This window comes from Paraburkholderia sp. EG304 (assembly GCF_046543485.1).
GTDB classification, from domain to species: domain Bacteria; phylum Pseudomonadota; class Gammaproteobacteria; order Burkholderiales; family Burkholderiaceae; genus Paraburkholderia; species Paraburkholderia youngii.
Window position 1 is genome coordinate 1 of record NZ_JBKGUA010000025.1, and the last position, 108260, is coordinate 108260.

General features: G+C 62.4%; 96 protein-coding genes, 1 tRNA gene and 10 pseudogenes. 45 read left to right on the forward strand and 62 right to left on the reverse strand.

Annotated features, from left to right (window positions below; all coding sequences use genetic code 11):
• Nucleotides 1-120: 120 nt before the first annotated feature.
• Nucleotides 121-504: pseudogene (locus tag ACLFKU_RS25990) on the forward strand (ATP-binding cassette domain-containing protein); the annotation flags it as partial.
• Nucleotides 505-770: 266 nt separating this feature from the next.
• Here the strand turns inward: ACLFKU_RS25990 and ACLFKU_RS25995 are convergent.
• The 10 genes from ACLFKU_RS25995 to ACLFKU_RS26040 form a co-directional block, all read right to left on the reverse strand.
• Entirely contained in the window at nt 771-1103 is a 333-nt protein-coding gene (locus ACLFKU_RS25995) for a Rieske (2Fe-2S) protein (RefSeq protein ID WP_368582521.1), read from the reverse strand.
• A gap of 3 nt (nt 1104-1106) precedes the next feature.
• Entirely contained in the window at nt 1107-1418 is a 312-nt protein-coding gene (locus tag ACLFKU_RS26000; RefSeq protein WP_368597967.1) for a YciI family protein, read from the reverse strand.
• Between the two features lie 5 nt (nt 1419-1423).
• A complete protein-coding gene (locus ACLFKU_RS26005) occupies nt 1424-2296 on the reverse strand; it encodes an intradiol ring-cleavage dioxygenase (protein WP_410850987.1) in 873 nt (290 codons plus the stop codon).
• Nucleotides 2297-2341: 45 nt separating this feature from the next.
• Nucleotides 2342-3409 carry a maleylacetate reductase gene (locus ACLFKU_RS26010; RefSeq protein ID WP_410850988.1) on the reverse strand — a complete coding sequence of 356 codons (1068 nt, stop codon included), beginning with the start codon at nt 3407-3409 and terminating at the stop codon, nt 2342-2344.
• A 7-nt stretch (nt 3410-3416) separates the two neighbouring features.
• Nucleotides 3417-4883 (reverse strand): aldehyde dehydrogenase family protein, encoded by a 1467-nt coding sequence (locus ACLFKU_RS26015; protein ID WP_368582525.1) that lies wholly within the window; start codon nt 4881-4883, stop codon nt 3417-3419.
• Nucleotides 4884-4929: 46 nt separating this feature from the next.
• On the reverse strand, nt 4930-5949 hold the full coding sequence (locus tag ACLFKU_RS26020; protein ID WP_410850989.1) for a hydroxyquinol 1,2-dioxygenase: 1020 nt from the start codon (nt 5947-5949) through the stop codon (nt 4930-4932).
• Nucleotides 5950-5973: 24 nt separating this feature from the next.
• On the reverse strand, nt 5974-6468 hold the full coding sequence (locus ACLFKU_RS26025; protein ID WP_410850990.1) for a hydroxyquinol 1,2-dioxygenase: 495 nt from the start codon (nt 6466-6468) through the stop codon (nt 5974-5976).
• A 234-nt stretch (nt 6469-6702) separates the two neighbouring features.
• Nucleotides 6703-7632 (reverse strand): LysR substrate-binding domain-containing protein, encoded by a 930-nt coding sequence (locus ACLFKU_RS26030; protein ID WP_410850991.1) that lies wholly within the window; start codon nt 7630-7632, stop codon nt 6703-6705.
• Between the two features lie 120 nt (nt 7633-7752).
• On the reverse strand, nt 7753-9024 hold the full coding sequence (locus ACLFKU_RS26035; RefSeq protein WP_410850992.1) for an MFS transporter: 1272 nt from the start codon (nt 9022-9024) through the stop codon (nt 7753-7755).
• A 398-nt stretch (nt 9025-9422) separates the two neighbouring features.
• Entirely contained in the window at nt 9423-9692 is a 270-nt protein-coding gene (locus tag ACLFKU_RS26040; protein WP_410850993.1) for a hypothetical protein, read from the reverse strand.
• 207 nt (nt 9693-9899) lie between these two features.
• Here ACLFKU_RS26040 and ACLFKU_RS26045 point away from each other — a divergent pair, with 207 nt between their 5' ends.
• The gene (locus ACLFKU_RS26045; protein WP_368582531.1) at nt 9900-10805 is read left to right on the forward strand and encodes a cation diffusion facilitator family transporter; all 906 of its coding nucleotides are present in this window, start codon (nt 9900-9902) and stop codon (nt 10803-10805) included.
• Nucleotides 10806-10891: 86 nt separating this feature from the next.
• Here the strand turns inward: ACLFKU_RS26045 and ACLFKU_RS26050 are convergent, their stop codons facing one another.
• Nucleotides 10892-11164, reverse strand: coding sequence for a hypothetical protein (locus tag ACLFKU_RS26050; RefSeq protein WP_013093856.1), 273 nt, complete (start codon nt 11162-11164; stop codon nt 10892-10894).
• A gap of 254 nt (nt 11165-11418) precedes the next feature.
• On the opposite strand from ACLFKU_RS26050, the gene ACLFKU_RS26055 reads away from it, so the two are divergent.
• Nucleotides 11419-12234, forward strand: coding sequence for a class I SAM-dependent methyltransferase (locus ACLFKU_RS26055; protein ID WP_410850994.1), 816 nt, complete (start codon nt 11419-11421; stop codon nt 12232-12234).
• 58 nt (nt 12235-12292) lie between these two features.
• Here ACLFKU_RS26055 and ACLFKU_RS26060 read toward each other — a convergent pair whose 3' ends face one another.
• The 3 genes from ACLFKU_RS26060 to ACLFKU_RS26070 are packed head-to-tail and all read right to left on the reverse strand — an operon-like array spanning nt 12293 to nt 14194.
• On the reverse strand, nt 12293-12598 hold the full coding sequence (locus tag ACLFKU_RS26060; RefSeq protein ID WP_368582533.1) for an acylphosphatase: 306 nt from the start codon (nt 12596-12598) through the stop codon (nt 12293-12295).
• A 45-nt stretch (nt 12599-12643) separates the two neighbouring features.
• Entirely contained in the window at nt 12644-13732 is a 1089-nt protein-coding gene (locus ACLFKU_RS26065) for a hypothetical protein (protein WP_410850995.1), read from the reverse strand.
• Nucleotides 13733-13753: 21 nt separating this feature from the next.
• Nucleotides 13754-14194, reverse strand: a complete 441-nt coding sequence (locus ACLFKU_RS26070) for a hypothetical protein (protein ID WP_410850996.1) — start codon at nt 14192-14194, stop codon at nt 13754-13756.
• Between the two features lie 405 nt (nt 14195-14599).
• Here ACLFKU_RS26070 and ACLFKU_RS26075 point away from each other — a divergent pair, with 405 nt between their 5' ends.
• Together ACLFKU_RS26075 and ACLFKU_RS26080 are read left to right on the forward strand one after the other, a co-directional pair.
• On the forward strand, nt 14600-14869 hold the full coding sequence (locus ACLFKU_RS26075; RefSeq protein WP_410850997.1) for a hypothetical protein: 270 nt from the start codon (nt 14600-14602) through the stop codon (nt 14867-14869).
• A gap of 96 nt (nt 14870-14965) precedes the next feature.
• Nucleotides 14966-16600: an NADP-dependent glyceraldehyde-3-phosphate dehydrogenase gene (locus ACLFKU_RS26080; protein WP_368582537.1), complete on the forward strand. Its 1635-nt coding sequence runs from the start codon at nt 14966-14968 to the stop codon at nt 16598-16600.
• Nucleotides 16601-16613: 13 nt separating this feature from the next.
• Here the strand turns inward: ACLFKU_RS26080 and ACLFKU_RS26085 are convergent, their stop codons facing one another.
• The 3 genes from ACLFKU_RS26085 to ACLFKU_RS26095 are packed head-to-tail and all read right to left on the reverse strand — an operon-like array spanning nt 16614 to nt 17470.
• Nucleotides 16614-16793 carry a hypothetical protein gene (locus ACLFKU_RS26085; protein ID WP_368582538.1) on the reverse strand — a complete coding sequence of 60 codons (180 nt, stop codon included), beginning with the start codon at nt 16791-16793 and terminating at the stop codon, nt 16614-16616.
• Nucleotides 16794-16803: 10 nt separating this feature from the next.
• Nucleotides 16804-17241: a hypothetical protein gene (locus ACLFKU_RS26090; protein WP_410850998.1), complete on the reverse strand. Its 438-nt coding sequence runs from the start codon at nt 17239-17241 to the stop codon at nt 16804-16806.
• Between the two features lie 52 nt (nt 17242-17293).
• The gene (locus tag ACLFKU_RS26095; protein WP_410850999.1) at nt 17294-17470 is read right to left on the reverse strand and encodes a hypothetical protein; all 177 of its coding nucleotides are present in this window, start codon (nt 17468-17470) and stop codon (nt 17294-17296) included.
• A 105-nt stretch (nt 17471-17575) separates the two neighbouring features.
• Between ACLFKU_RS26095 and ACLFKU_RS26100 the strand changes: the two genes are divergently transcribed.
• Entirely contained in the window at nt 17576-17791 is a 216-nt protein-coding gene (locus ACLFKU_RS26100; RefSeq protein ID WP_410851000.1) for a hypothetical protein, read from the forward strand.
• Between the two features lie 766 nt (nt 17792-18557).
• Here ACLFKU_RS26100 and ACLFKU_RS26105 read toward each other — a convergent pair.
• From ACLFKU_RS26105 to hcaE, 10 genes are all read right to left on the reverse strand, one after another.
• On the reverse strand, nt 18558-19424 hold the full coding sequence (locus ACLFKU_RS26105) for an alpha/beta fold hydrolase (protein ID WP_410851001.1): 867 nt from the start codon (nt 19422-19424) through the stop codon (nt 18558-18560).
• Nucleotides 19425-19500: 76 nt separating this feature from the next.
• Nucleotides 19501-20511 (reverse strand): 4-hydroxy-2-oxovalerate aldolase, encoded by a 1011-nt coding sequence (gene dmpG / locus ACLFKU_RS26110; protein ID WP_410851002.1) that lies wholly within the window; start codon nt 20509-20511, stop codon nt 19501-19503.
• A 12-nt stretch (nt 20512-20523) separates the two neighbouring features.
• Entirely contained in the window at nt 20524-21465 is a 942-nt protein-coding gene (locus ACLFKU_RS26115) for an acetaldehyde dehydrogenase (acetylating) (protein ID WP_410851003.1), read from the reverse strand.
• A 33-nt stretch (nt 21466-21498) separates the two neighbouring features.
• Nucleotides 21499-22296 (reverse strand): 2-keto-4-pentenoate hydratase, encoded by a 798-nt coding sequence (gene mhpD / locus ACLFKU_RS26120; protein ID WP_410851004.1) that lies wholly within the window; start codon nt 22294-22296, stop codon nt 21499-21501.
• A gap of 18 nt (nt 22297-22314) precedes the next feature.
• Nucleotides 22315-23256, reverse strand: a complete 942-nt coding sequence (locus tag ACLFKU_RS26125) for a 3-carboxyethylcatechol 2,3-dioxygenase (protein ID WP_410851005.1) — start codon at nt 23254-23256, stop codon at nt 22315-22317.
• 442 nt (nt 23257-23698) lie between these two features.
• Nucleotides 23699-24925, reverse strand: coding sequence for a 3-phenylpropionate/cinnamic acid dioxygenase ferredoxin--NAD(+) reductase subunit (gene hcaD, locus ACLFKU_RS26130; RefSeq protein ID WP_410851006.1), 1227 nt, complete (start codon nt 24923-24925; stop codon nt 23699-23701).
• A 57-nt stretch (nt 24926-24982) separates the two neighbouring features.
• Nucleotides 24983-25822 carry a 3-phenylpropionate-dihydrodiol/cinnamic acid-dihydrodiol dehydrogenase gene (gene hcaB, locus ACLFKU_RS26135; protein WP_410851007.1) on the reverse strand — a complete coding sequence of 280 codons (840 nt, stop codon included), beginning with the start codon at nt 25820-25822 and terminating at the stop codon, nt 24983-24985.
• Nucleotides 25822-26139, reverse strand: coding sequence for a 3-phenylpropionate/cinnamic acid dioxygenase ferredoxin subunit (hcaC, locus tag ACLFKU_RS26140; protein WP_152854326.1), 318 nt, complete (start codon nt 26137-26139; stop codon nt 25822-25824). The genes hcaB and hcaC overlap by 1 nt, the downstream gene beginning before the upstream one ends.
• Before the next feature lie 5 nt (nt 26140-26144).
• Entirely contained in the window at nt 26145-26684 is a 540-nt protein-coding gene (hcaF, locus tag ACLFKU_RS26145) for a 3-phenylpropionate/cinnamic acid dioxygenase subunit beta (protein ID WP_410851008.1), read from the reverse strand.
• Nucleotides 26677-28038, reverse strand: coding sequence for a 3-phenylpropionate/cinnamic acid dioxygenase subunit alpha (gene hcaE, locus ACLFKU_RS26150; RefSeq protein ID WP_410851009.1), 1362 nt, complete (start codon nt 28036-28038; stop codon nt 26677-26679). Before hcaE ends, hcaF begins: the two co-directional genes overlap by 8 nt.
• A gap of 130 nt (nt 28039-28168) precedes the next feature.
• Here hcaE and ACLFKU_RS26155 point away from each other — a divergent pair, with 130 nt between their 5' ends.
• The 11 genes and pseudogenes from ACLFKU_RS26155 (at nt 28169) to ACLFKU_RS26205 (ending at nt 37296) form a co-directional block, all read left to right on the forward strand.
• Nucleotides 28169-29086, forward strand: a complete 918-nt coding sequence (locus ACLFKU_RS26155) for a LysR substrate-binding domain-containing protein (protein WP_410851010.1) — start codon at nt 28169-28171, stop codon at nt 29084-29086.
• Nucleotides 29087-29212: 126 nt separating this feature from the next.
• Nucleotides 29213-29494: pseudogene (locus ACLFKU_RS26160) on the forward strand (hydroxylamine reductase); the annotation flags it as partial.
• Between the two features lie 369 nt (nt 29495-29863).
• Nucleotides 29864-30137: pseudogene (locus ACLFKU_RS26165) on the forward strand (MurR/RpiR family transcriptional regulator); the annotation flags it as partial.
• A 74-nt stretch (nt 30138-30211) separates the two neighbouring features.
• Nucleotides 30212-30746: pseudogene (locus tag ACLFKU_RS26170) on the forward strand (MurR/RpiR family transcriptional regulator); the annotation flags it as partial.
• Nucleotides 30747-30779: 33 nt separating this feature from the next.
• On the forward strand, nt 30780-31343 hold the full coding sequence (gene ddpX / locus ACLFKU_RS26175) for a D-alanyl-D-alanine dipeptidase (RefSeq protein WP_410851011.1): 564 nt from the start codon (nt 30780-30782) through the stop codon (nt 31341-31343).
• 63 nt (nt 31344-31406) lie between these two features.
• Complete coding sequence (locus ACLFKU_RS26180) at nt 31407-33014, forward strand: ABC transporter substrate-binding protein (protein ID WP_368582553.1); 1608 nt, start codon at nt 31407-31409, stop codon at nt 33012-33014.
• Between the two features lie 55 nt (nt 33015-33069).
• Nucleotides 33070-34140: an ABC transporter permease gene (locus tag ACLFKU_RS26185; protein WP_410851012.1), complete on the forward strand. Its 1071-nt coding sequence runs from the start codon at nt 33070-33072 to the stop codon at nt 34138-34140.
• A 64-nt stretch (nt 34141-34204) separates the two neighbouring features.
• Complete coding sequence (gene nikC / locus ACLFKU_RS26190) at nt 34205-35119, forward strand: nickel transporter permease (RefSeq protein WP_410851060.1); 915 nt, start codon at nt 34205-34207, stop codon at nt 35117-35119.
• A 1-nt stretch (nt 35120) separates the two neighbouring features.
• Nucleotides 35121-35999, forward strand: coding sequence for an ABC transporter ATP-binding protein (locus ACLFKU_RS26195; protein ID WP_410851013.1), 879 nt, complete (start codon nt 35121-35123; stop codon nt 35997-35999).
• Nucleotides 35996-36853: an ABC transporter ATP-binding protein gene (locus tag ACLFKU_RS26200; protein ID WP_410851014.1), complete on the forward strand. Its 858-nt coding sequence runs from the start codon at nt 35996-35998 to the stop codon at nt 36851-36853. Before ACLFKU_RS26195 ends, ACLFKU_RS26200 begins: the two co-directional genes overlap by 4 nt.
• 149 nt (nt 36854-37002) lie before the next feature.
• Nucleotides 37003-37296 (forward strand): hypothetical protein, encoded by a 294-nt coding sequence (locus ACLFKU_RS26205; RefSeq protein ID WP_410842361.1) that lies wholly within the window; start codon nt 37003-37005, stop codon nt 37294-37296.
• 548 nt (nt 37297-37844) lie between these two features.
• On the opposite strand, the gene ACLFKU_RS26210 is transcribed toward ACLFKU_RS26205, so the two are convergent.
• The 3 genes from ACLFKU_RS26210 to ACLFKU_RS26220 form a co-directional block, all read right to left on the reverse strand.
• The gene (locus ACLFKU_RS26210) at nt 37845-38216 is read right to left on the reverse strand and encodes a hypothetical protein (protein WP_410842360.1); all 372 of its coding nucleotides are present in this window, start codon (nt 38214-38216) and stop codon (nt 37845-37847) included.
• 155 nt (nt 38217-38371) lie between these two features.
• Complete coding sequence (locus ACLFKU_RS26215) at nt 38372-38665, reverse strand: hypothetical protein (protein ID WP_410851015.1); 294 nt, start codon at nt 38663-38665, stop codon at nt 38372-38374.
• A 661-nt stretch (nt 38666-39326) separates the two neighbouring features.
• Nucleotides 39327-39710, reverse strand: coding sequence for a hypothetical protein (locus ACLFKU_RS26220; RefSeq protein ID WP_013093386.1), 384 nt, complete (start codon nt 39708-39710; stop codon nt 39327-39329).
• 247 nt (nt 39711-39957) lie between these two features.
• On the opposite strand from ACLFKU_RS26220, the pseudogene ACLFKU_RS26225 reads away from it, so the two are divergent.
• The 4 genes and pseudogenes from ACLFKU_RS26225 (at nt 39958) to ACLFKU_RS26240 (ending at nt 41646) form a co-directional block, all read left to right on the forward strand.
• Nucleotides 39958-40396: pseudogene (locus tag ACLFKU_RS26225) on the forward strand (Hsp20/alpha crystallin family protein).
• 15 nt (nt 40397-40411) lie between these two features.
• Complete coding sequence (locus ACLFKU_RS26230; protein WP_410851016.1) at nt 40412-40819, forward strand: Hsp20/alpha crystallin family protein; 408 nt, start codon at nt 40412-40414, stop codon at nt 40817-40819.
• A 148-nt stretch (nt 40820-40967) separates the two neighbouring features.
• Entirely contained in the window at nt 40968-41531 is a 564-nt protein-coding gene (locus ACLFKU_RS26235; protein WP_410851017.1) for an Hsp20/alpha crystallin family protein, read from the forward strand.
• A 42-nt stretch (nt 41532-41573) separates the two neighbouring features.
• Nucleotides 41574-41646 (forward strand) — tRNA-Lys (locus ACLFKU_RS26240).
• A gap of 63 nt (nt 41647-41709) precedes the next feature.
• Here ACLFKU_RS26240 and groL read toward each other — a convergent pair.
• The 3 genes from groL to ACLFKU_RS26255 all read right to left on the reverse strand — a co-directional run bounded on the left by groL (nt 41710) and on the right by ACLFKU_RS26255 (nt 44534).
• Entirely contained in the window at nt 41710-43332 is a 1623-nt protein-coding gene (gene groL, locus ACLFKU_RS26245) for a chaperonin GroEL (protein ID WP_410851018.1), read from the reverse strand.
• Nucleotides 43333-43408: 76 nt separating this feature from the next.
• Nucleotides 43409-43726: a co-chaperone GroES gene (locus tag ACLFKU_RS26250; protein WP_026228167.1), complete on the reverse strand. Its 318-nt coding sequence runs from the start codon at nt 43724-43726 to the stop codon at nt 43409-43411.
• A 169-nt stretch (nt 43727-43895) separates the two neighbouring features.
• A complete protein-coding gene (locus ACLFKU_RS26255) occupies nt 43896-44534 on the reverse strand; it encodes a diguanylate cyclase (protein WP_410851019.1) in 639 nt (212 codons plus the stop codon).
• Nucleotides 44535-44767: 233 nt separating this feature from the next.
• Between ACLFKU_RS26255 and ACLFKU_RS26260 the strand changes: the two genes are divergently transcribed.
• A complete protein-coding gene (locus tag ACLFKU_RS26260) occupies nt 44768-45010 on the forward strand; it encodes a hypothetical protein (RefSeq protein WP_368582563.1) in 243 nt (80 codons plus the stop codon).
• A gap of 130 nt (nt 45011-45140) precedes the next feature.
• Nucleotides 45141-45641 (forward strand): hypothetical protein, encoded by a 501-nt coding sequence (locus ACLFKU_RS26265; protein ID WP_410851020.1) that lies wholly within the window; start codon nt 45141-45143, stop codon nt 45639-45641.
• 79 nt (nt 45642-45720) lie between these two features.
• Here ACLFKU_RS26265 and ACLFKU_RS26270 read toward each other — a convergent pair.
• From ACLFKU_RS26270 to ACLFKU_RS26285, 4 genes and pseudogenes are all read right to left on the reverse strand, one after another.
• Nucleotides 45721-45984 (reverse strand): annotated as a pseudogene (locus ACLFKU_RS26270) (IS3 family transposase); the annotation flags it as partial.
• Nucleotides 45985-46054: 70 nt separating this feature from the next.
• The gene (locus tag ACLFKU_RS26275; RefSeq protein ID WP_410851021.1) at nt 46055-47086 is read right to left on the reverse strand and encodes an AI-2E family transporter; all 1032 of its coding nucleotides are present in this window, start codon (nt 47084-47086) and stop codon (nt 46055-46057) included.
• A 47-nt stretch (nt 47087-47133) separates the two neighbouring features.
• Nucleotides 47134-47799: a DedA family protein gene (locus tag ACLFKU_RS26280; protein ID WP_410851022.1), complete on the reverse strand. Its 666-nt coding sequence runs from the start codon at nt 47797-47799 to the stop codon at nt 47134-47136.
• Nucleotides 47800-48479: 680 nt separating this feature from the next.
• A pseudogene (locus tag ACLFKU_RS26285) lies at nt 48480-49057 on the reverse strand (cytochrome b).
• A 593-nt stretch (nt 49058-49650) separates the two neighbouring features.
• On the opposite strand from ACLFKU_RS26285, the gene ACLFKU_RS26290 reads away from it, so the two are divergent.
• The 5 genes and pseudogenes from ACLFKU_RS26290 to ACLFKU_RS26310 all read left to right on the forward strand — a co-directional run bounded on the left by ACLFKU_RS26290 (nt 49651) and on the right by ACLFKU_RS26310 (nt 55328).
• The gene (locus tag ACLFKU_RS26290) at nt 49651-50568 is read left to right on the forward strand and encodes a mechanosensitive ion channel family protein (protein WP_410851023.1); all 918 of its coding nucleotides are present in this window, start codon (nt 49651-49653) and stop codon (nt 50566-50568) included.
• A gap of 1693 nt (nt 50569-52261) precedes the next feature.
• Nucleotides 52262-52603, forward strand: a complete 342-nt coding sequence (locus ACLFKU_RS26295; protein WP_410851024.1) for a DUF4148 domain-containing protein — start codon at nt 52262-52264, stop codon at nt 52601-52603.
• A gap of 155 nt (nt 52604-52758) precedes the next feature.
• The gene (locus ACLFKU_RS26300; protein ID WP_410851025.1) at nt 52759-53157 is read left to right on the forward strand and encodes an RcnB family protein; all 399 of its coding nucleotides are present in this window, start codon (nt 52759-52761) and stop codon (nt 53155-53157) included.
• An 860-nt stretch (nt 53158-54017) separates the two neighbouring features.
• Nucleotides 54018-54265: pseudogene (locus ACLFKU_RS26305) on the forward strand (transposase); the annotation flags it as partial.
• Between the two features lie 370 nt (nt 54266-54635).
• Complete coding sequence (locus ACLFKU_RS26310) at nt 54636-55328, forward strand: CBS domain-containing protein (RefSeq protein ID WP_410851026.1); 693 nt, start codon at nt 54636-54638, stop codon at nt 55326-55328.
• A gap of 116 nt (nt 55329-55444) precedes the next feature.
• On the opposite strand, the gene ACLFKU_RS26315 is transcribed toward ACLFKU_RS26310, so the two are convergent.
• Nucleotides 55445-55891: an SRPBCC family protein gene (locus tag ACLFKU_RS26315; RefSeq protein WP_410851027.1), complete on the reverse strand. Its 447-nt coding sequence runs from the start codon at nt 55889-55891 to the stop codon at nt 55445-55447.
• Nucleotides 55892-56114: 223 nt separating this feature from the next.
• Between ACLFKU_RS26315 and ACLFKU_RS26320 the strand changes: the two genes are divergently transcribed.
• Nucleotides 56115-56849, forward strand: coding sequence for a haloacid dehalogenase type II (locus ACLFKU_RS26320; RefSeq protein ID WP_410851028.1), 735 nt, complete (start codon nt 56115-56117; stop codon nt 56847-56849).
• Here ACLFKU_RS26320 and ACLFKU_RS26325 read toward each other — a convergent pair.
• On the reverse strand, nt 56832-57431 hold the full coding sequence (locus tag ACLFKU_RS26325) for an NUDIX domain-containing protein (RefSeq protein WP_410851029.1): 600 nt from the start codon (nt 57429-57431) through the stop codon (nt 56832-56834). The genes ACLFKU_RS26320 and ACLFKU_RS26325 overlap by 18 nt on opposite strands.
• A gap of 79 nt (nt 57432-57510) precedes the next feature.
• Between ACLFKU_RS26325 and ACLFKU_RS26330 the strand changes: the two genes are divergently transcribed.
• The 6 genes and pseudogenes from ACLFKU_RS26330 to ACLFKU_RS26355 all read left to right on the forward strand — a co-directional run bounded on the left by ACLFKU_RS26330 (nt 57511) and on the right by ACLFKU_RS26355 (nt 64567).
• Entirely contained in the window at nt 57511-58266 is a 756-nt protein-coding gene (locus tag ACLFKU_RS26330; RefSeq protein ID WP_410851030.1) for a DeoR/GlpR family DNA-binding transcription regulator, read from the forward strand.
• A 211-nt stretch (nt 58267-58477) separates the two neighbouring features.
• Nucleotides 58478-59278, forward strand: a complete 801-nt coding sequence (locus ACLFKU_RS26335; protein ID WP_368582575.1) for a transporter substrate-binding domain-containing protein — start codon at nt 58478-58480, stop codon at nt 59276-59278.
• A gap of 361 nt (nt 59279-59639) precedes the next feature.
• Nucleotides 59640-61313, forward strand: a complete 1674-nt coding sequence (treA, locus tag ACLFKU_RS26340) for an alpha,alpha-trehalase TreA (RefSeq protein ID WP_410851031.1) — start codon at nt 59640-59642, stop codon at nt 61311-61313.
• Between the two features lie 73 nt (nt 61314-61386).
• Nucleotides 61387-61755 carry a DUF2784 domain-containing protein gene (locus tag ACLFKU_RS26345; RefSeq protein ID WP_410851032.1) on the forward strand — a complete coding sequence of 123 codons (369 nt, stop codon included), beginning with the start codon at nt 61387-61389 and terminating at the stop codon, nt 61753-61755.
• Between the two features lie 524 nt (nt 61756-62279).
• Nucleotides 62280-64117 (forward strand): annotated as a pseudogene (locus ACLFKU_RS26350) (S10 family serine carboxypeptidase-like protein).
• Between the two features lie 57 nt (nt 64118-64174).
• Entirely contained in the window at nt 64175-64567 is a 393-nt protein-coding gene (locus ACLFKU_RS26355; protein WP_410851033.1) for a 2-oxoglutarate dehydrogenase, read from the forward strand.
• Nucleotides 64568-64675: 108 nt separating this feature from the next.
• Here the strand turns inward: ACLFKU_RS26355 and ACLFKU_RS26360 are convergent, their stop codons facing one another.
• From ACLFKU_RS26360 to ACLFKU_RS26380, 5 genes and pseudogenes are all read right to left on the reverse strand, one after another.
• A complete protein-coding gene (locus tag ACLFKU_RS26360; RefSeq protein ID WP_410851034.1) occupies nt 64676-65089 on the reverse strand; it encodes a VOC family protein in 414 nt (137 codons plus the stop codon).
• 88 nt (nt 65090-65177) lie between these two features.
• Nucleotides 65178-65933, reverse strand: a pseudogene (locus ACLFKU_RS26365) (metal-dependent hydrolase family protein); the annotation flags it as partial.
• Between the two features lie 12 nt (nt 65934-65945).
• Nucleotides 65946-67313 carry an MFS transporter gene (locus tag ACLFKU_RS26370; protein WP_410851035.1) on the reverse strand — a complete coding sequence of 456 codons (1368 nt, stop codon included), beginning with the start codon at nt 67311-67313 and terminating at the stop codon, nt 65946-65948.
• Between the two features lie 144 nt (nt 67314-67457).
• Nucleotides 67458-67991 (reverse strand): helix-turn-helix domain-containing protein, encoded by a 534-nt coding sequence (locus tag ACLFKU_RS26375; RefSeq protein WP_410851036.1) that lies wholly within the window; start codon nt 67989-67991, stop codon nt 67458-67460.
• A 123-nt stretch (nt 67992-68114) separates the two neighbouring features.
• Nucleotides 68115-69188 carry an AI-2E family transporter gene (locus tag ACLFKU_RS26380; protein WP_368582583.1) on the reverse strand — a complete coding sequence of 358 codons (1074 nt, stop codon included), beginning with the start codon at nt 69186-69188 and terminating at the stop codon, nt 68115-68117.
• A gap of 455 nt (nt 69189-69643) precedes the next feature.
• On the opposite strand from ACLFKU_RS26380, the gene ACLFKU_RS26385 reads away from it, so the two are divergent.
• Entirely contained in the window at nt 69644-70921 is a 1278-nt protein-coding gene (locus ACLFKU_RS26385; protein WP_410851037.1) for a hypothetical protein, read from the forward strand.
• Between the two features lie 39 nt (nt 70922-70960).
• Here the strand turns inward: ACLFKU_RS26385 and ACLFKU_RS26390 are convergent, their stop codons facing one another.
• Nucleotides 70961-71749 carry a hypothetical protein gene (locus ACLFKU_RS26390; protein ID WP_410851038.1) on the reverse strand — a complete coding sequence of 263 codons (789 nt, stop codon included), beginning with the start codon at nt 71747-71749 and terminating at the stop codon, nt 70961-70963.
• A gap of 250 nt (nt 71750-71999) precedes the next feature.
• On the opposite strand from ACLFKU_RS26390, the gene ACLFKU_RS26395 reads away from it, so the two are divergent.
• Nucleotides 72000-73586 (forward strand): phospholipase D family protein, encoded by a 1587-nt coding sequence (locus ACLFKU_RS26395; protein ID WP_368582586.1) that lies wholly within the window; start codon nt 72000-72002, stop codon nt 73584-73586.
• Between the two features lie 8 nt (nt 73587-73594).
• Here the strand turns inward: ACLFKU_RS26395 and ACLFKU_RS26400 are convergent, their stop codons facing one another.
• The 3 genes from ACLFKU_RS26400 to tssH form a co-directional block, all read right to left on the reverse strand.
• The gene (locus tag ACLFKU_RS26400; protein ID WP_410851039.1) at nt 73595-74149 is read right to left on the reverse strand and encodes a hypothetical protein; all 555 of its coding nucleotides are present in this window, start codon (nt 74147-74149) and stop codon (nt 73595-73597) included.
• Nucleotides 74150-74264: 115 nt separating this feature from the next.
• Nucleotides 74265-74648: a PLDc N-terminal domain-containing protein gene (locus ACLFKU_RS26405; protein ID WP_013093882.1), complete on the reverse strand. Its 384-nt coding sequence runs from the start codon at nt 74646-74648 to the stop codon at nt 74265-74267.
• 436 nt (nt 74649-75084) lie between these two features.
• Nucleotides 75085-77769: a type VI secretion system ATPase TssH gene (gene tssH, locus ACLFKU_RS26410; protein WP_410851040.1), complete on the reverse strand. Its 2685-nt coding sequence runs from the start codon at nt 77767-77769 to the stop codon at nt 75085-75087.
• A 200-nt stretch (nt 77770-77969) separates the two neighbouring features.
• Between tssH and ACLFKU_RS26415 the strand changes: the two genes are divergently transcribed.
• Genes ACLFKU_RS26415 through ACLFKU_RS26450 form a run of 8 tightly spaced genes read left to right on the forward strand, consistent with a single transcriptional unit; the run spans nt 77970 to nt 86838 of the window.
• Entirely contained in the window at nt 77970-78950 is a 981-nt protein-coding gene (locus ACLFKU_RS26415; protein WP_410851041.1) for a TagK domain-containing protein, read from the forward strand.
• Nucleotides 78934-79770 carry a type VI secretion system accessory protein TagJ gene (locus tag ACLFKU_RS26420; protein WP_410851042.1) on the forward strand — a complete coding sequence of 279 codons (837 nt, stop codon included), beginning with the start codon at nt 78934-78936 and terminating at the stop codon, nt 79768-79770. The genes ACLFKU_RS26415 and ACLFKU_RS26420 overlap by 17 nt, the downstream gene beginning before the upstream one ends.
• Entirely contained in the window at nt 79767-80285 is a 519-nt protein-coding gene (gene tssE / locus ACLFKU_RS26425) for a type VI secretion system baseplate subunit TssE (RefSeq protein ID WP_368582591.1), read from the forward strand. Before ACLFKU_RS26420 ends, tssE begins: the two co-directional genes overlap by 4 nt.
• A 1-nt stretch (nt 80286) precedes the next feature.
• The gene (gene tssF / locus ACLFKU_RS26430) at nt 80287-82167 is read left to right on the forward strand and encodes a type VI secretion system baseplate subunit TssF (RefSeq protein WP_410851043.1); all 1881 of its coding nucleotides are present in this window, start codon (nt 80287-80289) and stop codon (nt 82165-82167) included.
• Nucleotides 82168-82169: 2 nt separating this feature from the next.
• Entirely contained in the window at nt 82170-83237 is a 1068-nt protein-coding gene (gene tssG / locus ACLFKU_RS26435) for a type VI secretion system baseplate subunit TssG (protein ID WP_410851044.1), read from the forward strand.
• The gene (locus ACLFKU_RS26440) at nt 83234-84304 is read left to right on the forward strand and encodes an ImpA family type VI secretion system protein (RefSeq protein ID WP_410851045.1); all 1071 of its coding nucleotides are present in this window, start codon (nt 83234-83236) and stop codon (nt 84302-84304) included. The genes tssG and ACLFKU_RS26440 overlap by 4 nt, the downstream gene beginning before the upstream one ends.
• Nucleotides 84288-85394, forward strand: coding sequence for a fimbrial protein (locus ACLFKU_RS26445; RefSeq protein ID WP_410851046.1), 1107 nt, complete (start codon nt 84288-84290; stop codon nt 85392-85394). Before ACLFKU_RS26440 ends, ACLFKU_RS26445 begins: the two co-directional genes overlap by 17 nt.
• A 40-nt stretch (nt 85395-85434) precedes the next feature.
• Entirely contained in the window at nt 85435-86838 is a 1404-nt protein-coding gene (locus ACLFKU_RS26450; protein ID WP_410851047.1) for a GlcNAc-transferase family protein, read from the forward strand.
• Here ACLFKU_RS26450 and ACLFKU_RS26455 read toward each other — a convergent pair.
• From ACLFKU_RS26455 to ACLFKU_RS26520, 14 genes are all read right to left on the reverse strand, one after another.
• Nucleotides 86743-90063: an RHS repeat-associated core domain-containing protein gene (locus ACLFKU_RS26455; protein WP_410851048.1), complete on the reverse strand. Its 3321-nt coding sequence runs from the start codon at nt 90061-90063 to the stop codon at nt 86743-86745. The two genes, ACLFKU_RS26450 and ACLFKU_RS26455, sit on opposite strands and share 96 nt — an antisense overlap.
• 152 nt (nt 90064-90215) lie before the next feature.
• Nucleotides 90216-90482 carry a PAAR domain-containing protein gene (locus ACLFKU_RS26460; RefSeq protein ID WP_368582691.1) on the reverse strand — a complete coding sequence of 89 codons (267 nt, stop codon included), beginning with the start codon at nt 90480-90482 and terminating at the stop codon, nt 90216-90218.
• An 89-nt stretch (nt 90483-90571) separates the two neighbouring features.
• Nucleotides 90572-93556, reverse strand: a complete 2985-nt coding sequence (locus ACLFKU_RS26465; RefSeq protein WP_410851049.1) for a type VI secretion system Vgr family protein — start codon at nt 93554-93556, stop codon at nt 90572-90574.
• Between the two features lie 33 nt (nt 93557-93589).
• The gene (gene tssM / locus ACLFKU_RS26470) at nt 93590-97540 is read right to left on the reverse strand and encodes a type VI secretion system membrane subunit TssM (protein ID WP_410851050.1); all 3951 of its coding nucleotides are present in this window, start codon (nt 97538-97540) and stop codon (nt 93590-93592) included.
• A gap of 13 nt (nt 97541-97553) precedes the next feature.
• Nucleotides 97554-98888, reverse strand: coding sequence for a type VI secretion system protein TssL, long form (gene tssL / locus ACLFKU_RS26475; RefSeq protein WP_410851051.1), 1335 nt, complete (start codon nt 98886-98888; stop codon nt 97554-97556).
• Entirely contained in the window at nt 98885-100234 is a 1350-nt protein-coding gene (tssK, locus tag ACLFKU_RS26480) for a type VI secretion system baseplate subunit TssK (RefSeq protein ID WP_410851052.1), read from the reverse strand. The genes tssL and tssK overlap by 4 nt, the downstream gene beginning before the upstream one ends.
• Before the next feature lie 5 nt (nt 100235-100239).
• Nucleotides 100240-100785, reverse strand: a complete 546-nt coding sequence (tssJ, locus tag ACLFKU_RS26485; RefSeq protein WP_410851053.1) for a type VI secretion system lipoprotein TssJ — start codon at nt 100783-100785, stop codon at nt 100240-100242.
• A gap of 141 nt (nt 100786-100926) precedes the next feature.
• Complete coding sequence (locus ACLFKU_RS26490) at nt 100927-101409, reverse strand: Hcp family type VI secretion system effector (RefSeq protein WP_368582603.1); 483 nt, start codon at nt 101407-101409, stop codon at nt 100927-100929.
• A 117-nt stretch (nt 101410-101526) separates the two neighbouring features.
• Nucleotides 101527-103029 carry a type VI secretion system contractile sheath large subunit gene (gene tssC / locus ACLFKU_RS26495; RefSeq protein ID WP_410851054.1) on the reverse strand — a complete coding sequence of 501 codons (1503 nt, stop codon included), beginning with the start codon at nt 103027-103029 and terminating at the stop codon, nt 101527-101529.
• A 46-nt stretch (nt 103030-103075) separates the two neighbouring features.
• A complete protein-coding gene (tssB, locus tag ACLFKU_RS26500; protein WP_410851055.1) occupies nt 103076-103609 on the reverse strand; it encodes a type VI secretion system contractile sheath small subunit in 534 nt (177 codons plus the stop codon).
• Nucleotides 103610-103817: 208 nt separating this feature from the next.
• Nucleotides 103818-105452, reverse strand: coding sequence for an OmpA family protein (locus ACLFKU_RS26505; RefSeq protein ID WP_410851056.1), 1635 nt, complete (start codon nt 105450-105452; stop codon nt 103818-103820).
• Complete coding sequence (locus ACLFKU_RS26510; protein ID WP_410851057.1) at nt 105449-106138, reverse strand: DotU family type IV/VI secretion system protein; 690 nt, start codon at nt 106136-106138, stop codon at nt 105449-105451. Before ACLFKU_RS26510 ends, ACLFKU_RS26505 begins: the two co-directional genes overlap by 4 nt.
• Before the next feature lie 24 nt (nt 106139-106162).
• On the reverse strand, nt 106163-106783 hold the full coding sequence (locus tag ACLFKU_RS26515; RefSeq protein ID WP_410851058.1) for a fimbrial protein: 621 nt from the start codon (nt 106781-106783) through the stop codon (nt 106163-106165).
• A gap of 13 nt (nt 106784-106796) precedes the next feature.
• Nucleotides 106797-108260, reverse strand: a 1464-nt coding sequence (locus ACLFKU_RS26520) for a fimbria/pilus outer membrane usher protein (RefSeq protein WP_410851059.1), incomplete at its 5' end; no start/stop codon positions are given.

Genomic DNA, 108260 nt, shown 5'->3' on the forward strand with positions numbered 1-108260 from the left:
CGCTTCAGAACCTTGGCGATGCCCGGAGCAAGCGTCGTTCGTGGGGTCAGTATCTTCTTCATCGTTTGGCCAAAGCGTTCTCGTCAGCCTCGAATTTTACCTCCCTCGCGTTAATGCGACAGAGCCCGCAAGTATCTGACCAAGGTCGGTTTGCCGGCCAGCACGGAGAAAAAATATCCGTCGCATCTGTCGGGCGGTCAGCAGCAGCGCGTCGCGATTGCTCGCGCGCTCGCGATGGAGCCGGAAGTGATGCTGTTCGACGAACCGACTTCGGCGCTCGATCCCGAGCTCGTCGACGAAGTGCTGCGCGTAATGCAGGCGCTCGCCGAAGAAGGCCGCACGATGATCGTCGTCACGCACGAAATGGGCTTTGCGCGCAACGTGTCGAATCATGTCGTGTTCCTGCACAAGGGCAAGATCGAGGAGCAAGGGCATCCGCATCAGGTGCTGACGAATCCGCGTAGCGAGCGGTTGCAGCAGTTTCTGGCGGGGCGGTTGAAGTAGGAATGGCAGGGTATGGCGCGTGGTTCAGCCTCGCGCCTTACCCCGAATCATCCGCGCAACGAATGCGCCACTCACCGGAGGGCCCCCGCGTAGGCCCGGAATTGCAGCAATTCGAAGTATTCTGGGTGAAGGATGAGGACCTTGCCCCGCTGCGGGGCAAAAATCTCATCGCTCGTTTGCGCGTGAAACCGGATCAGTTCCCGTTTCCCTAAGCCGTTGGCCTAATCACGCTACCGCAGAGGTTGAATCTGCTATCAGAGCGCCAACTACGGATTCAACACCACCCACGCGTCCCCATCGACCGCAATCTTGACCGCATCGAGGCTCGCCCCCGCACACGGCCCCTCGATACAGCGTCCATCCTCGAAGCGAAACAACGCGCTGTGATGCGCGCACATCAACACCTGCGAGCGATAGCACAGCACATCGCCGGGTTCGAAATCGAGCGGCACCGAAAAATGCGGGCAACGGTTCGCGTAAGCCCACACCTGCTCGCCCCGCCGCACCACCACGACGGGCACGCCGGCGGCGGTTGCATCGACGACCCGCGCGCCGCCATCGGGCACGTCGGCAAGCGGACATAGCGGCGTTTCGTTCATCGCTCAGACTCTCCGTTCCGGATTGCCGAGGCTCCAGTCCCACGGGCGAATCTCGACGCAATCGAACAGCCCCGCCTGCATGTACGGATCGTTGCTGACGAACTCCATCACGTCGTCGATACGCTCCGCTTCGACGACCAGCAACGTGCCATTCATCGCATCGCATTGCGGCGCGAGCGTCGGACCGCCGAGGCGCACGAACACACCGCGATGCGTACCGCCCCGCAGCCACGTGCGATGCACCGGACGCACCCGTTCGCGCACTTCGCGCATGCCTGGCTTGTCGGTCGCGAATACCGCGAAAAAACGTGCCATTGCCATCAGCTCCGATCGAGAATGAAGTCGTAGCGCGCTTCGCGGAACGGTCCATCGAGACCGAAGCGGCGCGCGAGTTCGTGATCCGCGGGGCACTCGCGATAGTCGACCATCAGCGACGGCTTCACGCCGAACACCGCGTCCGAACCCAGATAAGGATCTTCGCGATCGAACACATGCGTGACGAGCGTACGATGCCCAGGCGCGTCGATCATGAAGTGCAGATGCGCGGGCCGCCACGGATGCCGTCCGGTCGCTTCGAGCATGCGGCCGACCGGGCCGTCGGTCGGAATTGGATAGCTGACCGGCACGATCGTCGAAATCGCATAGCGGCCTTCGGCGTCGGTGCGAAAACGGCCACGCAGATTGCCGTGCGGCTGCGCGGTGTCCTGCCCCGAGTACATGCCGTTCTCGGCGGTCTGCCAGACGTCCAGTACCGCGTTGGCAAGCGGTTCGCCGTCCGTCGACAGCACGCGCCCATGCACGAGCGCGGGCGTGCCCGGCGTGAACGCGATGTTCTCGCCATACGCGCGCTCGGGCATGCCGCGAATATAGAACGGCCCGAACACGGTGGTGTCGGTGGCGCCCGTCGCGAGCCGGTGATTGATCGCGTCGACCAGCATCGATACGCCGAGCGTATCCGACAGCAGAATGAATTCCTGGCGCACGAGGTCGTCGCACATCTTGCCGGTGTCGGTCAGAAAGCGGATGGCCGACATCCATTCGGCCTCGGTCGGCTCGACTTCGCGCACGAACGCATGCATGTGCCGCACGAGGCTTTGCATCAGCGTGCGCAGCCGATCGTCGGGCGTGCCGGCGAAGCTTGCTACCACCTGCTCGGTCAGGGCCTGCTCGGCCTCTTTGCTGTCTGTCGACATGTCTTCCTCCATCTATTGTTTGGGCGGCGCTGCGTTCTCCGGCGCTCAGACGGGTTCGGCACCCTGCCACGCCCGTTGCAGCAGCGCGCGGATCGCATCGCGTTCCACGGGACGCGGGTTCGCATACGGATTCTTGCACGCGAGATCGGCCGCTTCGTCGAGTCCCTGCTCGGCCATGCCGATCTGCGCGAGCGCCAGCGGAATGCCGAGCGCGCGGTTCAGTTCGAACAGCAGCGGACCCGCGTCGGCCGCGCGTTCGCCGCCGAGTGCGCGTGCGACGCGCGCGAGCGCAGCGGGCGCGGCGCCGTGGTTGTAGTGTGCCGTATGCGGCAGCATCGCCGCATGGGTTTGCGCATGCGGCAGGTTGAACGTGCCACCGAGCGTATGACAAAGCTTGTGATGCAGGGCCATGCCGACCGCGCCCAGACAGGTGCCCGCGAGCCACGCGCCGTACAGCGCGCCGCTGCGCGCGGCGGCATCGTCCGGTGCGCGCACGATCGCGGGCAGCGCTTCGCCGAGCGCGCGGATCGCTTCCTCGGCCATCAGGCTGATCACCGGGTTCGAGTCTTCCGCATACAACGCTTCGACCGCATGGGCCATCGCGTTGATACCCGACGCGGCGGAAATGCCCGCCGGCAACGACAACGTCAGCGACGGATCGTAGATCACCGTGCGTGGCAGCACGCGCATATCGCGTCCCGTGCGCTTCAGACGCCCTTCCGTGAGGCCGTAGATCGGCGTCATCTCGGAGCCCGCATAGGTGGTGGGCACGGCGATGATCGGCAGCGACGATTCGAGCGCGATCGCCTTGCCGAGGCCGACCGTCGAACCACCGCCCACCGCGACGCAGCAGTCGGCATCGAGCGCGGCCGCCGCATCGCGCGCCGCGCGAGCGACTTCGATCGGCACGTGCATCACGGCTTGCGCATGCACACCCGCCGCGCGCTTGCCGAGCACCTCCGCGACCCGCTCGGCCAGCGCGTGCTGCTCGGGTGTCGCCAGGATCAGCGCGCGCGTGGCTCCTAACCGTTCGACCTCCGCGGGCAGCGTCGCGAGCCCGCCCCATTCGAACACCACACGCGACGGCGTGCCCTGATAGATGAAGCGCTCCATGCGGCCCTCAGCGCTTGAAATGCGGCGGCACGTTGCCGTCGACGTTGACCCACACCGAGCGCGCTTCCGTGTAGTCGTGCATCGCCTCGAAGCCCATCTCGCGGCCGTAGCCCGACTGTCCTACACCGCCGAAAGGGCTGCCCGGATTGACGCGCTTATAGCAGTTGACCCAGCACATGCCCGCATGGATTCGCGCGGCCATCGAATGCGCGCGCGACAGATCGCGCGTCCATAGCCCGCTGCCGAGGCCGTAGTCGGTGCCGTTGGCGATTGCGAGCGCTTCGTCGTCGGTACGGAAACGCAGCACCGTGACGAACGGGCCGAACACTTCCTCCTGCGCGACGCGGTCGTTCGGACTCGCGGCCTCGACGACGGTCGGGCGCACGTAGTAGCCGTTCGCAAGCGATGCATCGCTCGGTGCAGTGCCGCCGGTCAGCACGCGGCCGCCCTGCTGACGCGCGATGTCGACGAACGCCAGCACGCGTTCCTGATGCTGCTTCGAGGTGAGCGGCCCCATCTCGGTGTCGGCATCGAGCGGATCGCCGAGCCGGATCGACGACGCCAGCGACACGAAGCGCTCGAGGAACTGATCGGCGATGCGCTCGTGCAGGATCAGCCGCGAGCCCGCGATGCACGCCTGGCCCTGGTTGTGGAAGATCGCCCAGGCGGCGCCGTTGATCGCGGCATCGAGGTTCGCGTCATCGAACACGATGTTCGCGCCCTTGCCGCCGAGTTCGAGCTGCACGCGCTTCAGATTGCCCTGCGAGGCCTCGACGATGCGCCGCCCGGTCGCGGTCGATCCGGTGAACGCGATCTTGCCGACGCCCGGATGCTCGGCGAGCCGCTGCCCCGCCGTATGACCATAGCCCGCGACGATGTTGACGACGCCCTCGGGAAAACCGACCTCGGCCATCAGCTCGACGATGCGCAGCGTGGACAGCGGCGTGATCTCCGACGGCTTCAGCACGACCGTGTTGCCGGCCGCGAGTGCCGGTCCCATCTTCCAGCTCGTGAACATCAGCGGGAAATTCCACGGCACGATCTGCCCGACCACGCCGATCGGCGCGCGCTGCACGTAGTTCAGAAACCCCGCTTCGACCGGAATCACCGAGCCTTGCAGCTTGTCGGCCATGCCGCCGAAGTAGCGAAAGCATGCCGCCGTGCGCGGCACGTCGAGCGAGCGCGAATCGCGGATCGGGTGGCCGGTGTCCAGCGATTCGAGTTGCGCGAGTTCTTCGGCATTGGCCTCGATCGCGTCGGCGAGCTTCAGCAGCAGCCGGCCGCGTTCGGCGGCGGGCAGCGCGGCCCACTTCGGGAACGCGCGCGCGGCGGCAGCGACGGCCAGATCGACATCGGCGGCGGTGGCCGCGGCGATCTGCGTGATCAGCGAGCCGTCGTGCGGATTGAGCACGTCGATCGTGCCGCCTTCGACGGCGTCAGTGAAGCGGCCGTCGATGAACAGTTGGGTTTGCATGAATGATCCTCGGTGAATGCGGGCGCGCGGCTCTTCAATCAAGCCTTCAGAAATCGACGGGGTACGGCTTCAGCTCGCCGCTTTCGTAACGCTTCGGCAGATTCGGCGTCGCGTTCTCCCACACGAGCAGCATCGAGCGCTTGGTCGAGTAACCCTGATGGCGGATGTCGGCCGGCATCGCGCAGATGTCTCCCGCACGCATCGTGATCCGCGCGCGCGGTGCGCCGGTGTTCTTGTCGCCGATGTCCCAGACGATTTCATCGGACAGTTGCAGGAACCACTCGACCCGATCGTTGCCGTGAAACACCGGCAGGATGTATTCCTCGGTGGTCGGGCAGAACAGGCTCTGGCCGCACACCGACGTAACCGACGGATTCCACGTGACGTCCGAGCGCGACAGATACTTGAACAGATTGAACGCGTGCAGCTGGCCTTCGAAGCCGGGCTCGACGTGCACCTCCGGATCGTCCTGCACGACGTCGGCGAACGCGCGGTTGACCGGCAGTTCGTCGCGCAGCGGCGAGTCGCCTTCGAGGCCCGGCATGCGGCGCGTCGCGATGCGCGTGCGCTCGATCGCGGCGTCGTTGTCGCCATGCTTGCGGCCGAACGCGGTGCCGGTTTCCTCGGGTGCCGCGAACGGGTCGAAGCCTTCGTTGGTCCAGTCGTGCAGGATCGCCTTGAAGGTCGCCATGATCGTGGGCGTCTCGAAGGTCTCCATGTAATCGACGCCCGCGTCCTTCATGATGCCGTTGAACGAGCCCGCATACACGTCGACCTTGCCGTAGTGATTGCGCGTGCCGAACACGTGGTCGAAGTTGACCCAGCCGTAGAAGAAGCCCCAGGCGACGTCGCGCATCATCGCGCGCAGGAACGCATCGGCCGGCACCGCGTGGGTGCGGGTCTGGCCTTTCGCGGGCCAGTTGATCTTGACGAAGTACTCGTCGCGCAGGAATTCGAACGCGCCGAGCGTAAAGCGGCGATAGCCGGTGATCGCGTCGGGTTCGCTGGCGCGCACGGTGTCGGCCGCGAAGCCGGCCGGGTGATCGAGGGTTTCGAGGGATGCCATGTCTTGTCTCCTAACGTGTGCGTATCAGTGCAGGCAGATATCGGCCCACTTCTCCACCGACAGTTCGCCGCGCATCGTTTGCACGAGCACGACGCCGGGCTTTTGCGCGCTGAAACGATATGCGCAGCCGGCCGGCAGCAAAGCCTGATGACCGCGACGCAGCACCACGTAACCCATCGCGCGGCCGGCAGGTTGCGCGCCCGCTGCGACGGTGCCCGCGCCACTCTTCGGCGGATTGTCGAGCTTGACGAAATCGATGCGCACTTCGCCGTCCATCAGGATCGCGAACTCGTCGTGTGCGCAGGCGAACCATTGCGATTGGCCTTCGGTGCGCAGCGCCTCGATCACGTAGTCGAGGTTCTTGCCGACTACAACCTTCTCGTAGGGCGCCGACTCGGAAGCGACTTCGAAGATGTTGGAAAACACGTAGTGGCGCGCTTCGCCGCTCGTGATTTCGATTTCGCCTTTGCGGTAGCCGTCGAGCGAGCCAAAGACGGTGTGGAATGACTGGTCGGTCATTGCTGTCTCCTGTGTCGATCGGAGTTGGCGCTTTAGCTGTCGACCGGTGTTGGCGCTTTAGCGCCTACTCCGGTCCCATGCAAAGCTCTTGCTCCGATCCCATGCAACGAAGTTGCGGTTGTTGAATCGGTCTTGTTGGAAGTAACTTTAGAAGCGCAACAGGATGGCAACAACCGGCGATCCGGCGATTACAGCATTTGCACTTTGCAAATAATCGCCGCGTGAATAGCCGCCTTACGTCACCCAGCCACGCTCGATCAGCGGCCGGTCCCACGCGGGTTCGGGTCCCAGGTACTCGGCCAGAAACTCGACCAGCGCTTTCACCTTGAGCGCCTGTCGTTGTGTCGCGGGATACACGGCCGCGAAATTCAGCGGCGACAGCGTGTAGTCGGTCAGAATCGGCACCAGCGAACCGTCGAGCAGCGCGGCGCTCGCGACCAGCGTCGGCAGGCAAACGACGCCGCCGCCGGTCAGCGCATAGTCGCGCAGCAGATGCACCGAGTTCGAACGGATCATGCCCGGCAGCTCCATTTCGACGACCTCGTCGCCGTGCGCCATGGTCCAGCGATTGCGCGACGGATAGCCCGAATACAGCGCCGTGGTGTGTTGCAGCAGATCGCGTGGATGCTGCGGCGCGCCATGCTCCTTCACATACGCGGGCGTCGCGCAGAACAGACGCCGCACTTTGAACAGCCGTCGCTCGATCAGCGATTCGGCGAACGGCGGAAAGATCTGGAAGGCGACGTCGAAGCCCTCTTCGATCGGATCGACCACCCGGTCGTTGACGATCACGTCGAGCTGGATGCCCGGATAGCGCCGGTTGAATTCCGCAAGCGGCGCGCCGAAGTGGCCGAGCGCGAAACCCGGCAGCATCTGGATGCGCAAGCGGCCGGTCGGTGTCGCACGCAACTCGCGCATCTGGTCGGTCAGTTCGTTGACCCGCCCGACCACTTCCGCGCATTCGCGATAGAACGCCTCGCCCACCTCGGACAGTCGCACGACCCGCGTGCTGCGATGAAAGAGCGGCGCGTTGACGAACTTCTCCAGCTGCTGGATGCGCGTCGTGATCACCGAACTCGTCACGCCCAACTGCCGCGCCGCTTCGGCGAAGCTGCTCGTCTCGGCCACCCGTACGAAGGCCTCGATGCTCAGAAAACGGTCCATGCTGCGTCCTTGTCCACTCGTCCAGCCTGTCAGTGTATCTGGGCTGGGGCGCGTGAACGCGCCGCCCGGTCGGCGACAACGGACTCGTTGTCGAGCGCGGCGCCGACCGGTTGCAGCGCATCATTCCGGTTGCTCGCTGGTCGGCAATTCGAGCGACGGCGCAAGCCTCTGACGACGCACCCGGGCCGGCGCGGTTTCCTCGAGCAGCAGGCTCACGCCGATGCCTAGCAGCACCGCGCAGATCGGCAGCCACAGGATGTTCTGAATGCCGAAGTGCGTCGCGACGAAGCCCGCCAATGCCGGTGCAATGCCGCCGCCGAAAATCTCGCCCGCGCCGACGACGATGCCGATCGACGTGGAGATCATGCCGATCGGCGCTGCTTCGGTCGCAACCGGACCGGACAGCAGCGACACGAGTCCGAGCGTGAAGAACGACGCGACGAACAACACCGCGAAAAGCTGCACGGGCTGCGCGCCGAGTCCGCGGAACAGGTACAGCATCACCGCGGTGCCCGCAAAGCCGACGACGCTCGCGACGCGCCGCCCGGTCAGGTCCGACAGCCCCGGCAAACCGAACTGGCCGATGAAGCCGCCAAAGCCGATCGCCGAGACGACGACGCCCATGCGCTGCGTGTCGAGCGACAGATACTCGGTCAGGTACAGCGGCAGCATTGCGCCGAGCACGAACACGCCGGTCATCGCGCAGAACAATGCGGCCATCGCGATCGGGATGTTGCGGCTCTTCAGCACGTCGCGCCAATTGCCGCGTTGGGCCGGGCAGGTGGGCCGCTTTGGGGTAGCTTGCGGCGCGGCTTTCGGTTCGCGAATCACGAAGAACATCAGCACGCCGAGAATCAGCCCCGGCACCGACACCAGCGCGAACACCCAGCGCCACGTGACCACGCTGAGTAATTGCGTCGCGATGATCGGCGACAGCGCGAGGCCGAACAGCGCGAAGCCGCTTTGCTGCAAGCCGAGATTGAAACCGCGGCGCTTCGGATGCGACGCATCGGCGGTCGCGGCGAAGCTGGTCGGGCAGAACGAGCCTTCGGCGACGCCCATCAATGCGCGCACCGCGAGCAGGCTCATCAGGCCGCCGGCGAGTCCGGAGAAACCGGACAGCAGCGAGAAGGCCAGAATCGCCGGGATCAGCACCTTGCGGCGCCCGATCTTGTCGGAGATGCCGCCCATCAGCGCCGCGAAAATTCCCCACGACAAGCCGAGGATGCCGATACAGTTGCCGACGTCCTGCGCGGTCAGATGCAGGTCCTTCATGATCGCCGGAAAGAGCGGCGCGATCAGCCACCGGTCGAGTCCCACGAGGCCGAAGCCGAGGGCCAGCAGCACGACGGCCTTCCATTCGTAGGCCACGTCCCAGTCGTTCGATTTCATCTTTGTCTCCATGTCTGCGTAGGCCGGCCGCTTGGCGCGCGCACGGCATTCGCTGGCGCAACGGCGCGCCGCCGGGTTCGTCGAATTCAGCAACGGGTGTCGTGCCGCGCTTCGTCGATGCGGCAGCGACGCGGCCAAGATTGGCGCAACTGGGGCGGCTCAGGTACGGGACAAGCGCCGAATGCGGCATTCGTGAATCGCAAATAATCGCGACGCATAGCGCGGCAGCGAGTGTGGGCAAGGCCTGGCGATGAACGACGGCGGCGAATTGGATGCGCCTGAGGGCACCCCAGGAAAAGCCCGGGTAGACGCACGGGTGGGCCGCGGGCGGTTGGCGTTCCACCGGTTTGTTGCCCCGCGCTTTGCCGACCCGCAGGCACGTGCGCATCCGCCGCACGTCATCGCATCAGCCCGACGAGCCGCAGCGCGATCCCCGGCACCAGAATCACCGCGACCAGCGCGACGATATTGGCGACAGGGAACGGAATCGTGCCGCGAAAGATCGTGCGAATCGACAGATCGGGCAGCATCGTCTTCACCGAGCGGCTGGACGATCGCAGCGAAGACGGGATCGTCAGCAGCATCATCGCAAGCGCTTCCATCAGCGAGCCGAGCGCGATGTAGATCATCGTGATCACCGCGATCACGCCGAGCAGCGGCAGATGCAATTCGTGGATCCGCGCGACGAGCGTCCCGGTCGGCCCCGATAGCGTGATGTAGGAAACCGGGAATGACTAACCGCGCAGGCGCCCAATGGGCCAGACAGTTAGTAGCGTTTTGCCGCTGTGAGCCGGGCCGCGACGATCCGGCCATTCGCGCCCGATATACTCCCCTCAGCCAAGAACGTCTTTCAGCCACGGGCGGTCATTCGGATCATGAAAGCAACGGACCTCGAACAACGCATCCTCAAACAGTCGCTGCTTTGCACCGTGATGATCGCCGGACTCGGCATCGCGGTCGGGATCCTGAGCGGCTCGCTGGCGATCATCTTCGACGGCATGTTCTCCGCGCTCGACGCCGCGATGTGCAGCCTGTCGTTGCTCGTCACCCGCCTGCTTCAACAGGAGAGCAGTCGACGCTTCCAGCACGGCTTCTGGCACATCGAGCCGCTCGTGCTCGTGTTCAACGGCAGTCTGCTGGCGGTGCTGTGCTTTTACGCTTTCGTCAACGCGGTCAAAGGCCTGCTCGACGGCGGCCACGAACTCGAATTCGGCTGGGGCGTCTTCTACGCGGTGGTGGTCGCCGCGTTTTGCTTCTTCATGTTCTTGCGCGAGCGGCGCGTGAATCGCGTGATCGACTCCGAACTCATCGGCCTCGACATCAAGAGCTGGCTGATGTCGGCGTGCATCAGCTCAGCGCTGCTGCTGGCGTTTTCGATTGCATGGCTGCTCGAACATATCGGGCAAGGCCACCTGACGCCGTACATCGACCCCGGCGTGCTCGCCCTACTGACGCTCGTGCTGATCCCGATGCCGACCGGAACCGTGATCGGCGCGGTCAAGGAAGTGTTGCTGATTACGCCGCCGGATCTGGAGCAGGAGTTGCGCGACCTGATGCAACAACTGACCGCCGACTATGGCTTCGTCAAGCACTCGCACTATGCGACACGCGTCGGCCGAGGCCTGTTCGTCGAGGTGCACATCGTGTTGCCCGAGGCGATGGAGCACGCCGGCGTGCGCCAGCTCGATCAGATCCGCGACAGGATCTCGCGCGCGATCGGTGAGTCGGGCCCGGACCGCTGGTTGACCGTCGCGTTTACGCGCGACCCGCGGTGGTTGTAACGACGCGTTGCGGCGTGCATTCCCATTCCCGTTTCCAGCATGCGCACGCGATCAAAAACGCACAACGAATTTTGTGTGTTTCGCGGCTAGTCCCCGAATGGGTTGCCGGTGTCCTTCACCTCGGTACTGAGGTTGTATTCCGCGCGCATGGCCTTGAGTACGCCCTCGATGTCGCGCTCGAAGCCAATCGCATTGCCAAAGTGGGTCATGTTCCAGTTGCAGCCTGTCTTGTCAGCCTCTTGCAACTGCGGCCGCGGCACGCGAATCTTCACGCCATCGTCGACGATTTCCTGCAGTCGATGAATTCTCCGATTGACCTCCTGCTGAAGCTGCGAGGCGTTAAGCGTCTTGCGTATCATCCTGGGTCTCCTTCCGGTTGCTCGAGCCAGTCTAGCGCAAGTGAAGCGTTTCGCGACCGGCGCTGCAATGCTAGAAGCGCCGGCGCGCGCGAGTCTGGCGGCTTTAGACGACGCTAGTTGTGCGCCGCACCACACATCCGTCTATCTTCACTGTCGCTCGCCTGAATTGTTTCCCCGATAGCCAGACCTGCGGATTCCGAGGAACATAGTCGTGCGCTGCAAGTTGCCAACGTGTAAAACCGGTGGGGGTAAGCATGGGACAACTCGACTTCAGCACCTTCGAACATGAAGGTTGGGAGCGGGTCGCGCAGGCCTATCATGAGTATTTCGGTGATTTGACCGCGCAGTCGAACCAGGCCATTCTCGAGACCCTTTGCATTCGTCGGGGTGCGCGTTTTCTCGACGTCGCATGCGGCCCTGGCTACCTCGCGGCGGCAGCCGCACTGTGCGGCGCGGATGTCGCCGGCGTCGATTTCTCGGTCGCGATGGTCGACAAGGCGAGACGCGTCTTTCCGCCACTCGAATTCCGCGTCGGCGACGCGGAGGATCTGCCATTTCCCGACGAAAGCTTCTCGGCCGTGGGGATCAGCTTCGGAATGTTGCACTTTGCGCATCCCGAGCGCGCACTCGCGGAGGCGCTTCGTGTACTTCGACCTGGCGGCAGAATCGCCTTCACGGAATGGGCGACACCGAACAAGGCGGTGGGCTTCGAAATGGTGTTGAGGGCAATCGAGCAGCACGGGACGACCGATGTGCCCCTGCCGCCGGGACCAGCCCTGTTCCGGTTCAGCGATTGGCAGGAATCGAAGCACATGCTGCTCGAGACCGGGTTCGTCCAACCCGAGATGCGGGAGTTGGACCTCACGCTCGTGCTTCATGCTCCCAATACACCTTTTCATGCACTCCTGCGTGGCGGCGTGCGGTTTTCCGCGTTGCTACATGCGCAGACGCCCGCCGCGCTGGCGGCTATCGAAAGGGCCGTCGCACGCGACGCAGAGGCATATCGCAGCGATAACGGGGACCTGCGGCTTCCGATGAGCTGCATTCTGGCCTCCGCGGTCAAGCCTTAGGGCGCTCGAAAAACCAGCGTTCACGTCCGACAGTTCGGGCTCTATTGCGTGACCCGAACTAGACCGTCGCGGCCAGCTTGAATTCATCGAACCGGGCAACTGGTGGCGGCAGTTCCCTGATTTCCAGGCGGTCCACCAGCGCTCCATGCGCACCGTCGACCAGCCAGTCGCAGATTCGCTCGAGCTCTTCAGCGCGCCCTTGCAACACCGCTTCGACCGACCCATCCATCCGGTTGCGCACCCAACCCGTGATCCCTCGCGCCGTGGCCTCCTCGATGCAAGCCTGTCGGTAACCTACACCCTGCACACGACCGTAGACTCTCACCAGTCTGGTCCGCAAATCGGTATCGAACTGTGGTGTCATGGTGCACGCAACTCCAGGCTGGATAAGCGGCAGCGCGGTTGCCTCTCAACCGCCGCGCATCTCGTCGCTTTCGCCAGCCGAGTCTGTCGCCTCCCAATCCGCCTGCGTCGTTGCGGGTGGCGTCGCCGGCTGGACACGTGTCCACCACGCGGTATTTGCCGGTGCATGGAAGCGAAACTGCGTGCTCCATGCGGCCCAAAACTCCTGCTGCGCGGCTTGAGACGTCGGAAGAACAAAACCTAACTGCTCGGCGAGTGCCGGCAGGTACAGGTCAAACGCCGATTTGACAACGTCGCCCCAGTTTCTTGCCGCAAGAATCGCCAGCCGATATGCGATTACCGCAATAGCGGCCGCAATCGCGGCATTCTGCAAAAGATCGGCTAACACGCAATTGCCGGCCAGCCCGTCCGCAAGCCAGATGTCGAGCGCCCGCACGAACGTAAAGATGGACGTAAATGAACCCAAAACGACGAGTCCGACCAGAAAGTCAACCGGAGCTCTCGCGTCCGCAATGATTGCTTGATAGTCCTTTGGGATGACGGCAAGAAGACGTGGCCATACGAATATGCTGTCGACCCTATAGACTTCGCTCGAGTACCCCTCGAATGCACGCAACGTGTTCCCAAAGGCCGTGGAAAGAACGAGGTTTTCATAGCGAGGGAAATCACGCGCGTTGCGCTCCTGAGTGCGATACAGCCTCGCCCTTACGGTGGCTCTGTTCACCTCGGCTTTTCTATATTCCGACGATTCTTTCGACGCTTTGAGTCGCTCGATCGTACTGTTCTCTGTATCGAGTTCCGTACGGAGGCGTTCTATTAGGCGCAGCTGACGATTGCGGCGGTCGCGCTCATCGCGCTTCCAGGCCTCACGATTGAATGGCCATTTGTATCCTTCGAGGACCTGATAAAACCAGTTGCTCAGTACCATCAAGATCAGCGATAGAACCCATACGATTATGAGGAAAGTAAACAAGCCGCCAACCTTTTCGCTGTCCGAGGTCGCTTTGTTCAGCAAATCGCCAAACACCGGGATATCCGCATTAGCTGCGAGAAAGCCTGTAAAGCCAAGCAGGGCTGGCAAAAAGAAGCCGAGGATAAATGCTTTGTCCAGCAGTTTCGATAGGCCCGAGAGCATCGGCGGTTATCCTTGGCAAGTTCAGCGACGCACTGGCGGCGGGTTGTCGTCATCGGGGTCTTGCTGCGACTGTCCCGGAAGACCTCCGAACTGAAGAGCCCGGTGAACGGCATTCAAATCAATGCTTGCCAGCTTGCTCGGCGGCGTTGCTGAGCCGGAGGTGTCTACCAGATGTTGATAAAGAAAATCGACAACCGCTCTGAGGGCATTGACGGCGCTCGCGTAATCATGTGCAGTCGCCAGGTCATGGACTTCTACGGCCCGCCTCATCACCAGTTCGCGTAGCGGCTCCGGTGCTGATTCATATTGGCGAGCAAACGCGGCGTTGCGCTTGATCTCTTCGAGCTGGTCGATCGCTCTCGACGCACTCCGGCGGGTCTGCCCCCTGGGCACATGCATGGCGGCCAGCCCGACTACTTTGGTCAGCAGTTCGACGATTTCCCGAGACGAGTTTTCTTTCATCTTGGTCCTCCAGGAAGGAGGCACCTTTGCCTCCCGGCCCCGCCCGGTCGTCAGCGTTCGAACCGTTACTCGATGTTAGTACAGCTGTTCGGTAGGAGGAAACAGTAAATCGTGTGCGCTTGCCGCACAGGGCGTCGCGGCGGACTTCGCAATAAGTGAATTGTCGCCAGGCTTGCTCGCCGCCGTCCCTCCCTGTCACAGGGTATTGCATGCGTCGCCGCCAAGGTCGAAGCGCCCGATTCTCCGCAGGGACCTGTTGGTTCCGGACCGTCTCGGCCCGCTCGAAGTGTCTGGTGCGGCCCACCATCGAATCCACGTTGCCGCTGTCGTGCGAGCAGCCGACGCGTATGCAGCCGGCCGGCCGCACGCTTGCCCGACAGACCGCTGCGTCGGCACAGCCTTTGCATGCAGAAGCTGCGTCAACCGGAGATAGCCATCATGCGATGTTTTGTGGACTTCGTTCCCAGGCAAGCGGTGCGCGGCAGCGTAGCCGTACTCGCTGCCGCCCTACTCCTAGCGGCATGCGGAACGGGCATTGCGGCATTCGCTGGACTGCTTCCGAAATCCGACGGGGTAGCGACTGCAGTGACTGCTACGCCGTTGGTCGAACTGCAGACCACGATGATGAATCTCATCGAATCCGGTTTCGAGGACCCTTCCGCCGCTGCTGATTGATGTTGGGCACGGTTCGGCCCCAACTCTGCTGCCATTGGTTATGCTTCTGTCTGTGTCTTGCGCCTACCGCGTACTGCACGAACATAGGAGCGAAACGTGGCAAGTATCGACTTCGAAAACCTCCGGCAGTTGTTTCCCGTCACCGACGATATTCCAGAGACCGCCCGCCTTGCGGAGCCGATTCATCAGCGGGTCTCGCTCGTCGATGGAGAACTGAAGGCATGGGATGGAAACTGCAAGACCGTGCTATCTCCGGTCTGCGTGCGACAAGCCTCGGGCGACGCTGAACAGCTCGTAATCGGCAGTTATCCGGTCATGGGTGAAGTCGAGAGCGACGCCGCGCTCGACGCGGCCGTGCGAGCCTACGACCACGGCCGCGGTGAGTGGCCAACGATGACTGTCGCGCAGCGCATCGGCTGCATGCAGGACTTCATTCGTCTGATGGCGGCCAGGCGCGATGAGATTGTGAATCTGATCATGTGGGAAATCGGCAAGAGCCTTGCCGATTCGCAAAAGGAGTTCGACCGCACCATCAGCTATATGCAAGACACGATCTCGGCGCTAAAGGAGCTGGACAATAGCAACTCGCGCTTTGTCATCGCCGAGGGCACCATCGGCCAGATTCGCCGCACACCGCTTGGCGTCGTACTGTGCATGGGGCCTTACAACTATCCGCTGAACGAAACGTTCGCGACGCTCATTCCCGCATTGCTGATGGGCAACACCGTCGTATTCAAGCCGCCCCAATACGGCACGCTGCTGTTCTTCCCGCTGCTCGAGGCATTCCGCTCCGCTTTTCCGAAAGGCGTCATCAACACGATTTATGCGCCGGGCGCGGTGGTCGTGCCACACATGCTCGCCTCGGGAAAGATCGACGTGCTTGCCCTGATCGGCTCGAGCAAGGTCGCAGACCATCTGAAGAAGCAGCACCCGAAGTCGCATCGGCTGCGCGCCGTTCTCGGCCTGGACGCCAAAAACGCCGCGATCGTGCTGGCTGACGCCGACATAGACCTCGCCGTGAAGGAGTGTCTGCTCGGTACGTTGTCGTTCAATGGTCAACGGTGCACGGCGCTCAAGATCTTGATGGTGCACCGCTCGATCGTCGATACGTTTCTTGAGCGTTTCAACGCAGCGCTCAAGAATCTGAAGGTCGGTATGCCGTGGGAAAAGGGTGTGTCCATTACACCGCTGCCCGGCATGCATCGCACAGCCTATATGACTCAGGCGATTGACGATGCGAAGGCGAAAGGTGCGGCGGTGGTGAATGAAGGTGGTGGCGTGTTCTGCAAAACGCTTTTCTATCCGGCCGTGGTGTACCCCGTCAAGGAAGGGATGATGCTCTATCGTGAAGAGCAGTTCGGACCGATCATCCCAGTCGTGCCGTTCGATGACATCGATACACCGCTCGAATATGTCATCACGTCGGACCACGGTCAGCAGGTCAGCATTTTCGGCACCGACGCCGCCCAGATCGGCTCGCTGGTCGACCCGCTCGTCAACCAGGTATGCCGTGTCAATCTCAACAGCCAGTGCCAGCGAGGTCCCGACGTCTTTCCGTTTGCGGGCCGCAAGGATTCGGCGGAAGGCACGCTATCGGTCACCGATGCGTTGCGCGCGTTCTCGATCCGGTCCATGGTCGCAGCCAAGGAGACCGACTCGAACAAGACGCTGCTCGACACGATGGTCACGAACCATACCTCGAAGTTCGTGAACACCGGTTTTATCTTTTAGCGCGCGAAGCGGGTCACTGCGCGTCCGGATGAGCCAGGCCCGCTTCCTCGATAACCTGCTCGTATTGTTCCACGCCGACTACGGCTCGGTACTCCTGCATCAGCCGGATGAGCGCCTGCGACGTCTTCGAGATCACGCCGTAGACTTCCAGTTGCTCAGCGTGCACCAGCGCCTGCCCCAAAGTTATGGCCACGTCAGTCTCCTTATTGCAGTTGAACAGCGAGCAAGTCGTTGGCGAACGCGGGCCGGGCGGAGGCGAACTCCATCAGGTCGACGAAGCCCTTGCTGACCGCAAACTCATGCAGCGCATCATTGCCGCTGTCAGCCTTGATGCGACCGTAGCTTTCGACCATTTTCAGGTCCGTAATCAAGTACATCATCTCAACCTCTTTCTGCCGGGAATGCCCCGAGTTGTTACGTGCGTAGTACGTGCGTAGCGCGGCGGAAAGGTGCACTCCGTCGCGCCGTTTTCCTGTCCTGCTACGGTTGGAAGCGTAGGTCGCGTCGCTTAATTCAAGCTTAAACAATGCCAGGTAGAACGCTACCTCGCGATGAAGCGAGACCAGGACAACTACATGCAGAAGCCGTCGCGACGTCCCATTGACGCGCCAATCAAAACAAAATGCCATCCAGTCGCTCAACTGAACGGCATTACCGCTTCGGCGGCGTTTTCTTTTCCCAGTTACGGGATCACTAATCCCAGCCAAAAATGGCGAGCGTGGATTCCCCTTCCCGGATGCGACGCATCTGATCTGCTTCCCTGGCCTCACGAGCTTGCGCAGCGGCAATCACTTCAGCAACACGGGCTACCGGAATCGCGACCACACCGTTTTCATCAGCGACGATAAGTTCACCGGCTTCAACCGTCACTCGCCGCCGCGACGCAACGACCGGATTGCGTCATCGGGCTTCGCCTCTTCAATCCCGCCAACGTGATGCGGCTCACCGAGGTGCCCCGCACATCGTCGACATTGATTGGAGACACAGAACGCCGCGCGCAGCCTCGCCTCATTGATCGGCAAGGTTGCGATCATCGTTGTCGCGTCCGAGGCGGCGGCGGATCCACGCCGCACATTGCCGATGCTCACCGCGGTGCATGGGCGAATGAGCGAAACGGTCGCGGCGGGCATGGGCGAACGCGACTGGTCGGCCATGGCGGAATACACGATCGAGTCGGGCGAGGCGCAGTAGTATTTTCATTCTCGTACGCTCGATGTCATGCATATTTCCGTCGAGGGATGGATAAAGCTAATTTGACTGCCGGAAGTTTTGGACGCTTCTTAGAGCCCAAACGATCGGCTCCGTTACGTATGCGCCCGACCACTGCGGTGGGACGCATGGCGCCTCGATGATGTAGTGCACTTCGAGCGCCGCATGATCGAGCGGCAACGGCATAGCGCGCTGGTTGCCCACGACCAAGCGGATGGCGCGGAAACCTCCGCCCAATCGCCCACTTTCACTCACCGCGACATCGGGACCACTGCATGAGCGCAACGACCCGTCTCCGCGCCGCTGCCGGACTGACCGCGCTCGAAGCGCGGCTGTCGCGCACGAACGCGTCGTCGTCCAGCTGTCCCACAGTCCGTCCGCCGCTTCCGCGAATTCGACGGCGCGCTCGTAGCGACGGCGGTTTATACCTGGTCACGGCGACTCTTCGACCGCCTAACGCGACCTGGCCGGCTTGGCAACAATGCCGATGGTTGGCCGTTGGAGGACATAAGGTAACAGCGACTGCTCGACCATTGGATGACGGCAGGTTCGCGTTTCCGTGGACCTCTCGACGCACAGTTTATTAATAATCAAACATTAAACGCGACCTAATTCGAGGCGAGAGTAGCCCAGGAGATGCGATCGCGTATCGCGCGTTCCTGCGCCACCCGTCGCCGCGCCGATCCCCGTATGGGATATGCAAACCCATGCGTGAACGATGTCAGGAACCGGGGTCGAGGAAAATCGATCAGTCTGCGAAGAACTCGAGCACCATACGGTTGAACTTCTCCGCATGCTCCCACTGGGCCCAGTGGCCACAGCGGTTGAATACGTGCAGTTCGGCGTTGGGCATACCCCACAACAGGCGCAGGCCAATATCGTACGGCACGAAGCGGTCGTCGCGGCCCCAGATGATCATCGCGAACGCCTTGATTTCACCGAGGCGCGGACCGTAGTCGCTGAACTGCTTCGGATTCGCAGCCAGGCTCTTGACCCAGTTCTCGAGGTGATCGCGGCGCGACAGCATGTTGTCCACGCGCAGCTGCAGCAGTTCGTCGGTCAGCGAGCTCGGATCAAACACGAAGATGTTCATCATGCGCTTGACGTTCTCGAGCGTCGGCTCGCGGTAGACATGATTCAGCAGCTTGATGCCTTCGGTCGGCATCGGCACGAACTGGCTCGGGCCGCCGGTGCCTCCGCCCATCAGCACGAGCTTGCCGACGCGTGACGCATTCTCCAGCGCAAACGCCGTGGCGCTGTGGCCTCCCATCGAGTTGCCGATCAGATGCGCGCGCTCGACGCCCAGGTGGTCGAGCAGGCCCTTGACGATGCGGCCGTTGAAGTCCGAGCGCGAACCCTTGGTGTTCACGAACCCATCGCTCCTGCCCCAGCCCGGGAAGTCGAGCAGGATCACGCGATAGCCGGCCGCCGCGAGCGGCTCGATGTTGCGGTGGAAGTTGGCCCAGCCGGTCGCGCCCGGGCCCGAGCCATGCAGCATCATCACGACTTGGCCCTCGGCCGGGCCCGCGTCGTTGTAATGCACCTTGTAATCGGTCTCGCCGTCGCGAATCGTCGCAAAGCGGCTGGTATTGGCTTCAGTGTAAGTAGCACTCATGTGCGAATTCCTTGCGTGATTGTTCGATCGGAATATGGGGCAGACGAGCGCATGCAGCGCCGGCCTGCCCCTTGTCTCACTGCCGCTTGAGCAGATCGAGCGCGACGTCGACGATCATGTCTTCCTGACCGCCGACCATGCGGCGCTTGCCCAGTTCGACCAGAATGTCGACGGTCTTCAGGCCGTACTTCTTCGCAGCCACTTCCGAATGACGCAGGAAGCTCGAATACACGCCGGCATAACCGAGCGCGAGCGTTTCGCGATCGACGCGCACCGGGCGGTCCTGCAGCGGACGCACGATGTCGTCGGCGGCGTCCATCAGCGTGTAGAGATCGGTGCCGTGATTCCAGCCCATGCGCTCCGCCGCCGCGATGAACACTTCGAGCGGCGCGTTGCCCGCGCCCGCGCCCATTCCCGCAAGTGAGGCATCGATCCGGTCGCAACCTTCTTCCACTGCGACGATCGAGTTCGCCACGCCCAGCGACAGGTTGTGGTGCGCGTGCATGCCCGTTTTCGTTTCGGGTTTCAGCACGGCCTTCACCGCGCGGAAGCGATCGCGCACGTCATTCATCGTCAGTGCGCCACCCGAGTCGACCACGTAGATCGTGGTCGCGCCGTAGCTTTCCATCTTCTTCGCTTCGACTGCCAGGTTCTCTGGCGTGGTCATGTGGCTCATCATCAGGAAGCCGACGGTGTCCATGCCGAGTTCGCGTGCGTATTCGATGTGCTGCTTCGAAATGTCCGCTTCCGTGCAATGCGTCGCGATACGCACCACGCGTGCGCCCGCGTTGTAGGCAGCCTTCAGGTCGTGAATCGTGCCGATCCCGGGCAGCAGCAGCGTCGCGATCTTCGCGTGCGAGATCACGTCGGCCACCGCCTCGATCCATTCGAGGTCGCTATGCGCGCCGAAGCCATAGTTGAAGCTCGAACCCTGCAGGCCGTCGCCGTGCGCGACTTCGATCGAATCGACCTTGGCCTTGTCGAGCGCCCGTGCGATGTCCTGCACGTTCTGGATCGAGTACTGGTGACGGATCGCGTGGCTGCCATCGCGCAGCGTCACGTCGGAGATATAGAGTTTCTTGCTCATGTGCGTTGTCCTTTATGCGGCGACGACCGAACTTGCGATGCGCTCCGCGGTGGCGAGCGCCGCCGAGGTCATGATGTCGAGGTTGCCCGCGTAGGCCGGCAGATAGTGCGCAGCGCCTTCCACCTCGAGGAAGACCGAGGTCTTCAGGCCACTGAACCTGCCGAGGCCCGGGATGTTGAGCGGCGCGCTCTCCGGAATCACGTCGAACTGCACCTTCTGCTTCAGGCGATAGCCCGGTACATATGCGTTGACGGCCTTGGCCATTTCCTCGACTGAGGCTTCGATCTTCGCCTGATCGGCGGCTTCCGAGAGCACGTACACGGTGTCGCGCATCATGACCGGCGGTTCGGCCGGGTTCAGCACGATGATCGCCTTGCCCTTAGCGGCACCGCCGACGGCTTCAATCGCCTTCGAGGTCGTTTCCGTGAATTCGTCGATGTTCGCGCGGGTGCCCGGGCCCGCCGACTTGCTGCTAATCGACGCGACGATTTCCGCGTAGTGGACCTTCGCGACGCGCGAGACGGCCGCCACCATCGGGATCGTGGCCTGGCCGCCGCAGGTGACCATGTTCACGTTCAGCGCGGCGAGCTGCGCGTCCAGGTTCACGACCGGCACGCAGTACGGGCCGATCGCGGCGGGCGTGAGGTCGATCACGCGGATGCCGGGCTTGTGCTGGCGCAGGAACGCGTCGTTCCTGATGTGTGCGCCGGCCGAGGTCGCGTCGAACACGACGTCGATCTCCTTGAACGCGGGCAGGTCCACGAGCCCCTGCACGCCTTCGTGCGTGGTTGCCACGCCGAGGCGCGCGGCCCGCGCGAGACCATCCGAGTTCGGGTCGATGCCGACCATTGCACCCATTTCCAGATGCTTGCCATGCCGCATGATCTTGATCATGAGGTCGGTGCCGATGTTGCCCGAGCCGATGATCGCCGCCTTGAGTTTTGCCGAAGCCATGTCGATTTCCTGATGAATTGAGTGCTCAGTGTGCTAAACGAACGTCGCGCGTACGCTGCCGAGTCCTTCGATATTCGCCGTATAGATGCCCGGCTGCGTCACGGCGACCATCGGACCAAGCGCACCCGTGAGCACCACGTCACCAGCGCGCAAGGGAGTGCCGAGCTGCGCCATGCGATCTGCGAGCCAGATAGCTGCGTTCAACGGATTGCCAAGGCACGCTGCACCACCGCCGCGCGACAGGACTTCGCCGTCGCGTTCGAGCGTCATCGCGGCATTGAACAGGTCGACATCAGCGAGCGGAACAGGGCGACTGCCCAGCACGAACAGCGCGCTCGACGCGTTGTCGGCGACCGTATCGACAAAGCGGATGTCCCAGCCGCGAATGCGGCTGTCCACCACCTCGATCGCGGCCAGCGCATAGTCGGTCGCGTTGATCAGGTCCACATACGTGTGCTTCTCTCGTACGAGGTCGTGCTTCAGCACCAGGGCGATCTCGGCTTCGACCTTCGGCTGGATCAGGCTCCCGAGCGGCATCGGCTGGTTGTCGCCGTAGGCCATGTTCGCGAACAGCGCGCCGAAGTCCGGCTGATCGACGCCGAGCTGCTTCTGCACGGCGAGCGAAGTCAGGCCGATCTTGCGGCCAACGATGCGCTCGCCGGCGGCGATGCGCGCATCGATGTTGGCCTGTTGCACCGCGTAGGCTGTCGACATGTCGTCGAGCGGAATACCGCCCAGTGCGATCTCGCCGCGCACCGGCTCGATTACCTCACGCGTGCGCTCCGCTTCGCGCAGGCGTGCCGCGATGGCTTGAATGTTGTGCTGGGTCATCCCCTGTTCTCCTTTGATTCAGGCTGACGGCTTCGCGTGCATCGCAGCGAAGCCTGCGATCCACTCGGGAATCGCGCGGTAGAAGTCCTGGTGCGCCTCGTATGCGCCGAACGCCGAAAGCGCACCAAACGCAGCAACCCAGGTGCGGATCTCGTGGGCAGACCTGCCACCGTCGCGCGTGATGGCGCTGTTGCTCAGACCGTCGACCGCGAGCAGGTCATGCTGCAGCATCGACAGGAACGCCTGGTCCCATGCCGGGTTCAGCGCGCGCATGTTCGGCGCGTCGCCGGCCGTGAACGCTTTAGCTGCGGCCACGGTACGTTCCTGACGCAGTTGGCGCGCCTCCGGCGTCGGATTGCGGCCTGCGATCAGACGTTCGGCTACGTCGCTCGCCGCGCCGTTGAGCTCAGGCACCGGCGGTTCGTGCGAGATGCCACCCGAGCCGATCACCAGCACGCGTTGGTCGAGCGTTTGCAAGAAGCGGCCGATCGCCTGACCGAGCAGGCGCGAGCGGCGCAGCGTCGCCAAAGGCGGCGCCACCGAATTGATGAAGACCGGCACAACAGGGTAGCGATCGAGCCCGCCCGTCAGTTCCTCGAGCGCCTGGGCGCAGCCATGGTCCACCTGCATGCGATACGACACGGCGGTGTCGATGTCGGCCGCGAGTACGGCTGCGGTCATGTCCTTTGCCAGTTCGGTCGGCACGTTCAGCGGGCCCGCGAGGCTCTTGTAGTCGCCAATCGCAGTGGCGGCCGCGCCAATGCAGAACGGCGGCATCAGGTCATAGAAAAATCCGTTGTAGTGATCCGGCGCAAACACGACCACCAGTTCCGGATCGTAGGCGCGCACGCGCTCGCGCGCGGCCGCCGTCACCCGTTCGACCTCGGCCACAACCTCGGGCGCAGGATCGAAGTAGCCGTGCAGCGGCGTATGGGACAGACACTCGAGATGAATCGACATTACAGGGCTCCGGCCGTCCTGGTGACGGCAACGTGTTTCAGATGATGGCGGTGCACCGACCGAACGGACCGGCCGTCATGAGTCCGCTCCGCGCGGTCGCGCTCTCGGTGGAATAGGCTCCTCGTCGGCCAGACGGCCGCACCGGCATTCACAGACGGCGCGTCACGCCGGGCTCGGAAGCTGTGACGTATGCCAAGGTCGACCACCGTCGTGGTCCCCGCAGGCAATAGCGTGCTGGTCTCACCCGCCCCTGATGCGCGTAGCGATGGTTGTTGACGACGGTCACCTGCGTGTAGAGCATGGTGCGCCTCGACAGGAAGTATTGCGCCCCCCCAGCACGCCAAACAGCGCATGGCTCGACCGACGCGAAAAAGACGTGGATCCTGTCCGCCATCACGCCGATGCGATGGGCAAGCTGCCGAGCGTAGAATGCCGCTGCAACCTATGCTGCTACCTTGGCAAGATTGCGCAGGCTCTGCGCCGAATCGGCCAGCACCTCGCGCGCGAGTACCACATGTCTTGCGACGAGTTCACGCAGGCTGCGCATGTCCCGCCCCTGGTTCACGGTGATCGCACCGGTCAATGCGCCCCCGGCGTCAAGGCCGAACAGCACGGCGGGCGGCGCATCGAGCGCGCCGCGTACGACCCAATCGGACGCCGCCATCTCGCCGACCAACTGGATGTTGAGACCGCACTGGTCGGTCCAGAACCACGGCGCGCCCGGCGCCTCTACGGTGAGACCGAGCATCGCACGCGCGGCGGCGACACCCTGGTTCTGGGCATTTTCCCAAGTCTCGAGGCGCACCACGCGCCCCGTCACCGGATCCTGGCGGCCGGCCACATCGCCAGCGGCAAACACGTCGGGATGCGAAGTACGATACTGCGCGTCCACGGCAATGCCGTTCGCGATGGCCAGCCCGGCCGCTTCAGCCAGCGCCGTGTCCGGAATCGCACCAACGCCGTACAGCACTGTGTCGCCCGTCACGGTCGTGCCGTCCCCAAGCGTCAGGACGATCTCGCCGCCAACGCGCGCCGCAGATTCGATTTGCGCGCCGAAGATCAACTCCACGCCCCGACCGCGATGCACGCCGCAGAGCCAGTCAGCCAACATCGACGGCGCATTGCGACCCATCGCGCGCGGCCCTGCTTCGAGCACCGTGACGCGCGCGCCGAGGTCGACGGCGCTCGACGCAATCTCCAAACCGATCACGCCCGCCCCCACCACGATTACGTGGCGACCCGGCCGCAGGTCGTCGCGCAAACGTCTGGCGTCGTCGAGCGTGCGCAGCGTGTGCACGCCCTCACCCAGCGCGTCGAGCAGCGGCAGGCGGCGCGCACGCGCCCCGGTCGCAATCAACAGTTTGTCGAACGCGACCGATTCGCCCGTCGAGAGAGCCAGCACGTGGCTCGACAAGTCGAGCCCGACAACGGTCACGCCGAGGCGGAGTTCGATCCGCTTCTGTTGGTAGAAGTCGTCGGCGTACATGGCACAGCGCGTCTCTTCCGGACGCAGCAGCACATCCTTGGAGAGCGGCGGCCGCTCGTAGGGCGCATGCGCTTCATCGCCCACCAGTACGATGCGACCATCGAAGCCCTGGTGGCGCAGTTCAGCCGCTGCATTGGCGCCGGCCTGGCCCGCGCCGACGATCACGAAAGTGGATGAGGTCATGACAAGTCTCGATGTAAGGAGCCACGTTCGAGTGGCCCTCGCATTGCGCCATCGCGATCAGAGATTCAGGCCGCCCGCCGTATGGCGGATGCCACGGATGGCGAGGCCCGCGTCGGCATTGAGCAGCACGCCGCTCAGCGTGCGGTTGTTCGCTCGCGAGGCCAGCAACACGAACGGGCCAGTGAAATCCGCTGCTTGCGGAAAGAACTGCAACGGCAGAATGCTCGCAATCGCTTCGGGCGAGCGCGAGTCCATGATCCGCATGTTTTCCTGGCCGAGCGAAGCGGGGCCGCGCAAGTCGCTCGCCATGCCGCACGGACCGACACCGTTGACGCGCACCTTGGGCGCGAGTTCGTAGGCGAGTTCACGAATCAGGCCCACGGCGGCATGCTTGCTCGCGGTATAGAGCGGGCCGCCGCCGCCCGGATAGAACGCCGAGTTCGACAGCGTGAAGATCATGCTGCCCTCGGACTTGATCAGCTCAGGCGCGGCCGCCTTCGCACCGAGCAGATAGCCCTTCACGTTGACAGGGAACAACTCGTCAAAACCGTTGGCCAACTGCTCGGGCGTGAGACTCATCAGGCTCGCCCCGTGATCCCAGATCGCCGCGTTGCCAATAAAGGTGTCGAGCTTGCCGAAGCGGTTCACCGTCTCGGCCACCGCGCGCGAATTGTCCTCGTAGCTGCGCACGTCACCCTGCGTCGCGACCACATCGTCCCCGAAGCGAGCGCGCAGCGCGTCGACCTTTTCGTGCGAGCGCTCGAGCACGCCGACCTTCGCACCCTCCAGCAGGAAGCGCTCGACCAGCGCAAGCCCGAGACCGGAACCGCCGCCCGTGATCAGCGCGACGTCGCCCTGCAGCCAGCCGGCCGGCGCCGGCGTCTGGTTCGCATCCATCACGCCTCCGGCACGTCGACGTAGACCTTGCCGTCCACGAGGCTGACCGGAAAGGTCTTGAGTGCCACGGTGGCGGGCTGACACAGCGCCTCGCCCGTCTTCAGACAGAAGCGCGCAGCGTGCAGCGGACATTCAACCGTGCCGTCGTCCTCGACATAACCTTCGGACATCGAGGCATTGCCGTGGCTGCAACGGTCAGCGAGCGCGAACAATTCACCATTGACCTTGAACACCGCGATCGCTTCGACAGGCGCATCCACTTTGATCGCTTCGCCATCGGCCAGCGCATCACCACTGCAAACAAATACTTGGGCCATGGTTTTCAGAAAAGAACACTTAGATTGTGGGAATTCAGCGTCGCCTGATCGAGCACGATCTCGCGGCGACACAGCTGCCAGCCTGCCGCGCTGTCGGCGCGGCGCACGCGGTCAAACCGCGTACCGACGTATAACGTCTCGTCGCGCTCCTTCTGCGAGCGGTACAGCACATAATTCAGGCGCACGTCGAACTCGCCCGGCACCTCCCCCTCTGCGATTCGCACATTGCTGATCACGTGGCGCGTGCGCGAGGGCGGTTCCTCGGCCCAGGCCATGCCGGTCTCGAGGCGCGCAATCCGGCGCTCGAGCTGATGCCAGCTGTCGTCAAATACCCAGGTCGTCGGCGGCTGCACGCTGCGGCGACGGTCGCGCGTCTGCGCGTTGACGGTCGTGCGCATCGTATAGGCGATGTCCTTGCTGACGAGATCGAGCCAATCGCGGAATTGCCAGTCGTCGAGCAGTTCAGCCTCGTAACAGAGGAACTGTTCGATCTCGTGATGCAGCTCGAGCGGAACGGCCCTCGGAAGTTTGGTCGTATCAGTCACGCTTCAGTACCTCCTGCTCATAACGCTGGGTGCGCTCATGGACTTCATCCCAGGTCTCACTCGCCAGCAGATCAGCCCAGCGGCGGTACATAGCGCGTGCCGCGGTTTCGGAAAAGATGTAGTTCGTAATGCCGGGGATACCGTCCTCGCGCACCTTTTCGTTGCCCAGACCCATTTCGACGATCAGCTTCGTCTGCCGCGCGCGCTTGCCGCGCAGCACCTTCTGGATTTCGACCCAGTTCTCGGAATCATCCTGCTCAAGAAAGCCCGCCGGACCGAACGCGCGCGTCGCGCTGCGCTCGAACGCAGCCTTCACCTCTGGCGACGCATCCTTGTCGGCGATGCAGAATGCCCAGACTTCAACCTGGTGCGGGCCGCGCGGATGCCACACGCGCAGCGTGGCCGTGCCATTGAGCCAGGACAGGGTCGGGAACATCGTGTTGTGGCCCGCGAGACGTAGTGCACGAACCTGGCCGAGGCGCTGCTCGGCCTCGGCATAGCTGTCGCGGAAGTACTGCGAGACTTCGCCGTCCACCCAGACGTTGGCATCAGGCTGCTCCGTGAAGAAAAAGCCACTGCCGTGACCTGCCTGGCCATACTGCAGCGCGTCCTTCGCCGTTTCCCAGACGGGGCGCGCAGTCTGGCCCGCGCCGAGTTGCTTTGCCTCACCGTCGGGCTTGGCGCCCAGTACCTGCACCGCCGACGCATGCGAGAACAGCGCGTGGTACTGATCGCTCGCGAACTGCTCCGCCGGGAACTTCCAGTTGCAGTCGATCACCCATTTCTGCACGCCGCCGATGATCTCCGTGCCGCCCTCGCGGCGATCGAGCACGCCGTCGAGATACCAGGCAATGTCGCCCATGTAGTCATGCAGATCCGGCGCCGTGGCGTCCCAGTTGCCGAAAATGAGGCCCTTGTACTCAGCCACGCGCGTGACTTCCTGAAGGCCAAGCTTCTCCTTGCACAGGCCGTGAGGATAGGCACGTTCTTCGAGCGGCACGTCGACGAGCGCGCCATCAGTGCCATACGACCAGCCGTGGTACGGACACGTGAACGCACGCGTATTGCCCGAATCGGCATACGACACGCGCATCGAGCGATGACGGCATTGGTTCAGGAAGGCCTTGACGGAGCCGTCTTTCTGGCGGACGACGACGATCGGGTCCTCGCCCATGTAGGTGTTGAAGAAATCGCCGGCCTTCGGGATCTGGCTCACATGGGCCAGAAACAGCCAGGTGCGGCCAAAGATGCGCTCAAGCTCGAGTTCGTAGAGTTCGGGATCGGTATAGATCGACGATGCGACGCGGCCAGTACGCGCATCGACAAGCGCATCAAAGTCAATGCTCTTAGACATGATTTGTCTCCTCCGGACAAGCGTCCGGCTCCAATTTGGAACCGAAGTGCGCAGATTTTGCGACGGCCGCCTTAAAAACTGAAATACTTTGTTTGTTGCAATTGATAGGTTTTAACGATAAAAAGGCGGAATGGAACTTCGACATCTCCGCTATTTCATCGCCGTGGCCGATGAGCTGAGCTTCACGCGTGCGGCCGAGCGTCTGGGCACCGCCCAGCCTTCACTGAGCCAGCAAATCCGCGATCTCGAGGAGGAAATCGGCACGCCGCTGTTCACGCGCACGCGCCGCAAGGTAGAACTGACCGAGGCCGGACGCGCTTTCCGCAGCGACGCGCAGCTCGTGGTCGAACAGGCCGCTCGCGCCGTCGCTCATGCGCGCCGCATCGGCGAGCGAAGTCGCGCGACGATTACCATCGGTTTCGTGCCGGCGGCCGAGGTACAGATTTTCCCGGCCATCCTGCCGCGCCTGCGCATGGAGTATCCGGAAATCAACGTCGAGTTACGTAGCCTGCTCACCTACGAGCAGGAGAGCCTGCTGACGGTGGGCGGGATAGATGTGGCCTTCATGCGCGGGCCGATCGACGCGGCGGTGTTCGAAAGCGAGGTCGTGCTGGAGGAACCGATGATGGTGATCCTTCCCGCGAGCCATCGGCTTGCGCAATGCGAGGAAATCGCCCCCGAGCAGCTGGACGGGGAGACCTTCGTTGCTACGGATCCGCTCGCCGCGGGGCAGGTGCACAAGGTGGTAGAGGCGTATTTCGAGGCTTACGGCATCCGCCCGCGCACGGCGCAGATCGCGAACAACATTCTGCTCAATCTCAATCTCATCGGCATGGGGCTCGGCCTCGGCCTACTGCCCGCCTACACCGCCTCGCTGATCAATCGTTCATCGTGCGCGCGACCGCTCGCGGGCGAGGCGCCCGTGATCCCGCTCTACATGGTCTGGCGGCGCGGCGAGCACACTCCCGAACTCGAAGCATTGCTCACGATCGCGCGCGAGCAGTTACTAACTCGTGCACAAATGGGCGAACGCAAATCGGCACGATAACCTGAGCTCAAAAGTGACAAGCGCCAATGAAGGTCGGCGAGCGCTTCGGTGGCTGTTGTGGGCCTCGCGCATTCGCCCGCCGCTAGATCGATTCCTGCAGCACGACCCTTCCTGAGGATATGTTCCGTGCGCACTTGCGTCGCAAAGACTGACCGCACGGGTGTACAACCTGGTTGCGCATCTTTGAAGGGCAATTGCGGCAAGGACGCGACAACTGCTGACCTGCAGGATCTGTTGGTGCATGCCGTCAAGGGCATCGCGCAGTACAACAGGCTTGCGCGCCTGACGGGGCACGCGGATCGCAAGTCAGACCAGTTCATTCTCTACGCCATGTTCACGACGCTGACCAACGTGCACTTCAACGCCAGTCGCTTCGTCGTACTGCTGCGCGAGGCGGGCTTGAGGCGATCGCCTCGGCGCGAGAGCAGATAAAAGTCCACGTGCACAACCGGATTTGCTCGGCGCCCTTCCCGCGCTAATTGCGGCCTGCACGTCGATGGTTATCCATGTGCGGAGTAGGGATGGCCTCGCAGATCGACATACAAACCCCGCCAGGCCATCATTACGGGACAAAACTTTGGAGCCACAGAATGAGGGCATCGAATAGCGGCATCCACCCAAATACGCGGGCCGTAAGCGGAAGTCTCGCCCACAAGCTATTAGACAGCGGCATCCAATTGATTCTTTAAGCTGGCGCTGACTTTATTGGCTTTGTTAGATACATGTCATTGACGAAATGTATGACAGGTAATTAACCAAAAATCCATCCGCGCTGACATGCCGACCGCTTTCGCACAGACCGTCGAGGCCCACTTTGCCGAACTCACTCGAACGCCCCAGCGCATTGCCAGTTACATGCTGGCTCATCTCGAGCGACTAGGGCTGGAGCCGGCTGATCAGATCGCGCAGCAAACGGTCACCAGCGGAATCTCCGTGGGGCGTTTCCTGCGCAGCGTCGGCTATCGCAACCTCGACGACCTCAAGCGCGAACTGCGTGGCGCGCAGGGGCGCCCGTGGATGATTACCGTCCGGCTCGACGAATACCTGCGCGTGTTCGGGCAGTTCGCCAACACTCCGCACCATGGCGAAAACGTCCAAACCGGCGCCATGACCCGCTCGCTGCAACTCGAAATCGACGCGATCCAGCATGTGTACCAGTTGGCGCAATCGCCCATGTTCGCCCGCATCGCGGAGCGCATCTCCCAAGTGGACGCCGTATATATCGTCGGCATCCAGTCCACCCGCGGCACCAGCAACGCGTTCTACGGCTACCTCGAATACATCCGTCCGCGCGTCTTGTACTCCGACGGCCTGTCCGTCTCATACGTCGATTCGCTGAACTCGGAATTCGCCGCACCGATCCTCGTCATTACCGACACGCGCGCCTACCCGGTGATCGCGCGCCGCTACTGTGAAGCCGCAGCGCATCGTGGCGGGCAGTTTCACTGGTCACCGACATCTATTGCCCGTGGGCTCGTGAATTCGATTGCGACCGGTCGCAGATCAAAACCGATGTCGGCCAGTTCTGGGACTCGCTGGCGCCGCTCAGCTGTCTGTTCAACCTGCTGATGATTACCGCGATCGTTGCTCAACTGGGGGCCGCGATCGACGAACGCGTCGCAGCGAGCTGCAAGGCGGATTCAATCAGTTCGATCTCTAAACCTCTCACATCCGGAATCTGAACGCGCCCGCCATGACACAACCGCGACTCATCGAAATCACCGCCGCCACGCATGGCGTGGACATCGACCTCGTCTATGCCACCGAGCGCAACTTGACAGGCAAGCCCATCTACAAGGAAGCTCACTGCCTGCTGCTCGAACCCGCGGAAGCCGCTTTGCGCGAGGCAGTAGAGATTGCCCGCAACGCCGGCTTGACCGTGCGGATTTTCGATGCGTACCGTCCGCCCCAGGCGCAACAGGTGCTGTGGGATTTTCTGCCCGACCCGACCTACATCGCTGAGCTTGGCCGTGGTTCGAACCATAGCCGCGGCACGGCGATCGATCTGACGCTGCTCGACGCTGACGGCAACGAACTCGACATGGGCACAGGCTTCGACGCGATGACGATCGAGTCCGAACACTTCCATACTGGCCTGCCAGCGCATGTGCAGCGCAACCGCGTGTTACTGCTCGGCATCATGCACGCAGCCGGCTTCATCCACATCAAGAGCGAATGGTGGCATTACGAGTTGCCTGGCTCCCGCGCGCTGCCGTTGATCGACAACGGCGAAAGCGGTCCGTTGCGTCTCATGTAATGGCGTTCGATTTCTCCATCCGTTGTTCCCTGACAGGCTCTACCCATTCCTTATGGAGCGGCAATGAAACTGGTATTGCGCAATGCACTGACGGCGGCGGTGATCTCCTCCGCCTTGACCTTGTCGTTCACAGCCGCCGTCCCCGCTGCGGCGGCGACGCCGAAAGACATGTTCGTTATGGCCACGCTCCTCGACGAATTCACCACGCTCGATCCGGGCGAAATCTACGAACTGGTGCCGGAAGAATATGTGGCGAATACGTATGACCGGCTAGTGCGCGTCGATCTGAAAGACCCGTCGAAATTCAACGGCGATGTCGCACAATCATGGACCGTGAGCCCCGACGGCCTGACCTTCACGTTCAAGATCCGTCCAGGTCTCAGGTTCCACTCGGGCAACGCGTTGAGCGCCGACGACGTCGCGTGGTCGATCCAGCGCACCGTCCTCCTCGATAAAGGCGCGGCGGCCGTGCTGCAAGGCATCGGTTTGACCAAAGACAACGTGCTGGCCAACGTGAAGAAGGTCGACGACACAACCGTCAGTGTGACGACCGACCAGAAATACGCGCCGACGTTTGTGCTGAACGTACTCGGTTCGTGGCCTGCGTCGGTGGTGGACAAGCAGTTGCTGCTCACGCACCAGAAAGGCAATGACTTCGGCAACGAATGGCTGCGCACGAACGAGGCCGGCTCTGGCGCCTACAAGCTCGTCAAATGGACTGCCAACGACAGCATCGTCCTGCAGCGCTTCGACGGTTATCGCGTACCGCTCGCGATGAAGCGGATCGTGTTGCGTCACGTGCCGGAAGCGTCGAGCCAGCGCCTGCTGCTCGAGAACGGTGACGTCGATGTGGCGCGCAACCTCAGTCCTGATGATCTCGTCGCGCTGACGAAGTCCGGCAAGGCGCATGTGAGCGCGGTGCCGCAAGCGACGCTTCTATACCTCGGCCTGAACGTCAAGAATCCGAATCTGGTCAAACCGGAAGTCCAGCAAGCGATGAAGTGGCTGATCGACTACAACGGGATTCAGAGCAACGTCGCCAAAACCACCTACAAGGTGCACGAAACCTTCCTCCCCGAAGGTTTCCTCGGCGCGCTGAATACCGACCCCTACCAGCAGAACGTCGCCAAGGCCAAGGAACTGCTGGCAAAGGCCGGGCTTCCGAACGGCTTTTCCGTGACGATGGACGTGCGTAACGGCTACCCGTACAGCGAAATCGCCGAGGCAGTGCAGGCCAATCTTGCGCAAGGCGGCATCAAGGTACAGATCATCCCTGGCGACAACAAGCAGACGCTAGCCAAATACCGCTCGCGCTCGCATGACATTTATATCGGCGAATGGTCGGCCGATTACATCGACCCGCACAGCAATGCCCAGGGATTCACCTGGAATCCCGACAATTCCGAGAAGTCGGCCTATAAGATGCTCGCGTGGCGCAACTCATGGGACATCCCTGGCCTGACGAAGGAAACCAACGCGGCGCTCGCCGAATCGTCGACGGCGAAGCGCGCCGAGCTGTACCAGACCATGCAGAAGCAGGTGCTCGCGAGCTCCCCCTTCGTGATCATGTTCCAGCAGGTCTCGCAGGTGGCCGCGCGACCGGGCGTAACGGGTCTCGAGGTGGGTCCGATCAACGACCTCGTGTCGTATCGTGATCTGAAGAAGCAGTAACGTTTGCGGTGGAGGCGAGACTGTCCGGGCTTCGCCTTCGACCGAGGAACTTACCATGTCCACTCGCCTCACGACTTTCGAGCGCATGCGCGCGCTTTCGGTTGAAAGCGCCAGCGTGCGCTGGACCTTGCGCCTCGTGCGCTGGATCGTCACGCTCGTCATCACCTTCGCCGGGTTGCTCGCGGTCACGTTCGTGATCGGCCGCAAAATACCGATCGATCCGGTGCTGGCGATTCTCGGCGATCGCGCGTCAGCCGCAGCCTACGCGGCGGCGCGTCTTCAACTCGGGCTCGACGCGCCGCTCGCAGTGCAGTTCCTGATCTACGTGCGCGATGTGCTGCATGGCAATTTCGGTATGTCGCTGCTGACCGCGCATCCTGTGATCGAAGACATCCGGCGGGTGTTTCCGGCAACGCTCGAACTCGCGACCCTGTCGACCATCATCGGCGTGCTGATCGGCGTGCCGCTGGGCGTGATCGCCGCCGTGCGCCATAACCGTTGGATCGATCACGTCGCGCGCTTCGTCGGCCTCGTCGGCAGTTCCGTGCCGGTGTTCTGGCTCGGGTTGATGGGCCTGCTGCTGTTCTACGCGAAGCTGCATTGGGTCGCGGGGCCGGGACGCGTCGATCCGGTATTCGACGGCATGGTCGATACGCGCACAGGCAGCCTGCTGATCGACTCGCTCATCGCCGGCGAATGGGATGTGTTCTTCAATGCGTTCTCGCATATCGCGCTGCCCGCGGCCATTCTCGGCTACTACTCGGTCGCCTCTCTGAGCCGCATGACACGTTCGTTCATGCTCGATCAACTCAGCCAGGAGTACATCACCACGGCGCGCGCGAAAGGCCTGCCCGAGCGCCGGGTGGTCTGGCGCCACGCGTTCGGTAATATCGCCGTGCCGCTTCTGACCGTGATCGCGCTCACGTACAGCTATCTGCTCGAAGGCTCGGTGCTGACCGAAATCGTCTTCGCCTGGCCCGGTATCGGTTCGTACCTGACGGGCGCCCTCCTGAACGCCGATATGAACGCCGTGCTCGGCAGCACGCTCGTGATCGGCGTCACGTTTATCGCGCTCAACCTGTTGACCGACGCGCTCTATCGCGTGTTCGATCCACGCGCCCGCTGACATTGCGGAGGTCTCTTTCGTGCGTCCCCCTACCGATGAATCGATGCAAACGCAGGACTGGCCGATGAATGCCGCGCCCCGACGATGGAAAGACTGGCTGCTGAGCGACACGCCCGCGTCACGCAAGCAGGCCGCGCTTGGCCTCGCTTACCGGCGCTGGCGACGCTTCTCGGGTAATCCGCTGTCGGTCTTCGGCCTCGTGATTCTGACCTTGCTGATCATCATTGCAGCAATCGGGCCGCTAATGTCACCGCACGATCCGCTGCAGCAAGTCCTCTCCGACCGCCTGCTGCCGCCGGGTTCGCCATCGCACTGGTTCGGCACCGACCAGCTTGGCCGGGACATCCTCTCGCGTCTGATCTACGGCTCACGCCTCACGCTCTCGATCGCGATTCTCGTCGTGGTGATCGTGGTTCCGGTGGGGCTTTTGATCGGCACCACTGCCGGCTTCTTCGGCGGCTGGGCGGACCACGCGCTGATGCGGATCACCGACGTAGCACTCGCCTTTCCGAAGATCGTACTCGCGCTGGCTTTCGCGGCCGCCTTGGGGCCCGGTGTGATCAACGCGGTGATCGCCATTTCGATTACCGCGTGGCCGGCCTATGCCCGCCTCGCGCGGGCGGAAACGCTTCGGCTCGTGCAGGCCGATTTCATTCACGTCGCGCGCTTGCAGGGCGCCTCGCGCAAGCGCATTCTCCTGCTCTACATCATGCCGCTGTGCTCGTCGTCGGTGATCGTGCGCGCGACCCTCGATATGGCCGGCATCATTCTCACTGTCGCGGGCCTCGGGTTCCTCGGCCTCGGCGCACAACCGCCCAGCCCCGAGTGGGGTTTCATGGTCGCGTCGGGCCGCAACGTGCTGCTCGATTCGTGGTGGGTGGCCACTATTCCCGGCTTCGCCATTCTGCTGGTGAGTCTTGCCTTCAACCTGCTCGGCGACGGTCTGCGAGACGTCTTCGACCCGCGCCATGGAGGCTGACATGCCAATCGATATGGCCCAGCCTTTGTGTGAAATCGACGACCTGCGAATCGGCTTTCGCGATCATGGCGGCGAATTGAGCGAAGCGGTGCGCGGCCTTTCGCTGACGCTGCGGCGCGGCGAGCGGCTTGGCATCGTCGGCGAATCCGGTTCCGGCAAGTCGCTGACCGGGCGCGCGCTGCTCGGCCTGCTTCCGCCTGAGGCGCAATGTCATGCGAAGGCGATGAAGTTCGACGGTCAGGATCTGCTTGCCATGCCGGCGCGCAAGCGCCGGCAACTGTGCGGCCAGCAGATGGGCATGATCCTGCAAGATCCGAAATACTCACTGAACCCGGTGATGACCGTCGCGCAGCAAATGCGCGAAGCGTTCGAACTGCACGGGTCGAAGTTCGGCCGCCGCGAGATACGCGAGAAAATCATCGAGGCACTGGCAGCGGTGCATATCCGCGATCCGGAGCGTGTCGCCGACTCCTACCCGCACGAGTTGTCGGGTGGCATGGGGCAGCGCGTGATGATCGCCATGATGGTTTCGTCCGGGCCGCGTCTGCTGATCGCCGATGAACCCACCAGCGCGCTCGACGTGCTCGTATCGATGCAGGTCCTCGGGATTCTCGACGAGATGATCGCAAAGCATGACACTGGCCTCATTTTTATCAGCCACGACCTGCCCCTCGTCATGTCATTCTGCGACCGCGTCGTCGTGATGTTCGCGGGACGCGTCGTGGAAACCTGCGCGGCGCGCGATCTCGTCCACGCGCAGCATCCCTACACGCGTGCCCTGCTCGCGGCGAACCCACCGCTTGTCGATCCACCCGAGCAACTGCCCGTGCTGAAGCGGGACGCGGCATGGCTCACGCAACCGGCAGGAGAATCAGCATGATCGATGTCGACGCTTTGACGGTGCGCTTCAAAACCAGGACCGGCCGCTTCGACGCGGTGCGCGCGGCGAGCTTTCATGTCGGAGAAGGTGAGGTGTTCGGACTGGTCGGCGAATCGGGTTCCGGCAAGTCGACGATCCTGCGCGCATTGACCGGTCTCGCGCCCGTCGCCGGGGGTCATATGAAAATCGGCTCGCACGTGCTCGGAGAAAAACTCGACCGCTCCTTCCGACGCGACGTGCAGATGGTGTTTCAGGACCCGTACGGCTCGCTGCATCCGCGCTTCACAATCGATCAGAGCTTGCGCGAGCCGCTGACCACCAACGGCATCGGCGGGCAGGAAGAACGCATTGTCGATGCGCTGCGCGAAGTTGGCTTGGGTCCGTCTTATCGTTTCCGCTATCCGCATCAGCTATCCGGAGGGCAGCGGCAGCGCGTCGCAATTGCTCGGGCGCTGATCGTCGAACCGCGCGTGCTGCTGCTCGATGAGCCGACGTCCGCGCTCGATGTGTCCGTGCAAGCCGAAATCCTCAACCTGCTGAGACGGCTTCATCGCGAACGCAATTTGACGATGATGCTGGTGAGCCACAATCTGGCGGTGGTGGGCTTTCTCTGCTCGCGCGTCGCGGTCATGCGCCATGGTGAGATTGTCGAGCAACGCGATATCGCATCCATTCGAGCGCAGCAGATCGAGCACGAATACACGCGCAGCCTGCTGCTCGCGACCACGGGCTACCGGCGCAAGTCGGTCGCGGTAGACGGAGCGGACGCGCTGTCCGTTCAGTGCGCGCAGCCGCTGGTCGAGATCACGCATGAACGAGATGCCACACCGTGCCGCTCCAAGCTGATACGGTAGCGACGGCGGTCGGCGTGCACCGACAATGTTTAGCTCCGCACCAGCGGCGCGGCGTGGCACGGCACGGCAAGCCGTATCGGCAGAAACTGGCCCGGCTCAAATGCCGGCAGCCGGTCCCCGCCCTCGCGCTCCAGCAGAAACGAGCGGATATGAACGGTCTCCTGCTCAATGGCTCCACGCAAGCGAATCCACGTCTCGGATTCAGGAACCAGTTCGCGTGCAAATTGCGCCGACGTCCAGCAAAACGGCAGGCCCCCCTCACTGCCCCGCAGCTCGCCAACATGAAAGGGGCCGTCCCAGACGACCTCCGCCTCGGCGGCGACGTAGAGCAGGTCGCCGTGCTAGAAGTCTGCGAATACCAGGCCCGCGCGCGGGTCGACCAGCAGATTGCCAATCGTGTTGAGAAGCTTGTTGCCCGCGAAAGTCGCGCGTGGTCAGCGTGACATCGTCGTCGACGCGCAGGAATCTTGGAAGGCCACCTCGGTGCCAGACGCCCACGCCGCGCGCGACGTCCGCGTCATCCGAGACATTAGCCGGGGCGATGAAGAACGTATCGGTGCGCCCGAAGAGCGCACGGCCTTCATCGGATAGTCGCGTGGCACGCCCTGGCACGACATGCACTGTTCGTTGCCAGAGCCCGATCGTGACGAACACGGCAACGGCCTGCCGCGCCGCAACACTTGCGGGCGGAGGCATTGGGGTGCTACCGGATTTCTCGACGTGGAACGATAGCGCGGCGGGGACGCTGGTCGTCTCCTGCCCTCGTGGTAACGCCAGATGCAGGTATCAGAGGAGTCTTCCCGCCCACCAGCCGTGTGCCGGCGAAGCCGTTAGCGCTGGGCGATGCACTGCGGCAGCGTGCGTAGCGTGGCAACGGCAGCCGCACGGCCGGCTTGCCTGCCCTCGCGCGCGATGGTCGGGACGCCGACCACGGATATGTGACTCTGGTCAGGCGCTGCCGAAAGGTGATGGTCGTGTGCTTCCCCTTGCCCTACCAGACGGGAAACACGACATCCGGCTGCGGCGTAAATTGAATGCCCGAGTCAGGGCAGCTTACGCGCCCCTTGACTGCAACCCGCTGGTTCAGGTACGGCAGCAGCAGTGAGGGCGCTGCCTCGCCTCCGTCGGCAAGAGGGATGTCCGAGAGCACCTTGTCGTTGCAGGGGGAAGTGGAAGGTCGATCCAGCACTATCGTCGGATAGTCACCCAGCGCGTACTTCCCGCCCCCACGCTCCACTGTCCCGGTGATCCAGATGTCATGCTGCAGGGGCAACGTCGGCAGGGGGCTGGCCGACATGACGTTCTCTGACCATAACCCAGCGATCATGGCTGCTGGGACAAGGACACACAATCGTCTTTTCATGGCGCAAACCTCTTGACGTCCGAGTAACGCTCGCCTGCACGTCACTGCTTTCCTTCCACTTCCCTGATGCGGCTATTGAAACGATGCGAACGCAAATGAAATTCCATCATGATCTCTTTGAAACTGCCTCCCTCTGCTCAGGTTTTACGCCGCCATCAGGCGGCCTGCGGGAAATCCGGCGGCGGGCGGTCGAATGGGCGCCGCTCGACCAGGTGAACTGCGTAGTCCTTCGCCTGCGCTTCCGCATCCTCACGCGCGGCCCAGCGTCTTAGACGCTGCGGCATGTGCCAGTCCACGCAGACCTCGCCGTCACGCGCGATCTGCACGAACGCAGCATAGCCGCCCGCCGAAGTTGCGTCTGCCTCTGGCGTGCGGTTGCCGTCATGCACAAGGACCGTTCTGATACCAATCTCGTATCCGTTGCACTGCTCGATTTTTATCGTCTTCATCGGATCACCATGTCATCGCCTGGCTAAATGTCGCGCACGCCAGTGGCGCCAACGGCTAAGCAAGCGTGGCGCCCCTGTCCAATTCGCCGCTGTGGTGAAAGGCATCGGCGCCGCATGCTTTGTCAATCACTTTGCTCTAGCGCCTGCGTATGTGCGAGATCCACCGTAGGATCGTGGTTCGCATCGCGGTGACCTGTGCATCTAGCAAGCGACCAGCGCGTTCCCGAAGCGATCGTAGAACGTCGAGAACGGAGGCAGTCGTGCGGTTCAGATGCTCGAACAGATTGGAGTACGGGCGAGGGTGAAGGTCGCTCATTGTCTTCTCCTTATAGGCAGCAAGGAAGAGAACGGGCTTGCGCGCTCCAGTTCGCCTGCCATGCTGCGGGGCAAACAAATCGAAACACGCAGTGTGCAATTAGTGGATGATTCAGCACACTGCCTGAGCTGGATATAAACTAGTTTAACTAACTAAAAAATTCAAGTTCTTCAATGCTGCCGAGGCCTTGGTACTGCCGAGCTAAGGCGTCAGCCGCACAGCCGCGCAAAGATAGATCGCAACGCGCGCCACACGGGAAATCGTCAGACTTTTGAGCATCTGAATCCGCGTGACCAGACACTGGCACACCCCGTGGTTAGGGGTTCCGCTTGCGAGCGTGCCGTGTCACTGGATTGGCGGCGCCGTACCGAGCTTTTCGGCGAGCATCCTCTCATACACGCCAAAGTGCAAATCCACTTCGGACTGTTCCACCGTCGTGACGATCAGGTTGATGTGGTCCGATGGGAGGCCAAGCACGCCAGCGATAAACGTCTCGAGTTGTGGCGCACATGCCTTGTCCTTTGCCACTGTTGTGCCAATCGTGACTTCGTAAATCTTCTCCTGGCGGCAGACAACTTCTACGAGGCGCGCGCGGGCGCTCATGTTGCTGTCGACCGCAATGCGTACGACCTCCACTGCCTTGCGCATGGCTTCCGTCGGGAAGCCCTTCGTCGAGCGCAGCCGCACGCGGTGCGGGCCCAGCGTCAACCAGTCTGTATCGAATTCCACGACCTCCTCCTGTGGTCAAACGGCCTCGTCCGCGATAATAGGACCGGCCTCAAAAAATTCAAGCGCGCCCCTGCACTCTTCCCTTGAAAAATCTGCCGCAGAGCCTATCTTAGGTTTCGCTCAGGCAGACGTGCGGTGCTCACGGGATCGTACGCTGCGTGTTTCGATTTATTTGCCAGACGCTGGCAGGCGAACCGGAGCGCGTAGGCTGGTTCACCTCGATGCGTCACCTGAGGAGAACTACATCATGAGCGATCTTTACTCTGGCACTGACCTCTTCAGCGAGTTCGACCGGCTGCAGCGGCAGATGGCAAACTTCTTCGGTACTTTCCCCTCCAGTCTTCGGGCAAGCCGCCTCGGCTCGCTCCCGCCCGTCAACATTGGCGCCACCGACGACTCGATTCACATCGTCGCGTTTGCACCCGGCGTCAATGCGGCCGAACTCGACATATCGATCGATAAAGGGCTGCTGAGCATCAGCGGTGAGCGCAAGCCAGCGCGACCGGATACCGGCGAGGATGCCCGGGTCTATGCGCAGGAGCGCTTCACTGGCGCGTTCCGGCGGGTCATCGAGCTGCCGGAGAACGCAGATCCCGACAAGGTTGAGGCGCGCTGAGAATGGCTGCCTGTCGATCGCTATCGGCAAGCGCGAATCGTCGAAGCCTCGCGCGATCACCGTCCAGTAATTCCAGGAGGCGAAAATGAGCGATACCACTGAACTGAGCAAGCGCGAACCGTCCGCGGTGACGCGCAGCGAAAGCGGGTCGTCCGCGGGGCGGATGACGATCACTCCCGCTGTCGATATCTACGAGGACGCCCAGGGCGTCACGTTGTGGGCGGACCTGCCGGGAGTCACCAAAGAGAAGCTCGATGTGCGGGTTCATGACGGCAATCTCACCATCGAGGCCGAGGCGGTCGTGCCGACACCGGCAAATCTGCGGCTGCAGCATGCCGAGATCCGTGAGCCACGCTTTGCGCGAACCTTCACGCTCTCCCCGGACTTCGATACGTCCAAGATCGAGGCAAGCCTGAAGGACGGCGTACTGAAGCTCACGATCCCGCGCCGCGACGAAGCGCGTCCGCGGCGGATCGAAGTGCGTACGGGCTGAAGTCGGCGCGTCGGCGGCAACGCCAGGAAGCACCCGAGGTGGCGGCGGCCTGGCTGCCACCCTCCGACAGCGCAGGCCCGGGTGCTGATCGCGCCGTGACGCAAGAACGCAATCCTGTTCGCTCTGACAGATCACAGAGGAGGAAACGATGAACAGCGATCCGAAGAAGTGGAACCCCTTCAAGTTCCTTCGCGGGACTGTGCGAAAGACCGATGCGGACAACCCGGAGAGCACGCCCGCCGGCGAACCGTGGCGTAGCGCATGGCCCGACATTCCGCGACTGTTCTCCCGCGAGCCGTGGCGCGCAGTGGAAGAGTTCTTTCACGACCCGTTTGCTGGCCGCGGAGCGCTCGAACGATGGTTCGGCGACTTCAGTTCATCGCGCTTCCAGCCGCGCATCGACGTTGTCGACGAGGGACCGGTGCTGCGCGTCACCGCAGAACTGCCCGGGATGGAGCGCGAAGACGTGAGGGCAAGCGTCGAGGACGGCGCGATCGTGCTGCGCGGTGAGAAAAAGCAGGACGTGCACAGTGAGGAAAACGGTTGCTATCGGCTGGAGCGTGCTCATGGACGCTTCGTACGCACGATCCCGATGCCGGAATACGCCGATCCCGGTCGCGCGCTTGCGAAATTCGACAATGGCGTGCTCACGTTGACCGTGCCGAAAACGGAGCCGGCCCCGTCCACGAGTCGCACGATCGATATCGGTTAGGGCGAGCGTCCGAAGCGCTATAACGGCGAAAAAGAGAGGATTGGGTCGTTAGCTCAGCTGGTAGAGCAGCGGACTTTTAATCCGTTGGTCACTGGTTCGAATCCAGTACGACCCACATTGCCATGAAGAAAATGCACCGGTCAGCCTCGCTGACCGGTGCGGGGCGGAACCGAAGCGGTTAATACTCCAGTTCCGGCGCGCTCGCCTGCGCCGGCTTTTCGTCCTTCGGCGCTTCAGCCACCGTTGCATCCGTCGTCAGGATCAGTCCGGCAATCGACGCGGCGTTCTGCAGCGCCGTGCGCGCAACCTTCGTGGGGTCGACCACTCCCGCCTCGACGAGATCGACGAACTCGCCAGTGGCCGCGTTGTAGCCGAAGTTGCCCTTGCCTTCCAGCACCTTGGCGATGACCACGGAAGGCTCATCGCCAGCGTTCGAGGCGATGACGCGCATTGGCGCTTCGAGTGCGCGCAGCACGATTTGAATGCCCGCGTCCTGATCAATGTTAAGGCCTTTGAGGCTCGTCACGGCCGAACGCGCGCGCAAAAGCGCCACGCCACCTCCCGGCACGATGCCTTCTTCCACTGCCGCGCGGGTCGCGTGCAGCGCGTCGTCGACGCGGTCTTTCTTTTCCTTCATCTCAACCTCGGTCGCCGCCCCGACCTTGATCACGGCCACGCCGCCTGCGAGCTTTGCCACGCGCTCCTGCAGTTTCTCCCGATCGTAGTCACTAGTCGCTTCCTCGATCTGCGCACGGATCGACTTCACGCGTGCCTCGATGCGCTTTTCGTCGCCTGCGCCGTCGATGATGATCGTGTCGCCCTTGCGAACTTCCACGCGCTTGGCGCGCCCCAGATCCTCGAGTGTTGCGTTCTGAAGTTGCTTGCCCGTCTCTTCGGAGATTACGGTCGCGCCGGTGAGCACGGCGATGTCCTCGAGCATAGCCTTGCGGCGATCGCCGAAGCCGGGGGCCTTGACGGCCGCAACTTTCAGGATGCCGCGCATTGCGTTGACCACCAGCGTGGCCAGTGCTTCACCGTCGATATCTTCCGCGACAATCAGCAGCGGTTTGCCGGCCTTCGAAGTCGCTTCGAGAACCGGCAGCAGGTCCCGGATACTCGAGATCTTCTTGTCGTGCAGCAGGATCAATGCGTCGTCGAGATACGCGGCCTGTTTTTCCGGATCGTTGATGAAGTAGGGGCTCACGTAGCCGCGGTCGAACTGCATGCCTTCGACCACATCCAGTTCATTGTCGAGCGACTTGCCGTCTTCGACGGTGATCACGCCTTCCTTGCCGACTTTTTCCATCGCGTCCGCGATGATCTTGCCGATCGCCTCGTCGGAATTCGCCGAGATCGAACCTACCTGCGCGATCTCCCTGTTGGTGGAAATCGGCTTCGACAGATTGCGCAGTTCGTCGAGCACTGCGGCCACAGCCTTGTCGATGCCGCGCTTGAGATCCATCGGGTTCATGCCAGCGGCAACGTGCTTCATGCCTTCCTGCACGATGGCCTGCGCCAGCACCGTGGCGGTGGTAGTGCCGTCGCCCGCCACGTCAGCGGTCTTCGAGGCGACCTGTTTGACCACCTGCGCTCCCATGTTCTCGAAGCGGTCCTTCAGTTCAATTTCCTTTGCGACCGACACACCGTCTTTCGTGATGGTCGGCGCGCCGAAGCTGCGCTCGATCAGCACGTTGCGTCCTTTGGGTCCGAGCGTGACCTTGACCGCATCGGCGAGGACATTCACGCCCTTGACGATACGGGCGCGAGCACTGTCGTGAAATTTGACGTCTTTTGCACTCATGTTCTTGCTCCTGGTAAAGTCGTTGACTAAACGCGTCGCGAACAGCCGGTCGGGTGTCCGCGACCGGAACGCGGTTTCAGGCGGCCTTTCGGGCGGCGCCCGCGTCGGCCTCGAGGACTCCCATGACGTCTTCCTCGCGCATCACGAGCAACTCCTCGCCGTCGACCTTGACGGTCTGGCCTGCGTATTTGCCGAACAGCACGTGATCACCGACTTTCAGCTGGAGCGCGCGCAGCGTTCCATCCTGCAGCAGCCGGCCGCTGCCGACTGCGACGACTTCGCCTTGTTCTGGTTTTTCTGCCGCTGAATCGGGAATCACGATGCCCGAAGCCGTCGTCCGCTGCGTCTCGATTCGCTTGACGATAACCCGGTCGTAGAGGGGACGAATCTGCATTTCCATCTCCTGAGCGATTAAAGGATCACCAATAAGGGAATCCGGCTGCGGGGATCCGGGCGGGTAGTTCGCCGCGGTGCAGCCGAGCCAATGTCTGGCGGAAAGCGAAATAGAGGCGCCAATGCCGCGCTTCAAGGGGCGTGAAAATGTCTATTTGTAACAGAATATTTCAACGCGGCAGCAGCAGGCGCTGCACCTTGCCGAGGCGATAAACCGTGCGGCCGCGCCGATCCCGGCGGGGGGATTCAGGCAGCACCGGACAGGGCGGCTGGCGTCCACCATCCGCATCGAGGGTGTCGTCGGGTTCGTTGAGCGTGCCCCATAGGCCGCCCTTGACCGGGCGGAAGAGCCAGCGCAGGTAGCCGCTGTGCGCGGCAAGACGCATCAGCGCGTCGCGGTCTGTATCGTCGCTGACAAGCTGCGGGTCGCGGGCCCCGTGCTCGGGATAGTTTCCGAACGCCTGACGGCAAGCGAGCGCCTCGGCCTGGCTGGCACCGATCACGTTGCAGCCTCGCCGCTCGACGCGCTCGACTTCCCACGCGCCGGATTGCCAGGCGGCATCCAGCAGCATGGCGTCCACGGTCTCAAAGCTGTGCCACGGTGCGTCGAAGCGAAAGGCCGACCCCGGAACCGGTCGTCGCGGGATCTCGATGCCGGGCAGGACAAGCGGCGTCGCTCGCCGGAATCCGTGCCAGTGGAGTATCGCAAAAAGCGGGGTATTCACCTGAGCCACCGCCGTGACGGTGACGGCAAAGAGCGGCAGACGCACGGTGTCGATCTGCTCCTGAAGCCTGTCGAAAAGTTCCATGAAGCCTCCCGGATGACATGTTGCAGGGCCTCTTGAAATTTGCGTTCCTTGCGCTATTTTATCCATCGCTCAGGCAGTCGCGACCAAGCGTTGCGTGTTTCGATCTGTTTGTCGGTGGGGCATCCCACGGGCAGGCGAACTGGAGCGCGTGGTCAGGTTCGCGCTTCGTGAGATGCTGCATATCCCGAATCATCTGTGTCGCCTGAGGTACAACACTCTGCCGGAGGTGTGATATGCAAGCGGAGAACATCATGGAGTATCACGGCTGTGAGATCAGGCCGGTGGTTACCGCCACCGAGAAGGGTCGCTACGCAGCGACGGCCGTCATCACCGATCGGGCAGGCGAGATACGCACGCTCGGCGTTGATGGAGACTTCTCCAACGTGGAGGAGGCGCGCGATGAAGCGCTGGAGCTTGCGGTCGCCTGGATCCATGGACGCTCGGTCGTTTCGGAACGGTATGTCCGACGGACCTAAAGAGCACCGACCCGATGCCTGCCGCCGAGAAGCGAAGCGGGTACCGTGCGGCACGCCCGCACCGCCCGCCTCGCCTCTTGCAGTTTCGCCCTGGTCCGGTTGGGCCAACGTCGCCGCCCAAGGAAAAAGAATGATGGAGACTACAGTCATCGATCCAGCCGAAGACGCGTTCTACGACCACATACGGCTGCTGCTTTTCAGTGCCGACCTACCGGTTCATAGGCTGGAGGCCGACATAGAAGATATCGGACGCTTCACCGCGCCGGATGTGCGCTCGCCGCATCTGCGGCTGGTACAGGCCTTGCCGCCGCTTACACCTGCTGCTGAAGCAATCGTGCGCGCGATGATCCGCACATACGGCATGGAGTTGTTCGGGCGCGGCAGCGCGAATTCGGCTCTGCGCGCCGTAATCAAGGCTGGACCAGTCAAGTTCGGACGAACTGCCTTGATGCTGGGACCAGACGCTCCCGTGCCGAAACGTGCCCGTCTGCTTGCCGAAGAATTTAACCGGATATTCGAGCGCTATCCCGAGAGCGGTTTCAGCGAGGCCCGATCCCTTCTCTCGGCGATCGGGCTGCCAGTCGGCCGCGATGTGAATTCGCTGGTGCCTCGCTCGCTCCAGCGCGACTAGCACAGGTGTCGTAGGGTCGAATTCCCCTCGTTGGGAACCTTCATCGCGTCCTCCCAAAACTCTCGGCCATCCCGAACTGTATGCGCATCACGCGATAAAGACGCTTGGCATTAACGGAGTGGCGCACAGGCGCTCCCGCTCGCTGCGCATTGTGCCCCACACGCGTCGGTAGCCCCAGCTCGGCAAGTCAGCGATTACGCGCCTGATTTTTCCACCAGTTCGGCGTCATCGGTTTGTCGAGCCGTGCGTCCGTTCCGCCAATGAGCGGGTCGAGCAAGTGTTACCGCCACATTGAACGCGCCACACCGAGAACGTCGCAAACTTGTTTCACTGGGATTGAACCGGTCGTCGCACGCGGACTCGTCAAGCTTCCCCCCGGGCAACCGAGCGCTTCGCCGCGTCGCCTCAACATGTTAGTCATCGTTCGTCAGGAGAGCTGCGAAACGACGTGTCGATTCGAACGCCGAAAGCGCAATGACCAGGCCGACAGTGATCGGCACTGCGAGGAAGGCCCCCCCGATGCCCCAGATCGACGACCAAACTGCCAGACTGATCAGGATTATCGCGGGGCTCAGGTTCAGTGAGCCGCCCATCAGCCATGGATCGAGAAGATGGCCGACTATGAAGTTCGCGAGCGTGAGCGAGATGAACAGCACGATTGCCGCGTTCCACTGGCCGAACTGCAGCGCCGCGAGCAGCGTCGGCACCGCGACCGAAATCCATGAGCCCGCATACGGGATGAAGTTCAGCAGGCAAATCAGCACCGCCCAAAGCTCTGCGAATTCGAGTCCGACGAGCCACATGCAGATCCAACTCGCGATGCCAAGGATTGCGCCGAGCAGGGTCTTCATGGCGAGATAGATGCCGATTTTTGAGTTGATCTCGTCGATTACCGACACGATGCGCGCCGAGCCGCCCGCGAAGTTCACCAGCTTGCGGCGATATTTCGCGTGCTCGATGAGGAAGAACGTAGCATAAAGCAGCACGACGATGATCGCCGCGAAGAGCGACGACACCGACGACAGAGTAGCGGTCATGATCGCCTGCACGTTGACGCTCGCTAACAGATCGCGACGTATCGCAGCCCAGTTCGCCTCCGTTTCGATGTGCAGAAGCGCAGCGAATTTGGTAAGCAGTATGAGCAACGTCGCCTCGTACTTCGGCGCGACGGCCATCAGCCGGTCCCTGTCGGACAGCAGTAGGCTGACCGACAGGTAGACCGTGAAGAGCATCAGCGTCGCAGCGATTGCGTGGCGCGGGCCTTCCCGCAGGCGTGCACCGACGTAGGGAAAGCTGCGCAGCAGATTGGCGAGGCCGAAGACCACGTAAGTCGCGATGATGCCGAACGCAATTGGCACCAGCACGGGGCGCCCGACATACAGTCCCCACCCGAACAGTGTGGCGAGTATGGCCGCGCACGTGCATTTCAGCAGACCCTGATTCATGCGTTTCCTCGCGAGCAGCGCTGCTTGCTGGGTTGTGGGTGGGCGCCTCAGTCGCAGCGGGATTTTTCGTCGGGTAGCATCGAATCGCCGATACGGCGCTTGTGCCGTCCTCGCCACAACAGGCTAACGACGAGCGCGACGCCCCCCACGCCGATCACGATCGCCATCGCAGCCGGCAGATGCGAGCGCACCCATGGCACGTTGCCGAAAAAATAACCGGGCCCCGCGAGTGAGCATATCCAGATCACCGCGCCACCGGTCGCGAATCGCACGAAGCGGCGAAACGGCATCTTCAACGCGCCGGCGAGCGCGGGCGCGACCGCGCGGACGATTGCGATGAACGGAGAGTACAGCAGCAGCGCGGCGCCGTGACGTACATAGAGCGCGCGGGTTCGCGCACTTACCTTGTCGATCCAGCCACTGCGCTTCGGTTTCCATACCGAGGCGACGGCACGTGCCAGCGCATAGTTGAACACTGTTCCTCCAATCGCGGCGGCGACCAGCAACGGCGCGAGCCACAGAGGCTGCAGCACACCGACGGCAGCGAGTGCCCCGGACATGAACAGCAGCATGTCCGCGGGCAGAATGACGAGCGGCAGTACGCCGACACTGCCGAAGACGATCGCCCCGATGATTGCGTAGGCCAACGGTCCATGCTGGACCAGCAGCGTTTCGAGGTCCTGTTCCAGTTGCAAGAGGAATTGGATGAACATCGCCATACGGGCCGGCAAAGTGAGCGCTCGTCGAGAGGAAAGTATAGCGACAAGCGCGCGGCAGTCCCGCTCAATGAGCTAGTCGGGCGCAATCGCGTTGGGCATCATGACGTCGCGAGCAGCCGGATCGCGCCGTTTCGCGTACCGAGTGCGGGGACTGGGGGCGCCTAGGTGCCCCACCGCCTGCGGCAAGGCTCTGCTAGCGTGCACACGGCTGGCTTCTCGCGCTGGACATGCCTGCTCGATCTCGTTGAGTTAGAGATTGAATGCTCTGGCTCGCCTTCAGACGCGCTTGACGTGCACGGAAGCCGATTAGCCTGACGCCAGTCGGCGTGCGGCATGGGCCATGACCGTGAACGGGCGGCGGACGCATGTCGTGTTGTTTGAGACCGTGCACCCAACAGTCTTTCGCGCTCACAGAAGGGCTCAAGACGCTCGACGCCATGCCCGGACGCTCGATCTTCAACACTCCCGACCGCTTCGGCAACGATTCGCCGTCGGACCTCAAACGGCGGCAGCAATTGTCGCCTGAACCACGGAGGCGACCGTGGAGCAAGCAACGCCCTTTGGGTCATTGCCAAGGTGAGAATGCGGAGCGATCCGGGGACCTGCGCGCGTACGTCGAGCGGCGCAACCAGGGAAGGAATGTCAAACAAGGAGATTTGCTGTTGCCTGAAGCGCTATCTCGGCTTGGAGCTGTCTCCGCTCATTCTGGCCGACTTCGCCGATTCGGCCCACAATGGCTGCGAAACCTGATCGCGAAAGACGAACCGATGCAGTAGCGCCCCTGTAACATGCAAGCAAATCAGGGCGAACAGTACCCACGCAACGACACCATGAACATCACCCATTTCGTGATCGAAGGAGGAGCCGGTCGACGACAATGCGGGCAGTGGGATAGCGGCCGAGAGCAATGTGACGTTCCAGCCACGCGAAGAGGCATTAATCCAACCAAGCAGGGGCACTACGATCAGCAGTGTGTATAGCGCAAACTGCGTTACCGCGGAGATGATGCGCAATGGCCGTGCGATCTTGATGTCCGGCGGTCGATGCGAAATACGCCAGAGGACGCGGCACATCATGGCCGCCAGCAGCACAGTGCCTACCAACAGGTGCCCGGCGATTAGGCCGACCGCCCTCGTGCCGTTATGAACGTCCGGCATGGTCCATGCCTAATTTAGATTTGGGCAGTGACGAGTGCAGCGATTAACCAGTGAAGAAACCGTGAAATGCCATCATAACGGGCCGTGACCGACATAGTCACCTCGTTGGAGAAAGGCGTGGACCGAGCATCGATTCGCCGATTGTACGACTGACGGTATTGCGTTTGGTGTAGACAACGCACTGCGTTACGAACAAAACGTCCCTCTCAGACAGGCGGCAGCCCAATCGAAGTGCTGATGCAACAGCGTGTCAAGCGCTGGATGGTCGAAACCTTCAGCCACCAGCCGCCCGGTCGTCAGCACACCCACGGCGCATTATCTTCATGGGCACTCACGAAGGAAGTTCCGCGGTGCGCCGGCTGACGGCGGTCCACCAACTGCATTGGACTCAATGCCCTCCTACCACGCGCGGAACCTCAAGACTACCCTACGGGAATAAGCCCACGCCATGGGGACACGGGCCCGACGGTCTACGCGAGCGGTCATCGCGCTTGAGCAGGTACGACCCGCGGAGTCCGTCTGACGAGGCTCGTTCTGGCGCGTCTTCCCTGCGCAACGATTCTTTCCTATGCTGAAGCAACGGCGAGGCCGACGGAGCTGCTATCGCCGCGTGGTAGGGTCCTCGGCGACAGGCCAGTGCCGTGATACCTAATCTAGCCGCTGTCCAATAGAGGCATCACGAATACATATGGGGAATCTTCTCGTCGAAATCAGTCCGGACAGATGGGACTTCCTGCTGGATACGCTCGCCGCGTTCTCGATTCGGCTGTGCGCCGCTGCGGCGATATTGATCATCGGATGGTGGGTCGCGCGCCGCGCTTCGGTGTCGTTGAGCCGCCTTCTCGCGCGTCAACCACGCATGGACGCCACGCTACGACCGATCCTATGCGACGTCGGCCTGTGGGGCGTTCGCATTGTCGCGATTGTCGGCGCGCTGTCGCAATTAGGCGTCCAGACGGCCAGCATCATTACCGTGCTCGGCGCCGCCGGCCTTGCGATCGGTCTCGCGCTGCAAGGCACGATGCAGAACATCGCGGCCGGCATCATGCTGATCGTGTTGCGGCCCTTCAAAGTCGGCGACTTTATCGAGGGCGGATCCGGCAGTGTCGCGGGCACGGTCGTCGAAGTCAACCTGTTCACGACGCGCCTCACCAAACCCGACGGCATCTGCGAATATGTGCCAAACAGCACGTTGTGGAGCAACTCGATTCGCAACTTCAGCCGTAATCCGATCCGTCGACTCGACCTCGAAGTGGAGATCTCGATCGATGACGATGTGCATCGCGCGCTCGATGCACTGCGCAACCTCGCCGCGGCCGATCCGCGTGCGCTTACTGATCCCGCTCCACAGGTGATGGTCATCCGCTTCGACGACAGCACGGCGGTACTGAATATCCGCGTCTGGTCGAACACGGACATGTTCTGGACCATGCGCTGGGAACTCGCGCGCAAAGTGCGTCAAACACTGACCGACGCGCAATGTTCGCTGCCGTTGCGCGCCAGAAAGTTGCACATCGTACAAAATGCGACGGCAACGGCGGCCGCCGATACGCCTGCGGGTCCGGCAGAGGCATCCCAGACCAGAAAACCGGAGCGAGGGGTGTAACGTCGGTTCTTCGATCCCGCAAATTGTTGAATGCACCGAGATCGGAATGCGCGAGCTTGAAACCGAAGGGGTCAATATCAAGCTACCTTTGCGTCAACCCTGGTGAGACGCAACCTGATCGAAAGACGTTGTTCCACCGGGTTGTGAGTGTCGAGGGCCAGCGACGATGTTTCCCGGGGCCGAATTGAAGAGCAGACATGCCTGTTATACCCCGATGAACCTCTTTCGGATGGCAAGGCCATTCACGTCGTCGAAGCGCTTACCCATGTCGGCGGGCCTTCGGATGCGGTGCAGAGACCGCGTCGGGTGTTGTCCCCGGCGGCACGCAACTTGACCCGTCACCGGAGAGGTCGCCTGGCTTACGGGCTTGATTTCAGCGAAGTGCGTGTTACGACGGCCTATGCGGGCGATTGCCTTACCGTTGAGTCACCCCAAGGATGGTAGACGCTCTTGTTGCGTTCGGGATCGAGGCGCGCAAGGCACAGACGGCACGCACTTAACCACCAAGCGCGCGCCCCATCACGAGGTGCGCCGTGGCTAGCGTAGAAGATCCACACCTTATTCCGGTTGGCCTCGACCTGCCACCGCAGGTCGTGATACGTGGCCATGCCCACGCGCGTCTATCGAGCGCATCCATTTCCGCCGCGTTGGACGAAATGGCGCTTGCCTACGTCACGGCTGACCCCGAAGGCCACTGCATTGACCCTTCTCCACGTCCCGCAACGAGGGTGCCGTGACGGACGATGTAGCAGCAATAAAGGAGGCCGCCGCACATTCAACCATGTGATTTTTCCGGGATCTATTGCATCGGCGGCGAGAACGAGCGGGGGTTTGTACAACGACCGAGCCCCAACGGTGCTCGACGAACAGGCGATGATCTGTGGAGCTCCGCCTGCACAGCCGCATCGGTTATTGCTCGCCGCTCGAATTTGAAAACCTGCATGCGCCACATCAACCGACATCGCATCGCGGGTTGCTCACCGCCGCACAGCGTCATGGTCGAGCGAAGCGACCCGCCGTCCGGCCGTGGACGACCCGCGAGTCAACTGTTAACGGAGGCTAGCCCGCATCAAAATGGCTGACTACAAATCTGTCCGCGAAACCGGGCCAACGTCACATGTCGCTCAAATTCAATATCGGACGAATTTGCGGATCCTTTGGAGTACCGATGAAGGTTTATGAAAAGCCGTACAGGAACACTTCAAGTCGTCCAGGAACCTCACGTTCTTCGATAACACCGGACGATCCCCGCACCGCATGTTCGATGGCCGGCCTGACGAATCAGCGAATCAGCAGGCATGGCGCATCTGCTCCATCAGCGTGCGCTCGCGATTGACACACCTGCAGCAACAAGGCACGCAGCAGCTTCTTCGATGCGATCGACGCCCACTGTCCGTTGATCACGCGACGGCCCGTTCAACCGCTCGAGCGCGTCGGGCGACGTCAACAATTCCGACTTTGACGTGCGCGAGCGACGACGGCCATTTTTGTCCCGTACCCGCATGCGAATATCATCTAATTCGTGCGGCAAATCGGCGGTGTTGCGTTAATAGGTCCAATTTATTGCATTTCACGCAATAGTCCCTTGCAAGGTAGGTGTTTACCCTTGTTTACTATTTCCTTACACTTCTCTTAACGGTTGAAACCAAGCAGAAGCTTGTAGCGCCAACCAACAACCAAGGAGGTAGTAACCATGAAGCCCCTCGTCAAACTCGCCGCCTTTGTCGCCGCCATCGCCTTCGCTGCTCCGATTACGGTTTTCGCCGCAGCAAACGCGGCAGCAAACCATCCGCTAACCCGCGCTGAAGTCCGTGAGCAACTGGTCGAAATACAAGCAGCGGGCTACAACCCGGCCCGTGCGAACCCGCGCGAATATCCAGCGGACATTCAGGCTGCAGAAGCCAAGGTTGCTTCGCAACACGGGGACACGTCCGGAGTGGGTGGCGTCGTAAGCGGTTCGTCGGAAGCGGGCAGCCATGCCTACACGAGCGAAGCAGCTCGGACCGGCCCGGGCTCGGTTTACTTCGGTCACTAACCGACTGACGGTCGGACGGCCCTGCGTCCGACCGTCTTTCCATCGAAATGCGCAGAGAGCGTGCGCACTGACCGTCTCCGCTGAACGGCTAGGGAAACATAATCGCCGTCAAACGCCACTGTTTCATTTCGATCAATTCTCCTCTCGAGGCAGCCATGAAATCAAGATTGCTTGCGCAACTCATGATTGCAACCCTACTCGGTACGTCGATCCCCGCTTTCGCCCAGCCTCACGACAATCAGCATCGCAGTGACTGGTCGGCGCACGGTCCCAAACAACACGACATGCGTCCGCCGCCCGTTCACGGACATGGCCCCATGCCGCATGAGGCCTATCACGGCCGGCCGGGCGGCCCGATGCCGCACGCCGACTGGCGTCAGGGCGATCGGCTTCCGCCCGAGTACCGCAATCGCAACTACGTCGTCGACGACTGGCGTGGCCACGGCCTCCGACCGCCGCCGCACGGTTATCACTGGGTCGGGGTGAACGGAGATTACGTGCTCGCCGCTGTCGCGAGCGGCATCATTGCGGAGGTCCTGTTCTCCGGCCATTAACATTGGCGGCAACGATGCAAACGGGTTCGATTCATCCGGGCAGATAGCCGACAGATTCGACGATAACTTTGCCAGTGAGATTCTCCGGGTGCCGGATGCGGAGGCTTCGCCTAAGATTACAAAGCAGGATGTGCAGTCTTTCTGAGTTTGCCGGCGATCCTCGGCCCGTTCGCGATGAAACTCCTCCGGATCTATCAAGATCTGCAACCGCCGGTCCGACCGAGTCGCCACGCTGGTCAATTTTCCCAATGTAATGTATGGGCGAATGCTGACGCGCTGCGATCCTCTGATGCCCTTCTAAGTGCCAAGCGAGAATTTGCGTGCGATCTCACGATTGGGTGCCGTATGAGGCGAAGTCTTCTCGGACGCCAGATAACACCTCGAACTGGAAATCGCCCTAAGCGAGCCTTGAAGCAGCGGCGCTAACTATTGCAAATCAGCCAAAGGTTGATGAAACGTGAGCGCTGCGCGGTGCGGAGGCGGCGATACGCTGGTCCGACGAAAAACGAAGCTATTTATGCCGCCGGATCGCTTCTTAGCCATCGCGGATGGAGCGATAGTCTGATCGCAGATATTGATGCATCGCTGCTCGACGAGGCATGCCGACAACATATCAGTGAATGTCTGTGCCCAATACCTCGAACGTCCGGATTCTGTGAGATTCGTCGCTCATATCGTGACGACTCATCGTCTGCAGAGCGAGCCATGTTTTGTTGAGTCGATCGAATACAGTCGAACGTGAGGTCCAGTAGATAATGCTTTGAACCTTGCAGCCGTCGTTGAAAGTTCGATGGACGGTGTTGCGCATTGCGTTCCTGAATTGCCGCTGAACGGTGGGTGCTCGAGCCTTCAATGCCAAGACGGGCAGCTCGGATCCGGGAATGCACTCAACGCAGAAAGTCGGCAACTGGAATTTCGGAACGAAATCGCACGCCTGCGTCGACGCAGACTCAGGACCGGTTCATACAGTCATTGCAACGGCGGCCAATGTGCACGACACCACCGCTGCTTGCACTGACGCCGGATAGCAGGGAATTGAAAAGATGGCGAGGCAGACGCAGCCCGTTGGCATGTTGCGATGAGACCGGGCAAGCGCAGACTACTGGACCGGTGGTCGTTCGGCCCTGACTGCCCGAACCAGGGCTAGGACCGCCGGCGTCAGGACCATTTCCAGGCGATGGGATGAGGCATTGGAGACACCTACATTCCGGGCGACCTCAAATATTGCTGCAACGCACTAAGCGACATTCCGGCTGAAACCGACCTTGTCGTTAATCAGGTATTGAAAATGGTTCGCCGCCGACGTTGTTGTAGCCCATTTGCAGCGGGAAGTTCTGCCTTGTGTTGCGTACCAGCCGGTAAAGTTAACCTACACTCAAGGCGCCTCAGCACCGCGGTCTCGTCCTCGGTGCGTCTGCCGAACTCGCGCGACGCGTGCGACCGATGAGGACCCGTCGCGGCCCGCACAGGAGAAGAACATGCGCGCGCTCGACATCATGACTTCTTCGGTCATTACCGCCACACCGGATATGACCATCCACGACGCAGCGAAGCTGTTCGTCGATCACCACATCAGCGGCATGCCGGTGCTCGGCGCCGATGGGCGGGTGATAGGCATCGTCAGCCAGGGCGATCTGCTGCATCGTGTGGAAAACGGCACCGGGCACGGCAAACGTCGATGGTGGCTCGAACTGCTGTCCTCGTCGGCGCGCGAGCAGGCCGCGAGGTATATCAAGGAGCATGGGCATGTGGTCGGCGACGTGATGTGCGAGAACGTCATTTCGATTCCCGAAGACATGCCGCTGCACCAGATCGCCGACCTGATGGAGCGCCGGCATCTGAAACGCGTGCCGGTGCTGAACGACGGGCAACTCGTCGGCATCGTCAGCCGCTCGAACCTGATCCGCGCGCTCGCCTCCGTCGAGCCGATAATCGACACCGGCTCGCACGACGACGCGAGCCTGCGCGACGCAATCGTGCACGAGATGCACGGAAAGCGCTGGGGGCTCGCGAAACAAGGTGTATTCGTCAAGGACGGCGTCGCGCATCTGTGGGGCATCATCGAATCCGAAGAGGAGAAGCGCGCGATCCGCATCGCCGCGGAAAACGTGCCCGGCATCAAGCGGGTAGAGAGCCATCTGGAGTCGCCGAGTGTGATTCCGACGATGTAGCCGGCGCGCCCGTCAAAGTGCCGAACCTTCCCGGGTTGAGTGCGGGCGGCGCGGTTTGGGACCGCGCCGGGCTCGCTTATTTGCTGGATGACGGAGCAAGCGACCGCTATTGAATGTCAGTCCGGGATCTCCGGCTCGACCAGCTTCGCCAGTTGCGCGAGCGACTCCTGCCAGCCGAGGTAACACATCTCGACCGGAATCATCTCGGGAATGCCCTCCTGCACGATGTTCAGTTCGGTCCCGCACGACACCTGCCGCAACGAAACGGTTGTATGCATCTGACCGGGCAGATTCGGATCGTCGAAAGAGTCCGAGTAGCGGATCTTTTCGAACGGCACCAATTCGAGGTACTCGCCGCCGAACGAGTGACCCTTGCCCGAGCCGAAGTTATGAAACGACATCCTGTAGGTGCCGCCGACGCGTGCATCCATCTGATGCACATCGCAGGTGAAACCATACGGCGGCAACCATTTCGCGATCGCGGCGGGTTCGAGGAACGCTCGATAGATACGCTCGGGCGTCGTGCGCAAAACACGGTGGAATTTGACGGTTCCGGTAGCCATGATGAGTGTGCCTTTCACTGAAGGGGTTGAACATACTGTCACGACGCGCCACCGTTGCGGGAATCGACACGCGCGAGACCAGGCAAAACCCTGGACGGTTCTCAGCACCTGCGCGCCTCCTCGTTCATGACGACCCATGCGCCCACTCAGCCGCGATGCGACCAACGCGTGCGTTCTTTTCGCCTAAGATGGATTGTTCGTGCCATACCCGCAAAGGACAATTATGGGCGTCGACTCGACCAGCCAAACTGCCATCAAAGCTTTCGTGTTCGATGTGTTCGGAACCGTGGTTGACTGGCGAAGCGGCGTCGCCCGTGAAGCGCAACCGTTTCTGCAGCGGTACGCGCCGAATCTCGACGCATCCGATTTCGCAGACGCATGGCGACGCGAGTATTCGCCCGCAATGGAAGAGGTGCGAAGCGGACGCAGACCGTATGTGCGACTCGACGTGCTGCACCGGGAAAACCTCGTCAAAGTGCTGACGCGTTTGGGCATCGTCAACGTTACTGAACCCGAGATCGATGAGTTGAACCTCGCCTGGCATCGGCTGGACCCGTGGCCCGATTCCGTCGACGCATTGCAGCGCCTGAAGGCGCGCTTCATCATCGCGCCGCTATCGAATGGCAACATTCGCCTGATGGTGGACATGGCAAAGCGTGCCGGTCTGCCCTGGGATGCCGTTCTCGGCGCCGAAGTCGTCCGCGCTTATAAGCCCTCGCCGCGGGTCTATAGCGAAACAGCGGAAATTCTCGGCATCGCACCGCGTGAGCTATGCCTCGTTGCCGCACATAACAACGATCTCGCTGCTGCCCGGCGCGTCGGTCTGAGCACCGCGTTCGTGCTGCGGCCCACCGAGCATGGCCCGCAGCAGACGAGCGATCTGAAGGCTGACGAGGCGTGGGACTTCGTCGTCGGCGATCTGCACGAACTCGCGACGCAACTAGGCTGCCCGCGCTGACGCAAACCCACGTAAAGCGACGTACTGCAACAACATGATCGTCTTGCCGTCGACGATTTCCCCTGCCTCGACCGCTCGCAACGCGGCTTGCAACGGCATTTCGATCACCTCGACATCTTCCCCTTCATCTTCGACGCCGCCGCCATCGTTGACGCGCATCGACGCGTCGTACTCGCCGACATAGAAGTACAGCTTTTCGGTCACGGAACCCGGGCTCATGTAGGCCTCGAAAATTTTGTGGACCGCGCCGACGCGATACCCCGTTTCCTCCTCGACTTCGAGCCGGATGCGCTCTTCCGGCGAAGCGTCGTCGAGCAATCCGCCCGGCGCTTCGATCATCATGCCGTCGTGACCGTTCACGAACGCGGGCATGCGGAATTGCCGCGTGAGTATCACGTTGCCGGTGCATGGACTGTGCAGCAGGATCGTCGCGCCGTTGCCGCGATCGTAGGTCTCGCGGTTCTGGCGCTGCCAGGTGCCGTCGCGGCGCAGGAAGTCGAAGGTCACTTTCTTCAGCGTGTACCAGTCGTCCGATAGCAAGGTCGTGCCGACGATGCGTACCCGGTCTTTCGTTGCAGTCATGGTGCCTCCTGTCGAGCATCGACGATGATTCATGGTATCGTGCAACTTCGTGCAATTTCAAGCGATTTCGTGCAAACGAATGTTGACCACCCAACGCAAGAAAGCGATCCTCGACGAGCTGGCGCGCAACGGGCAGGTGCTCGCTGGCGAGTTGAGCGTGGCGTTTGGCGTGTCGGAAGATACGATCCGCCGCGATCTGCGCGAACTGGCCGCAGAGGGGCGCTTGCAGCGGGTCCACGGCGGCGCGTTGCCGGCGTCTGCGGCGCTCGCGTCATTCGAGCAGCGTCAGGACATCGAGACGCTCGCCAAGCGGCGCATCGCGCGGCGAGCGGTCGAGCTGATCGTGCCGGGGCAAACGGTGATCGTCGACGGCGGCACCACGTCGGCGCTACTGGTCCAGGAGCTGCCGGCCGATTTGCGCGCGACCATCGTCACGCACAGTCCGAGCGTCGCGACGGCGCTAGCCGCGCATCCTTGCGTCGACGTGATCCTGATTGGCGGGCGGCTCTACAAGCATTCGATCGTGGCGGTCGGCGCCGCGGCAATGGAAGGCATTTCGCGCATTCATGCCGACCTGTACTTCATGGGCGTGACCGGCGTGCATCCGAGCGCAGGGCTGAGCACCGGCGACTTCGAGGAAGCCGCGATCAAGCGCGCGCTCGCCGCGCGCGCGGCGGAAACGGTCGTGCTCGCGTCGGCGTCGAAACTGAACGCCGCGTCGCGGTTCGTGATCGGTGAGATCACGCTCGCGCAAACTATCGTGGTCGAGAAGAAGACCAGCGCGGAATTGACGAAGCCGATTGAAGCGGCTGGGGTGAGCGTGGTGAAGGCGTAGGGTGTCTCCACGAATTGACTGATTCGCATGATCGTGGGCTCGAAGCGTCGCTCCCCCGCCTCCGAACAAAGATAAAACAGACGACTTTTGGAGTGCTAGGATGACGCCGCACCCCGACATGTTCCACGAAACGGAACAGTCGGGGGTGTCAACACGATGATGAAATCGTTGCGTTGTGCAGCCTGATACTCAAGTACAGAGGAGACACTCAATGAAACTTTCGAAGCTGCTGATTAACGCGCTGGCCATCTCCGCCTTCAGCTTTACCGCAATCGCGGCTCATGCCGAAGATCTGCTCGACTCGGTCAAACAGGCTGGAGTCCTGAAGATCGGTCTAGAAGGCACCTATCCGCCGTTCGACTCGCGCAACAAGGACGGTCAACTGGAAGGCTTCGACGTCGATGTCGCGAAAGCCCTGGCAGCGAAGCTCGGGGTGAAACCTGAGTTCATTCCGACCGAGTGGAGCGGCATTATCGCGGCGCTGCAGAGTGGCAAATTCGACGTGATCATCAATCAGGTCACCATTACCCCGCAACGCAAACAGGTTCTTGATTTCAGCCAGCCGTACACGTACTCGGCCGCGCAACTGATCCAACGGGCGGACGACAAGCGTGAGTTCAAATCGCTCGATGAATTCAAGGGTGACAAGAAGATCGGCGTGACGCTCGGCACCAACTACGACCAGATGGCGCGCGCAGTGCCCGGCATCAACGTGCAGACTTATCCGGGCGCACCCGAGAAGCTGCGCGATCTCGCCGCCAAGCGTATCGACGCGACGATCGACGACCGGCTGATGCTGCCGTACATCATCAAGAACTCGCAATTGCCTCTGCGTACAGGCGCGGTGTTAAAAGGCGCCGATCAGGAAATGGGCATCCCGTTCCGCAAGGACAATCCCAAGTTCGCGAAAGCAATCGACGATGCGCTGACCCAAATGAAGCAGGACGGCACGCTCAAGAAGATCTCGATGCATTGGTTCGGCACCGACGTGACGCAGCCTCTCGCGCAGTAAATTTCTCGTTGTTCCCCCGTACCCGCGCCGGCCTGCAGAATGGTCGACGCGGGTACGTCGCTTGCTCGGCGAGCGGTTTTTCTCGCGCAATCGCTCGCGATCAACGCTTCCATTGCTTCGAATCACGAAGCACGCGCAGATGCGCGATTGCGCGCACCCTCCCCTTCGTTCATCACGTTTCATTCTTCATGCTGAGTGCATAGAGGATGTGCTGCGCCGCAGTTGCCTGATGCTTCGAAAGCGTGCGATGCTTTCGGAGCCGTTGATCCGGCCACCTCGTGCCGGACTCGAATGTCGTCGGAAGACGACGTCGAATGGCGTGCGAAGAGACCAGTGACATGCCCACAACCTTGGAGGCATCATGAGCATTCAATCACTGTCTCGCACCAGCACCGCATCCAACGCGCATTTCTTCCCCAGCTCGAATAAGTACTTCGTGCCGCGACGTTCGCCGATCACGCTCGGCGTCGCCTGCATCGCCACGCTCGTGTTCGCATCCGCGAACTGCCTGGCCGATACCCAGGTGGGCGCCGCGCTGCCGCCCGCGCCTGACATCCTGTACGGCGATCTGTTCGTCGCCGTGCAAACCGCGCAGATCTTCAACGATCAGAAGACCTTCGTCGACTCGACGCCGAATGGCAGTCCTGCCGCGATCGTGCAGCTATACGAAACGCAGAAGAACCAGTCCGGCTTTTCTCTACAGAAATTCGTCAGCCAGTACTTCACTCCCCCGCCCGATCAGAGCATTACGCCGCCGCCCAATCAGAGTCTGCGCGAGCACATCGACTGGCTGTGGACCGGCCTCACGCGCACGACGACGAGCGCACCCGACTACAGCTCGCTGATCCCGCTGCCGAAACCGTACGTCGTGCCGGGCGGCCGCTTTCGCGAGGGCTACTACTGGGATACCTATTTCACGATGCTGGGGCTGCAGGAGTCCGGACGTGAAGATCTCGTCGACGATATGCTCGACAACTTCGCGTACATGATCGACACGTTCGGCCATATCCCGAACGGCAATCGCACGTACTATCTGAGCCGCTCGCAGCCGCCGTTCTACTCGTATATGGTCGAGCTCGCGGCGCAGAAGGAAGGCAATAAGGTCTATCAGAAGTACCTGCCCGAGCTGCGCAAGGAATACGCGTACTGGATGCAGGGTTCGAACAGCACGCCGCGCGGCGGCGCGACGCGCAATGTGGTCGTGCTCAACGATGGCACCGTGCTGAACCGCTACTGGGACGAGCTGGACACACCGCGCGACGAGTCCTATCTGGAGGACGTGCAGACCGCGCAGGCAAGCGGCCGGCCGGCCAACGAGGTCTACCGCGATCTGCGCGCAACCGCCGGAAGCGGCTGGGATTTCAGCTCACGCTGGTTCGGCGACAACCAGACGCTCGCCACGGTACGCACGACATCGATCATCCCCGTCGATCTGAACAGCCTGTTGTTCCATCTCGAGACGACGATCGCGCGCGGCTGCTCGACGACACGCGACTTCCATTGCGTCGCGCAGTTCATCGGCTACGCGGCACGGCGCGCGGAAGGCATCAACCGTTATCTATGGAATAGCAAGGGCTACTACGGCGACTACGACTGGCAACTCGGCAAGTCACGCGATAACCAGACACCGGCGATGCTGTATCCGCTGATGGCCGGCGTGGCGTGGCCAGACCGCGCGTGGAAGACTGCGCAGACCGCGCACAACGTGCTGCTCAAGCAGGGTGGCCTCGCGACCTCGATCTATAACACCACGCAGCAATGGGACGCGCCGAACGGTTGGGCGCCGTTGCACTGGATCGCGATTCAGGGTCTCAAGCGCTACGGACGGGCGGACCTCGCTCAGTCGATCGGCACGCGCTTTCTCGCGGACGTCCAGAACGTCTACAACACGCAGCACAAGCTCGTCGAGAAGTACGTCGTCGAAGGTGCAGGAGAAGGCGGCGGCGGGGGTGGCGAGTATCCTCTGCAGGACGGCTTCGGGTGGACCAATGGCGTGACGTTGATGCTGCTCGATCTGTACGGCAACGGGCAGTGAGGGCCACGGCATGGACAGGCGAGTGCACTGAGCTCCGCTTTATGATTCCAGACACATCCCCAGTGGAAACAGAATGATCTGGCTCGCCAATCTTGTTCTCGTAGTGCACGCGCTGATCGTGGTGTTTATCGTCGGCGGACTATTCGCGATCTGGATCGCCCACGGTTTGCGACTCCCGTGGGCGCGCAATCGCGTGTTCCGGACGGTGCATGTACTCGCCATCGGTATCGTCGCGACCCTCGCGGTGCTCGATGTGCCGTGCCCGTTGACCGTGCTGGAGGACTATCTGCGCACGGGCACGGCGGGTCCGCAAGGCTTCATACAGCGCTGGGTCAGCGCCTGGCTGTATTACGACTTTCCGCCGTGGGTGTTCGTGGTTGCCTATGTCGCGTTCCTGCTCGCGGTGCTTCTTACCTGGTATCGAATTCGGCCACGCGCGTGACTCGAATACGGCCTTTTTAATCGGATTGAAAACACGCTTTAACCGGTTAAATTTACCCTTTAATTATATTTTTCAAACGCAATTACTTCCGATGACTTACCACGAAAATCCAATGCAATTCGGATAAATCCGGACAGCATTTCTACACCGCAAGCCGCCGAAGCCGCACCAATACTCGCTAACCGGCCCTCTTTATCCCGAATAGCATAATCGCCGCTCTATCCTTGACAAGACCTCATTTCTCATCCTATTTTCACTCTTGCTGTAAGCACCGTAAACATTCAATTTCAATTTTCTCTTGAAATGTCGAGATAAATCGACAGGGAATTCCTTTGGCCATTCAATCGGTAAATTGGGAAAGCAAATAGAAATATCAACGCAAGCAATTTGAATTAATGAATGCGGAAAAGCTGTCCATGCAACCGCTGCGTGCTTCGAGTGCGGTGCGGGTGATTCGATTCTCCAACGCGCGCGACCGGAGAAAAGCGGCCTTTGTGTAGCGGTATCACTCACCAGGGAACGAGATGAAACCAGACAGAAGGAGTACCGACGATGGCCGCGTCCGTCGTCATGGCCGGCTAGCCGCGCTAAGCGCGCTGACACTCGGAATCGTGATCCTCGCCGGCTGCGGCGGCAGCGATGGAGGTTCGTCGGCGTCGGCGGTTCCAGGCAGCATGGCGCAGGTCGCCAATCAGGCGCAAGCCGCATCCGCGCCGCAGACGCCGTCCGCCAACCAGCCCTACACCGATCTCACCACCTATTCGACGAGCGCGACATCCGGCATTGCCTCGTCACTGGTCACGGAGAAAGCGGCGATCATGCATTACCAGTGGACGTCCGGCAGCACCACCATCAACTACACGACGACCACCGGCCACCTGACCGCAATGGATCTGACGAGCGGTGCACCCGAAGCGACGATGTCCTATGTGGCCTACACGGCGCCTAGCACGAATGGCAAGCCGCGCCCCATCACGTTCGTCTATAACGGCGGGCCGGGCTCTTCGTCGATCTGGCTGCGCCTCGGATCGTTCGCGCCGACACGCGTCGCGACCACCGATCCGCTGCTGAACGGCACCAGCTGGCCGAACTACCCGCTCGTGAACAATACCGAGAGCCTGATCGACACGACCGATCTCGTGTTCATCGATCCGCCGGGCACGGGCCTCTCCGAAGCGATCCTGCCGAACACCAACAAGACTTACTGGAGCACCGATGCGGACGCGAACATCATGCGTGACTTCATCATCCGCTACCTGACGGTCAATTCGCGCAGCAGCTCGCCGATCTATCTGTACGGCGAATCGTACGGCACGCCTCGCACCGACATCCTCGCGCTCGCGCTCGAATCGGCCGGCGTGCATCTGACGGGGATCACGCTGCAGTCTTCGATCCTGAACTACTTCGCGGATGCGATCGAAGCGGTGGCGATCACGGGTTCGCCCGATCAGCTCGCGCTCGAAACCGATACGTTGAGCGGCTACATGCCGGGCTATGCCGAGGTCGCGGCGTACTACAACCAGGTGTCGCCCGCGCCCGTGAGTCAGGCGACTTACGCGCTTCGCAGCGAGGCGTTCGTGACCGCCAACTACAACCTGTTCAAGAACTATTCGCTGTACTGGACGTTGAGCCAGCTCGGCGCGCCCACTTACGCGGGACCGCCGAACTTCCCGCCGACGTGGCTCGAGAAGATCTGGGACGCCGAATCCGGCCTCACGTTGCAGGCGATGCAGGGCTACTTCAACATCAATCCGTTCAACATCACGCTGGTGCCGGGCTCGACGATCGGCCGCGCTACGATGGTCGCGTGTCGTTGCCCAACTCGGACTCGCGCCTGCAGAGCGATGGCGACCCGTCGGACATCCTGATCTCGCTGCCGTTCACCAATGCGTTGGCCACGCAGATGCCGGATTACCTCGGCTACACGGCGCCGAACGCCGCGTATATGCCGCTCAACGACGCGGTCATCGAGGCGTGGGACTTCTCGCACGGCGGCCAGCCGCTGCCCGACACGATCCCCGATCTGCTCGGCGCACTGAAGCTCAATCCGCAACTGAAGGTGCTGGCGGAAAACGGCTACCACGATCTGGCCACGCCGTTCTTCAATACCGAGAAGCAGCTCGCGCGACTGAAGACGGTGCAGGGCCTCGAGCCGGATCTGCAGGTCAACTTCTTCCAGGGCGGGCATATGATTTATCTGGACGACGTGGCGCGCCCGCAGATGAAGGCGGATCTGGCGGCCTTCTATGGCGGCACGCCGATAGCGGGCGCACTCACGCTCGCGACGCTGCCGCAGCCGTGGGCAGACGAAGCACCCGCCGCCACGCCGACGAGCGAGGCGGTCGCCGCGGCCGCGCCCTGATCGATGGCGGTTTCGCTTCGCGCGAAACCCTCCGACTACTTTTTATGGCGAATCATCATGTCTTCAATCGATATCTTGCGACGTACGCTGGCGTTGATCGTCCTCGGTGTGGTCGTCGGTAGTGCGCATGCGCTGCCGCCTCAGCCGGTAGCGCCCGTGACGCTACCCCACGGCGGACACGGCGTCGACGGTCCGTTCTTTCCGCATAACCGTGCTAGCGCGGTCGCGCCGACCACCGGCTCGACGCTGCAGCAGCAGGCTCAGCAGCGCATGGAGAGCAGGCTGGGCGCGAATTCGGTGCTCAGTAACGGCTCGTCGATCACCAAGGCCGAGGCGCAAAGCAATGGGCTCGGCTATATCGCCAGGCATTTTGACGAGATCGATAACGCGCATTCGGGCCGTGTGACGTTGAACGAGGTGCGGCAGTATTTGCAGCAGCATCAGCAGTGATGCTCGGTTAGTCCTTCGGTCCCGTAGGAAGGACGGCCGGCGGCGCGGCGCGATGGTGCGACGCGTCGTCGGCCGTCTGTGACTACGCGCCGCGCGGATCGCTTATGCTCACTTCCCCGCCGCCGCCTGGATCATCTTCCATCCATTGCCCGCCGGATCGCGAAAGCCCGCATCGACGCTGCCGAAACGATCCACCGGCTCCTGCGTGAATTCCACGCCGCGCGCCTTCAACTGCTCGTAGCTCGCGCGACAGTCGGCAACGGACAGCACCAACGGCGGCATCGCTCCCTTCGCGACCATCGAGCGCAGCGTTTGCGCGGTCGCTTCATCGTGGATCGGCGGCCCCGGCGCGAACAGGCCCAACTGGAAAGCCGGCTGCTCCGGGTGCTGGACCGTGAGCCAGCGGTAAGCGCCGTTGCGCACATCCGTGTGGACGCGAAAGCCGAGCTTGTCGACGTAGAACGAAAGCGCCGCGTCCTGATCGTCGACGTACAAACCGACCACATTGATTCCCTGATTCATGACTCCTCCGTCGGTGGTTGAGGGCTCGACTGTATCGCTGACCGCCAGGCGGCGCTTCTCCAAAACTGCGCTCGGCTCGCGCGCCGGTTCAATGCAATTCGTTGAACTCGATGCGCCCGCCCTTCATCACCAGCGGGATACGCTCGCCCTGGCCCGTCAGACAACTCAAATCGTGCAACGGATCGCCGTCGACCACCAGCACGTCGGCATAGGCGCCCGGTGTCAGGCGTCCCAGCTTACCCGTCATGCCGAGAATCCCGGCGCCGATGGTGGTGGCGCTGCCGATGATCTCGGCGAGGCTCAGCACTTGCGCGCGGATCGAAAACTCGTCGCTTTGCATCCGATGGCCCGGGCCGAGCAGATCGGAACCGAAGCCCATCTTGACTCCGGCGCGCTTGAAAATCTCCAGCGACTTCAGGCCGGCTTCACGCACGGTGTCGATCTTGGCCGCGCTCCCGGCCGACAGGCCGTAGCGCACGCCCTCGATATGCAAGGCCTCGTAAGCCACCAGCGTGGGCACCACGTACGCGCCGCACTGGGCCATCAGATCGGCGGTCGGCGCATCGATCAGATTGCCGTGCTCGATCGTGCGCACGCCGCAGCGCACCGCGCGACGCATCGATTCAGCGGTATAGGCATGCGCCATCACATAGGTGCCGCGCGCCTCGGCCTCGGCGACGACCGCGCGAATCTCGTCTTCCGAGTAGCCGAGCGCGCCAATCGGATCGGTCGGCGGCGCGACGCCGCCCGAGGCCATGATCTTGATCTGGTCGGCGCCCATCTGCAGTTCTTCGCGCACCGCGCGGCGCAACGCGTCGACGCCATCGACGACCCGGCTCAGCGCAGTATCAGCGGTTCAGCGGTTCAGGCGCATCGCGGCAATTTCTTCGAGCGACCGGCCGCGAGTGGACACGCCCATGATCAGAACGGCGAGCGCACCGATGATCAGCACCAGCGTCGTGCCGCCGAAGACCCCGCCGAAGCCCAGCCGCGGATACAGAAAGCCGACCAGGATCGGCGCGGCGATCGCGCCGAGGCGGCCGATCGCCGAAGCGACGCCCATACCGGTCGCGCGCACTTCGGTGGGAAACACCTCGGGCGTGTACGCATAGACGCCGGCATAAGTCCCGTTCATGAAGAACGACAGCAAAAAGCCCGAGGTCAGAATCTCGGCATCGCTGTGCGTGAGCGCGAGCCCCAACGCGGAGAATCCGCCGAGCGCCATGTACGTGACGATGGTTGCGCGGCGGCCGATCTTTTCATTGAGCCACGCGCCCGAGAAATAGCCGGGAATCTGCGCGAGGTACATGACCAGTGAATACGAAAAACTGCGCGTGATCGTCATGCCGTTTTGCACCAGCAGTCCGGGAATCCACGTAAAGAACGCGTAGTAGCTGAACGTGATCGACAGCCACATCAACCAGGCCATCGCGGTGATGCCGGCCAGTTGCCGCGACCACAGCGCCTTGAGTTTAGCCAGTGGCGTACCGGACGCGACGGGGGCTGGCGCGCTCGCTCCCTGCGCTTGCTCCGGCAGCAGCGGCAAGCCGGCGGCGCGTACCACGGCTTCCATCCGTTCGACGATCACCTCGGCTTCGGCGCTTCTGCCACGGCTGTCGAGCCAGCGCGGTGATTCGGGCAACGCGCGCCGCCACCACAGCAGCATGACGATCGGCAGTGCGGTGATCACCGACACGACTCTCCAGGCGTCGGGCGCGAGCGGTATGACCAGGTAACCGAGTATCGCGGCAAACACGAAGCCGAACGAGAAGAACGCCGCCAGACTGCCGGTGAAGGTGCCGCGATATTTGCGCGCGCAGAACTCCGACAGGGAGGGCGCGACGATCGCGCTTTCGGCGCCGGTGCCGAGCCCGGCGACGATGCGTGTCGCCATGAAGAAAGGCCAGTTCTGCGCAGTGGCGCTGACGAGCGATGCGAGGCAGTAGATGATCAGTGCCCACACCATCACTTTGCGGCGGCCAATCACGTCGCCGAGGATGCCGGCGAGCGCGGCGCCGAAGAAGTAGCCGATGAAGGTGCCGCTGCCGAGCACGCCGGTCTGCACACTGCTCAGATGCCACTGGTTGCGCAGCACTGGCAGCATGAAGGCTAGTACCGCAGCATCCATCGCATCGAAGACGTAGCCGAGTCCTCCCATCCATAGCAGCTTGCGATGAAAGCTCGAGTACGGCAGGCGCTCTATACGCGCGGGAATCGTCGACATAGCTTCCTTTCAGAAAGGGGGCGCCGTGGCACCGGGCTTGGTCGAACGAGTATAGGAAGCCCAAATGGGCGGGTCTTGGTTGGAAACCGCATCGAACATGCGGATTCCGGCATCACGGCGCGGCGTGCGCGAGCACTGCCTGATTCACGACTTCTCGCCGGCAGCAGGCTCGGCAGCGTTGCCATTCGCGCGACGGCGCTTTTCCAGAACCGCGGTCGTCAGGTCCGGACGTTGCGCGGCCTTCAGCACACAGGCGGGCACGCGATCGAGTTCGGCCTGATTGGCGCGTGCCTGCACGCGCATCTCGCTCGGGCTTAGCCCGGTGATGTCGCGAAACACGCGGCCGAGGGTGCCGAGGCTTTCCCAGCCGGTCGCGAACGCGATGTCCGTGATACCGAGGTCGGTGTCACGCAGCAGCGTGGTGGCCTGCTCGATACGCCGCGTCAACAGATAGCGGTGCGGCGGCATGCCGAAGGCCCGCTTGAACGAACGCGCGAAGTGCGCTTCCGACACGCCGCTGACTTCAGCCAGGCGCCGTACCGGCCAGGCTTCGTGCGACGCGGCATCGATGCGGTCTTTCGCACGCAGCAGGCGGCGCAGCAACGCCGGGTCTTCGAGCGCTTCGGCGCTGCCCGGGATCGGAAGGGGCTGGACTTCAGGGTCGTGTGAGCGGGACATGAGTTCGCATTAGAACCGATAGCCGATGCCGCCGAGAATGACGTCGGTATCGCGGCTATCGCGCGTTATTACGCGATTCCACGTGACGCGCGCGGACCAGCGTGGCGTGAAGCGGCGATCGCTTCACGCGGTCTGCTCAGTCTTGCCGTAAGTGAGCCGGCCGTTTTTCGACAGCAGCACCGCGACCGGCCGCGTCATTTCGAACTCGGAGAAAATGATCGTCATGCTGGCGGTGATCGGCACCGCGAGAAAAGCGCCCGGCACGCCCCACAACGCCGACCACACCGCCATGCTCGCGACAATCGCGAACGGGCTCAGGTTCAGCGAATTGCCCGTCAGATACGGATCGAGAATATTGCCGATCACGAAGTGAATCGCGGACAGCGACACCAGCACGATCAGGATCGAATTCAGGTCGCCGAACTGCAGTACCGACATCAGCACCGGGAACGCAACCGCGAGCACCGAGCCGATATAGGGCACATAGTTCAGCAGCGCGGTCAGTATCGCCCACAGCCCGGCGAACTCGAGGCCGACGCTGCGCATCGCAAGCCAGCAGAGCGCGCCGAGCAGCACGCCGAGAAACGTCTTCAGCGCGAGATAGGCGCCAATGCGCCGGTTGATGTCGGTGACCACGCCCCGGATGCGCGCCGCGTTGGTCGAATTGGCGGTCATGTTCGCCAGCTTATCGCCGAACGTGCGGCGCTCGAACAGCAGAAAACTCGCATACAGCACGATCACGAACAGGTCGATGATCATCGACGACAGCGACGCGAGCAGGCCTGTCACCATCGCCTGAATGTTCAGCTGCGTGAGTATGTTCCGCCGCAGTGACTCCCAGGTCGGCTCGCTTTCGAGGTGCAGCAGCGTCGAGATCTTGTGGATCATCAGCAAGACCGAGTCCTGGTAGCGCGGCGCGAGCGCGACGAGCGCGTCGTAGTTGGCGACCAGCATGTCGACCGCGAAGAAAATCGCGGCGCAGATCAGGAACATCGACAACCCATAGCGCAACTGCACCGGCAGCCGCGGGCCGATCAGCGGAATGCGTTGCAGCAGCCGCGTGAGGTCGACCACCAGGTACACCGCGATCGCGCCGAACACGATCGGCACGAAAACCGCACGCCCGATATACAGCACCCAGCCCACAATCAGCAGCAGCAGCACTACGTATACGGACGCTTGCAATCTGTCGGTCATTGGTCAGTGCTCCATGAATCCGCAAACAGGTGCGCCCGAGCTCAACCCGAGGACGACGGCGCTCGCCGCGCACGCGCCCGCCGTACGAGCCCGTTACACAGCGGGCCGCGCGATGGACAGAACCGATCTTCGCACAGAACGATGACAGCACATACAAAAGCGCGCCAGATCGTTCCATCCGCAAGCTTCAGGCCGATACCTCGAAATGCGCCAGCAGAATGTCGCGAAACGTTGTGATGAGCCGCCTTCGCTCGTGAAACCATCTGTTACGCTGTTTTAATCGGTTTCAACCACCTGACGTGATCCGACGCGAGCGCCTGCGCCACGCGGTGGTAGCGCTTGGTCAAATCCACGCAGCGAAGCCCGCGCCGCGCGTCGCGGTGCGATGTCCGCACAAGGTCTGTGCGCGATGTCCGCTGCACGCATCCCTCTCAATTCACGGCATGGAGAACGAGATGCTGCAACGGCTGGGGTCGCGATTCCTTGCATTGGGTCTGATCTGGACATTGTCCGCTTGTGGCGGCGGAGGTGGCGGCAGCGGCGCGGAGCCGGGCGGCACCGGCTCGAACGGCGCAGCCGGAGCAACCACCCCCGCATCGAGTCCAACGCCCGCGTCGAGTCCGACACCGGCATCGAGTCCAACTCCTGCGTCGAGCCCGTCGGGCGCATCGGACGCAAGCGCGACGACGCCCAAGCTCGCCGCCGCGACGCCGATCATCGACGGCACGACACTCGGCGCCGCCATCTGGCCCGCGGGCGCCACGGCAACGGGCGGTACAGGTCAGCCTGTCGGCGGACTGAACTGCGGGTTGCGCAGCACCGCGTACACCTATGCGCACGTCTCGATTTACCAGAACGGGCAACTCCTGACGCTGCCGCCCAACATCGGCATGGTCCAGCCGACCGTCTCCGCGCCGACTGGCTGCGCATATCCGGTGCACACGGTCGATTCGAGCGGCAAGATCCATATGGACGCGACGACCGGCGCCACCTACACGCTCGGCCAGTTCTTCTCGATCTGGGGCGAGCCGCTGAGTGCGTCGAACGTGGCCGGCCTGACCGCCTCGCCGATCGCGATCTATGTGAACGACGGCGGCACGCTCACGCAATACACGGGCGACCCCGCGAGCCTCGTGCTCAAGCCGCACGACGAAATCACGATCATGGTCGGCACGCCAGTCACACAAGTGCCCACTTATACGTGGACCGATCCGCCGCCGTTCGACCCGAACCCGATCACGCTCGTCTTCGGAGGCGTGGTCGGCTCGTCGTTCTGGCCGAACGGCACGACGTCGACGGGCGGCAACGGCACGCCTGTCGATGGCCTGACCTGCGCGCCGAACATGAGTGTGCTGTATCACGTGCACGCGCACCTCGCGATCATCAAGGACGGGCAGTGGCTCGCATTGCCGGCGAACGTCGGCATCCTGTCGCAATGCACGTATGAGATGCACACGCACGACAACACCGGCATCATCCATATCGAAGCACCGGACCAAAAAACCTATACGCTCGGCGACTTCTTCGATATCTGGGGCGAGCCGCTGACGAGTACGAACGTCGCGGGCATCATGGGCGACGTGGTCGCGTATATCAACGACAACGGCGACTCGCGCCGCTATATGGGCGACTTGCGCAATATCCAACTGACGTCGTTGCGCGACATCACGCTGCAGATCGGCACACCGCCGGTGAGCACGTTGGCGACGTATTCGTGGTACGAACCGCAGTAACATCGGCCGCAGGCCGCGTCACTGCGCCGTGACGCGGCTTCAACGCGGCGTACCCGAATGCCCGATGCCGCCCGGCCGGCGCGGCACGATGCCCGCAACGGAGCGCGGCGCCGCGTTCGCGACCAGAATCATCGACGCGCCGGCGAGACCGCTCGACACATGCTTCAACGCATGGCCGGCGATCACGTGATGCGTGAGCTCCCATATCTGCCAATCGAGGCCTTCGAAAATTTTCGCGACCCCGTAGAAGACGATCACGAGCGTCCATGCGATCACGCCGTCCACCTTGCGCGTGAGCGTCATGCCGACGATCAGCATGAGCCCGCCGAACTGAAGAATCGCGTAAGGCCACAGGCTGTTGAACACCAGCCAGTAGCCGACGGTGGCGGGCGACACGACCACCATGATCAGCATCGGCGCCCAGCCGACGCGCTGTCCGCTCCACGACGTCCATAGCATCGCGAGGATGCCGGCGAACACGATCGTCATCGGCAGGCGATCCCAGACGAGCGTCTCGTCGTTCGGCGCCATGTGGTAGTAAGCGGAACCGAACGCGGTGAACAGCAGCCCGACCGCGGCGACGACCATGCCGGGGAATTGCGCCGGCTGGTTCGACGCATGCCGCATGACCCAGCGCAAACAGAGCACGCCGGCGATCAGAATGACGACGTTCGACAGCACGTCCGCCGCATGCTGCAGCGGCCCCAGCGAGCGCTGATCGGCGAAGTGGTGATACGCGGCCGGCTGCGCGAGCGGCCATATCATCTGCAGCACGCTGCCCGCCACGAAAAGCAGCACGCTAGCCAGCAGCAAGCGGGAGATCTTCACGTTGCTCGACTCCACAGTGGGGCGAAACGCTCGAAGGCGCCGTGAACCGGACCTTTACGCCTCTTGAGGCCGATGCGCGGCCGGGTTGGCCCCCGTTCGAATTCGCGCAGCCTGCCCGTATCATCGGACAAAGCGCCTGGCGCAACAAGAGCGGCGGGCGGCGCACCGATGGGCATGCGCTCATAGTATTCTTCTCAACCAATGCAAGCTGCGTGCAAGAACGCGCGACCCAAAGGAAGACCCGGACTCCATGCAAGCGCAGACATACCACCCGTCGTTCCCGCATCGTCGATGGAAGGGCGCGCTGTGCGCGCTTCTGTGCGCAAGCCTGCTCGCCGGCTGCGCACGGTTACCGTCGCTCGAGGACCGCAAGGAGTCGCATGCATTATCTCCCGCGGTCGCGGCCACCACGGATCTCGGTCGCGCGGTCGCGCCCGAGCTGGCCGCGCATGCGGGGCTCGCGGGCATTTATCCGCTCGCGGATGCGCATGTTGCGTTTGCCGCGCGCATGGACCTGATCCGTTCCGCGCAACGCACGCTCGACATCCAGTACTACATCTGGCGCGACGATCTGACCGGCACGCTGCTGCTCGAACAGATCCACGAAGCGGCGGACCGGGGCGTGCGGGTGCGCCTGCTGCTCGACGATCTCGGCATCGCGTCCGCGCTCGACCCGACACTCTCGGCGCTCAACTCGCATCCGAACATCGAGGTACGCCTGTTCAACCCGTTCGTCGTGCGCAGCCCGAAATTCCTTGGCTTCGTAACCGACTTTTCGCGCGCCAATCGGCGCATGCACAACAAGTCCCTGACCGCCGACGCCACCGCGACGATCCTCGGCGGCCGCAACATCGGCGACGAGTACTTCGATGCCACCGACGGCGTCGTGTTCGCCGACCTCGATGTCCTCGCGATCGGACCGGCCGCGGCCGACGTGTCGCGCGATTTCGACCGCTACTGGGCCAGCGCGTCGGCGTATCCGGTCGACAAGATCCTGCCGCACGAGAGCGTCGATGAGCTGGCCACGCTGGAGCGTGATGCGCAGGCGATCGAACAGGACCCCGCCGCCGCGGAGTACAAGGAAGCGCTGCGCGGTCCGCGCGTCGTGCAGAACCTGCTCGATCACAAGCTGCCGCTCGATTGGGCCAAAACGAAGATGATCAGCGACGACCCCGCGAAAGGCCTGAACGACGCGCCGCCGGAAGCGCTGATTCCGCACCAGCTACGCGAAGTGATGGGCCAGCCGACGAAGTCGCTCGACCTCGTCTCGCCCTACTTCGTGCCGGCGAATACGGGCACGCAGTATCTGAGCGGCCTCGCCGCCCAGGGAGTGGATGTACGCGTGTTGACGAACGCGCTCGAAGCGACCGATGTCGCCGCCGTGCACTCGGGCTATATCAGGCGGCGCGTCGAGTTGCTGCAAGACGGCGTGCACCTGTATGAATTGCGGCGCGTGGCGGGCGTCACCCAGAAGAAAGAACAGTCGCCGGGGCCGTTCGGCAGTTCCGGATCGAGCTTGCATGCGAAAACTTTCATCGTCGATTCCCAGCGGGTTTTCGTCGGTTCGTTCAACTTCGATCCGCGCTCCGCGCATCTGAATACCGAGCTTGGCCTCGTGATCGACAGCCCCGATCTCGCGACGCGGGTCGATCGCAAATTTCTCGCGCTGCTGCCGACAGTCGCGTACGCAGTGCATCTCGACGCCAACGGCAAGTTGTACTGGATCGAAACCAACGACGGTGTCGAAACCCGCCACAACACCGAACCGAACACGACGTGGTACGCGCGGCTCGGTGTATGGATGCTGTCGATCATGCCAATTGAGTCGTTGCTATAGAGCGCGGTTCAGAATCGTCGCCAATCGCGATCCCTCAATGGATCGGGCGAGCGCTGCGTCGCGCGCAACACGCCATTGGTGTCGAACGCGAAATTGAACAGCATGTGGTTGATGTTGTTTTCGATGTAGCGGTACGACCAGACTTCGCGTTGCGAGAGCCGGAAAAACTGCGTCTGCACGGGGCGGCCGAAATTGGTCAGCACATCCTCGCGCGTCCATTTGCCGATTTCCGCGCGATTGAATTCGCTCAACTGCAACACTTGCCGCACGCTCACGATCTTGCCTGAAGCGTCGATGTCGGCGGCGACCGTGGTCGACCCCATCGGCTGGGTCGGCCACATCAGCCGGCGGCCGCCTCCGGGCAGGTCATAGGTTTCGCGCGGCGGACCCATGCGGGCGATGATCGCCGCTTGATCCTGGCCAGCCTGGAATTGCTGCCACGGTTGCGCGCAAGCCGCGAGCATCAACGCCGTCACGCACGTGAGCGCGGCGCGGCGCAAAACCAGTGGCGTGCGTGCGGTACGCGCAACAGCGTTTCGAACGTGGGCGACTCGGGTAAGCATGGTTCCTCCCGTTACGTTCGATCGCGCGTCGATCGGCAAAACCTCACCGTGCATAAGCCAAGGCGACACGGGCTGTGTGCCCGCTCGCCGATGGCTGCACTCAGGTAACCGACGCTTACTGCACGAGCTTCGCGCGCAGACGCGAGTGCTCGTCCGCGGAAATGGAACCGGACGCTTTCAGCTTGTCGAGCTTCTCGATTTCGTCGGCGACACTGAAGCCCACCACATTGCGCAGATCTTCGCGCACCTGCTTGGCCCGCGCCTGATCGCGTTCCGCCATGCCGCGATGTTGCGTGAGCAGATACGCGAAGATGCCGATATACGGCAGGATGATCAGGAAAATTACCCACAGAACCTTGCCCCATCCGGACACGTCATGACGGCGGAACAGGTCACTCGACACCGTGATCAACAGCCAGAACCACAGAATAAAGATGAAGATGGAGAAAACGTCGGCCAGAAAATTCGGGAATGTGAAACCATCATTAAAGAAGAGCATTGTTGTTCTCCAGTCATTCCGGTTGCAATTGAAAGGCGTAACGGATTTCGACCTATGGTTGCCCGCTATGGATGGCGCATACGATTAGCATGGCAGCGCTGAAAATCTACCATGACCGCATGCCGAGTGGGCACATGCATTCATACTGTATGAAAGACATGCGCATGATGCGGACCTTTTTGTCTTTATAGACTATTCCGATCAAGTAGCGCGAGTACTTTTTAAGGATTCCCTTCGATTGGCGATTTCCGACGATCTGGCGATCATGCCGCATGGCATTGGGCATGCATGATGTGGAAACGATGTCAAATGCCAGCGCTATTGCTATGCAAAAAAAATGCCAATTAAAACTGTTTGCGAGATGCATCGATTGAATGGCCCGCCGCCGTTCATTTTCGTCAACAAACCTGAATAAGCCCGGAGCATGCGTCAGCGGCTAGCTAGCCCGGACCACGAGCGCGTCAGCAGGCGCCGCAGCCGGATCGGTCACCTCGATCGTCATATGCGTGAGCGCGCTTTTCGCTGCAAATGCATCGAGCCACTGCCGTGCGAGGCGCGGCAGCACGTGCTGTTCGATAAAGCCGATCAAAAGACGCGCACCGGTCTCCTGCACGAGGCAGCGCCCGACGATGTAGTCGACCACCTCCGACGCATAACTCAGCGCGATGCCGTTGTTGCCCGCGATGCGCCGAACGACTCGATCGAGATGCAAACGCACGATCCGCGCGAGCGAATCCGAGCCCAGCGGACGATACGGCACCAGCGTCACGCGCCCGAGGAAGGCGGCCGGAAACGCCTTCAGCAATTCTGTCGCAAGCGCGGAACGCAGACCGTCAAAATCCGGCGCAAGCATTTCGTCCGCGCATAGGCTCGCGCTCAGATCGGCGCCGACATTGCTGGTCATCAGGATGGTCGTATTGCGGAAATCGATATAGCGACCATCGCCGTCTTCCATGTAGCCCTTGTCCAGCACCTGGTAGAACATTTCGTGCACGTCGCCGTGCGCCTTTTCAATCTCGTCGAGCAGCACGACCGAGTACGGACGTCGGCGCACCGCTTCGGTCAGCACGCCGCCCTCGCCGTAGCCGACGTAGCCCGGCGGCGCGCCCTTGAGTCCCGAGACCGTATGCGCCTCCTGGTATTCGCTCATGTTGATCGTGATGAGATTCTGCTCGCCGCCGTAGAGCGCCTCCGCCAACGCGAGCGCGGTCTCCGTCTTGCCGACGCCGGACGGTCCCGCGAGAAGGAAGACGCCGAGTGGCTTACGCGGGTCCGCGAGCCCGGCGCGCGCCGTCTGCACGCGTTCGCCGATTTGCTGCAACGCGTCGTGCTGGCCGATCACGCGCGCCGCCAGCGTGGCGGGCAGCCTCTGAACGGCGCTGACCTCGTCGGTGAGCATGCGTCCGACGGGAATACCGGTCCAGTCGGAGACGATGTCGGCGACGATCGCTTCGCCGACTTCCGGAAACACGAATGGCGCATCCGCCTGCAGGTTCGATAACGTCCGCTCCAGTTCGCGCAACGTCTGCAGCTCGCTCGCCGCGCTATCGCGCGCGTCGGGCTCAGGGCCGCCTTCTGCGGCTCGCGCGCTCACGGCCTCGCGTGCGCCAGCGAGCGCCTTCGCCGCCTCCGACTGGGTCTGCCAGGCGGCTTCGACAACACGTTCCTCGAACTCGAGCGTTGCGATGGCCGCGTTGACGTCGGCCAGCTCGGTCTCGCTGCCAAGCCCGATACGCACCTCGTTACCGAGCAGCCCGGCTTCGACGCGCGCGGCTTGCAACCGCTCGCGAATTCGCTGCAATTCGCGCGGTGGCGCGTGCTGCGATAGCGCAACGCGCGCGCAGGCGGTGTCGAGCAGGCTGATCGCCTTGTCCGGCAACTGACGCGACGGAATATAGCGATGCGACAGTGTCACGGCTGCGCGAATCGCTTCGTCGAGAAGTACGACTCCATGATGGCTCGCGAGCGTGCGCGCGAGTCCGCGGACCATATCGATCGCGCACGGCTCGTCGGGCTCGGCGATCTGCAGCACCTGAAAGCGCCGCGTGAGCGCCGGGTCTTTCTCGATGTGCCGCTTGTACTCGGCCCACGTCGTCGCGCCGATCGTGCGCAACGTGCCGCGGGCGAGCGCCGGTTTCAGCAGGTTTGCCGCGTCGCCGGTGCCGGCCTGACCGCCTGCGCCGATCAGCGTGTGAATCTCGTCGACGAACAGCACGACCGGCGTCGCCGACTTCGCCGCCTCCTCGAGTACCGACTTCAGCCTGGCCTCGAATTCGCCCTTCATGCTCGCGCCGGCAAGCAGCGCACCCACGTCGAGGCTCAACAGCCGCACGTCGGCGAGTTTCGGCGGAACTTCGCCCGCCGCGATCGCGCGCGCGAGCCCTTCGACGACCGCCGTCTTGCCAACCCCGGCGTCGCCGGTCAGAAGCGGATTATTTTGACGCCGCCGCACCAGCACGTCGATCATCGTGCGAATCTCGACTTCGCGGCCAACCACCGGATCGATTTCACCGGCGCGCGCGCGTGCGGTCAGATCCGCGCAAAACTGCGCCAGTGCCGCGCCCTTCGCCGATGCTGCGAGCGCACCGGACGCCTCGCCCGGCACCGCGGACGAAAAGTCGCTCTTGTCGTACGGGGTGTCCTTCTCTTCGGGGGAACCGTCGATCCACGCCGGCAACGCATCGTGAAGGCCGTCGACGCCAATCTTGCCGAACTCCGGCGAAATGGCCAGCAGCAAGCGCCGCAATTCCGGCGTCTCGACCAGCGCCGCCATCAGCCATGCACCGCGAATCCGCCCGTCGCCGAATGCCAGCGTCGCGACGATCCACGCGCGCTCGATTGCCATCTCGACATGATGCGAAAAATCCGTGAGCGCGCTCGCGCCGGACGGCAGCGCGGCAAGTGCCCTCTGCAGGTCGCGCTCGAGCAGCTCGCGGCTGATGCCGCAGTGTCTGACGATGCGGTGCAGATCGCTATCGGACTGCGCGAGCAGTTGGTGCAGCCAGTGCACCAGTTCGATATACGGGTTGCCGCGCAGCTTGGAAAACGCCGTAGCGGATTCGATGCTCCTGAAAAGCGTCGCACCGAGCTTGCCGAACAACGCGTGGCGTGAAATGGACATGATGAAGTTGCAGGTAAAGATATTTGTTGCGAAAAGGCGTGGCTCTGCCGTGGCATCCGGCATTCCGCGAGCAGGTGTCCGAAAAAGCGTGCTGGCCACACTGATCGAGCGACAAAGGATAGCCGGTCGATCGCTACTTGTATTTGGGCCGTCGCCCATATTCCGCTCGAGGTGCGCGAAGTAGCATTCACCTCTGCCAGATGCCAGCCCGCAGTTTAGTTGGTGTTCCTTTTATTTCCGCGTCGGGAGAGTCCTTTAACAATGCGCGCTTTACAGTCGGATCTGATTCGCCATTGCATACCGGCCAAGCCATGACGGGATATCACGCTCGCTGGGACCATTCGCCTTTCGAAGCGAGTGCGCTCAGGACGTTCGCACGAACCATCCAGTCTCTCGCGCTCGTTCGCGCCGTTTCGCGAAACGGTCGCGCCGGCGTGGCGTGTTCGTCTGACGCTGTTCCGAACGCGCATCCCGACTTTCAGCCTATGCCCGATTTGTTGATGAACCCGCATCTCGAAAAAGCGAACGCGCCTGAAGACTCTGTCCCGACACCACCGTCGAGCGCGAATTCGCCCGCGGCCCGGATCGAGCCCGTGCTCACGAAACCGGATGACTTCGGCGACCTGATCGCACTAGCCGACGAGAACGATGACGATCCGCTGCCGTCGCGGCGCGAACCGCATCCAGCAGAACACGGCGGACACGACGGCATGGCAAAGCTTCTGGCAGCCGACATCGATGAAGCGGACCCGCTCGCCGCGCTCACGCTCGAATACCGTGACGCGCTGCTGAACCAGAAAAGCGGGAACGCGCCCGAGCCCAAGGCGTCGGCCGAAGCTCAGAGCGAGCCGATCATCGGGTCATCTCCCGATCCATTCGCCGAACTTGTCGATCCGTCGCAAATGGAAACCTCCGTGTTCGACCTGCTGACGAAGGGGAAGAACATCGACACCCTGCTAGATGATCTTGACTCGTTCGGTGCCGAGCGGGTTTTCGAGGCGGACCAAACGCACGAGATCCTCGCACTGCTCGCGCCGCGCGGAATTCCCGCACACCGTGCGAGCAGGACCGCGCTGCTCGCACGCGAAGAACATCACCTGCTGAGCATGGACAGCCACATGGCCATGCCTGAATCGATCAAATACGAAGAGCCTGCATTTTCAGATGAAAATAACCGCTGACCTGCCCAAGTCGGATACTCCAACCCTTAGCAGCCTGCTCGACGCGCAGACCTACGGCGAACTGAAGCAGCAAACCATCGACAAAGTACGCAAGCATCCGTCGAACCTGCGCGAACGCTGGCTGCTGTTCGAGCTGTTGTGCCTCGACGGCGAATGGAACCGCGCGCTACAGCAGTTGCAGACGTGGGCCACGCTCGAGCCGGAAGGTGCGTCGAGCGCCCAGATGTATCGCGGGCTGATCCGCAGCGAGATGTTCCGCGCCGAGGTGTTCGCGGGTCAGCGCACGCCGGGCGAGATCGAGCCGCTGCCCGAGTGGGTGAAATCGCTGCTGCAAGCCAATCTCGAGTTCGGCGAAGGCAACCTCGCCGCCGCCGACGAACTGCGCGGCGCCGCGTTGAACGCCGCGCCGGCCACTCGCGGCGAAAGCACGCAGATCGGCCAATTCGAGTGGCTCACCGATAGCGACAGCCGGCTGGGTCCTGTGTGTGAGCTGACCGTCGCGGGCGGTTATCGCTGGGTGCCGTTCGACTCGATGAAATCGCTGACGCTCGGTCCGGTCACCGCGTTGACCGACCTCGTCTGGCGCTCGGCCGTCGTGGGCCTACGCGACGCGACTGTCCTGCGCGGCTATCTGCCGGTGCGCTATCCCGGCTCGGAAACTGGCTCCGCTGCCACCCGGCTCGCGCGCGAAACTACCTGGAAAGACGTTGGAGAAACGGGCGTGATCGCGCTCGGCCAGAAAACCTGGAGCACCGACAAGGGCGACGTCGGCTTGCTCGACATCGGCGAATGCCGGTTCAATCACGACGAGCACGTATGACCAGGTCCGACGCGCGGCACCGGCAAGCCTATATGCCGTCGCTGATCGACCGCCTGCTCGACGATGCGCCCGCACGGCGCAGCGAGCGGCCCGAGGCCTATGCGCCGAACAGCGAAGGCATGCGCCGCATCATCCAGCGTGATCTGAGCCTGCTGCTCAACACGACGAACCTGGACGACGAAATGGACATCGCGCGCTACCCGATGCTAGCCGAATCGGTCGTCAATTACGGCATCCCCGCGTTGTCCGGAAGCTACCTCGCCAGTCGCAACTGGGAGACCGTCGAGAAGATGGTCCGTAACGCAATCGTGCGCTTCGAGCCACGTCTGATTCCCGAGTCGCTGCGCATCCGGCCGCTCAATAGCGAGAACCCAGTACGCTACAACCAGCTCGTGTTCGAGATTCACGGCCTCATGCGCTGGTCGCCCTATCCCTTGGAATTTCGCATCCAGAGCGCTTTCGACATCGAAACGAATCACGTCACGTTCGACGCGGACACCGGCAGGGGAAATTGACATGGACCCGCAATTCCTCGACTACTACAGCCGCGAACTGACGTACATGCGGGAAATGGCCGGCGAGTTCGCCGCGCAGCACCCGAAGATCGCGCGCCGCCTTGGCATGGAGGGCATCGACGTCGCCGACCCGTATGTGGAGCGGCTCATCGAGGCATTCTGCTTCATGTCGGCTCGCACACAGATCAAACTCGACGCCGAGTTTCCGCGGTTTACGCAGCGCCTGCTCGAAGTGGTCTATCCGAATTACGTCGCGCCGACGCCGGCGATCGCCGTCGCGCAGTTGCGTCCGAGCCTGCGTGAAGGCGATTTCACGAAAGGGCTGAAAGTGCCCCGGCATAGCATGCTGCGCTCGGCAATCCCGCCAGGCGAGCAAACCGCATGCGAATTCCGCAGCAGCCAGGACGTCACGCTATGGCCTATCGAGATCGTTGAAGCCCGGCTCACCGCCGTGCCACCGGATATCCCCGACACCGATCGCCATCTGTTGCCGCACGTGCAATTGCGCGGCGCGTTGCGGCTGCGCCTGCGCACAACCGGCGAAGTGAAGTTCAGCCAGATGACGAACTTCGACCGGCTGCCCATCTACATCGGTGGTGACGAACGGATCGCTTCGCACCTGTTCGAGCTGATCCATGCCGGTAGCGTCGCTTCGGTCGTGCGCGCGTATGGTGCGTCGCGCGACGAAGGGCACGTGGTCGCGAAAACCTCGGTCGAATTCGAAGGTCTGCAAGCGGAGCAGTGCCTGCTGCCGCTTACCTGGAATACATTTCACGGCCACAATCTGCTGCAGGAATACTTCGCATGCCGCCAGCGCTTCTATTTCTTCGCGCTGACGCAGCTCGCGGCCGGTCTCGCGCGCGTGGACAGCAAGGAAGCGGAGATCGTGCTGCTGCTCGACCGTCTGCCGGAAGAGCTGGCCGCGCACGTGGACGCAGCGCGTTTCCTGCTGTTCTGCACGCCGGTCATCAACCTGTTTCGAAAGCGCACTGATCGCGTGGAAATCAATCGCGCGCAAACCGATTTTCATCTGCTCGCCGACCGCACCCGGCCGCTCGACTATGAGATTTTTTCGGTGTCGCGCGTATTCGGTCAGCGGGCGCAAACATCGCTCGAAGTCGAATTCAATCCGCTTCATCAGACGCTGCATAGCGATGTGGGCAACCACGGCCGCTATTTTTCGGTGCGTCGTGAGCAGCGCGCGCTGTCGGCAAATGCACGCAGGTACGGCACCCGCACGCCGTATATCGGCACCGAGGTCTACGTGTCGCTCGTCGATCAGGCGGAGGCGCCGTACGCCGACGACATCCGCTATCTGTCGGTCGAGGCGTGGGTCACGAACCGTGACCTGCCGCGCCTGATTCCGCGTGACGGCAAAACCGACCTCACGATGTCCGATTCCGTGCCGATCGAAGGCGTGCGCCTCGTGCATGCACCGAGCGCGCCGCGCGCGCCGTACGCGAGCGGCGAAACGGCGTGGCGTCTGATCCGGCAGCTGAGCTTCAACTACATGCCGCTCGCCGACCTCGACCACGGCGACGGCGGCCAGGCGCTGCGCAACATGCTCGGCCTCTTCATCGCGCCAGGCGAGCGCGAACAGGCACGGCAAATCGAGGCATTGGTCGGTGCTCGCACCGAACCGGTGGTGCGTCGCTTGCCGGGCGACGGACTGCTCGTCTATGGGCGTGGCGTGCGCTGCGAACTGACGGTCGATGAAACCGGCTTCTCAGGCATCAGCCCGTATCTGTTCGGCCTCGTGCTCGAGCATTACCTCGCGCGCCACGTTTCGATCAACGTGTTCTCCGAAACCGAACTTCGTTCGATGCAACGCGGCCTGATCACCCAATGGCGGCCGCGCATGGGCGGACGCGGAGCGGTATGAGCATGGACGGGACATTGGCGAGCGCCGTCGCACCGACGCGATCATCGCTCGATCCGCAATCGCTCGACGCGTGGTTCGATCCCGACACGCCGTGGCAGTCCGGTTTCCTGAGCCTGCTGCGCGCGATCGCCGCGCGCGACCCGCTGATGCCGTTGCCGGGCACCGCGAGCCTGCCGCAAGAAGAGCCGTTCCGGATCGGTCAGCAGCCCACATTGGCCTTTGCGCCGCGCGAAATCGCGTCGCTCGGCACGCGAGACGGTCGCCTCGACGTGCGGCTGTTCGGGCTCGGCCTGTGGGGGCCGCAGGGGCCGCTGCCGCTGCATATGACCGAACTGGCGCACAGTCGTGTGGAAAGCTACCAGGATCATGCGCTCGTCGGCCTCGTCGATCTGTTCCATCACCGCGCACTGTCACAGTTTTATCGCGCGTGGGCATCGGGGCAAGCCACCGCGTCGCTCGACCGTGCCGGCGACGAAACGTTTTCGTTCTACGTCGCCAGTCTGATCGGCGTCGACCCGGCCGAGGCGAAGCATTCCTGTCTGCCCACGCACTCGCGTTACAGCGCGGCGGCGCACCTCGTGCGCGAGGCGCGAACGCCGCACGGCATCGAGGCGACGCTCTCGCATTACTTCGGTGTTCCGATGACCATCGAAGAGTTCGTGCCGCACTGGATCCATCTGTGCGCATCGGAACATACGAGGCTCGGCGTGCCGGGGCCCGCGGCGATCATCGGTGAATGCGCGCAGCTCGGCGAGGCCATCCCCGACCGGCAACACAAGTTCCGGCTCGTCGTGGGTCCGCTCGACCTCGATCAGTATCTGCGCCTCACGCCGCACGGCGAGGACTTGCCGACGTTCGTCGAATGGGTGCGGGCCTTCGTCGGCCATGAATACGCGTGGGAGGTCAAGCTGCTCGTCAACCCGCGCGCGGCGCCACCCACCTGCATCGGCACGTCGCAGAGACTCGGCTACTCGACGTGGCTCGGTGATTCCGTCGACGACCTTCCGGTCGTCGGCATGGTTTTCGAACCTGAACAGTACAACGACCGACCCCGGAGTTCCTTCGCATGAACGCCCACACTCCCGCCGTCGTGCTGCGCTACGCCGATCTGCTCGAACCGGTGTCGGCGCACGCGCCTTGCGGTCCCGATCTCGAATACGATCCGGCTTTCGTGATGCTGCAGGCGGCCGCGGCCCCACGCGCCGAAGCGCAGTACGGCGACTTCGTCGACGTGCCGCCAACGGCCAATTGGGCCGACATCGAACGCGATTGCCGCGCGCTGCTGCTGCGCACGAAAGACATCCGCCTCGCGGTGATCCTGCTGCGTTGTCGAACCCGGCTCGACGGCGCGGCCGGCCTGCGCGATGGCCTGGCTTTGCTGATGGCGATGCTCGAATGCCATGGCGAAGCGCTCCACCCGCTGCCGGTGTTCGAAGGCGAACGAGACCCGGCGATGTTCGCCAACGCGATCGGCGGACTCGTCGAACCGGATGGCATGCTGGCCGATGCGCGCGACATCCCGATGCCAAGGGCGGCCGGGCTGCAACTGCATTTGCGCGACATCGAAAAATCGTTCGCGACGCCGCGCCAGAAGGACGCGCTCGCTCCTGAATCCGTCGCCCGCTTGCTAAAGGAATGGTGGGGCCGACGCGACGCGGCGCTTGCCGCATTGGTCGAAGCGCAGTGTCTGACGCAGCGCATCGCCGCTTGGTGCGATGAGACGCTCGGCGTCGATGCGCCCGATCTCGGCTCGTTGTCCCGAGCGCTGCAGCCATTCGCGCAGCATCGGGTGGACGGTGGCGGCGCATCCGGGCCGACGCCCGTGCCCGCTCGAGCCGTCAATGAACAGGACAACGACACTGCGCATGGACCGGCGCCGGCTAGCGTCGCTGCGGCAACGCTACCGCGGTCCGACGCGCCGGCCGATCCGCCAATCACCTCGCCGTGTCCAATGGATCGCTGGAGCGCGCTCGCAGCCATTCAGGGGACACGCATGTGGTTCGAGCAAAACGAACCGAGCAGTCCGGTCATTGTCTTGCTGCGCCAGTCGGAGCGAATGGTGGGCAAACGGTTTTCAGAACTCGCCCATATCATTCCCGCCGATTTACTCGCTAAATGGGATGAGTTCGACGGTTGAGGCAACGTGCGCGCATCTGCGCAATTTCTCCGCTGTCGGCCCCTACGGTCCGCCGGTCAACCAACATCCTCCAATGAAAAGACTCGTCCAATTTTTTATCCTGGTTTGCTTCGCGATGCCCCATTTCGCGTTCGCGATCTGCACCCAGTTGAAGCCTGCGCAAATTTCCGAACTGCTGTCTCAAGGCTACCTCGCGGGACAGACCATACTGGTCAACGTACCGTTCCGGGAAAGCTCGGTATCGATCGACCCGGCGTTGCCGGTCGGCTCGGTGATCGCCACCGGCTTCTCGCCGGCTTACGCTACCTATGCGAACTTCGCGGATTGCACCAACGGAGGCACAGTATCCATACACTATTCCAACGCAACGCCGTCCGTTGTAGCTGGGGGTATCGTCTATAACACCAACGTCCCAGGAATCGGCTTTCGTTTGACCTATCTTCGCGCGACTGGCGTGAATTCGCCTCTCCCGTTTACGCCTTCCTTTGCCGCAGGCGAACCCAATCAGGTTATCTATGGCCGCTTCGGCATCGGCTCGCAATTCGAGATCGAACTGGTCAAAACGGGCGACATTGCAAGCAACGTCAACGTGATGCTCAGCACCATCGGAGCCGGTGTCGCCCAGGGTGACGGCCGTCAGGTCGTGACGATCACAGGCGGCAGCATCAACGTCAAGGTTCTTCCAAGTTGCTCGGTCAATACCAGCACACTGAACATCGATTTCGGCACGTTCGGCCCGAGCGATGTATCGACCACAAGCGGGCCGACCCGGCCAGTCGACTTTACGGTGCTCTGCACCGGCCCCACGCCACCGGCTTCGATCACCGCTGCACTTTCCGGAACCCCCGATACCGAAGATAGCAGCATGCTGAAGAACACCGGCGCGACGCATCTCGCGATTCGTTTGCGGGACGTTGCAAGCAAAATAGTTTTCCGGCCCAACGATCCGTCGAGCACCCTCGTCCACACCCCGCAGGGCGCGATGCAATCGCCGTTCGCACTAGAGGCGACCGTGCTGCGCGTCGGCACAGCGACACCAACCGCCGGCAAGATCCAGGCAACCGCAACAGTCACGATGACCATTCTTTAAACCGACTATCAACGGCAAACGTCTACTAGAAGCAACTAGCATGACCGAGATACCCGTCGCACCGCCGAACTCGATCTTCGTGCAAATCGCGAGCTATCGCGACCCGCAGTTGGTCCCTACCCTGCTGGATTTGATCGACAAAGCCGGCAGGCCGAATCTGCTGAGGATCATCGTTTGCTGGCAGCATGCGCACGACGAAACGATGATCCAGTTCTGGCAGCAGGGCTTAGGCGATTGGCGAGCCGAGCAGACCGGCAACTGGACCGTTCACCATCTCAGTCATCGTGAAGCGAAGATCGAATTGATCGACGTCCCCCACATGATGACGCAGGGCGCATGCTGGGCCCGCAATCTGGTCCAGCAGCGATACGGTGGCGAGCGCTACACACTGCAACTCGACTCGCACCACCGCTTCGTCGACGGTTGGGACACGCTCGCAATCGAGATGCTGGAGTCGCTACGCGATGAAAGCCCGAAACCGGTTTTGACCGCTTACCTTCCGATGTACGACCCCGAAAACGACGATGCTCGATCGAGCGACGAGCCGAGGATATTGGCCTATGCGAGGTTTTCGAAGGAAGGGGTCGTCCTGTTCCGCTCGAGAACACTTTCCGACTGGAGAACGCGCATTCGCCCGGTCCGTTCGCGCTTCTTCAGCGCACACTTCGCATTTGCCGACGGCCACTTTGCCGAAGTGGTCCAGCACGATCCCGACTATTTCTTTCACGGCGAGGAGATCTCGCTTGCGGTCCGAGCGTTCACGCACGGCTATGACCTGTACAGTCCGCACAGGCTGATCGGGTGGCACGAATATCTGCGTTCATATCGCGTCAAGATGTGGAACGACCACAGTCACGAGGCCAAGGAACGGGGTGAGATCGGCGAGCCTTGGCACGAGCGCAACGAGCGCTCATTGCAGCGCAATCGTGCGCTGCTCGGTATCGACGGACAAACGCTGGCTGACGCCGAGTTCGGCAAGTATGGACTCGGGGCCGAACGCACGCTCGCCGATTACGAGGCCTACGCGGGCATCAGCTTCAAGTGGCGCGGAGTCCAACAGTCGGTATTGAACGACGATCCACCCACCCCGGGCTCTCAGCGTCCCGACGAAGCGACATGGCAGGCCTCTCTGCTACGCGCAAACGACGTCCGCGTGTGCGTACATCGGAATGGATTCGACAGGCATGTGAGCATGCCCGGCGTCGAGCACGCGTTGCTGGCCGCAACGTCGGTTGCCGTCGTGATCTACGACAACGGCGAGACGGAACTACGCCGCGAAACCGTCGACGCCAGCGGTCTGTCCCGATACCGGAAAAACGACTGGCTCGATTTTCACGTGACTTTCGAATCAGAACTTGGCCGGGTCCCAGCCAGCTACGTCGTGGAGTTGTTCGACGACGCCGGCAACGTATTGAGCCGGGTCCGACGCGCCATCGATGCATGATGCGTCCGCGACGACGACGCACGGAGACGCCTCCGGCGTCGCGCGGCCGAGAGGATTGCACCACGTCAGCGGATTCGGCGCGTAGCGGTACGGACTGCCTCCGGGTTCGCCGTTGCGATCGGGGCTGATGTAGCGGCCCGCATGAGGATCATAAAAACGCGCACCGTTGCAATACAGCATGGTTTCATCGTCGGCGTATTGGCCGGCATAGCGAAGTGGCTGCGCAAACGCGTCGCTGCTTTGCCACTCCGGCGTCACGAGACTGCCCCACGCACGATAACGCCCACGCCATACCACCCGGCCAGTCTCGTCCGTGAGCGCGACGGCCGTACCGGCGACGTCCGTGTGATAGTGATAGACCTGCGTCCTTTTGATCGCACCATCATCGGCGAGGGCCTGGTCCACGCAAGCGAGCGGCGCGAAGCCGGTTGAGCCGTCGGGTTCGGGTTGATACAGGTAGGTGCGCAGTTCCATCGCGCGGCGCTGCTGGATCAGTCTGTGTCCTTGCCATACATAGCGCGTGACCTCGTCGCGCTCCGGCATCGATAGCTGCTGCATGCGCCGTGGCGCAGTGGATTCGATACGCTTGGCGATACGCCGACCGATTGCGTCGTACTGATAGCGCACGGTATAGCCCTGGCGATGCGCGGCGATGATGCGCCCCTCCGCATCCCAATCAAGCGATAGCGTATGGTCGCGGCCACTTCTACGCACCAATTGTCCCCACACATCGTAGTCGTAACGATGTCCGCGGCATTCCCGTAACCGGTGGTCCACATACACGGCCGGGAACCAGCTGCCGCCAGGCGTATCGAGCAGATTGCCGGCGGCGTCCCACGTGAAATACTCGATGTCCCCGTTCTCCGAGACCGAGCGCAACAGACACCCACGCCGGTCGTAGTCGTACCACATCTGACCGTCGCGCTCGCCGCCCGTCCTGACGATCAGATCAGCGGGACTGTAATCGACTTCGCGCCACAATTCGGTGACAGGTTCTGTCGCGGAGCCCGGCGTATCCACGTCGCGCCCCGTCACCGAGCGCCACCACACCGGCAAGCCGAGCGGCGAAAAGCCCGTATGCGTACGCAAGCGACCTTGCGTGCGCGCAACCGGACGCCTCATCGCGTCATACCAGAAGCGCGCAATCTGCCGTTCGCCCAGTTCGATGAACGCGATGTCGCCGGTTTCGAAGCGGCGCGTACGCAGCTCCTGCCCCTGCGGCAGCTGAGTCGCGACAATGCGGCCAGCGGCGTCGTAGGTGTAACGCAGCGTGCCGTTTGCGCCGTGCTCGGCGATCAGACGTCCGCCGGCGTCGTGTTCGAAGCGGATCTCATCCGCTCCGATACCGAGTAGCTCGCCTTCCGGTGTCGGCTCGCGGATCACGCAGTCGAGCAATCCGCCCGGTCCGTAGTGGTACATATAGCGGCTATGCGGGGTTTCGCGCTGGATCAGCCGGCTCGCACGGTCGTAGTCGAACGTTTCGCAACGCTGTTGCTCGCCCGCCTTCCACGTGAGACAACGGACCTGCCCGCTAGCCGCATAGTCGAAGCTGCGTTGCACGCCATCGGCGTCCGCGATCGACAGGCAACTGCTCGCATTCCACCGAAGCACCTGCACCGCGCCGTTCGCGCTTTCGATTCGAACCGGACGCCCATGCGCATCGTACCGACGCACGATCACGTGACCTTCTTCGTCGACCGCGCGTACGACGTTGCCTCGCCGGTCTCGATGCCAGTGCCGGCATCGGCCACTCGGGCCAACGAACGACGTGCGCTTGCCAGCCGCATTCCACTCATGACGCTCGGCCTGTCCGTCCGGACGTGTGATGGTCAACGGCCGGCCGAGGCCATCGCGCTCGATTCGCGTGACGCCGCCGAGCGCGTCGGTCAGGCTGACGACGTAACCGTTGACGTCGTACTCGTAGCGTGTCGTGCTCCCGCCGACTCCAGTGCGACATGTCACCTGTCCCCACGCGTTATGCGCGAAGGTGGTGGCGCCTCCGTGCGCATCCGTCGAGCGTACGACATCGCCAGCGTCGCCATATTCGAAACGCGTGAATTCTCCCGACGGGGTTTGATAGTGCAACGGCTGCAGGCGATCGTTGCGTGCCCACGTCCACGCACGGCCATCGCTCAACGCGACCGACACGGGCTCGCGTGACGCAAACGCATACTGCGTCGAGCGGGTGGCGCCCTGCGGGTCCGTCTCGCACGCGACGCGTCCGAGCGCATCGTATTCGATGCGAACCTCCCGCTCGCCGGGCAGTTGCAGTGTGACCGGCGCGACGGCGGCATCGTAGCCGAACCGGTAGCGTCGGCCGTCGAAGTCGGTGTGCGACAGCACGCGGCCGTGGTCGTCGTACTGCCAATGCGCCGCGTTGCCGAAGACATCGCTGACCTCACTGATCTGACTATCGAAGTCGTAGGCGAAGCGATCACGCGCGCCTTCCGACGTAACTCGTCGAACCACGCGCGCGGCGCCGCCGATCGTCTGCCATACGTAGCGTGTCGCCATGCCGAGCGCGTCTGCGTCTTCGACGATCCGCCCATCGCGGTATGCAAAGCGACGCACGATTTCCCCGACCCGGTTGCGCACCTCGGTGAGTTCGCCATGCTGGCTGTAGCCATACTGGACCAGCGCGCCGGTGGGACCGCCGTCGACACACTCGACAGCGCTCAAACGCGGTCCCATCCGCGCTTCATAGTGCATGCGCAGTTCGTGTCCGCAGGTCCCACGCATGCGCAGTTCGTGTCCGCAGGTCCCACGCATGCGCAGCAAGCGCCCGTCTGGGTCCCAGATCAGGCCGATCCGCTGCTGACGCAGATCCTCGACGTATTTGAGCCGTGCGATTCCGTTCGCGTCGAAATCGCCGAACACGCGGTAGTGCGGCGTCAGATCCGCAACGACGAGGCGTCCGTCGCTCAGATGCGCGATGTGCAATTGCGCAGCCGACGCAATCACCTGCGTCCCCGGCTCGGGAAACGGCACGCTGAGCGTGCTGCCGTATTCGTCGGTATAGAGCAGTTGATCGTCGCGCTTGTGCAGCGTGACTTCCCAGTTCGTGCGCCAGCCGACGCCGAGCAGTCCGAGCGCGTGCTGCGCGCTCGAATAGCAACGCGACCATCCGAGCGGAAGGCGGCCTCGCAGCCTGAAGTCGGTTTCGTCGGCAGGCAGGCAGATTTTGCTGCCGCTCGACCGAGCCGCACAGAATGCCAGACAGCGCACGGCGTATCCGAAAGCGGTCGACCAGGTCGCCGAGCCGCTCACAGCGATCGAGCAACGGTCCGACACAGGCGACGGGCAATACGACGCCGGGCAGGCTGAGCAGCTCGCCGCCGATTCCCGCGAGTCCCGTCGTCACGTGGCCACCATCGTCATCATGAACCGATGCGCACGTCTGGCGAGCCAGCGGAACACACCGCGCCACACGAAACCTGGCCGCCAACCAATGCCGCCGGCACGTTGTTGATCAATACCGTGCCCGAACCCGCGACCACAGCTTGCGAGCCCGGGTGCAGTGTGCAAACGGCAGAACTCATACCGACGAGCGCCGCAGGCATTTGATTGATGAAGACCGTCGGGGAACCCCCAGCGATCGAACCGCCATGTCCGATCGCATCGCCTTTGCGAGCCGCTGGAAACATGATCGATCTTCTCCCAATGAAAATTGAAAGACCGTGCAGGGCGATGCGCGAAGGCATTCGCCGGCTGCACGGTATTGCGAAATACGCTGTTACGCGTCGGTGCCGGTTGCCGGTGGTGTTTCAGTCGGCGGCGGCGGTTCTTCCGACGGTGGCGGCTCTTCCGACGGTGGCGGCTCTTCCGAAGGTGGCGGCTCTTCCGAAGGCGGCGGCTCTTCCGAGGGCGGTGGCTCTTCCGAAGGCGGCGGCTCTTCCGAGGGCGGTGGCTCTTCGGAAGGCGGTGGCTCTTCCGAAGGCGGCGGTTCTTCCGAGGGCGGTGGCTCTTCCGAAGGCGGCGGTTCTTCCGAGGGCGGCGGCTCTTCTGAAGGCGGTGGCTCTTCCGAAGGCGGTGGCTCCTCCGAAGGTGGTGGCTCCTCCGAAGGTGGTGGCTCCTCCGAAGGTGGTGGCTCTTCCGAGGGCGGCGGCTCTTCCGAAGGTGGTGGCTCTTCCGAAGGCGGTGGCTCTTCCGAAGGCGGCGGTTCCTCCGAAGGCGTTGGCTCTTCCGAAGGCGGTGGCTCTTCGGAAGGCGGTGGCTCTTCCGAAGGCGGCGGCTCTTCGGAAGGCGGCGGCTCTTCGGAAGGCGGCGGCTCTTCGGAAGGCGGTGGCTCTTCCGAAGGTGACGGCTCTTCCGAAGGTGACGGCTCTTCCGACGGCGGCGGCTCTTCCGAAGGCGGCGGTTCTTCTGAAGGCGGCGGTTCTTCTGAAGGCGGCGGCTCTTCCGAAGGCGGCGGTTCTTCCGAAGGCGGTGGCTCTTCCGACGGCGGTGGCTCTTCCGACGGCGGCGGCTCTTCCGAAGGCGGCGGTTCTTCCGAAGGCGGTGGGTCTTCCGTCGGAAGCGGATCTATCGTCGGAAGTGGTTCCTCCGAAGGCGGCGGCGGAATAATTGGAACGTCCAGCGCATCAAGCACCACTACAGGAACCGGCACCGTCACTGCGCTGCCGCATTCCATGTCACCGGGGTTGAGGTCCAGCGGCGTGCCTTGCACCACGACACGGGTGTCGCCCTGGATGCGGATCGACTTGCCGATGAGCTTGATCTCGCCATCCATGTTCATCGTCAGAGACGACTTGCCGCACACGATAGACAGCACCCCTCCAGCCGACAGCGAATAGGCCCCCCCCACCGCGTGCGTGGACGCGCCACCGACCGTGACCGTACGTGCCCCGCCCACCGTCAGAGTGGAGGCACCCCCAACCGCAGTCTCCTCGAGCCCGCCGATCGAAACGAACTGTCCCAGATCGACGGAATGGAAGGCAACATTCTTCACCCTCATCGAATACTTGCCGCCAACGACCGTGCTCGAAGTCGCCCCAACGGTCATGCTGTGCGCCGCGGCCACGCCGATCGTGTAGTCGGCACCGACCACGTGCGATTCGTTGAGCTTCGTCAGGCGGTTCATGTCCCGCTCGGCTTGCACCGTGAATTCCTCGGCACCCGCCTTATCCTCGAAGCGAATGCTGTTGTAGTTCTGCAAGCCCCCTTCCATCGACCGGCTCATGAAACCGCTTTGCGTCGCGTTGCCAGGCAACTCATAGGGCGGACGCGTCACCGTGTTGTACAGGCTCCCGGTGATCAGCGGGCGATCCGGGTCGCCGTTCCAGAAATCGACGATGACTTCCTGGCCGATGCGCGGAATGTAGATGCCACCGAAACCCTGACCGGCCCACGCCTGGCTCACACGGACCCAGCAGGAGTCGGTTTCGACGTTGCGGCCGTAGCGGTCCCAGACGAAGCGAACCTTCACGCGGCCGAATTCGTCGGTCCACAATTCCTTGCCCTCGGGACCCACGACGACCGCCGACTGAGGCCCGCTGACGATCGGTTTCGACGTCTCGCGCGGCAGTCTGAACACTTCGCTTGTCGGCTGCACGTCGAACTTGTTGCTGCAGGTGTACTCGTAACCGCTACCCGATTCATCCGGCGTACCGGTCAGGGCGAGCCTCGTACCGATCACCAGGTACTCGCAGTTCGCGGCCGTATGATCGTAGTGGCTCAACACGAACGTCTGCCCGCACGCCAGTCCGCGCACGTTACCTTCGCCTTGCGCTCGCGTGCCCGGCGCCCGCAGCGCTTCCATGCGCGTACGCGCGAGCAGTTCCCCGTGGCTGCCGTCGGTGTAGTCGCCCGGCCAGTCGTAGCGCTCGAGCAGGTTCCAGCTGGTGTCGCGGGGCTGCTGATTGATCGCTCGCATGTCGGCCCGCGAACGTGTGAAGTCGAAGTCGCTCGTCACATAGTGACCGGTGCACAAAACTTCCGCCGTCGAAAACGCGCTGATGTATTCGGTGTCGGTCTTGCCGTTCTGCGGTTGGAACGCGAGCGTCCGGTATGCGGAGTTCGGCGACTGACGGTGCGCGCCAATGTGATCGCACAGCACGAGCCGGTGCTTGCCGTCGGCATGCTCGAAAAACCAGTAGATGCCCCACTCCTCCATCAGGCGTTGAATGAAGTGGTAGTCGGTCTCGCCGTACTGGACCTGGAACGCGCGCGGCTCGTTGGTCGGGCTCTCGCCTTCGAGCGCATAGCGGCTCACGTCGAGGCGCTTTTCGACCGGATACGGATAGTCCTTCAGAACCTCGTCGATGATCTCGATGACCGTCTTGTTCTGGAAAATCTTGTAGTCGGTCGTCAGGGTGGCCAGCCACAGCCAGGGCTTCAACACGACACGATAGACGTTGTAGCGGCCTTGCCGACGCAGGTATTGCGCGGCGGCGACGAGTCCGGTGATTTCACGCTGAGCCGCCTCGGCATCGGCGCTCGGCTCGAGGTGGATCGCGACGGTCATTTCCTTGCCTAGCAGCGCCTTCAGGTCGAGGTTGGCACTGACGGCAAGCGGCACCGTGTAGTCGTCGGGCGTGCGCAACAGCAGTTCGTATTCGAACAGCTTGCCGAGATGCTCGTCACCGTTCAGTGACATGAACTTCAGCGCCGGCTGCGTCAGTCCGTCCGCGCCCTGAGCCGGCCACCCCGGTATCGCCGCGCTGAATACGGTTACTGCGCGGCTTTGCACACTTATCGCGTTCAAGGGATTACTTGACATGCACTCCTCTAAGTTCTCTTTATCGAAAAGGCGCTACAGCTCGTTGGACGATGCACTGCCTGACGACGCGTCCGTTCGCCTTGCCGGCGTGCTTCCACTGCCGGGGCAACGAAAATCCCGCAGCAACGCGGTGAGTTGCGGTCCCGACTGCCCGCCCGACGTCAGTTCGATAACCGCGTGCCGGTCGTCAAAATTGAAGTCCACTGCCGAGCGGCTCGACGACAACGTCGACGTCACACGGCCCCGGTCGATCAGACGGAACAGCGCCCACGGACCCTCGGTCATCACGGTCGACGTGTCCGGACGCACGCGCGGATTCGCGGTGAGGCCGGCCATCGAGCCGCCGCGCGGCCCCGGCCATGTGATCGGGAATGACGTGACCGGACCGTGCGCATAGCGCAGGCTTTGCCCGTCGACGTCGACCAGCAGATCGGTAATCTCGGGGTCCAGCGACACGACCTTGAGGCCCGCATTCCACGACATCCGGGTCGCGCCGGGATCGCGGAAAAACGTCTGGCGGATCGCCGCGGCGCGTTCGAACGGTTCGAGACTCGGTCCCTGCATGGGCGGCATGCCGGGACTCACCGGCTTATAACGCCACGGCCGTATGCTCGTATCGACACGGCTGGCAAGCGTCTTGTGGAAGAAGTCGTCGAGCAGGCCGCCTGCCGCGAATACGCGGTTGAAATCGTCGATGTCGACTTCCTGGACGCTCGCGACGAACGGATATTTGCCTTCGACTGCACGACGGCATTGCGCGCCAACGCTCGATTCGACCTGCATCGTCAGCAGCGAGCCGACGTTGCGGTCCACCTTGCGCAACGACTGCGACGCGAGACCCACGAGCACGGCGCGAAAGGGCGGCGGCAGCTTCTGCGCCTCGAGCTGCATCGTCGCGCCGAGGTCGTCCGTGGGCGGCATGCTGTTGGTGGCGAGCACGTCGCCGGCCGTCATCAGACGCGTGTACTGCTCGTTGATCAGCCCGATGACGCCGCCCAGCTGCAGCACGCCGCTGCCGCCAGGGAGCGCGCTCCCGCTATCGGCCTGGCCGGTCACGACTTCGCGCAGCGCGGCAAAGCGTCGGTCGACCAGTTCACGTTCCATCTTCTGCTGCGCCAGTTGCCCGATGGTGGCGGTTGCGGCCACGGCGCTCGCGGCGCGCGCCGCCTGCGAGCGACGCATGATCACGTTGATGGCGCTCCCGGCGGCCGACGGCTCGTCCGCGCCGTCAGCGACCGACAGCGACGTCTCGCGCGCGGCGGTTCGCGCGAGTCTCGCCAGTGGCGAATCCGGCGCAGCCAGCGTACGCAAGGTCTGCAGATCGGGCGCCAGCGTGCCTTCGCTGCCGGACACCGGTCTTACGTCGTCGAGAAACTGGCTCCAGTAGTTGCCATAGTCGGTCAAGTACTGGCGACGGATATCGTCGGCGAGCCTATCTTTGCGCAGTGCGTGCCACCACCCTGTCGACGCCTCGGCCTCGCCCATCACCCACGCGTCCTGTTTGCGCGCCTGCTCGAGAAATTCCGGCAGGCGCTTGTTGAATACCGCGTGATAGCCATCGTAGGTATAGAGACCGGGTATGCCTCGCGCGAGCGTCGAGCCGTTGGCCAGCATGAACACGGTAGTGGCCTGCGGACCCGCGGCGCTCAGCAGCGTGACGTTCTCGGGCGCCTCCGGCGCCATGGTGTTCGTCGCGCGTTCGTAGAGACGTCCGGACGCCGGATTGCGGCCGAGGAACTCGCGCGCGCGACGCACCAGCTGCGCATTCACCGGTTTCGCCGGCACCGCGGGGACCCTTTCATCGATCAGGGCGTCGAGATGCCGCGCCATCACGCTGCGCTCGCCCAGCGGCGCGACGCTGTTGGCGTGTTCCCAATCGCCGAGCACCCAGGCCTTGATCGCTTTCGCGTCGTAGTGCGAGCGATCGAACCGCATCAGGTAGACCGTCAGCGTGCGATAAACGCCGTCCGCGTCCTGTGCGCCGATTTGCGTGTCGAGCACTGTCTCTAGCCGGCCGATGACGTGCGGCAGCAGCATCTGTTTCAGCAGACTGTCGTAGGTCTCGTTAGCGGCGGCGCTGATGGCGGGCGCCGTGTACAGCCCGTAGCGCCATGCGAGACCGGGACTGTCGAGGTCGATGCCGTCGAACTGCGGCAGGTCATGCGACGCTGACAGTATCGACCCCGTCGCCCCGGGCTGCGGCGCCTTGCGCTGCGACAGGACCCGCGCGGCGAGCCCATCGGTCTTGCCGCCGATCGCCGCAAGATACTCGTGGTTATTGCCGAAGCTCACGACGAGAGCCCCAATCAGCCACACCGCGATGATGATCGCGAGCAGATGCCCGACAACACGCAACGCGCGGAAACGGATTTCCCAGTACAGGTTCGGCCGCACCAGATGCGCTTCGGCCAGGATCACGTGCTTAAACAGATTGCGCAAGAAATAGCCGCGATAGGCGGTAGGGGTAGCGTCGCCGGACGACGTCGAGAGCGTTTTCGGCGCGGCGCCGAACGAACCCGCGAGCCCGCGACGCAGCCGCTGCAACAGTGTGGTGGTGTCGGCGGACACGGCCTCGTGAGTTTGCGCCGCGCTCGTGAAATAGACGCCGCGCAGCGTGCTGTTCAACTGCGTGTCGTCGTATTTCGAATCGAGGAACACTAGCGCGAGCAATTCATCGAGTTCCGCGCACAGGCTGCGAAATTCGGACGGCAACGCATACAGCTTCTTGCGCAGATCGACCTCGTACACCTCCTGCAGCCTCGTGTTGATGCGGTCTTCGAGTCCCTGCTCCAGCTCACGCATCTTGGCTGCGCAGGTGAGACGCAATGTGTCGCGGCCGTGTTGTTCCGGCTCTTCCCGATAAGGCAGCGTAAAACCGAAGATTTGCGCGCGGCTTTCCGCCGTCAACGACTGGAAATACTCCCCGAAGCCGGGCAGCAAATCGAGCTTCGTGACGAGTACGTAGACCGGGAATCGAATCCCCAACTGCTGTCGCAACTCGCCAAGCCGCGCGCGCAACGACGCGGCTAGCGCCTTTCGTTCAGACGCTGGGCGCGTCAACAGCTCTTCGACCGAAACGGCCAGCAACGCACCGTTGATCGGCGCGCGCGGGCGCCGCTTGCGAAGCAGCCCGAGAAAGCCGCGCCATTCGGCCTCGTTCGCGCTCTTCAGGTCTGCCGGTTTGACGTCGACCTTCGCGGCGTCTTGCGACGCTGCGTCCTGAACCGCATAACGGCCGGCGGTATCGATCAGCACCGCCTCGTTCGCGAACCACCAGTCGCAATTATCCGTTTCGACGCGGCTTCTCAGCGACGCCGCGGCCATCTGCTCCGCCTCCGGGAAATCCAGACCCGAGTTCAGGATCAACGTCGTCTTGCCGGCACCCGGCGAGCCCACCACCATGTACCACGGAAGTGTGTACAGATAGCGCTGGCTTTCGAGCAGACGACGCAGCCCCGCCGGTCCGCCGCGCATGCGTTTGAGTTTGTCGATGGCCTTCGCGACGACCGCGTGAAGCGCGCGGATTTCCTCTCGTGCGACAGGGGTCGCGGCCGACTTCTTCGTGAACGGGTTCAGCACGCGCTGCAGCAGCACGTCGTCGCTGCGAACTGCCCGCCACAGGCGATACAGCCCATAGATCGCGTAGCAGGCGAGCAACACCGAGATCAGCAGCACGCGGGACCATGTGGTGCCGAGCGGATGCGTTTCGCCGAACGCGAGTATTGGTCCGAAATACCATAGCGCAACACACAGCAACGCGACGCCGATGACGCCCGGCGACCAGCCGAGCAGCCAGAACAACAGCAGCAGCAACAGCACGGCGATCGACAGCGCGCGCGAGAGCACGCTGTCTAGCGGCCGGTAGTCGCCAAATGCGATCAGAGGCCCCACGAACCAGACGGCCACAGCCGCCACGAGGATCGCGGCGAGCACCAGCGTCTGGCGGGTCAGCACAAGTTTCGATAAGCGGTTCAAATAAGACATCAAGGCTTTCCCGTTAATGCGCGACGAAGACTTCCACGCGCCGATTGCGGGAACGACCTTCCGCTGTACCGTTGTCCGCGACAGGTTGTGTATCGCCCTTGCCGACGGCCGCGATGCGATTGGCAGGCACGCCGTGCGCCTTCAATACGTCGGCGACGAACGCCGCACGCTTTTCCGATAACGCGCGGTTGTCGGGAAACTCCGCGGTATGAATCGGCTGACTGTCGGTGTGCCCGGTCACCGTGACATGGCCGCCGACCCGCGCGACCTCCTGTGCCACCCTGGTCAACACCGGGTCCAGTTCCGGGCGAATGCGGCTTTGCCCCGGAAGAAACACGTAGTCGCCACGGAACACGACCCGGCTGCTGCTGTCGTTCTCTTCGACCAGGACCTGGCCGCGAGCGATCTCATCCTTCAGCAGAACGGCCAGGCGCAAGCGATCGTGAACGACCGGAGCCGCGACCTTGATCGGCGCTCCAATCGCGAGAATCTTCGCTTGCAGCGCATTGCCTTGCGCCAGAAGCCGATATTCGTACCAGGCGAACAGCGCGAACACGCATAGCGCGGCGACGCCTGCTGTCGCCCAGACCGGGACGCTTTTCAGCAGCCGCATCCTGCCCGGCGCCTCGCCGCGCCAATGCGGCGACAGTTCGAGCCGCAGCGTGTCGCGCGTGCCGCTGATGAGCGTCAGCATCCGCTGCCGGATCTGCTCCAGATGACGTGAACCGTCCGCGGCAACGCTGTAGCGTCCTTCGAATCCCAGGCTGAGAATGCGATACAGCACCTCGAGGACGTCGATGTACTCCTGGGGGTCGGTTGCCATGCGGCCGATCAGCAGGAAGAATTTCTCGCCACCGTCCACTTCTCCTTCGAACTTCAGCAACAAACCCCGCGCGGCCCAAATGCCACCGCTCCCCCAAAGCGTGCGGTTGGCGGCTTCGTCGAGCGCGGTGCACAGCGCATAACGAACAGCCGCCACGTGTTTCCACGGCAAACCTGCCTTGTCGCAGACCTTCTGGAAGGCGGCGACCTCACGCACCAGCAGCGAGCGCAAGCTCGCGACCGCGGCCGACGAATCGAGCGAAGCCGGCATGTCCGCCAGCATGCGCAACAAAGGCTGCGCGGCTTCACGCAACGGATTGCGCGCGGTCTTCATGCGCTCGAGACGCGTCTGCACGTCTTCCGGCGGATCGAAGGCAGCCGCATCGACGACCGGTTCCTGATTGGCGACGGCCGCGGTTGCGGGACGCCCAGCGGGCAATGCAGACGGCTGGCTCTGGCCAGAAGCGGAGTTGTCGGGGTTCAGCAGAAAGTCGAACGCATCATCCCCGTATGCGCCGGTACTCATTTTTGACGCACGCCCCACAGTTCAAGCTTGAGTTCCGGGAAGTGTCCGGCGACATGCATGGCGAGCCCTCCGTGCCGTGCAATCTGTTCCCAGAACGGTCCGGTACGCGACAGTTCGAAATAGATAAAGCCCGAGTTGAACGGAATCTGACGCGGAGGAACCGGCAGCGCGGCTATCGTCAGACCCGGCAGGTGCGAACGGATCAATTCCGGCAAGCGCTGCGGATGGCTGATCTTCGTCTGGGCAAGAAACTGCTGCTGCAGCAATTCGGAAGGCATCTGCGCGCCCACCGCGAGCACGAGGCTCGAATAGCCAGCCAGTTCGTTCGGCAACATCGCGGCCGTACGGATGCCGTGCGCCTGCTCCGTAAGCGCAATGGGCTGCGCACCGCGAATCAACACCTGGTTCAGCAGATAGTGAACCTCCTCGACGAGCGGCCTGATACTGCCGTAGAGCTGCGCGTGGTCATAGCCTAGAGCGGGCCGCGGACGGCGCGTTTGCGGACGCACGAACGTCGAAAGTTCGCCCGCAAAAAGGGCGAGCTCGCGATACAGGTTGACCGGCGCTGTCTCCTCGAGCTGGCAAATATGTTCGAGCAGCGGCTCATAGCGATTGAGCACCTGGAGCAGCAGATAGTCGGCCACTTCGGCCGCCGCGCCCGAACGGCCATCGGCACCTGACAGTCGAGCGGCGAGCGCGTCGGCGCGTAGTCGCGCGAGGCCGTGCAGTTGCATCGCCCATTCGCGCAGCAATGGATTCGCGCCGTAACCGGTCACGGGCGGAATGTGGTCGGTGCTGTGCAGCGACACGGCGCCGTCGGCGTGCAGTGCCTTCACGCGCGTCAGCGCAATACCGATCCAGGACTGTGTCAGCTCCTTCTCCGGCAACAGCCGCAGGCGCAGATTCGACAGTTGGACGGGCTTCGGACCTTGGCCGATTGCATTGCTGTCGCGCAGTTCCGTGTCGTACGCATGGTAGCGGGCCAGCGATCCGCTCTGCTCGGTGAAGGCGGTTTCCTCGGTATTCGGCAGGCGAAGCGGGATCGCCAGGTAAATCACCTGGTTCTGATGCTCCGGTCCGATCGTCAGTGGCGGCGGAGGCTGCGTCAGCCCCGGCACCTCGAACGGCGTGCCGTCCGGAAATACGCCGAGCCCGCTCTTGAACACCAGCTTGCCGAACGCCAGCGATTCCTGATCGATTTCATAACGGCTGAAGCCCCAGAAAAACGGGCTCAGCGGCGCACTGCGGCGATGCGCGAACGACTCGAAATACCGCTCCTGCTGCTGAAACAATTGCGGGCGCAGGAAAAGTCCCTCGCTCCAAACAACTTTGCTATACCAACTCATCGAAATTAGTCTGACTTTGAAATCGAAACAGTGCGCTGGTCAAGCTGGATCGTCAGCTTCTGTTCCTTGTCTGGAAGAGCCATCCTGTACCATGCAGCGTCGGGCGCGACTGGCAACCGGTACACCGCGCGCCAGACTGATTTCCCGAGATCCCGGTACCCGGCCAGCACGCCAATTGCGGTAGTGGCGGGGTTCGACTTGCGGACGATCTCGCGGGTGTCGCCGGGACGCAGAATGAATTCGTCGACGATCAGCGCGTCGTCGCCAAGGATTTTTTTGTCGTCGCTTTGTAGCGTGAAAAAGTCGGCGGTTTGAAACGCCGTGGGTGACTTCAGTTCGTAGATCCGCACGAGGATCGGCGCCGCCGTTCCCCACTCGTTCGGATTGACGTTCTCGTTTGCCGCGACCTGAAGCCGGAGGGTCGTTCGCTCCTTGATAACAGGAGCCGGCGTGCTAGCGCACCCGGACAACCATGCGCTCACCCCGCTTAGAGCCAGCCAGCCCCCGATGCGCAGCCATATCGCGAAGCGGGAAAAAAAGATCGAAACCATCTGACGGTATCAAGGAGATCTCGCACGTCGCCCTGAATAAACCAGGATGCCTGCATCCAGCCCGGCATCCTGGCTAACAGCCTTGACACGGTCCACCGGACAACAGAGTGGTGGTGCCAGGATTCAGGAATCTGTGCGACTTCAGGCTTTATTCTTCTTGATATCGAAGGTCGCCGTGATCGCACCGCCGCTGCCGCCTTGCGCGTTCTGCACTACATATTCCTGCTTCAGGCGAGCAAAGGACAGACTCACCGTTTCGCGCGGGCGTGATTCGCTGTCGCTGACGCCGGACGGATGCACCGAGGTAACCAGCACGTCGCTCATCGTGAATTTGATGTACTCGAGCGGATTGCCGCCGGCCTTGCGCACGACCAGCTTCGCTTCGTCGATGTGCTTACCGGTGAGGCAGTATTGCGTCAGGTTGGGCGTTGCACGATCGATGAAATGCTCGAACGTGAAGTCTTCGACCGTAGCCCGGCCGGCGCCACCGCCGGAACCAACGTGCATATTCGATTGCTGCGTAACGCCCCACTCCCAGCTCAGAACGTCGATTTCATCCTTGTGGTTAGCGTCTGCCGACTCACCATCAATCCCGTTAATCTTGAGAAAGATGTCTTGCGCCATAAAAGTACTCCTTGGTACACGTTAGTTTTGAGTTGCTCAATGAAAGCCAGGCATATTTAGTGAGCGCCTGTCCGTCGCTCAATCACCGCAATCACCGCATAAGCGGTAGACGCCGGATCAGGCGGCTTCCTTCACAAGCGGCAGCTTCGCGACGAGACGCAGAGAAACCGTCAGACCTTCGAGCTGGAAATGCGGACGCAAGAAGAATTTCGCCTGGTAATATCCCGGATTGCCCTCGACGTCCTCGACGACCACTTCGGCCGCCGCCAGCGGTCGACGCGCCTTGGTTTCCTGCGACGAATTGGCGGGATCGGCGTCGACATAGTTCATGACCCATTCGTTGAGCCACTGCTGCATTTCGTCGCGCTCCTTGAATGCGCCGATCTTGTCGCGCACGATGCACTTCAGGTAATGCGCAAAGCGCGAGCATGCGAACAGATACGGAAGACGCGCCGATAGATTCGCGTTCGCAGTCGCGTCCGGATCGTGGTACTCGACCGGTTTCTGCAACGATTGCGCGCCGATGAACGCCGCGTAATCAGTGTTCTTGCGATGGATCAGCGGTATGAAACCACTCTTGGACAATTCCGCTTCGCGGCGGTCGGAAATTGCGATTTCGGTCGGGCACTTCATGTCGATCCCGCCGTCATCCGTCGGGAACGTGTGACACGGCAGGTTTTCAACCACACCGCCGCTTTCCACGCCGCGAATCAGCGTGCACCAGCCGTAGTTTTTGAACGAACGGTTGATGTTCACCGCCATTGCGTAGGCTGCGTTGGACCATACATAGCGTTGATGATCCGCGCCGTCGGTCGCCTCTTCGAAATTGAATTCATCGACCGGATTCGTCTTGACGCCGTACGGCAGACGCGCAAGGAAACGCGGCATTGCAAGGCCGATGTAGCGCGCGTCTTCGGAACTACGCAACGCGTTCCAAGGCGCGTACTCGAGGTTTTGCGTAAAGATCTTCGTCAGGTCGCGGGGGTTCGCGAGTTCCTGCCACGAGTCCATCTGCAGTACGGACGGCGCCGCGCCGGTAATGAACGGCGCATGCGATGCTGCCGCCACCTTTGCAATCGAGCCCAGCAAGTCGACGTCGGCCGGTGTGTGATCGAAGTAGTAGTCAGCGACGAGACAGCCGTACGGCTCGCCACCCAACTGCCCGTACTCTTCCTCGTAGATTTGCTTGAAGAACGGACTCTGGTCCCACGCAATCCCCTTATAGCGCTTCATCGTGCGGCGCAGGTCGTCCTTCGACACATCCATGAAGCGGATCTTCAGCTTCTCATCCGTTTCCGTGTTCGCGACCAGGTGGTGGAGTCCACGCCACGCGCTTTCAAGACCCTGAAAATCTTCATGGTGGAGAATCAGGTTGATCTGTTCGGATAATTTGCGGTCGATCTCCCCAATAATCGACTCTATGTTTTTGTACGCGTCGTCGGACACCGTTGCCGATGTAAGCAGCGCTTGCTGTGCGAGCGTTCGAACAGCTCCCTCGACAGCCTCGCGCGCGCGCTCCGTTTTGGGCTTGAATTCGCGCGACAGGAGTGTATTGAAATCGGACTGATTGGTCACGCTCGCCGTTGCCTTGGCGCGCGTATTCGCTTGGAGTTCGGCCATCATTTCCCCATTGTTTCAGGCTGTGCTTTCGTGCGGAAAGCAAAAATCATTCGTCGGTCACCGGCTCGCCGGTGGCTCCCGCCTCAGGTTTCGGCGCCTTGGCGAGCGCTTCGAGCAATGCAGGGTCTCTCAACACCTTGCTGACCAGGTTTTCCGCGCCACTCTTGCCATCCATATACGTTTGCAGATTGGCGAGCTGCGTACGCGCTTCCAGTAATTGCGCGAGCGCGTCAACCTTCTTCGCGACGGCTGCGGGAGAGAAATCGTCCATGCTTTCGAACGTGATATCGACCATCAGCTGACCTTCGTTCGTCAGCGTGTTGGGCACCGCGAACGCGACACGCGGTTTCATGGCCTTCATTCGCTCGTCGAAGTTCTCGATGTCGATATTGAAGAACTTGCGATCGCCGACGGCGGGCAACGGTTCGATCGGCTTGCCCGACAGGTCGGCGAGGACGCCCATCACGAACGGGAGCTCGACTCTCTTATCCGAACCGTAAATCTCGACGTCGTATTCGATCTGGACGCGAGGAGCACGATTCCGTGCGATGAATTTTTGAGAACTGGTAGAAGCCGACATAGTGCTCTGAGGTTATCGCTCGATAAAATAAGAAGCGGTGACACCGCTCCTTCTCACTTAAGAAATCTGCAATCCGGTGATGTTATGTCTCGAAGCAGCGTGACGATATGGGCGGATGCCCAAAATTCGGATTCGTTTTCGAGAACGAATGACAGGTTTGATGTGCCACGATCGCAAGCAGCTGGAGGGATACCCGCGACGAGTACTTTTATTGGGTCCCTGAATCGGGAATAAGGGCAATTTCGACACGACGATTCATCTCGCGGCCCTGACTATTTTCATTGCTGGCAATCGGCCGCGTGTCGCCATACCCCTGAATGGCGAAACGTGTGATGGGCAACGAAGCAGTGTTGACGAACCAATCGCGGATGGCCTGTGCTCGTGCCTCGGACAGCTTCTGATTCGCGACGCTGGGACCCATGTTGTCGGTGTGACCCGCGATGAGAATCCGCTTGCCGGGATTCGCGCGAATCAGATCGAGAACGCCCTTGAGTTTCGGCTCCGCACCTGGCTTCAGCACCGTCTTGCCGCTGTCGAACAACAGGAAGTTGTCGATCGTCACAGCAAGCGGCGGCGAATGCGCGGCAATCGATAAAGAATGCGATGCGGCGGTCACGCGTTCAAGCGCGACTTGGAATTGCTTGCCCTGATACAGTCCCCAGCCGAGTCCGGTCGGCACACCGTTGCTCGCATAGCGAGCCAGATCGGCATGAGCTGCGGGTATATGCGTGTAGACCTCGAGGTCGTTGGCGACTCGCGCGACCAACCTGCTGTTCGTCCATGCTGAGACCCCGATCGATACCATCAGGACGACGGCCGACGCAGCAACCGCGTGCAGCATTGCGGAGTACGGCCGGTCCCGCTCGCTCTTCGAGACCCGGAAGCTCTCGTCCCGCGCAATGGGCGTGAGTAAAGGTAGAGACAGCGGCTTCGGCTGCGCCTTCGGCGTCATCAGCGGCGGTCGCAGCGTGGTTTTACCGGTTAGCCATCGCGACCAAGCGCCGGGACGCATCGGCGGGTGTCCGATATCGGCCAGCAGCAAGCTGCGCAGCGAGAACGGCGCGGTGTTCGCGAGCGACGAAAGTATCGATAACAGCGCCGCATCTTCTAGCCAGTCGAACACTGCGTGTCCCAGACCGATTCGCGACACACGTTCCGGGTGTGCGACGGCGAGCCATGCCTGGTCTAGCTGTTGCCTGAGTGCTTGCACATGTTGCCGCGCAGTTGCGGTCGCGGGTGGCATTGCCGATAGACTAATTGCATCGCCGAACCAGACCGGTTCCGCTGGGTGGTCGCCATTCGCGCTGAGATACGCGTAGATCGCGAGATAGCAAGGTAATACGAACGCCCGGGGACCGGTGCTTGCGGCGATTTCATGCTTCCAGCGGGTAAATTCGCGGCGAATCACCGCGTCGTCACACTCAGCGTCGGGAACAACGGGCATCAACACAGCATCGGGCGGACGTCGATACGACTCCATCACCGTAGCGAACACGCTGGACAGCTCCCCGGGTGACGTGACATGGAACCACACGGCATCACCGTTACGGCGCAGTGTGGATGACTGGCCATCGCGTGCAAACAACGCACCGGCATGCGGCCCGACGACAAGAACGATCGCTAAGTCGCGCATGTTCCCGAGCTGAACGTTCTGGTCCTCTTGGGGCGGTTTCGATCGCCCGTAAGTTGGCAATACCGCGGTGCCCACCGCCGTCACCAGAACAAGGCTAAGCACGACGGGCCGCGACGGTTGAAGAGCGAGCGGCAAACACAGCCATATCAGGCCGACAACGGCGACAGCAATCCAGATCAGCGCCGCCTGGTAGCTGTTAGAGGAAATCATTGCGTACTCTGCCGGGACGATGTTTCAGGTAGATCACGTATCGCAATGTCCAGGCTAACGCCCAGCGCCGCCCATAGCGACGCGACGGCAATCGCGCCAGCAATGAGCCCGCCGGCGGTCCTGCGTGAAAGTGAGATACGTGATCTGTTCGCCGGCCGAAGCGAATTAGACGGTGACATGGCGGTCTCCGGTGCGTAGGGTCTCGACAACACCGCCGTATCACATCTACGCCAGTTCAACGCCGATTTCGCACGCTCCAGATATGCGTTTGCGTCTCCCCGTCCGCCGTCGAAGCCCAGCCCCAGCAACATGCTGTAGAACTCGAGTCCAGCGAGATCCCGGCCGCCGCCATCCACCACCGCTTCGATCCGGTCCCAAACCAATGCAGCGCCATCGCGCACGCGATGAAAACGCATCTGGAGCGAGTCACGCAACCATTCTTCGTGCTGGTTGGAAGGCAATGCATGCAACGTCAGTTCATCCAGCAGAACGCACTGTGCGAGGCTGACTTCCTGGATATCCGTTGGCGGAAAATTCCGATCCTGCATTTGCTGCTGCAGCGTCTCGACCAACGTGCTACAACGCGCGCGCCAAAAAGGAATAGCCGGCATCTGCGCGCCGTCCGACAGCAGTGCTGCATGCAACGCTGTCGCTCGCATCAGCGCGACTGTTGAATCAAACATCATATAAACGTATGCGCGCCGACACCCTCAGGGCATTTCGACGACATAGGTGACGAACGTACTCACAGTGCCAGCCGTGGCTCGCCCCGTTGCGTAGTAGCTGGCAATGAAATCCACCGGCGTCGGATCCGTGGACGCGATCGGAATGACTTTCATCGTGGATCGGTCGCCGACCTTGATCCGCGATCCGTCCGCATTCGCCAGCATGACCTGTACATTCTTTGCCGATGTCCTGCCGCTCGCGTTCTGTAATTCCAGATTTCCCGTATTGGGATCGGTCGACGAACCGCTCTCGAAATAGACGCGCGCATCCGTCACGCCGCTTGGGCATTGGATCGTGATGGTGAAGATCTTTGAGCCATCCGCCACTCCGGCCCTCGGCAGCGATTGCGTCGAAAGCCTCGGCAATGTGACCGTCATATCGGGCGAACTGACCAGCGAACACGTCGTCGCGTTGTAGGTGCCACTAAAATTGAGCGTGACCGAAGGCGAGCCTTGCGCTTGTACGCAAACTGATCCCAACAGCGCACCCGCGATCAACCCGGCGATGGGTCCGGCAATCCGAAAGTATCTGCAAATATTTTTCATTTTCTGACCTCCACTGTCGGCGGATTCATCCGAGCCGCATTGCTGGAGCTGACCGGGCATCCGCCTTCGCCTTTCAGCGAAGCGAACTGACAAGCGCCGCGCCCGCTGAACGCCGCACGACAGGCTTTGCCGGCGCGGACCATACAAGCGCTGGATCACAGCTCAGTTTGATGCGCGCAACGATCCCCGCGTGATGACTGCTCTGCGCCTTGTCGTCGTCCGGCACCGTGTAGGGCATCACGCACTGCTCCGCTGCGCGGTTGCCCCAGCGCACCAGCAGCTTGCCTTCATGCTCGAGGCCGCGCAGATACGCGAGACCGCCCTGACCGACGATGCCCACCGATTTCTCGGATTCATCGAACAACTCGGCGCCCATCGGCATGGCTTTGCCTTCCCGATCCACGACCTCGGCGAAGATCGGCGTGCCCTGCGTGGTCGCAATCTTTACCTTCACCAGCGAGTTTGCGCGCGGCACGACTTCCTCACTCGTATTGCCCAGTTCAACGTCGAGCGGCACGTCGCTCGGATCCAGCGCGACCGTGTTGACCCGGTATGGCGTCAACGAAGACACAACCGCATAGCCGTGGCCGTCGATTCGCGCGCCCTGGCCATTGATAATCCGGCCACCCTCTGCGCCTTTCGCTTCGACGAGCGCAAACGCCTGACCGAGTGGCGGGCTCAGCGTGACGCCGCCGCTGTGAATGACGACTGCGCCGTCGGCGTTGAACGCGGCTTGACGAGTCTGATTGCTGATCGACGCATTGAGGTTGTACGTACCGAACGGCGCGCGATACATCGCGTAACCGCCTGCGGAAACGGTTCGATTGTCGCCGGCGACGATCCTCGATGCGTTGACACCGTAGTTGATCGGCGTGGCTCCGGTCGTGTTGCCCGACGCAGTGGCCTGTATCGTGCTGTCCCCGTTCGAGCTGCGCGCAACGTTGGTGGTCAGATAGTCGAACATACGATGCTCGTTCGAGTCGACCTTACCGAGCGGAATCGTCAGGTTCAAGCCAACCTGCGTGCTGATCTTCGAGTTTTGCAGGCGCGTGCGTTGCGCATACAGCGAGTAGGACACCCGTTTGTACGCGCTGTTGAAGCCAACCTGATACTGCAGATCGTAGCCCTTCGACGCGCCCCAGTGTTTCTGCGAACTGCCGGCGATATAAAAAGAACTCGACTCGCCGATTGGCTGGTTGATGTTCAGTTGCAGACGACTGCGCGTGCGGTAGTCATACTGACCCATGTCTCTCGCGCCATATCGCGCGTACATCGCGTCACGCAGGCTATAGAAGCGTGCGGTCGAGTAGCGGTAGGCCGCAACCGAGAAATTCGTGTTCGGCCCCGGAAGAAGCTTGCTGTAGCTGATGCGGGTACTGTAGCCGGGACGACCACCCGACGCGCCGGGAATGTAGCGGCTAAGTTGTAATGTCCGCTTCTGGCCAAGTTCAAATGTCCGCTTTTGCGCCGCGTAAGCTGTCCTGCCGCCGGTTGTCCGGCACGGGGAGCTTCGATGGCAGTAATAGAACGGATAACG

Excerpts from the sequence above, each read along its gene's own strand:
- ACLFKU_RS25995 (WP_368582521.1), bottom strand. The coding sequence starts at position 1,103 with ATGAACGAAACGCCGCTATGTCCGCTTGCCGACGTGCCCGATGGCGGC.
- ACLFKU_RS26000 (WP_368597967.1), bottom strand. The coding sequence starts at position 1,418 with ATGGCACGTTTTTTCGCGGTATTCGCGACCGACAAGCCAGGCATGCGC.
- ACLFKU_RS26005 (WP_410850987.1), bottom strand. The coding sequence starts at position 2,296 with ATGTCGACAGACAGCAAAGAGGCCGAGCAGGCCCTGACCGAGCAGGTG.
- ACLFKU_RS26010 (WP_410850988.1), bottom strand. The coding sequence starts at position 3,409 with ATGGAGCGCTTCATCTATCAGGGCACGCCGTCGCGTGTGGTGTTCGAA.
- ACLFKU_RS26015 (WP_368582525.1), bottom strand. The coding sequence starts at position 4,883 with ATGCAAACCCAACTGTTCATCGACGGCCGCTTCACTGACGCCGTCGAA.
- ACLFKU_RS26020 (WP_410850989.1), bottom strand. The coding sequence starts at position 5,949 with ATGGCATCCCTCGAAACCCTCGATCACCCGGCCGGCTTCGCGGCCGAC.
- ACLFKU_RS26025 (WP_410850990.1), bottom strand. The coding sequence starts at position 6,468 with ATGACCGACCAGTCATTCCACACCGTCTTTGGCTCGCTCGACGGCTAC.
- ACLFKU_RS26030 (WP_410850991.1), bottom strand. The coding sequence starts at position 7,632 with ATGGACCGTTTTCTGAGCATCGAGGCCTTCGTACGGGTGGCCGAGACG.
- ACLFKU_RS26035 (WP_410850992.1), bottom strand. The coding sequence starts at position 9,024 with ATGAAATCGAACGACTGGGACGTGGCCTACGAATGGAAGGCCGTCGTG.
- ACLFKU_RS26045 (WP_368582531.1), top strand. The coding sequence starts at position 9,900 with ATGAAAGCAACGGACCTCGAACAACGCATCCTCAAACAGTCGCTGCTT.
- ACLFKU_RS26050 (WP_013093856.1), bottom strand. The coding sequence starts at position 11,164 with ATGATACGCAAGACGCTTAACGCCTCGCAGCTTCAGCAGGAGGTCAAT.
- ACLFKU_RS26055 (WP_410850994.1), top strand. The coding sequence starts at position 11,419 with ATGGGACAACTCGACTTCAGCACCTTCGAACATGAAGGTTGGGAGCGG.
- ACLFKU_RS26060 (WP_368582533.1), bottom strand. The coding sequence starts at position 12,598 with ATGACACCACAGTTCGATACCGATTTGCGGACCAGACTGGTGAGAGTC.
- ACLFKU_RS26065 (WP_410850995.1), bottom strand. The coding sequence starts at position 13,732 with ATGCTCTCGGGCCTATCGAAACTGCTGGACAAAGCATTTATCCTCGGC.
- ACLFKU_RS26070 (WP_410850996.1), bottom strand. The coding sequence starts at position 14,194 with ATGAAAGAAAACTCGTCTCGGGAAATCGTCGAACTGCTGACCAAAGTA.
- ACLFKU_RS26075 (WP_410850997.1), top strand. The coding sequence starts at position 14,600 with ATGCAGAAGCTGCGTCAACCGGAGATAGCCATCATGCGATGTTTTGTG.
- ACLFKU_RS26105 (WP_410851001.1), bottom strand. The coding sequence starts at position 19,424 with ATGAGTGCTACTTACACTGAAGCCAATACCAGCCGCTTTGCGACGATT.
- dmpG (WP_410851002.1), bottom strand. The coding sequence starts at position 20,511 with ATGAGCAAGAAACTCTATATCTCCGACGTGACGCTGCGCGATGGCAGC.
- ACLFKU_RS26115 (WP_410851003.1), bottom strand. The coding sequence starts at position 21,465 with ATGGCTTCGGCAAAACTCAAGGCGGCGATCATCGGCTCGGGCAACATC.
- mhpD (WP_410851004.1), bottom strand. The coding sequence starts at position 22,296 with ATGACCCAGCACAACATTCAAGCCATCGCGGCACGCCTGCGCGAAGCG.
- ACLFKU_RS26125 (WP_410851005.1), bottom strand. The coding sequence starts at position 23,256 with ATGTCGATTCATCTCGAGTGTCTGTCCCATACGCCGCTGCACGGCTAC.
- hcaD (WP_410851006.1), bottom strand. The coding sequence starts at position 24,925 with ATGACCTCATCCACTTTCGTGATCGTCGGCGCGGGCCAGGCCGGCGCC.
- hcaB (WP_410851007.1), bottom strand. The coding sequence starts at position 25,822 with ATGGATGCGAACCAGACGCCGGCGCCGGCCGGCTGGCTGCAGGGCGAC.
- hcaC (WP_152854326.1), bottom strand. The coding sequence starts at position 26,139 with ATGGCCCAAGTATTTGTTTGCAGTGGTGATGCGCTGGCCGATGGCGAA.
- hcaE (WP_410851009.1), bottom strand. The coding sequence starts at position 28,038 with ATGTCTAAGAGCATTGACTTTGATGCGCTTGTCGATGCGCGTACTGGC.
- ACLFKU_RS26155 (WP_410851010.1), top strand. The coding sequence starts at position 28,169 with ATGGAACTTCGACATCTCCGCTATTTCATCGCCGTGGCCGATGAGCTG.
- ddpX (WP_410851011.1), top strand. The coding sequence starts at position 30,780 with ATGACACAACCGCGACTCATCGAAATCACCGCCGCCACGCATGGCGTG.
- ACLFKU_RS26180 (WP_368582553.1), top strand. The coding sequence starts at position 31,407 with ATGAAACTGGTATTGCGCAATGCACTGACGGCGGCGGTGATCTCCTCC.
- ACLFKU_RS26185 (WP_410851012.1), top strand. The coding sequence starts at position 33,070 with ATGTCCACTCGCCTCACGACTTTCGAGCGCATGCGCGCGCTTTCGGTT.
- nikC (WP_410851060.1), top strand. The coding sequence starts at position 34,205 with ATGAATGCCGCGCCCCGACGATGGAAAGACTGGCTGCTGAGCGACACG.
- ACLFKU_RS26195 (WP_410851013.1), top strand. The coding sequence starts at position 35,121 with ATGCCAATCGATATGGCCCAGCCTTTGTGTGAAATCGACGACCTGCGA.
- ACLFKU_RS26200 (WP_410851014.1), top strand. The coding sequence starts at position 35,996 with ATGATCGATGTCGACGCTTTGACGGTGCGCTTCAAAACCAGGACCGGC.
- ACLFKU_RS26205 (WP_410842361.1), top strand. The coding sequence starts at position 37,003 with ATGAACGGTCTCCTGCTCAATGGCTCCACGCAAGCGAATCCACGTCTC.
- ACLFKU_RS26210 (WP_410842360.1), bottom strand. The coding sequence starts at position 38,216 with ATGAAAAGACGATTGTGTGTCCTTGTCCCAGCAGCCATGATCGCTGGG.
- ACLFKU_RS26215 (WP_410851015.1), bottom strand. The coding sequence starts at position 38,665 with ATGAAGACGATAAAAATCGAGCAGTGCAACGGATACGAGATTGGTATC.
- ACLFKU_RS26230 (WP_410851016.1), top strand. The coding sequence starts at position 40,412 with ATGAGCGATACCACTGAACTGAGCAAGCGCGAACCGTCCGCGGTGACG.
- ACLFKU_RS26235 (WP_410851017.1), top strand. The coding sequence starts at position 40,968 with ATGAACAGCGATCCGAAGAAGTGGAACCCCTTCAAGTTCCTTCGCGGG.
- groL (WP_410851018.1), bottom strand. The coding sequence starts at position 43,332 with ATGAGTGCAAAAGACGTCAAATTTCACGACAGTGCTCGCGCCCGTATC.
- ACLFKU_RS26250 (WP_026228167.1), bottom strand. The coding sequence starts at position 43,726 with ATGCAGATTCGTCCCCTCTACGACCGGGTTATCGTCAAGCGAATCGAG.
- ACLFKU_RS26255 (WP_410851019.1), bottom strand. The coding sequence starts at position 44,534 with ATGGAACTTTTCGACAGGCTTCAGGAGCAGATCGACACCGTGCGTCTG.
- ACLFKU_RS26260 (WP_368582563.1), top strand. The coding sequence starts at position 44,768 with ATGCAAGCGGAGAACATCATGGAGTATCACGGCTGTGAGATCAGGCCG.
- ACLFKU_RS26265 (WP_410851020.1), top strand. The coding sequence starts at position 45,141 with ATGATGGAGACTACAGTCATCGATCCAGCCGAAGACGCGTTCTACGAC.
- ACLFKU_RS26275 (WP_410851021.1), bottom strand. The coding sequence starts at position 47,086 with ATGAATCAGGGTCTGCTGAAATGCACGTGCGCGGCCATACTCGCCACA.
- ACLFKU_RS26280 (WP_410851022.1), bottom strand. The coding sequence starts at position 47,799 with ATGTTCATCCAATTCCTCTTGCAACTGGAACAGGACCTCGAAACGCTG.
- ACLFKU_RS26290 (WP_410851023.1), top strand. The coding sequence starts at position 49,651 with ATGGGGAATCTTCTCGTCGAAATCAGTCCGGACAGATGGGACTTCCTG.
- ACLFKU_RS26295 (WP_410851024.1), top strand. The coding sequence starts at position 52,262 with ATGAAGCCCCTCGTCAAACTCGCCGCCTTTGTCGCCGCCATCGCCTTC.
- ACLFKU_RS26300 (WP_410851025.1), top strand. The coding sequence starts at position 52,759 with ATGAAATCAAGATTGCTTGCGCAACTCATGATTGCAACCCTACTCGGT.
- ACLFKU_RS26310 (WP_410851026.1), top strand. The coding sequence starts at position 54,636 with ATGCGCGCGCTCGACATCATGACTTCTTCGGTCATTACCGCCACACCG.
- ACLFKU_RS26315 (WP_410851027.1), bottom strand. The coding sequence starts at position 55,891 with ATGGCTACCGGAACCGTCAAATTCCACCGTGTTTTGCGCACGACGCCC.
- ACLFKU_RS26320 (WP_410851028.1), top strand. The coding sequence starts at position 56,115 with ATGGGCGTCGACTCGACCAGCCAAACTGCCATCAAAGCTTTCGTGTTC.
- ACLFKU_RS26325 (WP_410851029.1), bottom strand. The coding sequence starts at position 57,431 with ATGACTGCAACGAAAGACCGGGTACGCATCGTCGGCACGACCTTGCTA.
- ACLFKU_RS26330 (WP_410851030.1), top strand. The coding sequence starts at position 57,511 with ATGTTGACCACCCAACGCAAGAAAGCGATCCTCGACGAGCTGGCGCGC.
- ACLFKU_RS26335 (WP_368582575.1), top strand. The coding sequence starts at position 58,478 with ATGAAACTTTCGAAGCTGCTGATTAACGCGCTGGCCATCTCCGCCTTC.
- treA (WP_410851031.1), top strand. The coding sequence starts at position 59,640 with ATGAGCATTCAATCACTGTCTCGCACCAGCACCGCATCCAACGCGCAT.
- ACLFKU_RS26345 (WP_410851032.1), top strand. The coding sequence starts at position 61,387 with ATGATCTGGCTCGCCAATCTTGTTCTCGTAGTGCACGCGCTGATCGTG.
- ACLFKU_RS26355 (WP_410851033.1), top strand. The coding sequence starts at position 64,175 with ATGTCTTCAATCGATATCTTGCGACGTACGCTGGCGTTGATCGTCCTC.
- ACLFKU_RS26360 (WP_410851034.1), bottom strand. The coding sequence starts at position 65,089 with ATGAATCAGGGAATCAATGTGGTCGGTTTGTACGTCGACGATCAGGAC.
- ACLFKU_RS26370 (WP_410851035.1), bottom strand. The coding sequence starts at position 67,313 with ATGTCGACGATTCCCGCGCGTATAGAGCGCCTGCCGTACTCGAGCTTT.
- ACLFKU_RS26375 (WP_410851036.1), bottom strand. The coding sequence starts at position 67,991 with ATGTCCCGCTCACACGACCCTGAAGTCCAGCCCCTTCCGATCCCGGGC.
- ACLFKU_RS26380 (WP_368582583.1), bottom strand. The coding sequence starts at position 69,188 with ATGACCGACAGATTGCAAGCGTCCGTATACGTAGTGCTGCTGCTGCTG.
- ACLFKU_RS26385 (WP_410851037.1), top strand. The coding sequence starts at position 69,644 with ATGCTGCAACGGCTGGGGTCGCGATTCCTTGCATTGGGTCTGATCTGG.
- ACLFKU_RS26395 (WP_368582586.1), top strand. The coding sequence starts at position 72,000 with ATGCAAGCGCAGACATACCACCCGTCGTTCCCGCATCGTCGATGGAAG.
- ACLFKU_RS26400 (WP_410851039.1), bottom strand. The coding sequence starts at position 74,149 with ATGCTTACCCGAGTCGCCCACGTTCGAAACGCTGTTGCGCGTACCGCA.
- ACLFKU_RS26405 (WP_013093882.1), bottom strand. The coding sequence starts at position 74,648 with ATGCTCTTCTTTAATGATGGTTTCACATTCCCGAATTTTCTGGCCGAC.
- tssH (WP_410851040.1), bottom strand. The coding sequence starts at position 77,769 with ATGTCCATTTCACGCCACGCGTTGTTCGGCAAGCTCGGTGCGACGCTT.
- ACLFKU_RS26415 (WP_410851041.1), top strand. The coding sequence starts at position 77,970 with ATGCCAGCCCGCAGTTTAGTTGGTGTTCCTTTTATTTCCGCGTCGGGA.
- ACLFKU_RS26420 (WP_410851042.1), top strand. The coding sequence starts at position 78,934 with ATGAAAATAACCGCTGACCTGCCCAAGTCGGATACTCCAACCCTTAGC.
- tssE (WP_368582591.1), top strand. The coding sequence starts at position 79,767 with ATGACCAGGTCCGACGCGCGGCACCGGCAAGCCTATATGCCGTCGCTG.
- tssF (WP_410851043.1), top strand. The coding sequence starts at position 80,287 with ATGGACCCGCAATTCCTCGACTACTACAGCCGCGAACTGACGTACATG.
- tssG (WP_410851044.1), top strand. The coding sequence starts at position 82,170 with ATGGACGGGACATTGGCGAGCGCCGTCGCACCGACGCGATCATCGCTC.
- ACLFKU_RS26440 (WP_410851045.1), top strand. The coding sequence starts at position 83,234 with ATGAACGCCCACACTCCCGCCGTCGTGCTGCGCTACGCCGATCTGCTC.
- ACLFKU_RS26445 (WP_410851046.1), top strand. The coding sequence starts at position 84,288 with ATGAGTTCGACGGTTGAGGCAACGTGCGCGCATCTGCGCAATTTCTCC.
- ACLFKU_RS26450 (WP_410851047.1), top strand. The coding sequence starts at position 85,435 with ATGACCGAGATACCCGTCGCACCGCCGAACTCGATCTTCGTGCAAATC.
- ACLFKU_RS26460 (WP_368582691.1), bottom strand. The coding sequence starts at position 90,482 with ATGTTTCCAGCGGCTCGCAAAGGCGATGCGATCGGACATGGCGGTTCG.
- ACLFKU_RS26465 (WP_410851049.1), bottom strand. The coding sequence starts at position 93,556 with ATGTCAAGTAATCCCTTGAACGCGATAAGTGTGCAAAGCCGCGCAGTA.
- tssM (WP_410851050.1), bottom strand. The coding sequence starts at position 97,540 with ATGTCTTATTTGAACCGCTTATCGAAACTTGTGCTGACCCGCCAGACG.
- tssL (WP_410851051.1), bottom strand. The coding sequence starts at position 98,888 with ATGAGTACCGGCGCATACGGGGATGATGCGTTCGACTTTCTGCTGAAC.
- tssK (WP_410851052.1), bottom strand. The coding sequence starts at position 100,234 with ATGAGTTGGTATAGCAAAGTTGTTTGGAGCGAGGGACTTTTCCTGCGC.
- tssJ (WP_410851053.1), bottom strand. The coding sequence starts at position 100,785 with ATGGTTTCGATCTTTTTTTCCCGCTTCGCGATATGGCTGCGCATCGGG.
- ACLFKU_RS26490 (WP_368582603.1), bottom strand. The coding sequence starts at position 101,409 with ATGGCGCAAGACATCTTTCTCAAGATTAACGGGATTGATGGTGAGTCG.
- tssC (WP_410851054.1), bottom strand. The coding sequence starts at position 103,029 with ATGGCCGAACTCCAAGCGAATACGCGCGCCAAGGCAACGGCGAGCGTG.
- tssB (WP_410851055.1), bottom strand. The coding sequence starts at position 103,609 with ATGTCGGCTTCTACCAGTTCTCAAAAATTCATCGCACGGAATCGTGCT.
- ACLFKU_RS26505 (WP_410851056.1), bottom strand. The coding sequence starts at position 105,452 with ATGATTTCCTCTAACAGCTACCAGGCGGCGCTGATCTGGATTGCTGTC.
- ACLFKU_RS26510 (WP_410851057.1), bottom strand. The coding sequence starts at position 106,138 with ATGATGTTTGATTCAACAGTCGCGCTGATGCGAGCGACAGCGTTGCAT.
- ACLFKU_RS26515 (WP_410851058.1), bottom strand. The coding sequence starts at position 106,783 with ATGCCCGGTCAGCTCCAGCAATGCGGCTCGGATGAATCCGCCGACAGT.